Source organism: Nocardia sp. NPDC058633 (genome assembly GCF_042717045.1).
In the GTDB taxonomy this organism is placed as follows: domain Bacteria; phylum Actinomycetota; class Actinomycetes; order Mycobacteriales; family Mycobacteriaceae; genus Nocardia.
Genome location: NZ_JBHXRA010000012.1, coordinates 1 through 115,343, shown reverse-complemented (window position 1 = coordinate 115,343; position 115,343 = coordinate 1). Strand labels below are relative to the sequence as shown.

Here is a 115,343-nt window from a genome sequence, read left to right as displayed (position 1 = left end):
GAACATATTCTCGACACCGCGGCGAAGTTGTTCGGTGAACGAGGAATCGACAACACCTCCACCAATGTCATCGCGGCCCAGGCGAACATCAGCATCGGAACCCTGTACCGGTACTTTCCGGAGCGGTCCTACCTCGTCGACGAACTCCTCGATCGGCTCATCGCCGACGTCGAGCAGGAGTTCACCCAGCACGTGTTCAGCATGCCCGCGGCGACGCCACCGAAAAACAGCGACGACTACGTCACGGTCGCGACCGAGATCCTCGATGTCTTCGCCGAAGCGCTGATCGCCGAGGCGGATCTGGTTCGCGCACTCGTGGGCAACGTGCGGTTCTACAGCAGCGGGCTTCCCGAACTCGAACCCCGACTGCGAATGCTGGTGAAGCTCATAGTGATCCAGTTCGTCGGTCCCGGCAGCGACCGCGATCACGAGATGATGTCCTGGGTTCTGGTCAACACCGGTTTCGCCGCGGTGTTGCGCGCCTCGGCCGAGGATGTGTCCGACGCTGAGCGCGCCACCGCTATCGCCATGACCGCCCGGATGATCGGTACCTGGCTGTACGACGAGATGCAGCGCCACGAATAGTCCGCTCGCGCAGGACTACACGGGCACCTCGTCGCGGGCTTGCAGATCGGCGAGTACCCAGCGCAGCAGTTGTTCGGCGCGGATGCGCTGCCAACCCAGCGTCGCGTGCGGACTGAATCGGGCCTCCTCGAACAACGCGACCAGTTCGTGTGCACCGTCGTCGTGCAGCACACCGCTGTCGAACGCTCGCTCCAAGACTTCTCGGGGTGTGTCCGAGATCAGCGGCGCCGCAGCGCGATCCGCGGCCAACCCGGCCTCCATCGCCAGATAGCAGGCGATCACGGCGGTGCGCGGATCCTGGCCGGGTGCGTTCATCGCGGCCAGGCCCATCTCCGCTGCCCTGGTCAGCGAGTCGACCGTGTTCGACGCCTCCTGCTCGGCCGTCTCCACCTCGTCGACCAGGGGCAGCCGCCGCCGTCCGGCGACGGTGACGCCGATCAGACCGACCAGCGCGATCCCGATCAGCACGACGGCCAGCCCCGCGGTCCCCAGCAGCGCCATCCCGCTGAGGCGCGACGAGTCGACCGCCGAGTCGACCACGTGCACGTCGACCTCGGCCGCAACCGCTGGTTCCCCGGCTTTCACCGCCGACATCGGTGTCACCGAAGACGTCTGGCGCCGGGCGCCGGGCAAGACGAACAGCATGGCGATACCGACCGCGAACGTCAGCGCGACAGCACTGAGCGCTACCGGAGCCAGCACCGAGAATCGCCTGAACGACAACCGAACCCCGAGATCGCGCTCGACAGCCGGCATCGCCAATGGCAGCCGATGCTGACTCACAATGACCCCCGCCAGCAGGATCACCACCGAAACCAGCAGTAATACCGGCATCAATGCGACAGCCACCGGCGAACTATCGCCAGAACTACTGGGAACAACCGTCCCAGGTAAACGCCCGTGTAGCGCGATAATCGCCGCGGCAATCAACACGACTGCCGCGAACAGACGACCTATTGGCGCCAACATCTTTCCCACTGCCCTACCGCCGAACCCCTGGAAGTCACCCGAAATGCCCACATAGTGACATTTCCCCCGGCAGCCAGGAACCGACCACAGCAGATTTGGTCGAACTCCCTCAGCACCCCCGATTCCTTTGTCTCCGACAACATTCCCTACCGCCGGGCAACGAATATTCCGGGACGGACGTCTACTTTTCAGTATCAGTCGGCGAGAAAGCGGGCGGCGTTCGCGTGTGCCCAGCGGGCGAAGGTGGTGGCGGGGCCGCCGGTGATGTCTTCGACGCTGGTGATCGGCAGGGATTCCGGGGGCGGAGCGAAGTCGAGAAGGACACTGTCCACGTACCAGGAGGTGTTGTCGCCCATGGTCGGCCGCAGGGCCGTGATGGTTTCCTCGCGGGTGGCGGTCCGGAAGGTGATGTCGCGGTCCAGAGCATCGGCAAGGTGTGCGACCAGGTCGGCGCGGGTGAGGATTTCCGGGCCCGCGAGCGAGTGCGCGCGGCCGAGGTGTCCGTCGGTCAGCAGAGCGGTGGCGGCGACGGCGGCGATGTCGTTCATCGCGATGGGCGCGCTCGCATTGTCGGGGCGCGGTTCCCGGACGGCGCCGGTTTCACGGATCTGCTGGGACCACGTCAGGGTGTTCTCCATGAAGTCGGCGGGCCACAGATGAGTCCAAGCCAAGCCGCTGGCTTCGACGGCATTACACACGCTGCCCCACCAGCTTTCGGGCTCGCCGGACAGATCCACGACATGGCGCACACCGGCTGCCCTCGCGAGCGCGAGCACCTCGGTGACCGTGTTCGGCGACGGTGCCAGATACATCCGGTCGACGCCCTCGAACGCCGCCGCCAACCCCTCCGGCCTACCCAGATGCCCCCGCACCACCTCGACCCCGGCGGGCAGTGCGGCCCTGCTCGGATCGATCGTCAGCGCGCGAACATCGGTCGCCCCGCGCGCGATCAACTGGTCCACGACCATGCGCCCGATATTGGCCGTCGCCCCGGTAACCAGGATTGTCATCGGTTTCCCTCCGTCTCGGATCGTCGAACCACTCGATCCTGCCAACGAATTCCGACCGGCGCACATGACTCGTGACGCCACGAGCAGTGGCGCCGATCCGCCGCGCACCGTCGCTGCCGCGCCGAGAACCATTGCCGTCGGATTACCCTGCCGCGCAGACCTATAAGTACGGCTTATGGGGTGGTAGTCGGCTGGTGCCTACCGTCGAGGGCGGACGCGCACAAGGATCGGATGCACCCGGCTCGCGGGCGAGAAGATCGAAGGAGCACAACGTGACGTTCGTGATCGGTGCCGACTGTGTCGATGTCCTGGATCGTGCCTGCATCGAGGAATGCCCGATCGACTGCATCTTCATCGGCGATCGGATGGCCTATATCCAGCCGGACGAGTGCATCGACTGCGGGGCGTGTGAACCGGTGTGCCCGGTCGAGGCGATCCACTACCAGGACGACATCCCTCCAGGCCAGGAGCAATTCACCGTCGAGAATGCCCGCTTCTTCAGCGAAGCGCTGCCAGGCCGCACAGCGCCACTGGGTCAGCCCGGGGGTGCGACCGCGGTGGGCACACTGGGGGTCGACACGATCTATGTACAGGAGTACCGACCGTGACCGTAACGAATTCTACGTTTCGGCGAGGTAATTCGCCTTTTATGTCGAAGTGATGATGTTTTTCCGGTATCACCGCTGGTGGGTTCCACAGAATCGTTGACGATGCGAAAATGTCCTCGGACCGAGATCCGGTCCGGCAGAGGATGTTCCGCCGGATTCGGCGGGCAGACTGGAGGGGCAGGATGCATTTCTCGTCTCGAACGATTTCGGGCACACAGCGATTCGGCGCGATCGCCGTACTCGCGGCAGGCGCTGTCGGCCTCGCGGCCACCACCACCGCGCAGGCCGCACCGGCAGCGGCCGCTCCGATCGTGCAGGGCGTCGACAGCGGCGTGGCGTTCACCGCGAGTCCGTCGGCCGACGGCTCCGGGCTCACGGTGAACGCACCGGACGGCACGTTCAGCGTCGCCGGCGGCGCGGTCACTCTCACGAACAACCAGGGCCGGGTGGTCGCGGCGTTGCCGACCCGCATCATCACCGGCGCAGGCGATTTCGACCTGGTCGCGGGCATTTCCGCCGACGGACGTTCAGCGACGCTGAGCCCCACCGCCGCCCCCGCGGTCGTCACCGCGAACATGGCCGAATTCGTCGACGCGGCCAGTGACACCCAAGCCCGCAAGCAGCACAACGCGGGCATCGGCGCTCTCATCGGCGCTGGTATCGGCGCAGTGCTCGGCTTCTTCCTCGGCGGAGTCGGCGCACTGGTGACCATTCCGATCGGTGCGGGTATCGGCGCCCTCATCGGCTACTCGACGCCGTAGCGGCACCACGTGGTGGCCGATCCTCGCGGGTCGGCCACCACTGCTGTCCGCCCGCGGGTGTCACGATCGCCTCGCGGGGCCGTCCTGCAGAGCCGACCCTCTAGGGTGAGAGCGCGGACGAACCCGAGGAGGCAGCGATCATGAACACGTCGAACGAGCGCACACCCAGCGGGTGGGAGGAACTCGTCGCGGCCGACCCTGCCCACTCGAGCTGGTACGTGGAGCGGTTCCGAAACCTCGCCGCGCAGGGCGCCGACATCGTGGGCGAGGCGCGGTTGATCGATGCGATGCTCGGGCGTGGCAGTCGCGTGCTCGATGCCGGCTGCGGACCGGGACGCACCGGTGGCTATCTGCACGGTGCCGGCCACACGGTGGTGGGGGTCGATGTCGACCCGGTACTCATCGAGGCGGCGCGCGCGGACCATCCCGGGCCGACATGGCTGGTCGGCGACCTCGCCGAACTGAACCTCTCCGCCGCCGACTTCGACGCGATCGTGTGCGCGGGCAATGTGATGACCTTCCTTGCCCCGTCCACCCGGTCGGCGGTGCTGGCGAATTTCGCGGGGCATCTCGCACCGGAGGGCCGGGTCGTGATCGGGTTCGGCGCCGACCGCGGCTACGAGTTCGCCGAGTTCTTGACCGATGCCGAATCCGCCGGTCTCACCGTCGATCTACTGTTGTCGACCTGGGATCTGCGCCCTTTCACCGACGACTCCGACTTCCTGGTGGCGGTGTTCTCCCGGATGCCCGGCCCGCACACCAGGGCCCGCGCCGACTCATGACCGGCACCACCAAGAGGGTGCCCGAGATGACGGTGGACGAGGTGATGGCCGAACTGGCCGAACTCGACAACCCCGCGATGCGCGCGGTGAACGAGAAACACGGCGACGATCACGGCGTCAACCTCACGACACTGCGGGCGCTGGCCAAACGCCTGAAGACACAACCGGAACTGGCCCGACAACTCTGGGACACCGACGACAGCGCGGCGAAACTGCTCGCCCTGCTGATCTGCCGACCGAAGATCTTCGACCGGGACGCGCTGGACGCGATGATCCGCCAGGCCCGCACCCCCAAGGTCCACGACTGGCTCGTCAACTACGTCGTGAAGAAGAACCCACATGCCGAAGAGCTGCGCACGACGTGGTTCGCCGATCCGGACCCGGTGGTCGCGAGCGCGGGCTGGGCACTGACCACCGAACGAGTCGCGAAGAGGCCCGAGGGCCTCGACCTCCCCCACCTGCTCGACCTCATCGAGGCGCAGATGAGAGACGCCCCCGATCGCGTGCAGTGGGCGATGAATCACTGCCTCGCCCAGATCGGTATCGACCATCCCGAGCACCGGACTCGTGCCCTCGATATCGGCGAGCGCCTGCAGGTCCTACAGGACTACCCCACACCCCCTGGCTGTACCTCCCCGTTCGCGCCTCTCTGGATCGCCGAGATGGTGCGCCGACAGAACACCTAGTGGTTCCGGCGTCCCGGTCGCGGCGATCGGTCGAGCCGCCAACTCGCCGTCATGGCACGAGCGGTCCCTCAGAACAGGCTGGTTTGCGCGGGTTCCGGGATCGCGGTGATCGCGGGGTCCAGTTCGATGCGGCGCCCGACGAGGCGGGTGTCGTTGACCAGCACGAGTTCCTTCGCGCCCGCGGTGTCTCGGCACGCGAGGGTGTGACCGTGCGCGGTCACCGCGTCGATGACGTATTCGCCTGGCTCCCCGGCGATTTCGGTCGCCACCGGGAATCGGCCGTGCGCGAGGATCGTGGCGTAGAAATCCCGGCCACCCGACCAGGCGATGTCGGTGCGTGCGATGTCGGCGGGCAGGGTGCCGGCGGCGTGCTCGGCCGCGTCGGCGACGGCTGCTTCCAGGACCGCCCACGGGGGCAGCGGCTTCGTCAGGATGCGGGTCTTGGTGACACCGGCCACCGCCTGTCCGATCCCGGCACGCTCGGTCACCATCCGTTCGAGATCTCGAACATGAAGTCCGTCAGGGGAATCGGTGATGAACCGAGCGACGAGCGCACCCTGTTCGAAGAGCCTGCGATTGCGCCGCGACGCCGACGCCGTACCGACCTTGGTCATCCCGTCCCCGAAATACGCGATGTAGAGGTGGTGCGGCTGCGACATATAGTCGCGGACCTGTTCGGGCAATGCCGTGAGCGGACCGCGATGGCTGTGCACCACCGACCACCCCTCGTTGATCCGGCACTGCTCACATTGGCGCCCGGCGTCGATCCTGGCCCGTCGAGGACAAGCCAGCCGCCCCCGACGCCCGCCGCCGAACCCGTTGTAGCCCAGGCAGAATCGCCCGGAATCGGCGATCCGGAAGGCCAGACGCGTGCCGACGCCGGGCAGCAACTCGGTGGTTCCGTCGTCGCCGAGCAGTTGGTAGAACCATCGACCCTGCTCGTCCCAGCGAGTGCCGCAGTACAGGGCCGTGGAGGTCATCGGTCGAACTTACCTCGCGCGGTCGGTGCCGATCACAAGTCGGCAGCCGAAAGTTATCCGAACGCCCAGTAACCCTCGCACGATTTCCCGCGTCACCGATCGGTCACCTACGTTGGGCGCACTGCAGGGGTGCGAACTGGTAAGGGGACAACAATGGCCGATCTCAGGGTGCTACTCGATGCCGGATTCACGATGACATCGACTGTACAGATGGATTGCCTGACCCATCAGCTGATGGTCGCCGTCGAATCCTGCTCGCGCAACGGAATTTCCTTTCTTCGAATTTGGGATGAGGTCGAGGACGCGCTCGACCTGGTCCCGGCGGATATCCCGGCCCAGTACCGCACGCAATTACGGCAGTACCTCAGCGAACACGTCATTTCGGCATTCATGAGCGTCTCGGCGGACGGGAAACCGCTACCCGGTATGTGAGCGTCGGGCTCGTGCTCGGTGCGGTGCACGTCGGCTCACGACCGTGTGGGATCGTGTCGCCACCGCGGCGCATTCGTCGGCATCGCCCGCTTGTGAGCCCACACAACCCTGGATGACAGGGCATCGTGATCCCACCAGGCCCTTCGATGGGACCGGCGACTGCGAGCTCCTCTGTGGCTATGTTGCGATTCACACAAGACCACGATCAGCCCCATTCGCTGTCTGCCACGACGGAGTGCACCCGATGAATTCTTCAGCCATGGATCGGATCTACGATCCGCTCATCATCGCGAACGGTCGGACCGCATCGAGTTTTCTGGGAAACGCCGACGAGTTGGTGTCACAGCTCGTCTCCTATTTCGCCGAGAATGTCATGCCGTGCCAGGCGATGCCGAGCGAGGCGATGCGCGGTGACGTCACCGAGTTCACCCGCCGCTGCCTGATGCTGGCGATGGAAATGCTGGACAAGCGCGCGACCCCGTCCGAGCCGCAACTGGTGGCGCTGCGCGCGGCATCGGCCCAGCATGCCCGCGAGGGTGTACCCGTCGAGACGCTGCTGCGCGCCTACGCCGAGGGGTTTCGGATCGGCTTCGAACTCGTCATCGGGCAGGTGACCGCGGCCGATCTCGCCGAAGTCGTCGCGGGTATTCGCCTGCTGCTGCGCACGCTCGAGGTGATCAACGCGACGGTGACCAGTGCCTATCTCGATGAGCAGCGCCAGGTCGCCAAGGAACATCAGACCGGGGCCCAGACGATGATGTCGGCACTACTGAGCGGTCACGGCATCGGCGCCCTCACCCGCCAGACCGGCATCAGGGTCGCCGATTCGTATCAGGTAGTGGCACTGATGATTCCGGAGCTGGCCGAGGAGCACGACCCGCGCGTCGACGCCCAGATGGTCGCGCGGCGCAAGCTCCGACGTGTGCAGGCGGCGCTGGCCGATGCCTTCGCATCACGGTCGCTCGCACTGCTGAGCACCACCGGCGGCACCCTGCTGATCCCGAGCGATGAACCCGACCTGCCGCGGATGACCGGCGACACCCTCGCCACGATCAGCGCGACCTCGGGTGTCCAGCTCACGGCGACCCTGGTGCCCGCACCGACCGACCAGATCCCGAAGGCCACCGAGGAAGCACACGAGCTGCTCGATCTGGTGCGCGGCATCGCCAAACCCGCTGGCCTGTACGAGCTCTCGGATGTGGCGATCGAATATCAGCTCACCCGTCCCGGTCCGGCGCGCGAGCATCTGGCCGATGTCATCGCCCCGCTCGCCACCCATCCGGAGCTGCTGGAAACGCTGCGGACCTACATGGCGACCGGTCTCAATCGCAAAGCCACCGGCCGGCGACTTCATGTGCATCCCAACACCATCGACTACCGACTGCGGCGGGTGAGCGGCCTGACCGACCTGGACCTGACGACCGCGGAGGGCATTCTGCGGGCTCGCATCGCGCTGCTCGCCGACGACATGGTGCATACCCGGGGCGCCGCGTAACTCCCCTGCGACGACCCCGGGCCCAGCTCACGCGGTCAACGCGCCGGCTGCCGCGACACCGGAGCGGTAGCAGGCCTCCAACTGCGCCCCGAGCAGGTAGTCGCCCGCGAGCTGTAGTCCCGCAAGGGATTCGGCCTGCTCGCGCAGCACCGCGCGGAAACCGGCGTGATCGGGGAGGTAGGCGCAGTGCGCCGCGGCCCAACTGCGCGTCTCGGTGCGCACCCTCGCGATGGACGGGCCACCGAGATGCCCGCGCACCTTCGCCTCGGCCTCGTCGATCCACGTCGCCAACTGCCGCGTATCCGGTGTCGGCCGGGCATCGCGCCCGCTGAAGGTGTAGCGGACGATATCGAGATCGTTGACACCGTAGACCCCCGCGGCGCTGCACGGACCCTCGTCGAATGCGATCGATCGAACGGTGCTGCCGAAGAAGGGCTGCTCGTACTGCACCACCGCTACCGTGGACGGGTAGTAGGCCACCTGGCCCAGCACCTTGCTCAACGCGGGAACCAGGGGTTCGAGCAGATTCGCGGCCGCGTACGCCGGCACGGCCAGAACAACCCCGTCGTAGGCGGAAACCGTAGTGGCGCTGCCATTTTCGGAGACATCCAGCCCGACCACCCGGCCTTCTCGCGCCACGATCCGATCGACGCGGGTGTTGAGCCGGACCGGCACCCGCCCGGCGAACCAGTCCAGGACCGGTTGCAAACCGTCGACGAGTTGGTCGTATCGATCCTGCACCATGCCCAGGCTCACTCCGAACGCGCCGAGGTACACCTCGTCCGGTTCGGCGGCGTTGAGCCGAACCGTCATCGGGCGCAGCACAGCACGACCGAACTCGGCTCCGAAGTGCGCGCCCAGCGCGACGTCGTCGCTGTCGGTGCCCGCGCGGCCGAAGTACTCCGACCCCAGGTAGCGGTTGCGCTCGTCGAACCGCACCCGCGCACCGTAGTAGAGCATGCGCGCCGCGTCGACCGGCGAACCCATGCGCAACAAATGGCGCACGAAGCCGGCGATGCCGGGGTTGTCGAGTGTCACCAGTTCGCCGTCGATGATCTGCGAGCTGTTGATTCCGAACGGCTCGTAGGCGCGCTCCCCGGACGCGGCGATGAACTCGCGCAGCTGCCGGTAGTGGCGACCGATGTTCTTGCCGCCCATCATGATCGGCCGACCACCGAGGCTGTCGAAACCGCAGCGCCCGCCGAGCACCGCGTCTTGTTCGATGAGTTCTACGTGGTGGCCCGCCTGACGCAGTGCGAAGGCCGCGCCGATGCCGGACACGCCGCCACCGATGACCGCGTACCGTTTCGCCGATGCTGTGGTCATGATCGGAGGTTCTCCTGTCGTTGCCCGGACACGGGATAGTGCGCCAGCTCGACGTGTGCGAGGGCGATGCGGTTGCCGTACTGGTGCAGGGCCACCTCGACGGTGATCTCGTCGAGGTCGAGATCACCGACGGCCGCGGTGGTGCAGGTGACGGGGGCGTCCAGCTCGGCGAAATCGGTGAACTGGGCTTCGAGGTCGAGTACCGCGGCGACCGGCGAGACGAGTAGCCCCGACGCGGTCGCTGCCAGCACCGCCGCCTGCCGGAACGCCTCGAGCAGCAACGGCCCTGGCACATGGTCGTATTGGTGGTCGAAGAAGCTCGGATGCCCGCGATCCACCACCACGACCAGGTCCTGCGCCGCGGTGCGAGCGAGCACGACATTGCGGGGGTCGCGTCGTCCCACCAGTTCCGGCGGTAGTCGCCGCACCGCGTCGGGACCGACCGCGACCAGTGCCGGGCGCTTGCCCTGCTGGAGCTCACGGAACTCGTCGTAAGCGTCACGGGGGAAGGTGATTCCGCTGCCGCGCACCGTCATCGCCAGTGCCCCGTGGATGGTCAGCGTGGCATCGAAGGACACGTCGTGGTAATACCCGCGCCCGGTACCCGCCGCGCCCGGCCGCAGACGCACCACACCTTCGAGCGGCTCCCGTTCGCTGTCGCGGAACAAGCTCAGGTCCTCCACCGCGAAGGCCATCCGCTGCAGGCTGGCCGGCGCGTCGGCGGGGACACCGAGGTGTCGTTGCCCGACTACGAGCAGCGCCTGCCGGACAGCCTCGACGGCGGAGAACGGATCGTGGTACGGAGCCAGTCGATCGAACCACAGCGAGTGCGCCCGCGGCACCTGCACGGCGGCAAGGTATTCCGAGCTTCCGACGATCGCCGTATCGGCGACGTAGACCTCGGCGAGCCCGCGCCGGTGGGCCAGCGCGGCGGGCACCAATTGTTCGAAACACAGGGTGCTGCGCACCGGCGACACTCCCCCGCTCATGCGAGCACCGCCTCGTGGGTCGACGCGTCGCTCCAGATCCGGGTGGCGAGCACGGCACCGAGCGCGCGCGGGGTCGGGTGGGTGAACAGGTCCTCCAACGACAGGTCGGCACCCGCGGCGGCATTGATTCTGCCGCGCAGTTCGAGGACGGACAGTGAGGTGAGTCCGATCGCGAGAACAGTCGCTTCGAGATCGATCTCGTCTTCGGTGAGGTCGATGAGGATCTCGCGGATCTGGTCCACGACGACTCGCACCGCGACATCGCAGCGCTCGTCCTCGGGGACGGCCTGCCAGTCCGGGCGCGCGGGCGACACCTCCCCCGCCGCAACGTCGCGTCGGCCGACGCTCCGATCTCCGGCGAGTTCGGCTCCCGCGACGCCGATCATGCTCTCGAGCACGGCGCTGTCGGTGTGGACCCAGTAGCGGCGGTGCTGGAACGGATAGGTCGGCAGATCGACCACCCTGGCGGTGTCGTCGCGACACAGCGCCGACCAGCCGACCTCGGCCCCGGCGACCCATGCTGCCGCCACGGCTTTCACCGCTGAGCCGGGTTCGTCGGCACCGGGACGCAGCACCGGGACTGCCGTGCTGCCGGTATCGGCGAGGGCTTCGTAGACCAGTCCGGAGAGGGTGTCTCCCGCACCGAGTTCGAGGTAGGTGACGACGCCGGATTCGTGCAATCGCAGCACGCTGTCGTGAAATCGCACGGGCTCACGGGCCTGACGAACCCAGTAATCGATCGAAGTCAGCTGTCCCGGTGTGGTTTCCGTTCCGGTCACGGTGGAAATGATGGGGATGCGCGGTTCTCGGAATCGGACGCCCGCGACGACGGCACCGAACTCGTCGGTGATCAGATCCACGTGCGGCGAGTGGAAACCACGGTCGACGCCGAGCCTGGTGACCCGTCGACCCCGTTCACGCCAGTACCGTGCGCACTCACCTACCGCCGCGACATCGCCCGCGATCACGGTGGCGTTCGGGCCGTTGGCCGCGGCGACCGACAGTTCGGACTCGCGACCGGCGATCGAATCCGTGACCTCGACGCAGGAGGCCCGCACCGAAACCATCGCTCCCACGTCCATTCGTTGCATCAATCTTCCGCGCGCCGCCACCACCGCGACCGCGTCTTCCAGCGACAGCACACCCGCGACATGCGCGGCGCAGAGTTCGCCGACCGAGTGCCCCACCACGAAATCCGGCGTAATCCCCCAGGATTCGAGCAGCCGGAACAGTGCGACCTGCAGCGCGAAAACGGCGGGCTGGGTGTAGTCGGTCCGGGTGAGCCGCTCACCCGTCCCGAACATCTCCGCGCGCAGTGGGTGCTCGAGATGGGCGTCGAAACCGGCGCAGACACTGTCGAGCGCCTGCGCGAACACCGGGTACGCGCCGTAGAGCCCGCTGCCGATGCCCACGAGTCGACCATTCTGACCGGGGAACATCATCGCCAGCTTGCCGCCGGTGCCCCGACGTGAGAGGACTGTCGAGGCAGCGGTGTGTTCGTCGGCGATGGCGGCGAGCCCGTCCAGGAACTCACCGCGGGTGTTCGCCACGACCACGGCGCGATGGTCGAATCTCGTTCGCGTGGTGGCCAAGGAGTGAGCGATGTCGGCGAGGTCGTGCGGGGAGTTCACGACTGCCTCACGGACCCGGGCCGCCTGGTCGCGCAGTGCGGCGGGGGTGCGCGCCGACAGCAGCCACGGCGTCGGCGGGTGTGACGGCCTCGACCGATGAGCGGGCTCAGGTCGGTCGTCGGCCGCCGCGGGTCGCGGCGCCTGCTCGACGATCACATGGGCGTTGGTGCCGCTGATCCCGAAGGAGGACACCCCGGCCCGTCGCGCATGCTCGGTGCGCGGCCACGGTTGTGGCCGCAGCGCCAGCCGGATGCGATCCCCGGTCCAGTCGGCGTGTGCGGTCGGCGCGTCGACATGCAGTGTGGGCGGGACCATCTCATGCTGGATCGCCTGGACCACCTTGATCAGTCCGGCTATTCCCGCGGCCGACTGCGTATGTCCCATATTCGATTTCACCGACCCCAGCCACAGCGGCGGCGCACCGTCGCGTTGCCCGTAGGTCGCCAGCAGGGCCTGCGCCTCCACCGGATCACCCAGCACCGTGCCGGTGCCGTGGCCCTCCACCATGTCGATATCGGCCGGGCGCAGGCCGGCATTGGCCAGCGCGGCTCCGATCACCCGCTGCTGAGCCGGTCCGCGCGGCGCGGTGAGCCCGTTGGACGCACCGTCACTGTTCACCGCCGAGCCGCGCAGCACCGCGAGCACCCGGTGCCCGAGCCGCTGCGCGTCCGAAAGACGTTCCAGCAGAACGAACCCGACACCCTCACCCCACGCGGTCCCGTCCGCGCCCGCCGCATAGGACTTGCACCGCCCGTTCGGCGCCAGCGCACGCTGACGCGAGAACAGCGCGAACGGCATCGGGGTGGACATCACCGTGACACCACCGGCGAGGGCCATCCCGCACTCCCGCAGGCGCAGCGCTTGCATCGCCTGATGGATCGCGACCAGTGACGACGAGCAGGCGGTGTCGACGGTGACCGCCGGACCTTCCAGACCCAACAGGTAGGCCACCCGCCCCGCCGCCATCGAGGCGTGATTGCCGGTGAAGTAGTAGGTCTCCGCACCGTCCCACGCCTGCGCGGCACCGAATCCGTACCCCTGATCACTGAAACCCACGAAGACACCGGTGTCACTGCCGCGCAACGTCGTCGGGTCGACGCGGGCCTGCTCGATCGATTCCCAGGCGAGCTCGAGCAACAGCCGCTGCTGCGGATCCATGGCCTCGGCTTCGCGCGGGCTGATCCCGAAGAACCCGGCGTCGAACTCGCCCGCGCCCTCGAGGAACCCACCTTCGCGCACATAGGATTTGGCGAATTTGTCCGGGTCGGGATCGTAGAACCCGTCGACGTCCCAGCCCCGATCCGCCGGGAACTCGGTGATCAGGTCGCGCCCCTCGACCAGCGCCTGCCACAGCTGGTCGGGCGATTCGATCCCGCCGGGGAACCGACACGACATTCCCACGATCGCGATCGGTTCCCGCGCGCGTGCCTGCTCGTCACCGAGCTGCTGTCTGGTCTCCTGCAACTGCCGGGTGGCGCGCTTGAGATACGCGCGCAGTTCCGCTTCGTCGGCCATTCGACTCTCGCTTTCTGATTCGGCTCAGACCGAACGGACCTGGTCGATGAGATCGAACAGGGCGTCGTCGTCGGCACCGTCGATGTTGTCGACGACCTCGCCCGCCGCGTCACCGCGCAGGGTGCGCACGAGGTCGTTGATCCGCACCAGCAACTCCTCGACCCGCTGCGGTGCCAGCTCCACGTCGGCGCACTCCGCGGCCAGCGCGTCGAGCTGTCCGGCGATCCGCGCTGCCGGGTCGTCCACGGGGGCGATCTCGGTGCACAGGTAGTTGGCCAGCGCGGCGGCGTTGGGGTAGTCGAAGACGATCGTCGTGCGCAGCTTCGCGCCGGTGGCCGCTTCGAGTCGGTTGCGGAACTCCACCGCACCCAGCGAGTCGAAACCCAGGTCGGTGAACGCGGTGTCGGCGGGCACCGCCTCCGCGGACGCATGGCCGAGGACGGCCGCCGCGTGCGATCGGATGACACCGAGGACGATCGTCTCCTGGTCGGCGGGTTCGCGGCCGGTCAGACTCGCCAGCAGCTTCGCCGACTCGTCGAAGCCACCACCGGCCGCCCGGCGCGGGCCACGAAGCAGCGAGCGCAGCATCGCGGGCATCTCGTCGACATCGCCGAGCGAACCGAGTGCCGTGAGGTCGAGCCGTGCGGGCACCGCCAGTGGGCTGCCGGTCGTCAGGGCACTGTCGAACAGGGCCGTGCCCTCGTCGTCGGTGAGCGGGATCAGCCCTTCACGGCGCATCCGCCGCAGATCTCGCTCGGTCAGGTGACCGGTGATGCCCGTGCCGCGTTCCCACAGGCCCCAGGCCATGGCGGTGGCGGGCAGGCCCCGATGGCTACGGTGCTGGGCCAGCGCGTCGAGGAATCCGTTGGCCGCGGCGTAGTTCGCCTGGCCGGGGTTACCGAGCAGACCCGCGATCGAGGAGTACACGACGAACATCGACAGGGTGTGTGCCCGGGTTACCTCGTGCAGGTACCAGGCGGCATCGACCTTGGGGCGCAACACTTTCGCGATGTGTTCCGGCGTGTGCTCGGTGAACAGCGCGTCTTCGACGACGCCCGCGGTGTGCACCACCCCTGTCAGCGGATGCGCGGCGGGTATCGCCGCGACCATGGCCGTGAGCGCGTCGCGGTCGGCGACATCGCAGGCGACGATGTCGACCTCGGCGCCGAGTGCGGACAGCTGCGCGGCGAGTTCCCCGGCGCCGTCCGCGTCGGGTCCGCGACGGCTGGTCAGCAGCAGGCGCCGAACTCCGTGCGCGGTGACCAGGTGGCGGGCGGCCAGCGCGCCGAGGCCGCCGGTGCCGCCGGTCACCAGGACGGTGCCGTCACGATTGGGCGAGGCGGGCACGGTCAGCACGTACTTGCCGACATGGCGCGCCTGGCTCAGCTGCCGAAACGCCTCGGGTGCCCGTCGCACATCCCAGCGGGTGACCGGGAGTGGACGCAGGACACCGGATTCGAAGAGTGCGCGCAGCTCGGTCAGGATCTCGCGCAGCCGGTCGGGGCCTGCCTCCATCAGGATGAAGTTCTGGTATCGGACGCCCGGGTGGGTGCCCGCGATCTCGTCGGCGTCACGCAGATCGGTCAGGCCCATCTCGATGAATCGACCGCCGCGCGGGAGCAGATCCAGCGACGCGTCCACTTTGTCGCCGGCGAGCGAGTCGAGCACGACATCGACACCGCGTCCACCGGTGGCTTCGAGGAACTTCGTCGAGAACTCGGTGGTTCGCGTATTGCCGATGCGCTCGTCGGCGAAACCGTTCGCACGCAGCACATCCCACTTGGCCGGGCTGGCAGTGACATAGAGGTCCAACCCGAGATGGCGGCCCAACTGCACCGCTGCCATACCGACACCACCGGTGGCGGCGTGGATCAGCAGCGACTCCCCCGCCCGCACCTGTGCCAGGTCGACCAGCGAGTAGTAGGCGGTGGCGAACACGATCGGCGCGGCCGCCGCATCCTCGAACGACCAGCCCGCGGGAATCTCGATGACCGTCCGCTGGTCGGCCACCACCGTGGCACTCACACCGGTGAAGATGCCCATCACCCGATCGCCGACCACGAGATCGACGACGTCGGGGGCGACCTCGACGACCACGCCCGCACCCTCGCCACCGATGGCGGTGTTCGGGATCGGGTACATCCCGAGCACGATCAGCACATCACGGAAGTTGACACCCGCCGCCCGCACCGCGATCCGCACCTGTCCCGGACCGAGCGGCTCGGTCGCCGGTCGCGAAGCCAGCATCATGTTGTCGCCGTGCAGCGTTCCGCGACCGTGGTCGACCAGCTGCCAGTCACCGTCGCCGATCAGCTCGGCCGACCCGACCGTGTTCGCGCCCGCGCGCACCAGGCGCGGCGCGTGCGTTTCCCCGTGCCGGATCGCCAGCTGCGGCTCGGCGGTGAGCGCGGCGCAGCCGAGCACCGCCTCGCGGTAGTCGCTTCGATCCGCGAGGTCGAGCAGCGCGATACGGCCGGGGTTCTCGTTCTGCGCGGTCCGCAGCAGACCCCACACCGCCGCGCCTACCAGATCACCGATGTCTTCCCCGCCGTGGATCGCGACGGCGCCGCTGGTCACGAAAACCACCAGGGTGTCGGCGAACTGGTCGTCGGCGAGCAATTGCTGCACCACAGTCTGTACCGCGGTCACCTGCTCGCGGACAGTGCTCGGATCCACCGCACCGACACCGATGTCGGTGACGGAGGTGTTCGCGTCGCGGGGAACGCGTACGACGACGAGGTCGCGATCAGCGCGTTCGCAGCGTTCGACCGTCACTGCGCTCACCGCGAAATCGAGCTCGGACCATTCACTGTGTCCCGCGACGGATTCGGGCGCCGGCACGGTCACCCAGTTCACCTCGTACAGTCCGCCGTCCGACGACGATGCCCGTTGACCCAGCGCTGACAGCGGAATCTCGCGCAGTGCCAGTGATTGCGCGCCGGCGACCGGCCTACCCGCCGAATCGGAGAGTTCGAGGCCGACGCGGTCGGTGCCGGTCGGGGTGAGACGCACACGCAGCGACGACGCGCCGACCGCATGCAGACAAACACCTTCCCACGCGAACGGGAGCCGGATCCGGCCGGATTCGGTCGGGCCGACCGTGCCGGTCACGATCATCGCGTGCAGTGCGGCATCGAGCAGTGCGGGGTGTAGACCGAACCGCGCGGCGTCCGCGGTAGCCGATTCGGGCAGCGTCACCTCGGCCAGAACGTCGTCGCCGTGGCGCCAGATCTGACCGAGACCTCGGAAGGCCGGGCCGTAGTCGTAACCGGCCGCCGCCATGGCCTCGTACGGATCGCCGACGGCCACCGCGACCGCCCCGGTAGGGGGCCACGCGCCGCCATCCGCCGCGGCCACCGCGGTCTCGTCCGACGGTCGAACGGTGCCGGTGGCGTGTGCGACCCAGGGCAGCTCTTGCGCGGACGCTGTCTGCGGACGCGAGTACACACCGATGGCGCGATGCCCCGATTCCTGCGCCGGCCCGACCAGGACCTGCAGTTCCACCGCACCGGTCTCGGGAATCACGAACGGGGCTTCGAGCACGAGTTCACCGACAACCGGGCACTGCACCAATTGACCCGCATGCCAGGCCAGTTCGATGAACGCGGTGCCGGGAAGCAGCACCGCGCCACCGATCCGATGCCCCGCCAGCCAGGGGTGCGTGTGCAGCGACAGCAGCCCGGTCAGCAACAATCCACCGTCCTGAGCCAGACCGATCCGCGCGCCGAGCAGCGGATGATCGTCGGTGTCGAGCCCGGCACCACGCACATTGCTGCCCTCGCTCACCGCGAGCCAGAACCGATCACGCTGGAAGGCATAGGTTGGCAGGTCCACCGGGCGGGTGTCGGCACCGTCGAACAGCGAGGCCGGATCCAGCGTTGCCCCTTGGCAGTACAGCGCCGACAGACCGGTGACGAACGCGAGATCGCCCACCAGGCCGGGCCGCTGCAACGCGGTGGCGGTCATCGCCGCACCGTCGTCGACGATCTCGTGGACCATCGCCGTCAGTGCGGCCCCGGGCCCCATCTCGGCGAAGCAGTTCACCGCGCCCTGTTCACGGGCCCACCGCACCGCGTCCAGATAGCGGACCGGTTCGCGCAGGTGACTCACCCAGTAGTCCGGCGAGCACAGCTGCGCCGCCTCGGCCACCTTGCCGGTGAGTGCCGAGATCACCGGCACGGTCGGCGGGCGATAAGTGAGTCCACGACAGACTTCACCGAACTCCGCCAGCACCGCGTCCATCTGGGAGGAGTGGAAGGCATGGCTCACCCGCAGCCGGGTGGTCCGCACGCCGTCGGCCGCCAGTTGTTCGGCGATGGCGTTCACGGAATCCGCCGCACCCGAGACAACCACCGACGCGGGCCCGTTCACCGCTGCGATGCTCACGTCATCGTGTCGACGCACAAGGTCGGCGACGCTCTCCGCATCGGCGGCGACCGCGATCATCACCCCGCCCTCGGGCGCGGACTGCATGAGACGACCACGAGCGGCGACCAGGGTGCAGGCATCCGTGAGCGACCAGACCCCGGCCACATAGGCCGCGACGATCTCGCCGATCGAGTGGCCGAGCACGAATCCCGCGCGCAGTCCCCATGATTCGGCCAGGCGATACATCGCCACTTCGGTTGCGAAGAGGGCCACCTGGGCGATCTCGGTCCGGTCGAGGGCCCCCGCGGTGTCCTGGTCGTCGAAGATGATGTCGCGCAGCGGTGTTTCGAGATGCTGGTCGAACTCCGCGCAGATCTCGTCGAAGGCGGCGCGGTACACCGGATAGCCTTCGTACAGCTCACGCCCCATCCCGGCCCGCTGAGCGCCCTGACCGGGGAACATCACCGCGGTGACCGCCGCGGTGGCAGTGCCACGCACCACGTTCCGCGCCGGTTGTCCGTCCGCGAGTGCTCGCAGCCCGGCGCCCAGTTCCTCGCCATCACGGCCGACGATCACGGCGCGATGCTCGAACCGAGCACGGGTGCCGAGCAGTGCGGCGCCGACATCGACCGGGTCGTCGTCGTGTCCGGTCTCGAGCCGGTCGAGCAGCGCGCGTGCCTGGGCCGTTACCGCGGTGGCCGAGCGCGCGGTGACGACCCATGGAATCACCGGCGGTGTGGCGGTGTCGGCAACTCGCGGCACCTCCGGCGAGAATTCCCCTCGCTCGACCACTACGTGCGCGTTGGTGCCGCTGATGCCGAAGGACGACACCGCGGCGCGCGACGGTCGCCCGGTCGCGGGCCACGCCTGCGCCTGGGTCACCAATCGGATCGAGCCCGACGACCAATCCACGTGCGGCGTCGGCTCATCGACATTCAGTGTCGGCGGCACCACCCCGTGCCGCATCGCCATCACCATCTTGATCAGCCCGCCGACCCCGGCGGCGGCCTGCGTATGACCCATGTTCGACTTCAGCGACCCGAGCAGCAGCGGCTCCCCGGCCTCGCGCTCGGCGCCGTACGTCGCGAGCAGGGCCTGGGCCTCGATGGGATCTCCCAGCCGGGTCCCGGTCCCGTGCGCCTCCACGACGTCCACATCCGTGGTGGCCAAGCCCGCGTCCGCCAGCGCCGACCGGATCACTCGCTGCTGAGACCGTCCGTTCGGCGCGGTCAGACCGTTGGACGCGCCGTCGGAGTTCACCGCGGTGCCGCGCACCAGGCCCAGGATCTTGTGCCCGAGCCGCCTGGCTTCGGACACGCGCTCGAGCAGGAGCATGCCGACACCCTCGCCCCACGCGGTGCCGTCGGCGCCCGCGGCGAAGGACTTGCACCGGCCGTCGGCCGCCAGCGCGCGCTGAGTGGAGAACGCGACGAACGCGGCCGGTGTCGCCATCACCGTGACACCGCCGGCCAGCGCCATCGTCGACTCCCCCGAGCGCAACGATCGCACCGCCTGATGAATCGCGACCAGCGACGACGAACACGCCGTGTCCACGGTGACCGACGGGCCTTCCAGGCCCAGCACGTACGACACCCGCCCCGAGGCGATACTCGACGCCTGACCGGTCATCAGGAACTGTTCGATCGACTCGCGCACCCGCTCCTCGAGATCGCGCGAAGACGGGGCTTCGGAGTCCGGCATCAAGCCGACGAAGACGCCGGTAGCACTGCCGCGAACGGTCGCCGGATCGATACCCGCGCGCTCGAAGGCTTCCCAGGCGGTCTCGAGCACCAGACGCTGCTGCGAATCCATCGCCTGCGCCTCACGAGGGCTGATCCCGAAGAAGTTCGCGTCGAATCCGGTGGCGCCGTCGAGGAAGCCGCCCGTTCGGACATACGACTTGCCCGGCACACCCGGCTCCGGATCGAACAGTCCCTCGACGTCCCAACCCCGATCGGTCGGCCACGACGACACCAGGCTGCGCCCCTCGACCACCGCCTGCCACAACTGCTCCGGCGAGGTGACCCCACCCGGGTAACGGCACGCCATGCCGACAATGGCGATCGGCTCGGTCGCCCGCGCTTGCACATCGTCGAGGCGCGCGCGGGTGGTCTGCAGTTCCCGGATCGCCTTCTTCATGTAAGTGCGTAGTTCGTCTTCGCGAGCCATAGGGCAAACATCTCCTGCATCAGAGGTATCGACAGGGAAGCGAGCAGTGCGGCGGGATCGGGAATTCGCCCTGCGATCTACTCGACAACACTGACCGGCGCCACGCTACGACAGCGGGCAACCGAATTCCCCGCGCGCCGAACCTCTTTGGGAAACGACCAACAGCCGCCGCGTCGTCCCTGACATTTTCCAAACGCATTGCCACCCGGTGACCGCGATTCGTAAGGTCATGCGCCATGGCAAGGACTCCCGATCCGATACCGGATCAGCACGGCCGACGATTCGTTATCACCGGGGCCAACGGCGGTCTCGGCGAGGTGGTGACCCGCACCCTGGCTGCCCGTGGCGCCACGGTGATCATGGCTTGCCGCGATCCGAAACGGGGACGGGATATCGCCGATCAACTGGACGGCGATATCTCCGTGGCGAGTCTGGATCTTGCCGATCTGGCCGATGTGCGACGATTCGCGCAGCAATGCGGCGAATTCGATGTGCTGATCAACAACGCCGGGTTGATGAATGTGCCGTTCGCCCGTACCGTCGACGGATTCGAAACCCAATTCGGCGTCAACCATCTCGGGCACTTCGCGTTGACTGGCCTGCTGCTGGATCGAATCCAGGACCGGGTCATCTCGCTGTCGAGTATTTCCCACGGATGGACGAAGGCACTGCCGCTCGACGATCTGCGCTTCGAGCGCCGTCGATACAGTCGGCATTCGGCCTATCCGGAATCGAAGCTGGCCACCCTGATGTTCGGCCGCGAACTGCAGCGCCGGTTGCGCGAATCCGGGTCGCCGCTGCGGTCCTACGCCGTGCACCCCGGTGTCGCGCCGACCGGGCTCGTCGCCAGGACACAGACACCACTCGATTACGTGGCCGAGCCGTTCATCCGGCTGGTCGGCCAATCACGAACCGCCGCAGCCCAATCCATGCTGTTCGCCGCCACCGCGCCGGACGCGGACCCCGACGTCTACTGGGGCCCGACCAAGCTGTTCAACACCCGAGGCCCGGTCAGCGCCTGCCCGTCGAGCGCACTGTCGCAGGACCGGGCCCTCTGGCAGCAATTGTGGACGGCGTCCGAACGCGCCACCGGTGTCCGTTTCCCCGCGTCGGCGGTGATCCATGAGAATTAGCCTGCGCACCGTGGCCTGCGCCGTCATGGTCGGCTTGCTCGCCGCCTCGGGCGCTCCGTCGGCCGCCGCGACACCACCGGTGTATCCGATGCCTGATCCCGACCCCTTCTACGCCGCGCCCGCCGACATCGCGAGCAAGGAACCCGGCGCCGTGCTCGCGGTCCGCGTTCAAGAGCCGCTGCCCTATTTCCCGACCGCCACGGTCACTTTGGTGAAGTTCCGGTCCACTGACTCGCAGGGCCGACCGATCGCCGCGACCACCACGATCCTCACCCCGAAGGACCATCGTCGCGGCGCGCCGCTGTTGTCGTATCAGCACATCATCAACGGCCTCGGCACCCAGTGCGCGGTCTCGCGCGCCCTCTATGCCTACGATCCCAATCTGCTCTATCGGGCTGTGCCGCTGCTGAATACGATGCTGCTGCGCGGCTGGAGCATCGCCCTACCGGATCATCTCGGCCCGAACGCCGCCTACGGCGCGGCCAGACTCGGTGGCCAGATCACCCTCGACAGCATTCGCGCCGCGACCAGGGTCCCCGAACTCGGACTCGCCGAGAGCCCGTCGGCCATGCTCGGCTACTCCGGCGGTGGCATGGCCACCGGCTGGGCTGCCGCGCTCGCGCCGGACTACGCCCCCGAGCTGCGCCTGGTCGGCGCCGCGCAGGGCGGTGTGCCGATGAACATCACCACGATGGCGCGCACTCTCGGTTTCGCCCCGCATCCCATGTTCGGTCTCGCGATGGCCGCCGCGCTCGGGCTCGAACGCGAGTACCCCGAGCGCCTTCCGATCACTGAGCAGCTCAACGAGACCGGCTTGGCGGTGCGCGATGCCATGGCCAACGGTTGCACCGTCGAACTCATCGCCGCCGGTGCGATGCACAGCGCCTCCGATCTCGCCTCGACCGTCTCGCTGATCGACGACCCGCGGGCGTGGGAAGTGGGCGACGCCAACAGCCTGGAGCTGTTCGAACCCGTGCCGACGATGCCGATCTTCGAGTGGCACACCCCCATCGACCCGCTCATCCCCGTCGACGCTGTCGATCGCACGAACCAGCGTTACTGCCTGGCCGGAACACCGGTGCTGTCCGAGCTCTATCCGAGTCCCGATCATCTGGCCACCGCGGTCATGGGTTTCCCGGCTGCCGTCGCGTGGCTCGATGCCCGCTTCCGCGGCGAGCCCGCCCCGAGCAACTGCTGACTTCTCCGACAGACAAGGATCCGCCATGCGCCGGATACTGACCGCCGCGCTGACGGTGCTGTTCTACAGCATCACCGTCGCCCTCTTCGCTCCCGCGGCGACGCCTGAACCGCTCTATCCCACACCGAATCCCGACCCCTTCTTCACCGCGCCCGCCGATATCGGGCACTTCGCCCCCGGCGACGTGGTGCGCCAACGCAAGTTCAACCTCGGCCCCTACCAGGGCACCGACATCTGGCACGTCGCCTTCCGCTCGACCAACTCCGCGGGCGACCCGATCATGGGTGTGACCACGGTCTTGATCCCCGCCGGTGTCGCGAACCCGCCGCTGGTGTCGTATCAGGCGCTGATCAACTCCCTCGGCACCAAATGCAACCCCTCCACCTCGCTGATCAACGACGAGACCCCCGACGCGTTCGGTGCGGTACTGCCGCTGGGCCGTGGTTGGGCGGTGGCCCTGCCCGACTACCTCGGCCCGAATGTCGCCTACGGCGCCGCCAAGCTCAGCGGCATGGTGACCCTGGACAGTGTGCGTGCGCTCCAGCGAGCGCCCGAGCTCGGCCTCGGACAGTCCCCGATCGCACTGGCCGGGTACTCCGGTGGCGGATTGGCGACCGCGTGGGCCGCCGCCATGCAACCGACCTACGCGCCGGAGTTGACGCTCGCCGGCGTCGCCGCGGGCGGCATCCCGGCCGACCTCGAACAGATGGCGCTCGGGATCGGCTTCGGGCACCATCCCGGTTTCGGTCTCGCCTGGGCGGCGGCAATGGGCCTGGAACGCGAATACCCCCAGCGTTTGCCCATTTCCGACCAGCTCAACGGCGAGGGCCTGTGGTTCCGCGACTTCACCGCCGACGAATGCCGACGCTTTCTGCTGTTCCACGGTGTGGCCCGCAGCGCCGAACAGTTGGCGGCGACCAAATCCCTGATGGACAGCCCCGAAGCGCGGGCGGTGCTGCGCGAGAACAGTTTGCGCCACAACCCCGCGATCCCGCAGACCCCGATGTTGATCTGGCAGGGCGTCTTCGACGGGCTGACCCCCTTCGACGCCGTCGAAGACGTCGCCACCCGCTACTGCGCGGCAGGCGCGCCGGTCACCTTCTCCCGCTACCAGATCGCCGAGCACATGACGACCGCCGTGGCAGGTCTGCCCGAGGCCTGGAACTTCATCGAAGCCCGGTTCCGCGGTGAACCCGCGCCGACCCGCTGTTGATCACAGCGCGCCGAGCAGGTCTTCCAGGCGGACCGGGACATGTCGGAGGCGGACGCCGGTGGCGTGGTAGATCGCGTTACCTACCGCGGCCGCCGAGCCGACGATGCCGATCTCGCCGATTCCCTTGCTGCCCATCGGGTTCAGATGCGGGTCGTGTTCGTCGATCCAGCTGACATCGATGTCGCCGATATCGGCGTTGACCGGGATGTGGTACCCGGCCAGGTCGTGGTTGACCACCGTGCCGAGGCGTGGATCGAATTCGCTGCGTTCGAGTAGTGCCATCGACAGGCCCATGGTGACGGCACCGACGAACTGCGAACGGGCCATGCGCGGATTGATGATGCGGCCCGCGCCGAAGACACTGACCACGCGCGGAACCCGGATCTCGGCGGTGTCGCTGTTCACGCGGACCTCGACGAAATGAGCCCCGTAGGCGTGGGTCGAAAACTTCTCTCGCTCAGGGTATTCGGGTGCTTGTACGGTGATCTCGGCGCCGTCGGCGGGTTCCTGCCCGAATCGGTCGCGGAAGGCTCGCGCGGCCGCCACCACGGCCGAACCCCAGGACGCCATGCCGGTCGAACCGCCCGCGACCGTCCCTTCGGGGAGATCGGAATCGCCGATGCGCAGCGCGATCCGGTCCAGCTCGACACCGAGCGCGTCGGCGGCGATCTGGCCGAGCGAGGTCCAGGTGCCCGTGCCGATATCGACGGCGTCGATGGCCACTTCGTAGCGGTCACCGCGACGGCGCACGCGGGCGCTGTTGCCCCCGGCGGTGTCGGCCGGGTAGGTGGCTGCCGCGACCCCGGACCCGATCAGCCATCGGCCCTCGCGTCGCGACTTCGGCGCCGGGTCGCGCTGCGCCCAGCCGAAGCGCCGCGCCCCCGTACGCAGGCACTCGGCCAGCCCGTGCGTGGAGAACGGGTGCCCCGATTCCGGGTCGACTTCGGGTTCGTTGTGGATGCGCAAGGCGATCGGGTCCATGCCGAGCGCGACCGCGAGTTCGTCCATCGCCGTCTCCGCCGCGAACATCCCCGGGCAGTGCCCGGGCGCGCGCATCCACGACGAGACGGGGACGTCCAGCCTCGCGAAACGGTGCGAGGTCGCTCGGGTGGCCGCCGCGTACATGACGCGACTGACCACCGCGGTCGGTTCGGCGAATTCCTTCACCGTGGACGCCTGCGCGATCGCCGCATGGGCGATCGCGGTCAGGGTGCCGTCGGGATGCGCGCCGAGCCGGATCCGCTGCACGGTCGGCGTCCGGTAGCCGGCGAGGGAGAACAGTTGTCGCCTGGTCAGCGGCAGTTTCACCGGTCGTCCACCGGACAGTGTCGCTGCCATCGCCGCCAGCACGATATTGGCGTGCGGCTCACCCTTGGACCCGAAGCCTCCGCCGACGAAGGGCGCGATCACCCGCACCTGTTCGGGCGCCAACCCGAACAGCGGCGCGATCTTCGACCGCACCACGTGGGGGCCCTGGGTGGAGTCGAACAGCACCAGGGTGTCGTCGCTCCAGTGCGCGACGGTGGCGTGCGGTTCCATCGGATTGTTGTGCACCATCGCGGTCGTATAGGTGTGGTCGATCGTGACCGGGGCGATGTCCATGGCCGCGTCCACGTCACCGATCGAGGTGTCGGCGGGAAATCCGCCGCTCACCTCGTCGGGGTGGGAGAGGTCGTCGCGGTCGGCGCCGAACGTGACGTCGGCGGGCTGTTCGTCATAGGTCACGCGCACCTGGGCGGCGGCTTCGCACGCCACCTCCAGGCTGTTCGCGATGACCGCGCCGATCACTTGCCCGCGGAACGCGATCTCGTCGTTCTGCAGAATGAACAGTTCGTTGTCGTCGTCGACGGCCAGCCGGGGCGCGTTGTGGTGGGTGAGTACCGCGACGACGCCGTCGATCCGCTCGGCCACGGACGTGTCGATCTCGCGGATCCGCCCGCAGATGATCGTCGACTGGATCGCGAAGCCGTACAGGGGATCCGGTTGCGGATGCTCCATCGCGTAGGGCGCGACACCGCGGAGTTTGGCCGGTCCGTCGATGCGGGTGGGTGAGCTGCCGATCGCCCGTGAGTTCATCGCAGCCCGCTCAGCTCACGCAGCGTCGCGACGAGGGTGTTGCGCGCCAACGGGACCTTGAAGCCGTTCTGGCGCTGTGGGCGTGCGTCGGCGAGTTCGGCATCCGCGGCGGCGGCGAAGTGCGCCTCGGTGGCCGCCCGCCCGCGCAGTTCGGCCTCGGCGCGACGGGCTCGCCACGGTGTGGCCGCGACACCGCCGAACGCGATCCGCACATCCCGAACGACCCCGTCGGCGATGTCGACCGCGACCGCCACCGAGACCAGCGCGAACGCGAACGACGCGCGATCGCGAACCTTGCGATAGGTGGAGGTCGCGGCCCAGTCGAGTGCGGGCAGGTCGACGGCGGTGATCAGGTCGCCGTGTTCGAGGACGGTGTCGCGTTCGGGGTCGTCGCCGGGCAACCGGTACAGCTCGGTCACCGGGATCTCGCGCTCGCCACGCGCGCCGAGCACCTGGACCACCGCTCCCGATGCCGCCATCGCCACCGCCATATCGGAGGGATGGGTGGCGATGCACTGGTCGGACGCGCCGAGAATGGCCTGGTCGCGGTCGAATCCGCCGATCGCCGAGCATCCGCTGCCTGGGTCGCGCTTGTTGCAGGGCACGGTCGAATCCTGGAAGTAGGGGCATCTGGTGCGCTGCAACAGGTTTCCCGCGGTGGTGGCGAGGTTGCGCAGTTGGGCGGACGCGCCCGCCGAGAGGGCGGCCGACAGCATCGGGTAGCGAGCCCGGATCACCGGATGCGCGGCGAGGTCGGCATTGCGCACGGCCGCACCGATGCGTACACCACCGTCGGGCAGTGGGCTCACCTGATCGAACGGCAGTCTGCTGACGTCCACGAGCTTCGCCGGCGCGATGATCCCGAGCTTGAGGTGATCGACGAGATTGGTTCCCGCGCCCAGGAATACGGCGTCTGGATCGGCGAGCACCGCGGCGACCGCCTGCTCCGCATCGGTGGCGCGTTCGTAGGCGAACTCCCTCATCGGGCGACCTCCTGAATCGCCGCGACAATGTTGGGATACGCCCCGCAGCGACACAGATTGCCGCTCATCCGTTCCCGGATCTCGTCGGCGCTCAACGCGATCTCGGCCGTCGGATCCGCGCTCGCCTGGCTCGGCGCGCCCGCCTTCACCTCGTCGAGCATGCCGACCGCCGAACAGATCTGCCCCGGCGTGCAGTATCCGCACTGGAAGCCGTCGTGTTCGAGGAAGGCCCGCTGGACCGGATGCAGGTCGTCGCCGTCGGCGAGTCCGTCGGCGGTGACGATCGTGGCTCCGTCGTGGGCGACGGCCAGCGCCAGGCACAACGTCGCCCGTCGTCCGTCCAGCAGCACCGTGCACGAGCCGCACTGCCCGCGATCGCACCCCTTCTTCGGGCTGGTGACCCCCCACTGTTCACGCAGTACATCCAGGAGGGTGGTGCGGGTGTCGACGTCCGCCACCCGGCTACGCCCATCGACTGTCACATTGATCCGCGCACGCATCGAACGGCCTCTCGTCGTGGGACACCGACTCCACACAGACACACGCAGCCAACCCGTCCGGGCTCGCTACCAGCACAGACGGTACCGCTGTGCGCACCAGCTCCACGCTACCCAATACGGGTCGCTCGGGTCGGGCTCCTGGCCGCACCGATGAGTTTCGTGCGGCGGCGCCGTCCTATCGGTAGACGACATCGGATCGATCGGTGATCCACGCGCCCGGTATCGGAAGGAACGACTCATGAGGATGGCCACGTCGAAGGACGGCACGGAGCTCGCCTATGACGTCTCCGGGCAGGGGCCTGCGCTGGTGTACATCACCGGCGCGACGTGTTTCCGCAGGTTTCGTCCCGTTCTCGCCGACGTGGGGGTGTTCGCCACGAAATTCACGGTCTACAACTACGACCGGCGCGGCCGTGGGGACAGCGCAGACGTGCTGCCGTACGCGATCGAGCGAGAAGTCGACGATATCGAGGCCGTAGTCGACGCCGCGGGTGGACGAGCGATTCTCTACGGCCACTCCTCGGGTGCCGCGCTGGCACTCGAGGCGGCAGTGCGGATGCCGGACAAGATCGACAGGGTCGTGATCTACGACGCTCCCTATGTGCACGACGAGGCCGAGCGGGCTGCCTACGCCGAACTGGCCCAGAAGGTATACGCGCTTCTCGACGAGGGAAGGAATGCGCGAGCGCTGAAAGCATTCCTGAGTGGGATCGGAATGCCACGGGCGTTCGTCGCGCTGCTACCGCTGTTTCCCGGCTGGAAGACGATGAAGGCTCTCGCTCCCACGCTGCGCTACGACATCGGGATCACCGAGACACTTCCCCCGGTGGAACGTTTCGCGAGCATCCAGGTACCGGTGAATGTCGTTGTCGGGGGCAAGAATCCGGCCGGCATGCAGCAGGTGGCGCGAGAACTGGCCTCGGCGATCCCCCGTGCCGCGCATCGAGTGCTCGCCGGGCAGGACCACATGGTCAGCGCCGCGGCGTTGCTCCCGATACTGACAGATTCCGCCGTCGATAATTGAACCCGCTTGCGCCGCCAGGGTTCTCGGCCTTGGCCTAGATCGTCCGCCTAGATCGTCGTCCACGACGGCGGCGGGATCGTTCGGACGGACTCCAGCAGTGGGAGCTTGCGCGCGACGGCCAGGGCTTCGGTGCGGCTGGCGTAGACGGGGAGCCACTCGGTGAGACCGGCGGCGGTGATGATGCGGTCGGTGACCGACGGGACGGGATTGATCACACTCATCCGCAGCTTGCCCCGTTGGGCGCGGGTCGCCATATCGAGGATCGCCCGGCAGGACATGAAGGTCACGTCCCGGATGTCGATCAGCAGATGACCCGAATCCCCCTCCGCGGCGATGGCGTCGTCGAGAACCGCGCGCCACTCGGGCAGATTGCAGGCGTCGATCTCCCCGTGCACGTGCAGCACGGTCGCCGTGTGATGGAGGGTGATCTCCACGCGCAGCGCCGAGGCGCAATCTTCGGTCCGGGCCGTCTTGTCACCATGGTTGGAATGGGTGGTCACGAGTGCTCGATCCCTCGACACCGGCAGGTGTACACACTGCCCCGGCCGGTCCTGGTGGCTCAAGATCGGCTGGTGAATCAATTTCAGCACGCCGAGTCGACGGTGTCACCGGTTGTGATGGATCTGATGCGAGCCACCGTTGCGGTCAACGGCATCCTTCGAGGGTGGCGTCGGCGATTTCGCTGATCACGTCGGCGATCTCGTGTCGTCGGTGCATCGCCGCCAGCTGACGGCGCGCGCCGTTTCCGCGCTCGGCGAGCGCGCTGACCGCCTCGGTGACGAAGCCGCGGTCGCCGCACCGATCCAGTGCCGAGGAGATGTCGTCGACGAGCGCGGCGAGCAACTCCTGATGGGGAACGACTCGTCCCGCGACCAGGTCGAGGCCCGCGCCGTCCAAGCCCGAACGCGCGGCGTTCCAATAGGCGGCCCGTAGGACGTCGCCGGACACCGCGGGCGCGGGGATGTCGTGCGCGATCGCCTCGAGCGCGGTGACGACGATTCCTCGGATGAGCGCGGCCAGCAGGGCGGATTCTTCGACTGTCGCCGCAACGTCACTCACCCGGATTTCGACGGTCGGGAAGGTCTCCGACGGGCGGACATCCCAATAGACCATCTTGTTGTCGAGGATGCTGCCGCTGGCCCGCATCATCGCGACGATCGATTCGTAGTCGCCGAGTGAGGCGAAATACGGTGGCGGACCCGCACTGGGCCACCGGCGCCACAGAATGCTGCGCCAACTCGCGTAACCGGTTTCGCTACCGCGGTAGATCGCCGAGTTCGCGGTCAATGCCAGCAGGATCGGCAGTCGCGGTCGCACATGATTGCTGACCAGAACCGCGGTCTCGCGGTCGGGCACCGCCACGTGCACGTGGCACCCGCACAGTCCCTGCTCGTGGGCGATCATGCCGAACGAGTGCGCGATGCGCTGGTAGCGCGGTGTATCGGTGACCGGATATCCCGCGGGCACTGTCGGCGGCACCGCCACCGCCAGCAAGCGGGTCCCGTGCTCGGCCGCGCATTCGGCCACCCGGCGTCGCGAGGTCCGCAATTCCGTCAGCAACGCGCCGATGTCGGTGTGCACCCTGCTGCTCGTCTCGACCTGACAGCTCGTCAACTCCAACTGCAGATCGATCCCCGCCCTCTTCGCCGTATCGGCGACCAGGGTGTTCTTCGGCGCGGGGGCGCCGGAGTCGGGCTCGGTCAGCAGGAACTCCTCCTCGACGCCGACCGTCGGAACATGCGCGGACACTTTCCTCACCTCCAGCACCTGCGGAGCGAGCGCGGGTCATCGGTCCGATGTGGACCGATGACCCGGGCGCTGTATCAGCGGTCAGTCGCGGAAAGCGTCCTTGACCTTTTCGCCGGCGTCCTTCAGGTTCGACTTCGCCTGGTCGCCGCGGCCTTCGTTCTCGAGATCACGGTCGTCGGTGGCGCGGCCGGTAGCTTCCTTGGCCTTACCGGCCAGCTCCTCGGCCTTGTTCTTCGCCTTGTCAGCGATACCCATGACATTCCTTTCAGGCTGTTTCTCGGCCAACTGGTGGCCGTGGGCCGTCCTGGGGACCCATGAACGGCCTACCCGGGTCTCCCAGGTGCAAACAGGCACAGCCGGCAGGGTGAATAATCAGGCGCATGACCGAACGGGACGACACCTCCATGGCAGAGCGCGCGCTTGTCGAGCGCGTGATCGGAGTGGGCGACCCGTCGACCGTCGGGCGCTTCCGGTTTCGATTCGCCACCAGGCAATGGGAGTGGTCCGACGAGGTCGCGCGGATGCACGGCTACCCGCCCGGTACCGTGCCGACGACGGAGATGTTGCTCTCACACAAGCATCCCGACGATCGGGATCGGGTCGCGGCGATGCTCACCACGGTGGAGGTGAGCGGTGCCTTCTCGAGCCATCACCGCATCATCGATACACACGGGCGGGTGCGCGACGTGCTGGTCGTCTCGGTGCCACTCACCGATCCGGACGGGACGGTGGTCGGTACCGAGGGCTATTACATCGACCTGTCCGATACCGCGGCCGAATACCGGCGTGAGGCACTCGACAGCACCCTGCCCGCGTTGCTGGAGGCGCGCGTGGTGATCGAGCAGGCCAAGGGCGCGCTGATGCTCGCCTACGGGGTCAGTGCCGACCAGGCGTTCCGGGTGCTGCGGTGGCGGTCGCAGGAGACCAATGTGAAGCTGCGCGCGATCGCCGAACGCTTGGTGGCCGCGTTGCCGACCGTGGCCGGTGACGAGGTGCGGCTGCGAACCCGGCTCGACCATGTGCTGCTCACCGCGCACGAAGGCACCCGAGTAGACCCCGTCGGCTAGCGGAGGAGGTCTACTCGGGGGCGGGCGCCGCCTATCGAAGCATCGGCGGTGGGGGGACCGTATCGGGACCGGGTGGACCCGGTGGAGCCGGTACCGGATCGCCGGGCCCCGGCGGAGTCGGCGGGGCGGGTACCGGATCAGGACCGGGTGGGCTCGGCGGCGGGGGCACCGGATCCGGGCCGGGCGGGCGGGGTGGGGTCGGCACCGGGTCGCCGGGGCCCGGCACGAACGGGTCCGGTGCGGGGCCCGGTGGCGCGGGCTCCGGGGGTACGGGCACCGGGCTCGGCTCGGTGAGCTCGATCGCGAACATCATGGTCTCCTGTCATCGGTGCGCGAGCGGGTACGCGACGTTGAGCACCCGCACAGGCCACGAAGCAGGTCGAGCGCGCACACCGCGACGACGTCGTCGGCATCACGATGGTGCGTTCGACCTGCCCGAGGTACTCCGGTGTCGACACCGTGTAGCGAAAAGCGTGGCTGGGCCGGTTCTTCGGCGCCCGATTCAGCGTCGACCCGTCACCACACTGGTGGAATGCCCGCCCACACGCACTCGAAACGGTGGCGGCACTACACCGTCGGTGTAGATCAGGAGTCGTCTTCGATGCGCGCCCACGCGCGATGCTCGGCCAGATCGGTGAGCAGCGCGCTCGTCGCCGACACCGCGTCGGCGACGGTGACTCCCGGTGCGTCGGGGTCGATGTCGTTGCGCTGCAACGCCGATACCGCGGTACCGACCGCGCCGATCGCCTTGCCGTGCCGCCACATCTCCTCGACCAACAGGTTCACCCGCTGGTCCGCGGGGGCGGCCAGCAACAGCACCGCGTCGAATTCGACCGATCGCATCGTGGCGAAGGTCCGTGCCACCGGAATACCGCCGACGACTCCACCACGCGCCGCGACGAGCATCGGCCTGACCTTGGCCTCTTCCAGTGCGGTCATGACGTCCTGCACGGCGTCGGCCGACGCCTCGTCGACCAGTACGGCCACCGTCCGGCCGTCCACCGGGAAATCGCCGTGCCGCTGCGACAACGCGGGACTCGGCGCGAGATCCACGACTTCGCTGGTCGGGGCAGGCTTGTCGAGCCCGAGCTGTCCGGCCACGTAGTCTGCCAGCCCGTCGTCGACATTGACCAGCATCTGCAGGCCCCGCTTGCGCACCGTCTCCGACAGGCACTTCCCGAGTTCGAAGGAGAACGCGTCAGCCAGATGCTGCTGTTCGCCGGGGGTCAGACTGCGATAGAACATGCGCGGTTGCGAGTAATGGTCGGCGAACGAAACCGAGCCCGCGCTGTCGGCCGATGTCCGCAGTTTCGCGGTCGGCGGCGGAATGGGTGTCGGCGATTCGACATAGGCGTCGCCGGCGAAAGTCGCCGCGTAGGGGCAACCACCGCCCAGCGAATTGGGTTTGTAGGCAGCGACTCCGGGGTGCACGGCGGTCTGGTGCATGCCGTCACGGAAGAGGTCGTTGACCTCGGCGTGCGGGGTGTTGATGGGCAGCTGCGTGAAGTTCGGGCCGCCGAGCCGACTGATCTGAGTGTCGAGGTAGGAGAACAACCGGCCCTGCAGCAGCGGGTCGTCGGTGACCTCGATGCCGGGGACCAGATGCGTCGGGCAGAAGGCCACCTGCTCGGTTTCGGCGAAGAAATTCTCCGGATTCGCGGTGAGCCGCAGCGTGCCGATCGTGCGCACCGGCGCGAGTTCCTCGGGGACGATCTTGGTCGGGTCAAGCAGATCGATGCCCTCGAAGAGATGGTCGGGGGTGTCGGGGAACACCTGCACACCGAAATCCCATTCGGGCGGCATACCCGCCGCGATCGTGTCGGCCAGATCCCGGCGATGGAAATCGGGGTCGAATCCGGCCGTCATCTGGCATTCTTCCCACAGCATCGAGTGCACGCCGAGCCGCGGCTTCCAGTGGAATTTCACCAGACTCGTCGTGCCGTCCTCGGCGACCAGACGAAACGTGTGGATACCGAACCCCTCCATCATCCGCAACGAACGCGGCAACGCCCGGTCCGACATATTCCAGAAGGTGTGCGCGGTCGCCTCGGTGTGCAGCGTGACGAAATCCCAGAAGGTGTCGTGCGCGGACTGCGCTTGCGGGATCTCGCGGTCGGGTTCCGGCTTTCCGGCGTGGATCACATCGGGAAACTTGATCGCTTCCTGGATGAAGAACACCGGAATGTTGTTACCGACCAGGTCGTAGACCCCTTCTTCGGTGTAGAACTTCACCGCGAAACCGCGGGTGTCGCGCACCGTGTCGGCCGACCCGCGTGAGCCGAGCACCGTGGAGAACCGGACGAAGACCGGCGTGCGCGCGTCGGCGGCCAGAAACTTCGCCCGCGTGAGCGACGCGGCGGCGCCGTTGGCGACGAACACCCCGTGGGCGGCGGTGCCGCGGGCGTGCACGACCCGCTCCGGGATACGTTCGTGGTCGAAGTGGGTGATCTTCTCACGCAGGTGGAAGTCCTGCAGCAGCGTCGGCCCACGCGGACCCGCCTTGAGCGCGTGATCGGTGTCGGCCACACCCGCGCCCTGCGGGGTGGTCAGTCGAGGGCCCTGCTGGGCGCGCACGGTCGCGTCCCCGGGAACCGGCGCGCCGGTGGGGCTGCGCAGCGCGGGACCTTGTTGATCGGCTGCCGGACCCGCCTGCTCGCACGGGGTCCCCGCGTCCTCGTCGGGGGGTGTCGGGGGGCGGGTGAATTCGGCCGGAATATTGTTGTCGGTCATAGTATTTCGTCGTCCCTTCGTCGCACTGAGGAAATCAGAGAATGGGTCTGCCGCCGGTCACTGCGAGTCTGGCTCCGGAAATGTAGCTGCCGTCGTCGGCCGCCAGCAGAACATAAGCCGCGGCGAGTTCCGCGGGCTGACCCGCCCGTCCCAGCGGAGTGTTGTCGCCGAACTTCGCCACCTTTTCCGGTGGCATGGTGGAGGGAATCAGCGGGGTCCAGATCGGGCCCGGCGCCACGCTGTTCACCCGAATCCCCTTCTCGCCGAGCAACTGCGCCAAACTGGCCGAGAGATTCGAGATCGCCGCCTTCGTCGCGGCATACGGCGCCAAGGTCGGATTGGGCATGTCGGAATTGACCGAGGAACTGCCGATGATGGAGGACCCCGGGCGCATGTGCGGCACCGCCGCCTGTACCAGATGGAAGTATGCGCCCACATTCACGGCGAAGGTGTAGGCGAATTCCTCGTCGCTGATCTCGGACAAGTCGGTATGGGTCATCTGATACGCGGCATTGCTCACCAGCACGTCGACGGTGCCGAATTCCTCGACCGCCCGCGCGATCACCGCGCGACAGTGCGCGGGCTCGGACAGATCCCCCGGCACCAGCACGGCACGACGTCCGGCCTGCTCCACCCACTCGGCCACTTCCCGCGCATCGGAGTCCTCGTCCAGATAGGAAATGAGCACGTCAGCGCCTTCACGGGCGAAAGCGATCGCCACAGCCCTGCCGATTCCGCTGTCCGCGCCGGTCACCACCGCCGCTTTGCCTACCAGCTTCGCCGACCCGCGATAGCTGTGCTCCCCGCAATCGGGGACCGGTGTCATCTGCGACTGGATCCCGGGAACCTTTTGCTGTTGTTCGGGAAAACCCATGTTCGAAGCCCTCCAGCTAGGAAGTACCGTCCTCCGGGGGACTACCGCGTTATTCACTCGGCAAACAGCGGTTCGGCCCCGGCTCGTGGGGTAACCGGCGCGTATGGAGATAATTGCGATCGTGGCCTTGGTCGCCCTCGTCGCAGTGGTTCTGCTGATGCGCAAGTCACGTGGCAGGCGCCCAGATGAACCGGAGTCGACAGGCAACGACCCGAAATGAGCCCGAGGCGTGACCGGATGGTTACGGGGTAACCTGCGACCAAACGGTGTGTGGATGAGGAGGTGGCGTGCGAGCTCGAGACCGCGACACCGCTCCCCGTTCGCGGACCGTCGGGTTCCAGGTGCCCGCGGAACTGGATCAGCTGAGCATGGTGCACGCGCTCGCCGAAACTGTCCTGCTCGTAGGCGGTTTCGCGCTCGACGAAGTCACCGATCTGCTCCTGGCACTCGACGAAGTGGCCACCGCGTTGATGCTGGCCGCGACGCCGAACTCGGAACTCGACTGCTCCTTCACCGGCGGTGACGGCGCGCTCGGCGCCCGGGTGAGCGCACTGGCCCGCGAGCCCGCCGCCCTCGACGAGCAGTCCTTCGGCTGGCATGTCGTCGCGACGCTGACCGACGCACTGCGCACCGACTACGCCGGCTTCGACCCGGCTCGCGGCGGCTATCCGACCACCGTCGAATTCGGCTGGATTCGGCGCTTGCACGGACCTACCGAGTCGTGACATTCGGGGACTAGCCTCAGAGGTAGGGCATAGCCCCGGGTCCCGGTGGGTACCCCATGAACACATCTGCAACCGCCTGGAAGTGAGGCAAGTAGCGATGACATGGGAATCAACGAAGCCAGCCGACCGTCCGACCGTCCGACGGTCCCATTCGCACGGTGACAGTTACGACAACATCGAACCGTGGTTCGAGAAGCTGCGGGCACTGCCGCCCGGCGACGCGCACCGCGACATGGTGCGCGGACAGGTCATCGAACTGTGTCTGCCGCTCGCCGACCATATCGCGCGCAAGTTCAACGGCCGTGGCGAGCAGTTCGACGACCTCGAGCAGACCGCCAGGGTCGGGCTCGTGCTCGCCGTCGATCGCTATGACGTCACCCGCGGCTCCTCCTTCCTGTCCTTCGCGATCCCGACGATCATGGGTGAGGTGCGCAGGCACTTCCGTGATCGCACCTGGGCGGTGCGTGTGCCGCGACGGCTCAAGGAGATCCAGCTCAGGATCGGCCCGGCCACCGAGGACCTGTCGCAACGGCTCGGGCGATTCCCCACCGCGCACGAACTCGCCGACGAACTCGACGTCGACCTGGTCGAGGTCACCCGCACGCTGGTCGCGGGCAACGGATACCAAACCAACTCCATCGACGGGGTCACCCATGACGGGCGCGACAACTCCACTCAGCCGATCACCGACACCCTCGGCTCCGACGAGCCCTGCTACCAGCTCACCGAGGACGCGATGGCGGTCCGTCCGCTGATCGCCGCCCTGCCCGCCGAGGAACGGCGGGTGCTGATCATGCGCTTCTACGAGACCAAGACCCAGGGTCAGATCGCCGAGGAACTGGGCGTGTCGCAGATGCAGGTCTCGCGGATCCTGTCTCGGACCTTGGCCTCGCTGCGTGATCAGGCACTGGCCGAGACGACGCCGGCGCAGTGACAGCAGCGCCGCCACGTGCCAGAATTGTTCCAGGTTGAGACCTCCAGCCGACCCCGGATCTCGTGCACCGCGCCTCGGCTGTCGACCGAGGGCATGTCGGTAGTGCGAACCGGATCGCCCTGTCGCACAGGAGGCTGTATGTCTGTCGTCATGGATCGCCGGCATTCGAGTCGGCTGCGCTGGTACCGCGGGCGCTCCGCGGACGCCGCAGCCGAGTTGGCCCTGCGCGACCCGGGACGACCAGGCTGCTGGGTGCTACACGGCGGTGTCGTGCTCGACGCCGCGCGAATGCCTCGATTCTGTGCGCTCCTGAATCGCTCGGTGCGGTCCGGCGCGCGCATCGTCGTCCTGGATCTGCGCGGCACCGAATTCCTGAGCATCAGGGTCGCGGCGATGCTGCGCGAGGTCAAGATCGACGCGTGGGCACACGGGGTCGATCTCTGCCTGCTCACCGGCACGCGTGAGGTGGAGCGGGCACTGGATCTGGTCGGCGTGCGGCCGCTGTTCCGGTACTACCAGTCGGTCGACGAGGCCTCGGGGTCGGAACCAGGTCACTGAGAAGCCGTTTCGCACACCCTGATCCTGGGTATGCGCTCGATGAACCCACTCCGGCGAAAGCTCGGGAGGAGGACATCGTGGATTCGAGCGACCGGATCATCACCGACTCGACACGTGCGACATCGACCCGCGTTCAGATCGACGCCGACCTCGGCCAGATCGTCATGCTCCGCGCGGTTGCCGAAACGGTTGCCCTGATCGCGGGTTTCGCCGTCGACGAGGTCGCCGACATCCGAGTCGCGCTCGACGAGGCGGCCACCTGCCTGATCCTCGACGCGGTACCGGACTCCCAGATCCACTGCGAGGTAGTCGCCGACGGGTTCCGGATCCGCGTCGCGGTCAACGCGATCTGCGGCAGCGACAACCCGGTGGACACGACCGGATTCGGCTGGCATGTGATGCAGTCGATCACCGACCATCTCGCCGCCGACCACGCGATCTACGACCGAGAACTGGGTGGCTATCCGGCGGCTGTCACCTTCACGCAGGTGCGGCGGGTGCACTGATCTCGGTGCGCAGCGAACTGCGGTCCTCGTTCCAGCATTTCAGCACGTGATCGGCGAAGCGGTCTTCGAGAAGGTTCGTGGCCTGGATGCCGAAGACGATCGAGGCGGCTTCGGCCGGTTCGTCGGCCAGCAGCCCGGCGATGACATCGCGACGCATCACCTGCTCGTGCACCGCGTCGGCCTCGACGTGTTCGGTGTAGAAGTGCGCGCACGCGGGATGCGGGAGCAGCGTGCGGGCGAGTTCGGCGAGGCGTCGCGACGCGGGCGAGGAGGTGATCTCGGCGGTGGCGAAATGCCCGACCAGTGCGCCACGCAGACCGCGATGCAGACCGAACAGCGACATCATGTCCACCAATGCCAGCATCGGCGCGGGCACCGTGTCCAGATAATGCAGATAGCCGGGCTCGAGGTCGGCACCCGACAGTAGGTCGGCGTAGAGGCGAGCGTGCACGCGCTCGCCGCGGCCGCCGCCGAACTCGTCGTACTCGACCGCCACCAACGACGCCTTCGCCTGTCCGCGCAGGCGCGGGATCACCCAGGCATAGGGGTCGGCCTCGATGTGGTGGTAGATCGAGCGATGGACGAAGTACTCGCGCAATTGATCGGCGGTCCCCCGCTCGGCGAGGAATCCGGCGACGCCGTCGGTATCGCGGGTCGGTTCGAGCAGGCGGTCGAGTTCCGCGTCGACGTCGTTGCCGCCGGGGACATCGGCACGCAGTGCCGTGAGCAGCTGGTTCTCCAGGTCACGGCGCAGGCGTAGCAGGTCCGGGTCCCATTCCCAGTTCTCGTCGACGTCGGTGAATCCCTGATAGTGCAGTTCGTAGCAGGTGTGCAGGGTCAACAGCAGGTCTTCGCCGTAGGGGTCGAGTGTCCCGACGGCCGCAACCGCGGACCCCGGTGCTCGGGTGAGCACGTCGACGATCGCGGCGGACACCTCGCCACGCGGGTGCGGAAGTGATCGCATGGCCATCAGTCGACTCTCCTCGGGTGACGTCGGCGCCGGTGGCTGGTGTCGCACAACGGGTAGGTGCCCGATCGACGGCACAGACACAGTGCCACCACGAACCGGTCGCAGTGCAGGATCGTGCCGTCGGCGGTGACCAGGTCGACGGGTCCGTCGATGAGCGCGGGCCCGTCGTCGGTGAGCACGACGCGCCGCGGTTCAGGCGGGGTCGGCGACGACGGGAGACGATGTTCGGTCGACACGGATCACCACCAGTTCCTCCTCGCGCTGGCCGGGCCGGATGAAGCCGTTCGCGGCCAACCACCCGGCGCGGGCCCGCATCACGGGCCCGAACGGGACCGTTCCCCTCGCCACCACCTGGGCTTTCGTGCCCTGCTCGCGCAATTGACACAGGCTGCGCTGGGGATCGCTGATCGCCGAATGCACGATCAACCCGACGCCGTGTTCGGTGAGCAGATTCGGCAACATCGCGCACAACCGGTCGAGCACGCTCCTGCCGTCGTGGCCCGCGTCCCAGGCCAGCGCGGACCCGCGGCCGGTCGGCCGCTCGGCGGGCACGTAGGGCGGGTTCGCCACCACCACATCGAAGCGCGGCAACCGCAACGCGGATCCGAAATCGCCGTGCAGCAATTCCACAGCGATGCCGCGCAACCGGCAGTTCATCCACGTCGACATCAGCGCCGATCGGGACAGGTCGACCGCGGTCAGGCTCCCCGCGCCCGCGGCCGCGGCGGCCACCGTGAGCGCCCCGGTACCCGCGCACACGTCGAGCACGCGGCCCCCGCGCAGCGAGGGCACCTCACGCAGCGCGTGAGCGAGCAACCAGGTGTCGGCCTGCGGCCGGTAGACGCGCGGCGCGCGTAGGACCACCACGTCAGTGACCCCGCGGTTCGCCCAGGCCGAGACCCTCCTGTGCCTTCACCCGCCGATGCTCTGCGACCACGAGCCCGGCACCCAGCACCAGGCACACCACACACGCCACACCCGCGATCACGGCCCAGCCGGCGAAACCGTATCCGGCGGCGGTGAGCGTGAGACCGAGGAGCACCAACCCCACAGCGGCCAGAATCAACCCGGGCCAGTTCCTCGCGTCCCTGATCGACTCCCCCGCATGTGTCCGAGTGGTCCGAGCGTCATCGGGGAACTGCTTCTCTGTCTGATTCATCGCGCATGCTCCTTTTCGGGGACGACATCGCCCTGCCCTGGACATGCCCGCAAACCGGCGAGGCAATCAGCAGCATTCGCACCGAACCGATGCCCGCACAGACCGAATCGGTGATCAGTTCGCCTCGATGACGTCGGCCACTGGACGGCGCGGGGTGGATTCCAAGGGAGCCGCGGCGGGCGGCATGACGCCCACTCGGATCATGACGTGCGGATAGGCGCACTCCTGCAGCACGGTGGTGCGGATCTGATCACGCAGGTCGAGCATCCCCAACGGTTCGGATTGCAGGCTGGTGGCCAAGCCGAGGTAAGTGGCCTGGAGCAGGATCGCACTCGTCGCCTGGCCCGCCCGTAGCTGGGAGAGGCGGTTGTCGCGCGGGGTACAGACGACCAGCCAGTCGGCGGCGTCGGGTTCGTCGGTGTATTCGGACAGCTCCGTTTCGGCGAACACCCGCACCGGCAGTTCATCCGATGACCGGGCAGCGGGCGCGTTGCGGGCAGGCACGCCGGTCGAGCCGCCGTGGCAACCGCTCCACTTCTCCAATTCCGCCAGATAGTTGGTATCGGTGGCATGGCGGGCGGCGGCTCGGCGCATCGGGGTGGCCAGCTGCGAGAGCATGCTGTCGGGGACGTGGCGGGCCGCGGCCCCGAACCGGGAGGCGCACCGCGACACCGCGCGCAGATCGCGCGCAGCCACCGGCAGGCCGGGATAACGGCGCCGATCCGATTGCCGCAGGTGGATTGCCGCGGCCAAGCGAATATCGTGGTCCGACGGCGGACGCGGTGTGAATTTCACCGTGGCGAGATGATCGGGTCGATCCGGATCGGGCATCCGGTCGATGTGTGCCTGCCAGCCCAGCATGGCGAAGGCCACTTCGAGATGATGCAGTGCGGCGCCGCAGCTCACCACGAGGGCGCGCGCCCTCGGGTCGGTCGCGCTGACCTGACGCCCGAAGTCGGCGAAGAGTTCGACCAGACCCGGCCGGATCCGCCACCGCCACGGCTGGGTGTTGTGCACCGAGGGAGCACGCACGGCCAATTCCAGCGCGTCTCGGCATGTTGTGATGCTCGGCATTTTCTCGCCAGTCTTCCTTCCCGTGCAGGTCGGCTTTCTGAAGATCGACCCGACCCTAGATGGCGAGTCTGTGAAAATGCCCAGCCCGACGCTGAGCCACCGCTCAGTGTCGATCGTCGGTATCGCGCCGGTGCGGCGCCGCCAGGCCGGGCTCGGTCGAACTCCGAGCCCGGCCTGGGGAGTGCTACGCGGGCAGTCGAGCCTCGATCGCGTCGATGATCCGCGGACGCAGATCCGCCACGCTCACGATGGCGTCGACCGAACCGACCTCGACCGCTCGCTGGATGTTGTGGACACGGTCGAACTCCGCGGCCACATCGCCCAGCTTCTCCGCGCGAACCGAGGACCGCGTCTCGTCGAGTTCGGCGCTCAGCTCCGCACGGTCGGTACCGACGGCGTTGGCTACCCGAGTCTCGAGCTCGCGGATCCGCGGATCGGCCACGGTCCTTGCCTTCACCTCACCGGCGAACACCACCGCGGCGGCCGGTGCGCCACCGAGTACCGAGGCGAACGACCCTTCCAGCGCCAGCACGGTCATGTTCGGGTTCAGCGCCTTCGAGAACACCACGAACGCTCCGCCGTGGTAGCGCGAGATCACGCAGAACACGATGGGGCCGTCGAAATTCACGATGGCGCGCCCGATTTCGGCGCCGTATTCGAGCTGCAGCTTGCGCATCGACTCGGGCGAGCCGTCGAAGCCGGACAGGTTGGCCAGTACCACCAGGGGCCGGTTGCCGCTGGCGGCATTGATGGCCCGTGCGGCCTTCTTCGACGACCGCGGGAACAGGGTGCCCGCGGTGTAGGTGTCGGGTCCGTCGGTGGACGGGAACCCGCGTCGCGCCACATTGCGTGACTCGATTCCCAACAGGCACACCGGGATTCCGCCGAGGTGCGCGTCGTGCACCACCGCGGTCTCGGCGTCGGCCATTCCGGCCCACCGTTCCAGGACGGGGTGGTCCTGGTCGGCCAGCGCCCGCATCACGGTGCGGATGTCGAAGGGCTTCTTGCGATCCGGGTTGGCGGACGCGGAGAAGATCTCGCCGACGGTGGCAAACGTGCTGTCCGCCAGCACATGCGGGAAACCGGAGATATCGCGGTCGACGGGATCGCCGGTAGCGGCTCGGCGCGGTGCCTGCTCGCCGGGGGCGATGTAGGTGTGGTCGTAGTGCGCCATCAGAACGTCGCGGGCGGCGGACAGGTTCGGCGCCCAGTACTGCGCCTGCCCGTTCGGGCCCATCACGCGGTCGTAGCCGCCGATGCCGAAATTGTCCTCGGCCGAGACTCCACCGGAGAAGTCGAGGGACTGCTTTCCGGTCAGGACCATGGCCGAATCGGGAGTCATGACCAGCACACCCTTGGTGTGCATGAGCATGGTGGCCTCGGCATTCCAGTACGGCTGCGCACCGACGTTGATGCCGGCGACCACGATGTTGATCTCACGACCGTCCTGGGTGAATTCGACGATCCGCTTGAGCGCGGCCGCGACCCAGTCCATGTTCTCGGTACCCGAGGCCATCGAGATCCGCGCGCCCGAGGACAGCGCATACCACTCGAGCGGCACCTGCAGTTTCTCGGCCAGATCCAGCGCGGCGATCACACGGCGACATTCCGGTTCCGAGAGCGCGCCCAGGGATTTGGTGGGGTCGCCGAGCAGCAGTACCCGGGTCACGCCCTGCGGATGCTGCGCGGTCGGCGTGGTCACCACACCGGCGACGATCGCCGCGGTGTTGTGCCCCTTGGGCCGATCGACCGGCACCAGCACATGCTCGGCGTCGAGATCGTATTCGGTGAAATCGCCGAGCAGCGAGGTCAATTCGTACGGGTACACGGTGTTGCGAGCCGCGGCGCGCAGCACCTTCTGCCGGTATTCGTCCAACGGCTCGACGGGTTCGTCGGTCCGTTCGCCCACCGTCACCTCGGATCCGCCGTCGGGACGGAACGAGATGCGCACCCCGACCTTGGTCAGCTCACCGGTCTCGGGATCGCGCTGACGGGCGATGAGCAGGATCTCCTCGAGCCCGGCGCCCGCGGCCGTCGGCAGCACGTGACCACCGATGGTCTCGAGCTCCGCGCGGGTGACATCCATGTGCGGCCAGATGTACATCACGATGCGGTTGGTGTTGAGCCGCTTCGCCGAAGGGAATCGGCTCTGGGCGCGACGGATCGAGTCGACACAGGTGGCGATGGCACTCTCGGCCGTGGGCAGTGCCACCAGCCGGCCGTCGTGGTCACGCAACGCCGCGAGGTCACGGACCTGGGCGAAGGCGAGCAGGCGCTCGTCGGAGGGATTCTCCTTGGCCACGCCGCGGAACAGGTACACCTCCTCGTCCGAGGACGGCAACCGGGTGAGGTCGAACTTGCGCAACCGCTCCAGCTGCATCCGCTGCGCGATGTAGGGGTGCAGCCCGCGGATCAACCGCTCCTCGGCCATCCCGGTCACCGACGGACGGAAGGTGAAGTGGTGGTGCATGACCGAGCCGCCGCTGCCCGCGACGGTGGCGGTGATCCGGTGTACCTGATTCGGCACCGGATGCGCGCCGAGCACCTCCTGCAGGGCAGCCGACATCGCGTCGAAGTCCTCGGGCTGCGCCTCCCAGCTGAGGTAGATGTCGGCGTCGATAGAGGCGGCGCCGCTTGCCAGTTCGGCCAGCCCGTCGAGTGCGGCGTCGAGCTGGTCGAAACTCACGGCGGTCGAGACCAGCGTCGAACCGTAGCGTTCGGCGACGACGAACGTGGTGTCGCCGACCCGCTCGGTACGGACCCCGGTGAGTCCCTTGTTGCCGTAGTAGCGCCGAGTCAGCACCTCGAGCATCGGGGTGTGATCGGGCTTGTCGCGCTCGAGCCGCTGACCGAGCAACCGCACCAGAGGTTCGGTGCTGCGCACCATCTCGGCGATCCGCGCGCCGCGATCATCGGCGTGCGGGTTGGCGTCGAGGTAGCTCAGGTGCTTGCGCACGTTGGTGTACACGCGAGCGCGGTTGCGGCGCAGCAGCGGCTGGCCGTACCAGCCGTACACCAGTCCGCGGGCGAGGTCGGCGATCACCGGGAAGCGCACCTGCGTGGCCGCGACCAGGCGCTCGAGCGCCAGGCCGACGGGTTCGCGCAGCACCTGGTCGGGCATCGGCTCGGTCAGCCATTCACGCAGCAGCGTGGTGACGACGGCGACGGTGTCGGCGGGACGTTGCTGGGCGAGGAAGATCCGGAAGACCGCCGCTTCCAGGTCGGGCGACCGATCCAGCTCGGTGATGCCGTAGTGCCCGAGCGCCGCGCCGAGCTTGGCCTGGTAGGTCTGCGGCAGCCCGGCCCGCTCGACATCGAGGCTCTGCAGATAGGTGTGGAAGTACTCGCGGGCGCTGTGCACGTGGCCGTGGCCGTGGTCGTCGTCGGCCGACCGGTTGTGACTCAGTTCGGCGAGGTCGGCGAAGACCTGTACCAGTTCGAGTTCCTCGCCGAGCGGGCGCCGGTTGTCGCTGACGGCTTCACGGCGGGCCGTGAGGTAGTCGTCGAGGACGCGACGGTCGTCGTGCGGGTCCACGTCGAAGCCGAGCAGCAGGCTGCGCAGGTCCTGCAGGCCGCGGGCCACGCGCTCGTGTGCGCGCAACGGTGTCGCCTCGCCGGGCAGGTCGAGTTCGGCGGTGCCGGTGGCCACGGCCTCGGCGGCCTCGTCGTCGTCGGCGAGTGGCTCGAGCCGCAACAGCGGCGCGCCCGCCTCGACCTGGGTACCGACGGAGACCGAGCATTCCTTCAGCCGGGCCCGGAACGGGGCGCGCAGCACCGTCTCCATCTTCATGCTCTCTAGCACGAGCACGGGCGCGCCCGCCTCGACCTCGGCGCCGACCTCGAGGGGCGTGCCGACGACCAGCGCGGGGGCGGGCGAGCGGACGACGCCGCCTTCGTCGCGGCTGATCCGGTGGGTCACCCCGTCCACATCGACCACGTGGGTGGGGCCGTGGGTGCCCGTGATCAGGCGGTAGCGGGTGCCGTTGACGACGATCTGGCCGGTGTGGTGATCGAAACGCTCGAGATCGACATCGGCGGTGCGCAGTTCTCCACCGGCCTCGATGCCGACGCGGAAGCGATGCGCACCGATCCGGGCCACGCGCACGCGGTAGCCCGCGCCGCGCAGTTTCAGGTCCAGTGGCCGTCCACTCTCGTGCTGCACCTGCGGACGGCCGCCGGACGCGGTCGAGAGCAGTCGATGCCGTTCGACCCGCTCGTCTTCCTCGTAGGCGTCGATCGCGGCCACAGCCAGCGCGACGGTGGAGTGCCGATGGGTCACCAGGCGGCCTTCGCCGCGGACGCGGTCGATCCAGCCGGTGTCGGCGCTGGCGTCGATGACCTCGGGCTGGTCGAGCAGGTCGAGGACGAAACTCTTGTTCGTCGCGCCGCCTTCGATGACGACCCGGGTCTGGGCCATGGCCCGACGCAGGCGGCCGAGCGCTTCGTCGCGGTCGCGGCCGTAGGCGATGATCTTGGCGATCATCGAGTCGAAGTCGGCGGGAATCGTGTCGCCCTGGCTGACGCCGGTGTCGACGCGGATGCCGGGGCCCGCGGGCAGATCGAGTCGCACGATGCGGCCGGGGGCGGGCGCGAAGTCGCGGTCGGGGTCTTCGGCGTTGAGGCGGGCTTCGATGGCGTGGCCGCGCTCGACCGGCGGCTCACCCTCGAGCCGGATGCCCGATGCCACCCGCAACTGGGCGTGCACGAGGTCGAAACCGGTGGTGAGCTCGGTGATCGGGTGCTCTACCTGCAGGCGGGTGTTGACCTCGAGGAAGGCGAACAGCTGGTCACCGGGGTGATAGAGGAACTCGACGGTCGCCGCACCGCAGTACCCGACCGCGATCGCGAGACGCTCGGCGGAGGCTTTGAGTTCGGCGGTCTGCTCGGCGCTCAGCACGGGAGAGGAGGATTCCTCGATCACCTTCTGATTGCGTCGCTGTACCGAGCAGTCGCGCACGCCCAGCGCCCACGCGGTGCCCTGTCCGTCGGCGATCACCTGGACCTCGACGTGGCGGGCGCCGGTGACCAGGCGCTCGAGGAAGACCACGCCGCTGCCGAAGGCACGGGCGGCTTCCTGCTTGGTGCGCTCATAGGCGTCGACGAGTTCGGCTTCGTTGGTGATCACGCGAATACCGCGACCACCACCACCGGCGGTGGCCTTGAGCATCAGCGGGTACCCGATCGCGGTGGCCGCTTCGATGGCGTCCTCGACGGTGTCGACCGCGCCCCGGCTCCACGGTGCGACCGGCACGCCGACTTCCTCGGCGATCAGCTTGGCGCCGATCTTGTCACCGAGCTTGCGCATCGCCTCGGCGCTCGGCCCGACGAAGGTGACGCCGATGTGGTCGCACAGCTCCGCGAACGCGGGATCTTCGGCGACGAAGCCCCAGCCCACCCAGGCGGCGTCTGCTTTCGTGGCGACGAGTGCCTTCTCGAGGGCCTTGAGGTCCAGATACGGCCGCGCCGATGCCGGACCGAGGTCGTAGGCGAGATCGGCTTCCCGAACGAAGGTGGCATTCCGGTCGACGTCGGTGTGCAGAGCGACGGTTTCGATCGGTAGCCCGGTCGCCGCCGCCAGATCACGGACGGCGTGGATGAGGCGCATGGCGGCCTCGCCCCGATTCACGATGGCGATACGGCTGAACACTCGCCGACTCCTTCCATTTACCCAGGACATCGTCCTGCGGGTGAGGTTTGCAACTCCCGGTCCGTGCGCAGTCTGCACTCCCGTGACCCATAAGGAAACACTGTGCGCGGGTTACCGGCACGTAGCCAAGACACGAGTGACCGCCGAGCACCGTACAACCCGGCGAACGCGAGCGGTCGAAGATGGCGAGATGGCGCCCCACGGGCGTCGCGATGCCCGTGGTCGAACCGTCACATCCCCCAAGCGAGTGGACGGCCAAGGTCTGCGGTCCCGGACCATCCACTCACTTCGAAATCCTATCAATCATGTTGACCTACAACATATTCGAGGTGATATCCCTCTCGTCCACAGCTGGTCCGAACCGGTGGCGCTCGCACCGGCTCGGCCGTCGGACCCGCCGCGGCGCCGCACCGTCGATGGTTCGATCCTCTCCCCCGCCGACGTGCGAGAACACGAACCGACCCATCCGCTGTCATCGGTGCCATAACTGCGCGCTCGAGATCGTGAGTTGTGCCAGTGGGCGCGCCGAACCGGTCGCTTCGGCACGCGGGCTTCTACCGTCGGGTCCGTGTCAGCAGACTCCCCCGGTAGCGCCGCCCCTTCCTACGACTACGACGTACTGATCGTCGGGTCGGGGTTCGGTGGCAGTGTCACGGCCCTGCGCCTGGTGGAGAAGGGATACACCGTCGGTGTCCTGGAGGCCGGTCGCCGGTTCGCGGACGCGGATTTCGCCACGACCAACTGGGATCTGCGCCGCTACCTGTGGGCGCCCCGGTTCGGCTGCTACGGAATCCAGCGCATCCACCGCCTGCGCGACTGTTTCATCCTGGCCGGTGCCGGGGTCGGCGGCGGGTCACTCAACTACGCGAACACCCTGTACAAACCCGGCGCCGCGTTCTTCGGAGATCGCCAGTGGGCCGACATCACCGACTGGGACGCCGAACTCAGCCCGCATTACGACCAGGCGCGGCGCATGCTCGGCGTCGTGCGCAATCCGCACATGACACCGGCCGACACCATCATCGAGTCGGTCGCCCACGAGATGGGCGTCGGTGACACCTTCGTGCCCACCCCGGTCGGGGTGTACTTCGGCGAACCGGGCCGGACTGTCGCCGACCCGTACTTCGGTGGCGTCGGACCCGAGCGCACCGGGTGCATCGAGTGCGGGGAGTGCATGACCGGCTGCCGCCACGGCGCCAAGAACACTCTCGTCAAGAACTATCTCGGGCTGGCGGAGCAGGCCGGGGCCGTGGTCTCGCCGATGACCACCGTGACCGCGATCCGGCCGCAGTCCGACGGCAGCTGGCTGGTCGACACCGAACGCACCGGCAGCTGGGTCCGCAAACGCCGCGCCACCGTGTCGGCGCGACAGGTGGTCCTGGCCGCGGGAACCTGGGGAACCCAGCACCTGCTGTTCCGCATGCGTGACACCGCGGTGCTTCCCGCGCTGTCGCCGCGGCTGGGTGTGCTGACGCGCACCAACTCCGAGGCCATCCTCGGCGCCGGACGCACCGAGGTCGACCCGGCGATCGACATCACCAAGGGGGTGGCGATCACGTCGTCGTTCCATCCCACGCCGAACACCCACGTCGAGCCCGTGCGCTACGGCAAGGGTTCCAATGCGATGGGCTTGCTCAACACCTATCTGGTCGACGGTGACCAGCGGTTGCCGCGATGGTCGCGGGTGCTGCTGATCGCCGGGCGCCACCCGGTGCAGACCGTGCGCCTGCTGCGCACCAATCGGTGGAGCGAGCGCACGCTGGTGCTGCTGGTCATGCAGAGCCTCGACAATTCGATCACCACCTACACCCGTCGTGGGCTGTTCGGACGCCGGTTCACCAGCAAGCAGGGTTTCGGCGAGCCCAACCCGTCCTGGATTCCGCCCGGTCACGAGGCGACACGGCATGTCGCCGCGAAATTCGGTGCCACGCCGGGCAGTACGTGGCCGGATGTGTTCAACGTCCCGATGACCGCGCACTTCATCGGCGGCTGTGTCATCGGCACCGATGCCGGCACCGGCGTGATCGACCCCTACCACCGAGTGCACGGCTACCCCGGTCTGAGCATCGTCGACGGTGCGGCGATCTCGGCGAATCTCGGCGTGAACCCGTCGCTGACCATCGCGGCCCAGGCCGAACGCGCCGCCGCGCTGTGGCCCAACAAGGGCGAATCGGACCCGCGTCCGGCGATGGGCGCTGCCTACGAGCGCCTCGCTGTCGTGGCCCCGAACGCGCCCGTCGTCCCCGCCACCGCGACCGCCGCGCTCCGGCTGCCGATATGGCCGGTCACCGCGCCCGTGTCCGAGACCCACTAGGCGCAGCTCCGGCTCGTGCGCGGCGGAGGATCGCGCCGGGCGCGTTGTGGAGAATGCGATGAGATAGCCGACCGAGACTTTGTGAGCTCTCCCGCCTCCCCCGCTTATCGCGCTGTGCGACGGCCGTTCCGCTACCGTCGCGCACAGCATCAAAGAGTTGGTTGGAAGGTGGCAGTAAGCGTGGTAACTACCAAGGCGAAGCTCGATGAATTCGCCGAGATTCTGGCGACCGCCGAGGAACCCGCGGGTGAGTCCGCACTCGCCAAGCGTGCGAAGAAGGGCATTCCCAGCGTCCGCGAGCGGATGAACATGCTGCTCGATCCAGGAACGTTCATCGAGATCGGGGCTTTGGTGCGCCAGCCCGACCAGCCCGATGCCCTCTACGGTGACGGGTTGGTGACCGGCCGAGGGTTGATCGGTGGCCGTTCGGTGGTGGTGATCGCTCACGATCAGACCGTGTACGGGGGGTCGGTCGGTGTCGCTGCGGCGCGAAAGTTCATGCGGGCGTTGAAGCTCGCGTTCGACAACGCCTGCCCGGTGGTGACGATCAACGATTCCGGTGGCGCGCGTGTGCAGGACGCGGTCGGTTCGATCGCCTCGTTCGGCGATATGACCCGGGTGCTGGAGAAGCTGTCCGGCTACGTGCCGCAGGTGTCGATCATCCTCGGCAAGTGCGCCGCGGGTTCGGTGTACGGGCCGATCAACACCGACGTGCTCATCGGCACCAAGGATTCCTACATGTTCGTCACCGGGCCCGACGTGATCAAGGCCGTCAACGGGGAGGACGTCAGCGCCGAGGCCCTCGGCGGCGCGGAGGTGCAGGCCAAGCGGGGCACCCTGCATCATGTCGCCGAGACCGAACAGGACGCCTTCGACTGGGCCCGCAACTACCTCAGCTACATGCCGTCGAGTTGCCTGGAACAGCCGCCGATCGTCAATCCTGGTCTGGAACCGGACATCACCGCCTACGACCTGGAACTCGAGACGATCATCCCGGATTCCGACCGCGCGGGCTACGACATGCACGACATCCTGCTGCGCCTGTTCGACGACGGCGAATTCCACGAGATCCGAGCCGCTTTCGCCCCGAACCTGATCACCGGGTTCGCCCGGGTCGACGGTTTCCCGGTCGGCGTCATCGCCAACCAGCCGCTGGTGCTCGGCGGTTCCATCGACGCCGCGTGCTCGGACAAATCGACCTACTTCATCCGGCTCTGCGACGCCTTCAACATCCCGTTGATCTTCGTCGCCGACACCCCCGGCGTGCTGCCCGGCCTCGACCAGGAGGACGCGGGCGTGATCATCCGCGGCGGCCGGGTTCCGCGCGCCATCATCGAGGCGACGGTGCCGATCATCAACCTCGTGGTGCGCAAGTCCTACGGTGGCGCCTACGGCATGATGGGGTGCCGTCAGGTCGGTGCCGACGTCAGCTTCGCCTGGCCGACCGCCCGGATCGCGGTGATCGGCGCCGAGAGCGCGGTCGACCTCGCCGGCAAACGCCAATTGGCCGCCATCCCCGAGGAACACCGCGCCGCGGCACGGGACTTCATGATCAACCAGTACAACGAAACCATCGCCACCCCGTGGATCGCCGCCGAACGCGGCTACATCGACGCGGTCATCGAGCCCTCACGCACCCGCCTCGAGATCCGGCACGCGCTGCGCCTGCTGCGCGACAAGCCGCCGATCACCCCGGAATTCAACCCGCGCAAGCACTCGGTGTACCCGATGTGATCACCCCGCGCGAGAGTTGGTCTCACCCGGCTCTCGGTACAGCGCTGTTGATCCGGATCCACGATGGGCCCGGATCAACAGGGCGGCGCGCAGGTGGCACAGACCGGAAACGTCGTTGAGGTCGAACCCGGTCATCTGACTGATCCGCTTCAATCGGTAATCCACGGTATTGGTGTGAATGAACATGGTGCGCGCGGTCCGCGCGCGCTGCATGTTCGTCGATAGATACACCTCGAGCGTCCGTAACAGCTCCGGATGCGCTTCGAGGGAATCGACGATGGAGCTCAGATAGTCGCGCGCGGGGCCCGGTCGGGTCAGTTGATATTCGAAGGCCAACTCGTGTGGACGATATACCTTGCTCGGCCCACCGAACCGATGCACGATTTCGACCAGTTCATGCACTTGCTCCGCGGCGTGCGGGATTTCGGGCGGTGTCGCCGACGTCACCACCGCCCGCACCGGTACCTGTGCCGCGGCGGACAGGTGCACGATCAACTCGTCCAATTCCGCCGGGGAGAACTCGTGGGCCGGCAGCAGCAGCGTGCCGCCGTCCACACTCAGCAGTGACAGCACCCTGCCCTCGCATCGGTCCGCCAGTTCGGCCTGCACGCGACGCAATTTGCGTCGAGCGACGACTTTCGCGTCGAGGGTGGGGTCGAATTCCTCGGCGTGCGGCGGCAGTTCCAGTGCCATCACGTGGTAGCGATCGGCGACCTCGATGCCGCATTCCCGTGCCATCGTCGACGTGTTCTGGCCGCCGAGCAGCGCGGAGGTCAAGGTGTGCACCGCCGTGTGGTGTTCACTGTCCACCGACCGCAGTTCACGGACATAGGCCACCGAGACCGCCGAGGTGATCATGTTCTGGGCATCCATCAGGCGCCGGGTCACCCCCACGACGGTGTCGTAGTCGTGGTTGGTGACATTGGTGATGATGAGGTCGAAACCGAGCTTGAAGCCCTCGTGTACCGCGTCGTGAATGGTGTCGATCGGGATTCCCTCGCGCGCCCAGTCGGCGGCGGCGGCCTGCACGCGCTCCACGCGTCCCGGGATATCGCGGCCGTCGAGCATGCTCCTGGTCAATTCCAGACAGATACGGGTCACCGTGGTGACGTCCCCGTTGAGCGCTTCGCCGGGCAGCGTGCCACACGGAACGACATTCTCGATGAAATGCACCACCATCTGGCGGGATATCGTCCGCACATCCTTCAGGGGGTTCGATACCGGCCGCCCCGAAACGGTCAGGAACGGTTCGATGGAAGTTGCGCCAGCCATGATGAATCCTTCCCACCCAGATCACTGGGCAAGCCCCCAAACTACCGTGAACGACAATCCCCCGTCCAACCTTCGCTTGTGACAAAGAGTAAGAGAACGTTGGATCATTGATGTTTTCCGACAAAGAAGCACGCAGGTCCGCGCGTCCTTCGCGATGCGGCGGTGGCGGGCCCGAACCGGAGCCGCGCACATCTTCACCCCGGGATCGGTGTCACCACCGCCGCATTTAGCCGTGTTTCTCGGTTACAGACAGAAGCTGACCTCGAGAACCGGGAGGGGAAGGGGGACACACACTTCCACCGAACCCGAGACGGGAGCCGGAGCCGCTGCCGTGGCGGTACCCGCGCCGATCGCGCCGATGGACAGCGCGACAGCGGCGACGGCGAGCGGGCGGGAAATTCTGGAGTTCATACGGTCATCCTTATTTGCACTCTGTGAAGCATCCCAGATTCGGGACATCTCGATCAGATCACGGCGCCTACGCCGACCGCTATCACCGTGCACAGGTTTTGACCTTCCTATTCCCTTTCCGCGGAATTGTCATAGATTTCCACAACAATCTCCGCCGCGAATTTCTCGCGTTTCGTCGCACCGTCGGGTACTGCGTCACCGCCTACTGCGAGGATGATTCGAGATCGGTTGCGGCACTTGCCGCATGAGCCATCTGCGCGGTCCGCCGCCGGGCAGATCGATCACCGCGGTCGTGTCGAATCCGAGGCGTTGATAGAAGGAGAGGTTGTCCGGGTTCGTTGTTTCCAGGTGCACGGGTACACCGTCGGCGGCCGCTCGATACATTCCCGCCGCGATCAGATCCCGTCCATAGCCGCGTCCGCGCGCCGCCGCGCGGACGCCGACCGCCAACAGGTGCCAATGCTGTTCCTGCACGCCTGCCGCGTAGGTCGCGTTCGCGTCGGCGCGGGCACGTGCCGCGTACGCACCGTAGGTGTGCACGGCCGTCAGTCGTCGACCTATCGTCTCGCGCGGCAGAACGTGAAAGGTGGCCAGCCACACCGCGGCGCCGACGATCGCGCCCGTGCTGTCGAGCGCTAGGTCTACGCCATCGCTGCAATCGCGCGAATCGTCGAGCGACACTCGAAACGAGCGAACGAGCCGGGTTCTGCGGGTGGATTCTTTCGGGTGCAGCCACAGGCTCGCCGGGTCGTCCGCCAAAGACGCTGCCAGCAGTTCGGCGGCGACGCCGAAGTCCTTCCTGTTGCCGGGGCGAATCCGCCGAGCATTTCCCTGTAACGCATCTCCCACGGGCGGAATAGTAGCGGCGAGTCGCCCCTCGGGCCGCGCGTGCGGGACGGTCAGACCGGCACCGCTCGGCCGCGCAGGTAGGCGATGGCGCTGTCGGCGCCCGACTCGTGCGGGTCCGCGACCGATGATCGCAGCTGGGTCACCGCGTCATCGAGTCGCGGCCCCGGGCCGTGCGCGGCGAGCAGAACGACGATCGCTTCCCAGGTGGCGGCCTGTGGGTTCGGTTCTGCCAGTAGCTCGTTGAGATAGGCGTCCGGTTCCAGCAGGCGCAGTGCCCGGCGCGCGTAGGCGTGGACGCGCACCGGCAACTCGGCGCGAACGGTATCGACGTCGGCCTGTAGCGCGGGGCGCGCCCGATGGGCCGGATCGACTCGTAGCGACCACAACCCGGTCAACTCCTCGCTCAGCCCGCGCTGGTCGATCAACCCGGGCCCGGTCGCGTGTTCGAGCGCGGTGGGTGGGAGTCCTCGCACCCCGTCGCGCCAGTTGCAGAATTCCCACCAGGCGCGCGGCGTCGCGCACAGTTCGAGTCCGAACCCGATCGCCTGCTGCCCATCTGTCCAGGTCCGCTGGGTGCGGGTGCGCCGGATCGTTGCGACACCGCCGGCGGTGACCTGGGTCCACGAAGCTTCTGTTCCGTGAAAGCCATATGGCCGCAACAGCTTTCCCGCCTCACGGGTCAGGCGGCGTAGCGCAGAGTCCGGTCCGTCCATGTGAGCAGACTAGAGGGGCACACCGACAGGTTCGGTTCACCGACGAACAGCGCCCGCTTCTGCGGGCATGTCGCGTCAGCCCAAGCTCCACGCCGGACCGGCAACGGCAGTACGGACCGGCTAGGACTCGGCGACGCGTGTACTCGTCGCCGCGGCGCGCACCGCGGCGGTGACCTGATCCGGCGCCTCGGCCATCACCAGATGACCCGCACCGTCGACCACGATCGCCCGCGACGGTTTCCACGTGCGGTTCAGCGTGGCACCGGCTTGTGCGCACAACACTCGATTACGACTTCCCCAGACCGTGACGATGGGGGGAAAGTCCTCGGGTGGCACGAAGTCGTCCAATTCACCGAGGAGGGGAATCTCGCGGGAGATCGCGGCGGTGACCATCAGTCGACGGGGTTCGGTCCAGCTCGTGCGCAGGTGCGCGACGAGCTCCGCCGTGTGCGGCGCACGCTCGGAGCCGAGCTGTTCGGCCACGATCTGCCCGGCCAGCGGGCCGGGGATGCGCACCCGCGCCAGCAGCGAGTCGATGTGCAGCCGCCGTCCCAGGCGCGCCGCCCATGCGGTGCGGGTGGGTCGCAGGGTGGCCGCGGTGAGCGGGCTGCTGAGCACCAGCGACCGCACCCGGTCGGGATGGCGCTGCGTATAGAGCAGTGACAGCGCGCTGCCGAAACAGTGCCCGACCAGCGTCACCTCACGCAGATCGTGCTCGTCGAGGAATGCGGTGACCAGAGCCAGATAGTTCTCGACCGTGTACCCGTCGTCGGGGGCGTCCGAGTCGCCGTATCCGAGCAGGTCGATCGCGAAAACCCGATGGGTCTGCCGCAGTGCGTCGAATTGCGCGCGCCAGATGTGACGGTCGCCGCCGAGGTTGTGCAGGAACACAATCGGCGAACCGGCTCCCGCCTCGTCGTATGCGATCGAGGTTCCGCGAAAGTCGAAGTGCCGCATCCCGGGCTTCCTTCCCCTGGCAGCCACGTGACCACGTCGTCGTGGTCGAACCACGGTAACGCCGATCCCCTCGCGCGCACGGCGGAACTCCCACTTCGCCTCGCCGTGACATCACACAACCACGGCGATGACCAGCGCAGACGCAGCCCGCGTAGCCGCGCGCCCGGAAGAAGCCGCCGGAGTCAGTCCAAGCAGAACTCGTTGCCCTCGGGATCGGTCATCACGATGAACCCGGCACTCATGGGCGGCTCGGGCTCGAAGCGCTCTACCCGCGTGCCACCCAGCGCGACCAACCGTTCACACTCGGCCTCCAACGCCGCCATCCGCTCGTCGCCCTGCAATCCGGGCGCGGCGCGAACATCGAGATGTACCCGATTCTTCGCGACCTTGTCCTCCGGCACCTGCTGAAAGAAGACCCGTGGACCCAGGCCCTGCGGATCCTCGATGGCCGACTTGGTGTTCCGCTCTTGCGGCGGGACGCCGATCCGCTCGAGAAACTGGTCCCACACGGCCAGCGGGTCGACCCCCTCGGGCACCTCGACCCCCGGGGGCCCTGGATGCACATAGCCGAGCGCATCGCGCCAGAAGGTCGACAGCGCGGCCGGGTCGTGGGCGTCGAAGGTGATCTGAATGTGGCGGCTCATCTTGGCTCCGTTCGTGGCGGTCGAACACACGGGGGGCAGACCTTTGCTGTCACCGTAGGCCAGGCGTCCGACAACCACGGCCCATCCACCACCACGAATATTCCTTGACAGGAATATTCCCGTGAGTGAATACTTGCACTCATGGACGCGATCGCATCAGCACTCGGCGACGGCGCGCGGTGGCGCATCGTCGAACTGCTCGCCGAGCGACCCCGCTCGGTCGGCGAACTGGCCGACTCGACCGGATTGCGGCAGCCGCAGACCACCAAACACCTGCAAACGCTTGCGCGCGCCGGGCTCGTCACCGCTTTTCCACTCGGACAGCGTCGCGTCTACGCGGTCGAGTCGGCACCACTACAAGAACTCGCACGCAGGCTGACAGACCTGGTCGAAACCATCTGCGCGAATGCGGACGAGCGCGATGTCGTCGAGCGGTACCGCGCAGCCATCGCACTGGAATCCGTTGCCGCGGATCGGGATCGCTGGGCAGACGGTCGCAGTTTCACTTTCGAGCGCGTGTTGAGCGCGTCCCACGATCTCGTCTGGCAACACTGGACGAATCCGAGTCTGCTCGAATCCTGGTGGGCCCCACCGTCGATGACGATCACCGACTGCGTCGTCGAGCCGAAGGAGGGCGGCCGCGCGGCGCTGGACTATCGCGATGCCGAGGGGCGGCGGTACCGCTCCGAGGGGCGCGTCACCGCCGCGCGACGACCGGGCCACCTCGAATTCGATCTGTCGGTGCTCGACTCGGCGGGCGCGGTCTCCTTCACCGGCCACTATGCCCTGACCCTCGTCGAGCAGTCCCCCGGCACCCGCCTGACGCTCGAACTGACCATCACCGAAACGACAGTCGAGGCCGTCCCCTACATCGCCGGTATCGAAACCGGCTGGGAACGAGTCCTCGACAATCTCGCCTACGCGCTCGCCGACAGCAAGGAAACGCCATGACCGAACGAACAGTGACCGCCAACATCGGCCTCACCCTGGACGGACGCTACAACGGCCCCGGCGGCCCCACCGACGCGCAGGCGATCGTCCGCTACGCCACCACCGACGTCGCACGTGATCACCTCACCCGCATCTGGGAGGGCGCGACCACGGCGGTACTCGGCCGCGTCAATGCCGAAGGCTTCCTGGCGTTCTGGCCGACGGTCGCCGCCGACGAGAGCGCCGACCCGCGCGACCGCGACTACGCGAAGTGGCTGGTCGACACCGAGAAGGTGGTCCTGTCGACCACGCTCACGCGGGCGCCGTGGGAGCGCACCCGCGTCGCGAACGCGCCGGCCGCCGATGTCGTCACCGCGCTGAAGGCCACCGGCAACGGCGACATTCTCGTCAACAGCAGCCCGACTGTGATCAAAGATCTGCTCGCGGCGAACCTGATCGACCGGCTGTACCTGTTGATCTGCCCCGAAATCGCCGGCGCCGGGCAGCGTCTGTTCGACGACGGCCTGCCGGGCTCCCAGTGGACACTCACCCGTCACGAGGTCGGCGAACTGGGCGAGATGGCCCTGACCTATGACCGCGTGCGCTGATCGACGCCGATCTCCTTCAGCGCGGCGATCAGGAACTTGTCGACCGCGTCGGTTCGCTCGAGGTGGACGAGGTGGCCCGCACCCGGAAGTTCCACCACCACACGAAGATCGGTGACATTGTCTCGCAGCGTGGCGAGCGGGTCTCGGCCGCTGAAGCCTTCCATGTCCGGGTCGTTCTCGCCGTAGAGGAAATAGGTCGGCACCTGGATCTTGGCGTCGGCGAAGGGCTCGGCGAGTTCCCAGTTGCGATCCAGGTTGCGATACCAGTTCAGGCCGCCGGTGAAGCCGGTTCGTTCGAATTCCGTGGCGATGGTGTCGAATTCGTCCTGACTGAGCCACGTCCACGGCAGCGCGGGTGCCTGGGGCAGCACATCCAGGTAGCCCAGACCCGGCGGGTTCTTCCAGGTGTCGAGGTAGTGGTAGTCACCGGAGAGGGAGAAGTAAACGCGGGACAGGAATTCCCTCGGTCGCTGCGCCAGTTCGGCGTCGGCGACGCCGGGCTCCTGGAAGTAGGACAGATGCAGGAAATGACGCTCGGCGGCCTTGGTCCAGAAGGCCGACGGTGGGCGCGGTGGGCGCGGCGCGTACGGGTTGTTCAGCACCGCGAGGGCTTCGACGCGTTCGGGAGCGCGCAACGACAGTTCCCACACCAGCTGGGCACCGAAATCGAGGCCGACGAACACAGCCTTCTCGGCCCCGATGTCGTCGAGCAGTGCCAGGAGGTCACCGATCACCGCCTCATTGGTGTAGGCGGCGACATCGGCGGGGGCCTCGGTGCGGCCGTACCCGCGAAGGTCGGGCGCGATTGCCCGGAATCCCGCATCGGCCACCGCCGCCATCTGCCGATGCCAGATGAATCCGGTGTGCGGAAAACCGTGACAGAAGACGACCGGGTAGCCCTGTCCCTGCTCGGTGACGTGCATCCTGATTCCGCCCGTGTCGAGGAATCTCTGCTCCACTACCGCCTCCAATTTCTAGAACGTGTTCTGATTTTGACGGTAGTGTCCTGAGGTCATGAGCGGAACACCCAAAATTCTGGCCGGGCGCGTCGCGGTCGTCACCGGAGCCAGTCGCGGCATCGGCAAAGGCATCGCCCTGGAACTGGGCGCGGCGGGCGCGACCGTGTACGTCACCGGACGCACCACCGAGCCCGGCCGGCTTCCCGGCACCGTACAGGAGACCGCCGCGATGGTCACCGAACTCGGCGGCAACGGCGTCGCGGCGGCCTGCGATCACCGCGACGACGACGCGGTCGAGAAACTGTTCACCCGAATCCGCGAGGAACAGGGCCGCCTCGACGTGCTGGTCAACAACGTCTACAACTCCCCCGCCGCCGCTCGCTGGCTGGGCCGCAAGTTCTGGGACGTGCCCGCCACCGCCTGGGACGAGACGTTCGACATCGGCGTGCGTTCCCATTACGTGGCAAGCGTTTTCGCGGCGCCGCTGCTGATCGAGTCGGCCGGACTCATCGTCAACGTGTCCTCACCCGGCGCTCGGCGATACATGCACAACGCCGTCTACGGCGTCGGCAAGACCGCACTGGACCGCCTCACCGCCGACCTTGCCCACGACCTGGGCGACACCGGCGCGACCGCGGTCTCGATCTGGCCCGGGATCGTGGATACCGAACTGCTGCAAATGGTTCCAGCCGATGAGCACGGCCACCGCCGGGTCACTCTGCCCGGTGAGGGCACCTTCGATCTCGACACCGCCGAAACCCCACGTTTCCCCGGGCGCGCGGTGGTGGCACTGGCCGCCGATCCGGGCCGGTCGACCCGTACCGGAAAGGCCTGGAAAGTCGCCGACCTGGCCGAGGACTACGGGTTCACCGACCTCGACGGACGGATCCCGCGCGCCGACTGATTCTCCTAGTAATACGTGAGACAGTGCGTTACAGTTACCTTGAGGATCGGCCGCTCGAAGGCGATCCAGGTGACAACGGAAGAGACACAATGACGTTCTCGAAAACCGCGGCTGCCGAGTACGCCGATACCCTGCACACGCTGTCGGAGGGGTCGGTCCATCGCCGGTTCGACCCCTACCTCGACATCGACTGGGACGCACCAGAACTCGCGATCGACCGCGACGACCCCCGCTGGGTGCTCTCACCCGAACTCGACCCGCTGGGCGCGACGAGCTGGTACCAGGACCTGCCGCTGCAACGCCGGATCGAGATCGGGCGGTGGCGCCAGGCCAACGCGGCCAAGGTCGGGCTGGCGTTCGAATCCATCCTGATCCGCGGGATGATGCAGTACGCCATGACCTTGCCCAACGGGTCCCCCGAATTCCGCTACTGCCTCCACGAGATGACCGAGGAGTGCAACCACATCCAGATGTTCCAGGAGCTGGTCAACCGCATCGGTGACGATGTGCCGGGCATGCGGCCGATGTTCCGGGTGATGTCGCCGTTCATCGGCGTCGCCGGCGGCTATTTCTGGGCCATTCTGTTCATCGGCATTCTCGGCGGCGAGGAACCGATCGACCATTACCAGAAGGCACTGATCCGCTCCGACCACGCGACCCAGCCCGCGCTGTTGCGGATCATGCAGATCCACATCGCCGAAGAAGCGCGCCACATCTCGTTCGCCAACGAATTCCTGCGCACCCACATCGCCCGGATGGGCCCGGTGCGCACCGCGGTGTGCGCGGTGGCCTTCCCGATCGCGATGCGTTGGCTGGCCGACGAACTGGTCAAGCCGTCGAAATCCTTCGCCACCAAGTTCGACATCCCCGACGAGGTCTTCGAGGACGCGTTCTGGCGCAGCCCCACCTCCCGGAAGATCCTCAGCGGATTCTTCGGCGACATCCGAACGCTGGTCGACGAACTCGGCATGATGAATCCGGTGACCCGGCAACTGTGGAAGGTACTCAAAGTCGACGGCGGCTACACCCGCTACCGCGGTGAGCCACAACGCCGAGCGAGCTGAACGCCCTCGGCGGCGCCGCACCCGAGGAAACCCGGAAGGCGGTGCCTGGGCATCATCGGCACATTCGGGTACGCGGTAGGATCAGCGACGGTAATTCTCGGCACCCGAACGAACAGGACTCCCATGGCGCGCAAAGTCGTTGTCACACTTGTCGATGATTTCGATGGCACGTCCGCTGCCGATGCGACTGTCACATTCGGAATCGACGGGGCGGCCTACGAAATCGACCTGTCCGATGCCAACGCGGCGGAGTTGCGTGAGGTATTCGAGCAGTGGGTTCCGTACGCGCGTCGCACCGGTCGCGCGAAGGCGGGCGCCGCACGTCGCCTCGGCTCGGCACCGGCAACCGAATCCACCCGCCGCAACGATCTGACCGAGATCCGGGCGTGGGCTTCGCAGAACGGGCACACCGTCTCCAGCCGCGGCAGGATCTCCGCGGACGTCATCTCGGCCTATGAGCAGGCTTCGGCGTAAAGCTTCGTTCGTCAACAGCACGGCGCGCGTTTTCTGCGCGCGCCGTGCTGTTTTCGTCTAATTGGGCAGCGGAATGTCGGCTTTGAATCGTTCGCCCGGCGGCAGGCCGCGCAGCACCGCGCTGGTCCAGGCGACCGCGGGCGGCCAGCCTGCGACGGCGTTGACGAGGTGTTCGGGCAGCGGCATCGTGTAGAACCGCAGGTCCGCGCCGCGGTTCCAATAGTCGTTCACCGTCGGCAGTACCGCCGACGTCGGGATCAGCTCGTCCCAGATTCCGTGCCACCAGAAAATGGGGCTGTCCGGAATATGATGTCCCAGACTCTGATCCGCGAGCACCTCCATGACGCCCGGTGCCGTTTCGAGCGACTTCCCCGGCTGGAAATACGCGCTGATCGGGCGGTAGGCCCCGGCGGCGGCGATCGTATAAACGCAGCGACTCCCCATATCCGCCACGATCGCCTGGCCCTCCGGGGTCAGCAATTCCTTCGCGTCGAACTGTTCGGGGAATTCCCGCGACAACGCGGCGAATCCGAGCCACATGGTGAAATTGCTGGCTCCCGTGAGACCGGGCTGCTGCGCGATCGCGTACCGAGCCTGGGCGCGCAGATCGGCGGGGAATCCGCCCACCGCGGTACCGAGCAACCGCACATCGGGGGCGTAACTCTCGCGGAGTTCGGCCGCACGGATCGAACCGGAGCCGCCGCCGGAGTAGCCGTAGAGCGCGATCCCGGAGTCCGTCAGGCCCAACGCCGAGTTCTTCATGGCGCGCAGACTGTCGAGCACCATTTTGCCTTCGTCATAGGTATTGAACGTATTGAACTTGCCGTCGAAGTCGGCGACATTGATCGCGAACCCCTGCGCCAGCCAATAGACCGCCAGCGCGGCCTCTTTCATCGTGCCCGTCTGCAAGGTGTAGGACGGATTGCACGAGGAGTCGGTGGAGTCGATGGCCTCCTGGAACGACACCACCGGTCGCGGACTGCCCGACCACGCAATGCCGGGGACGATCACCGAGGTCGCGGTCGCGATCGGGTTGTCGTGGACGTCGTTGCTTCGGAACAGCAGTTGTTCGGTGTGCACCGGGAAGGGCAAGCCGAGCAGGCGTGTCTGCACCGTTCGCGAGCGGATGATCTGACCCGGCGCATAGGAGTTCAGGTCGGCCGGGTCGTCGTACCAGGGGTCTTCGTCGGGCACGGGGATCGGCAGCATGTCGTAGAGCTGGGGCTCGGCGGGCAGCTGCGGGAGCTGGTTCTGATCCGGCGGGAAACTCGGGTACGGGTCGGCGGCGGCGATGCCGACGCTCGCTACCGCCAGGCATACCGCTGCCATTGGCACCGCCGCCCACCTCGTCCTGAACATGGCCCCCCTCGTCCGCCGATCGCGCCCTCCCGGTCGACCCGGGTGAACGGCGGCTGCCGCGCTGCTCTGCATGGCATCTCCTCTATTGGTGACGCTGATTACAGCACGTGCACTTGTTACAAACAAGAGCTCTTGTTTAGAACGAGTTCTACTTCTGCCCGTCTTCGACTCCCTTCTCGTGGCCGGCGACCATGCCACCGGCTGCCCGGGAAACGTCAATCATCTTGCGCACGTAGGCAACAGACGCGACGAAACCGGCTCGCGGTAGGGTGTGCGCGAACGTTCGCAGGGGGTAGACGCTTGATTCGGGGGGCACACCGTGGATGAGATATTGGCACTGATCGGGGTGGGTGGGCTGATCCCCACGGTGATCGCCGCGGTGTCGGCGTGGTTCTCGACCACGTTCAGCCGCCGGGTCAACAAGCGGGCGATCGAGGTCTCCATGACCGCGGACGCCACCCCCCACCTCGACTCGCCACCGACCGAACCGGCGACCCCGGGTACCGACCACACCCAGGCGCCGCGTCCTCGGACGGAGGAATATCTTCGGCAGGTGCGCAGTGCGATGGCGCAGAGCACGGCGTTCTTCTGGGCGTACATGATCAGCGGTTGCTGCGGCGTCGTGGTGGTTCTCGCCGCGGCGTCGATGGTCGCGTTCGGCAACCGCGACGCCGCCGCCGCGACCTCGATCATGGGCGCGGTGCCGGTCGGGATCACCGCGTTGTTCTACAAACGTTCCACCGACCTCGACAAGATCGTGGGCGAGAATCTCACCCGCTTGAGCAAAGCCGACGAGATCGCCGAAGCCAACCGCGCCGCGCACGAGGTGGTGTCGCGGATGGGAGCGGGCGCCGATCAGGATCGGCTGCTGGCCATGATCGGTGTGCGACAACTCTTTCCGTCCGCGACACCAGTGGAAGTCGCCGAACTCCTGCACACCGTGCCCGTCGAATCCGGACGGTGAGTGGCGGCGCATCCTCCGAAGGCTCGCGCACCTACCGTTCATCCGAGCGATCGCGCCGAACGACAACGCGCACGCGACTCATATCTCAGCGCCGGACCAGGTCGCGGATGACGGCGACAACGGTTTCGGGGTCTTCCTCGGCCATGAAGTGGCCCGCGTCGACGGTGCGGTGGTCGAGGTTCGGTGCCCAACTCGACCACAGTGCCGCCGCCTCGAATCCGAGTGCGGCGCCCCAGTCCTGCTGCAGGACCGCCACGGGCATCGCCAGGCGGTTGCCTGCCGCGCGGTCGACGCGATCGTGGTCGATATCGATGGTCGCCGACGCGCGATAGTCGGCTACGATCGAGGGGACGGATTCTCGGCAGGCATCCAGGTACGCCGCGCGCACGAGCGGGGGTACCGCGGCGGGGTCTTTCGTCCATCGGTCGAGGAAGTAGGCGAAGAACGCGTCGGCACTGGCGGCGATCATCTGTTCGGGCAGCCCCGGCGGCTGGGCCATCAGGTACAGATGGAATGCGACAGCGGCGTCGGCGCCGTGCAGCACGTCCCACATGTCGAGGGTGGGCAGCACGTCCAAGCTCGCCAGGTGGGTGACCGCGTCGGGATGGTCGAGTCCGGCGCGCAAGGCCACCAGTGCGCCGCGGTCGTGCCCGACGAGCGCGAAGCGGTCGTGGCCGAGGGCAGCGGCCGAAGTGACGATATCGGCGGCCATTCGACGCTTGGAATAGGTATCGGGTGCGATGGCGTCGGGTTTGTCGCTGTCGCCGTAGCCGCGCAGGTCCGGCACGATCACCGTGTGGTCGGTGGCCAGATCCGCGGCGACGTGACGCCACATCAGGTGGGTCTGTGGGAAGCCGTGCAACAGCACGATCGGGGTTCCCGAGCCCGCGACGGCGACGTTGAGTGCGACATCGTCGGCGGCGGGGACGCGGTGGTAGTCGAATCCGGGAATGCTGCGGGTCATCGCGTGGGCTCTGTTCGTTCGAAGGGTGGTCCGCGGGTCTGTGCGGATCGAGTTCGAGCGTGCGGTGTGGCGATGAGCAACCGATGAACGCGCACTACATTGGCCTGATGCGGTTTCAGGTGCTCGGTCCCGTCGCCGCGCACGACGACCTGGGCAGACCGGTCGCGCTGCGCGGCCCCCGCTACCGCGAGGTGCTCGCCCGGCTGATCCTGGCGCACCGCCGCGTGGTTCCGGTCGGTCGACTGGTCGACGATCTGTGGGACGAGCCGCCCGCGGACGCGGTGGGCGCGGTGCGCACCTTCGTCGCCGGCCTGCGCCGCGCGCTCGAGCCCGACCGCCCGCCCCGCACCCCGGCGCGTCTGCTGGTCACCGAGGGGCTCGGTTACGCACTGCGGGCCGACCCCGACGCTGTCGACGCGTGGCGATTCGACGACGCGGTGCGGGTGGCTGCGACTCTGCCTGCGGAACAGGCCTTCTCGCGGCTGACGGACGCACTGCAGTGGTGGCGGGGACCGGCCTACGCCGACTTCGCCGACGCGGGGTGGGCGCTGGCCGAACGGTCGCGGCTCACCGAGCAGCGCCTGTTGGCGGTCGAACGCCGCGCCGAAGCGCAACTGGCACTGGGCGCCGCCGCGGCCGCGGTTCCCGACCTCGATGCCCATGTCACCGAGCATCCGTGGCGCGAGGACGCGTGGGGGCTGCTGGCCACCGCCCTGTACCACTCGGGCAGGCAAGCCGACGCGCTCGCCGTTCTCGCCAGGGCCCGGCGGATGCTGGCCGAGGACCTGGGAATCGACCCAGGACCGGCACTTCGCCGCCTCGAACACGACCTGTTGCGCCAGGCAGCACATCTCGACCCGGCCGCGACCGATCCCACCGCCCAGGTCTGGGCACAGGCGCGGGCCGCCTATGACAGCGCGGTTCCCGCGCGCAGCAGGACGCGACTGGAATCGACGGCGGGCCTGATGCGCGACCTCGCGGTGACGGGCGGCGGCGGATTGGCCGCCGCCCGCGCACACCGGATGTCGGCTGTCGTCGCCGCCGACCGACTCGGTGACGCCGAACTGACCGCGCGGGTGATCGGCATCTACGACGTTCCCGCGATCTGGACCCGCTCCGACGACCCGGCGCAGGACCGGCGACTCGTCGACATCGCCGAGAAGACACTGCGCCGACTGCCCGACGACGCCGATGCCGCCCGGGCCGGGCTTCTGGCGACCATCGCTGTCGAGTCGCGCGGCAGCCTGCCGGTCACCGAGCCGACCGAGGCCGGACTGCGACCGCTGCGCGCCGCCCGCCGCGCCGAGGAAATCGCGCGGCGGTTACACGACCCGTCGCTGCTGGCCTTCGCGCTCAACGGTGTGTTCATGCAGAGCTTCCAGCGGGCAGGCCTGGCGCGGCGACGCGAGAGGGTCGGCACCGAGATCGTCGCGACGGCAGCCCGCAGCGAACTCGCCACCTACGAGGTGCTCGGCCATCTCGTTCTCGTTCAAACGCGCTGCGCCCTGGCCGATCACACCGGCGCCGACCGGCACGCCGAGGCCGCCGACACGCTCGCGCAGCGCTACGAACTGCCGCTGGTCGCGGTGTTCACCACCTGGTACCGGGCCCTCGCCGCCAGTGCGACAACCGATCTCGCGGCCGCTGAAGCGGCCTACGCGACCGCCGCCGAAGCCCTCGCCGGTGCGGGCATGCCGGGACTCGAGCGCGGCCTGTTGCCGCTGGCCGAGCTGGGCCTGTACCTGCGACACCGCGAGACCGCACGGATCGCGGCGCTCGCCCCCGACACCGACTGGGGACCCTACAGAGCCTGGGTCGAGCCCACCCTGCTCGTCGCCCGCGGCCAGTTCGACGAAGCGCGAAAAGCCCTGCGCGACATCACCTCCCCGCCGCGTGACCTGCTGTTCGAAGCGCTGTGGGCGGTCGTGGCGCACGCGGGGGTCGCCGTGGGCGATGTCGAGATCATGCGCCGAGCCCGGACCCACCTGGCACCGGCCGCGGCCGAAACCACCGCGCAGAGCGGTCTTGTCAGCATGGGTCCGGTCCGCGCGTACCTCGACGACATCGAATCGGCGTTGTCCTCACACCGTCAGCGGTAGTCGCGCGAGGACGCGCGCAGATCGGGTAGCGCCCGCACGTGTTCTGCGTCGGTCCCCCAGTTCGCGCGAGATCGCCGCGGCGGCGACTTCGCCGTGCGCTGATCACCGGCTAGGACAGTTTCTGCCCTAGCTGTGCGGGAGGATGAACTCATGCTCGAATCCTCCGCGCGACTGCTCCGCTTGCTCTCACTGCTGCAGACTCCCCGCGACTGGAAGGGTCGTGACCTCGCCGAACGCCTGGATGTCGACATCCGAACCGTGCGGCGCGATGTCGACAAGTTGCGCACGCTGGGCTATCCCGTACACGCCGTCGCCGGATCGGCCGGGTATCGGCTTCGAGCCGGGGCCGCGCTTCCTCCGCTCCTGCTCGACGACGAGGAGGCCATCGCGGTCGCGGTCGGATTGGGCACGGCCGTCGCCGGCAGCGTCGCGGGCATCGAGGAATCGTCGTTGCGCGCGCTCGCCAAGCTCGAGCAGGTGCTCCCGTCGCGGCTGCGCCATCGCATCGCCGCGTTGCAGGCCGCGACGGTGACCGTGCCGAGCGGCACCACACCGGTCGATCCGGAGACACTCACCGCCATCGCCGGCGCGATTCGCGATCGCCACCTACTCCGGTTCGACTACCGCACCCACGACGGCACCACCACCCGTCGCAGCGCCGAACCGCACCGGCTGGTCCACACCGGGCGGCGCTGGTATCTGGTCGGCTGGGACGTGGACCGCGCCGATTGGCGCACCTACCGGGTAGATCGACTACACCCCCGCATCCCGACCGGACCGCGCTACGACCCCCGCCCAGCGCCCGACATCGATCTCGTCGACTTCGTCTCACACAGCGTGAGCACTGCCCCCTATCGGTACCGGGCACGCATCACCGTGCTGGTGTCGGCGGCGCAAGCCGCCGATCGGATCCCGGCGACGGTCGGCGTCATCGAAGCCGTCGACGAGTATTCCTGCCTGCTGTACACAGGCTCGAACTCGCTCGACGAAATCGCGGTCTACGTGAGCCTTTTCGGATTCCCGTTCCGGGTCGAGGAGCCGCCCGAGCTCATCGATCACCTCCGTGCGCTGGCGGCTCGCGTCACCGAGGCCGTCGATCCCGAGTAGCGCCGGGGCCGTCCCCGCCGTCTAGGTGAAGACATAGTCGGTGAGCGGGAAATGCGTGCTGCGCCACGCGGCTTCGACGGTAGAGCTGGGACGCAGTGGCACGTCACCGTGTTTGTCGAAGTAGTAGCTGTTGGCGGTGACGCAGCTTTCGTCCCAGAACACCTGGCCGCCGCGGCGGGCGAGCATCTCACGAAAGAAGCGGTCGTTGGCTTCCTCGCTCACCTCGATGCGGTCCGCGTCCCGGGTACGCGCGTGTCGCAGGCAGCGCAGGATGTGGCGGGTCTGGTTCTCGATCAGGGTGAAGTAGGACGCACCGTTGTAGCCGTAGGGGCCGATGATGGAGAAGAAATTCGGGAAGCCGGGCACGCTCACGCCCTCGTAGGCTTGCAGCCGATTCTCGTCCCACCAGGTCTCGAGATCGCGCCCGCCGATGCCGTGCAGGTCGTAGGTCGGCATATTGCCCGATTCCATGACCTTGAAGCCGGTGGCGAGGATCAACACGTCGACGCGTTGTTCGGTGCCGTCGGCCGTGCGGACGCCGGTGGCGGTGATCTCGCCGATCGGGCCGGTTTCCAAGGTCACGTTCGAACGGTTGAACGTCGACAGATAGTCGTTGGAGAAGCTGGGTCGTTTGCACCCGAGGGCGTATTTCGGGGTCAGCGCGGCGCGGACGGCGGGGTCTTTCACCTGGCGTCGGAGGTGGGCCAACCCCGCGCGTTCGCCGATCGCGGCGGTGGGCAGAGAGCGGTGATAGTGGGCGGCAAGCGGAAAGGTGACCTCGACGTAGGTCTGGCTCACCAGGCGGGTCACCGCCCGGCCGCCGGGAACCTTCAGCGCCAACCGAGCGGGCAGCGGCAGCGGCAGATCGGGGCGGGGCAGGCACCAGATCGGCGTGCGCTGGAACACCGTCAGGTGCTCGACCCGCGATGCGATCTCCGGGATCACCTGGACCGCGGAGGCGCCGGTGCCGATGATCGCCACGCGTCGACCACGCAGGTCCTGGTCGTGATCCCAGCGCGAGGTGTGCATGGTCGCGCCCGCGAAGGTCTCGATGCCGGGGATGTCGGGAAGCTTGGGTCGGGTGAGTACCCCGGTCGCGCTGATCACGAACCGCGCGGTCAGGTCGTCGCCGTCGGTGGTGTGCAGCACCCACCGGTCGGCCTGCTCGTCGAAGTCCGCACCGACCACGGTGGTGCCGAAGCGGATGCGCGGTCGCAACTCGTACTTGTCCACGCACGATTCGGCATAGGCCTTGAGTTCGCGCCCGGGTGCGTAGACCCGTGACCAGTCGGTGCGCTGCTCGAAGGAGAACTGATAGCTGAACGACGGAATGTCGACGGCCACCCCGGGGTAGGTGTTCCAGTGCCAGGTGCCGCCGACGCCGTCGGCCTCGTCGATGATCAGGAAATCGTCGAACCCCGCCTTGCGCAGCTCGATCGCCACGCCGATCCCGGAGAAGCCGGCACCCACGATCACTATCTCGTGGTCGATTCCGTTGGTGCTCATGCGATCTCCTTCACGAGTGCCGCCGACGGGTGCAGGCGGCCGAGCGGGGCGACGGTGCGCACGACATGGCCCGTGTCGTCGGCGTAGACGACGCAGTCCACCCGGTGCTCGATACCGTCGACGGTACGCACACCCAGCGGCACCAGTCGCGCGATCGGCCATGTCACCAGGGTGCAGTGCGGTTGCCGCAGGGCGCGGTAGTAGCTGTTGTGCACTGCGACGCCCGCGGTGTCGTCCGGTGTCAGGCGGTGGCGCAGCCACGAATCACGCACCTGGACACGAAGATTGGCACGGGCGGCCAGCCGCACCAGTCGCTGCGGTGCGCGGCGCAGCGTCGAGGCGGTGAACAGCGGTAGCCGCGGCAGGACCCACACCGGCTCGGTCTGGAACACCGTCACCCGCGCGGCCTCCTCGGCGATGCCGGGCAGCAGCCGCGCGGCCGCCGCTCCATTGCCGATGATCGCGACCCGCTGACCGGTGAATTCGTGTCGGGGCGCGAATGTCGTGCGATGGATCTGGGCGCCGGTGAAGGTGTCGGCGAAGCGGGGCGTCGTCATTTCGCCACCGGTTCGTAGGTGAGCTCGTCGGACCAGGACGGTCGGCGGCCGAGGACACCGATCGGGAAGCGGTCGATGCAGGCATTGGAGACATCGGCGAGCAATTGGAACGGCTGGCGGCGGTGAATGGTGGCCTTCCCGTGCATCTTGACCACGTGGTAGAGCGGCACCCGCCGGATGGCCGGGCTGCGCTCGCCCACGTTCTCGTAGCGGCGCACCGCCTGCCACAGCTTCTCCTCGTCGAGGCCGAGCGCGATGATGTTGGTCGACATCCGCGACAGCAGCGGCGCGTACAGCAGCGCACCGAGCACGAACGACGGACGCACCGCGAAACCCGCTGTCTCGATGGCGATCCGGCGCAGTGGACCGGCGCCGAGTTGTTCGAGAACCTGGAAACCGACTGCGAGGTGGCGGGATTCGTCGCTGTTGATGTGGCGGAAGACCTCGTGACACACCGGGTCCTCGACCTCGTCGAGCAGGAACTTCACCAGTGCGCCGTCCAGCGCGGTCTCCAGCGACGGAATGACGGTGCCGAGCACGGGCAGGGTCAGTTGGTCGGCGTAGCGGTCGAGCCAGCTGATCACGAGGCGAATATTGTTGTTGGGCGATGGCATCGCGGCGCCGTCGGCGAGCATGCCCCACCGGCGCATCAGTGCGAGTTCGGCATTGGCGTGCTTCTGTTCCTCGGCGTGGAAGTACCGGTAGATCTCGCGGAGTGGGCCGGGTGGCGCCTGGCGGGTCAGGGCGGCGAAGCCGCGAGCGCCGACGTGTTCGATCCACACCAGATCGGCCATGAAAGTGGCCAGCCGTGGGCGCTGTTCGTCGGTGATGGTGTCGGCGCCCGGTGCGTCCCACTCGATATCGGCCAGTGCCCACTGCTTGGCGCGAATAGTGGCGAGCATATCGGGATAGGCGAACGTCATTGTTCGATCTCCTTCGATGTGGTGGATCAGCGCACGACCCGCTCCAACAGGCCTGCCGAACGGGTGTAGGTCGCGGGCAGCCACCGTTTGGCCTGCCACAGCACCTTGGCTTCGAGTTGCGGCACCACATAGAGTTCGCCGCGGTCGACCGCGTCGAGGGTGGTGCGCACGATGGCGGCCGGCGGGCGTCCGGTCCAGCGCAGCAGCAGTCCGCCGAGGCGCTCGGCGGTGTCGTCCATCGGTGAATCCGCTTGCATGATATTGGTTTTCACACCGGTCGGGCACAGCACTGTCACCCCGACGCCGGTGCCTGCCAGCTCGGCCGACATCGTCTCCGACAGCGCCAGCACACCCGCCTTGCTGACGTTGTAGGCGGCCATCCGGGGTGCCGCGCCGAACGCGGCGGCCGAGGCGACGTTCACCAGCGACCCGCGCCCGGCCGAGCGCAGAATCGGCGCGAAGACGTGGCAGCCGTGGATGACGCCCCACAGATTGACGCCGAGGGTGCGTTGCCAGTCGTCGAGGGCGAACTCACCGACCACCGGCCCGCCCGCCCCGATGCCGGCATTGTTGACGACCACGGTGGGCGGGCCGCCGAACCGATCCTGCGCGGTCGCGGCCAGCTGGGTGACCTCCTCGATCACGGTGACGTCGCATCGGGTGCCGAAGGCTTTGCCACCTGCCGCTTCGACGAGGTCCGCGGTCTCGCTCGCGCGGTCGGGATCGATGTCGGAGCACACGACGCGGCCGCCGCGGCGACCCAGTTCCACGGCGAAGGCGCGGCCGATGCCGCTGCCTGCGCCGGTCACCACGGCATCGGCGGCGGTGGTCCGGCGGTGTCCGCCGAAGGGAAACAATCGCATGGCAACGCCCCGGTCTTCCCAGCGAAGCTCTAACTGGTGGCATCTGCCACCATTGGCCGCACCTGACACCAATTAGGCGCGCGGAGGTGTACTTTGTCAACCATGGATGTGCGCGCACCGGCACGGACCTGGGGCGGGCGGACCGCCGAGGAGCGCAGGGCGCAACGACGGTCCGACCTGGTCGAGGCCGCTCTCGACATCTGGCTCGACAACGGCTGGGCCGCGGTGACAATGCGCGGCGTCTGCCAGCGGGCCTCGCTCAACGACCGCTACTTCTACGAGCACTTCGCCGATCGTGACGAACTACTGGCCGCGGTCTGGGACGAGGTGTGCACGGAGGTGTTCGCCGAACTGGCCGGCGTTGTCGCCGAGTACGCCGACCGCACGCCCCTGGAGATTACCCGCGCGGCCATCGCCCGCGCCGTCGATCTGCAGACCGACCTGCGCGGGCGGGCTCGAATTCTGCTGGCCGATCACGCGGGCAGCGCCGTGCTCGAACAGCGCCGCAAGACCATGCTCACGGACGCGACCGATCTGCTCATCGCCGCCGCGTGGCCGTATCTGCGCGCCGACGTCGACGAGACCGCCATGCGCATGAGCACATTGGCGGGCATCGGCGGCTTCATCGAACTGCTGTCGGCCTGGCGTTCCGGCGTGCTCGACGTGGACACCGAGCGCATCGTCGAACACACCAGCGCCATCGCGACGCAACTCGGCGCGATGTTCCTACCCGCGGAGATCATCGGATAGTCGCACCGACGGGCGACTCCCCCGTGGCAGTCCGACGAACCGAGCGGCGACTACTTCGCCGAGCGACTCAGCGCGCGCAGGCCCGCGGCCATGAACTCCGGGGTGGCCTCGGCCGCTCGGTCGGCGGCCGAACCGGTGTCGGAGCCCTGACGGGCGCGGTGGGTGATGCCTTCGCCGATGATGCCGAGCTTGAAGTTGGCCAGGGCGAGGTAGAAGCCCCAGCTGTTCAGGTCACGCCCCGAGGCGGTCGCGTAGCTCTGGGCCAGCGTGTCGGGACTCGGCAGTCGGTCGCTGGTCCACGCGGCGCGGGTGCCGAGGATTAGGTCGAATATCGGGGCCCGATACACACACATCAGGGCAACGTCGGTGAGTGGGTCGCCCAGGGTGGAGAGCTCCCAATCGACTACGGCACGCACGGTTTTCGGATCCGCGCCGTCGAGAATCGTGTTGTCGATGCGGAAATCCCCGTGCACGATCGAAGACGACGATTCGCGCGGGACAGCAGCCGACAGCGCGGCGTGCAGGGTTGCCACGTCGGGGAGTTCGCGGGTTTTGACCCGCTCCCACTGGGATGCCCAGAGGTTGACCTGCCGGGTGACGAAGCCGTTGGGCCGACCGAACGATTCGAGGCCGACAGCGGCCGGATCCACCGCGTGTAGGTCGGCGAGCACGCGAACCAGTTCGCGCGCACTGGAATCCACCTGCTCATCGGTGAGCGCCGCCAGGTCCTCCTGGTCGCGGAACACCGTTCCGTCGACGAATTCGACCACGGTCATCGGTGCGCCGAGCGCGGATCCGGTCGCGTCGAAGGCAATCGTCTTCGCCACGGGCACCGCGGATGCCTGCAGCGCGCTGGTGACGGTGTATTCGCGCGCCATATCGTGGGCGGACGGCGTGAGACCGGCGGGCGGCGGGCGGCGCACCACCCAGCGCGAGACGTCGTCGGCGGCGGCGAACGTGAGATTGGACCGGCCGCCGCTGATCAGTTCCACGCGCAGCTCACCGCGCACCTCGACACCCTGCTCACGCAGGAACCGCTCCAGCGCGGCGATGTCCATGCCCGGCAGTGTCATTCGGAGTCTCGCTTCGCACGCTTGGCCGCGCTCACCGCGCGTTTGGCGATGGCCCACCGATGCACCTCGGACGGACCGTCATAGATTCGGAAGGGTCGCACCTCACGGGAGAGGCGGGCCAGCGGCAGGTCAGCGGAGACACCGAGACCGCCGCACATCTGCATACTGCGGTCGACGATGCGGAAGATCGCTTCGGCCGCGAAGGTCTTCGCGATGGAAGTCGCGTTGGCGGCGGGTTCACCACGGTCGAGTTCCCAGCAGGCACGAGTCAGCAGCGCGCGGGTGGCGGCGATGTCGATCTCGTTGTCGGCGATCATCTTCTGCACCATGCCGAGGTCTCCGAGGCGTGAGCCGAATCCCTCACGCTGAGCCACGTGCGCGACCGCGACATCGTGACCGCGGCGGGCGGCGCCGAGCCAGCGCATCACATGGGTCATCCGGGCGGGACCGAGACGCACCTGGGCGTATTCGAAGCCACGGTCGACCTCGCCGAGTACCGCCGATTCCGGGACCAGCAGGTCGTCGAAGAAGACTTCGCAGTGCCCACCGATCATCGACTTGTCGAGTGTGTCGAGATGGCGGCCGACGCGGATACCGGCGCTGTCGGCCGGTGCCAGGAACATGGTGGCGCCGCCGCGTTGGCCGGGCTCACCCGAGGTACGGGCCATGATGATGAAAAAGCCCGCGCCGTCGGCACCGGTGATGAACCATTTGTGGCCGGTGATGCGCCAGCCGCCGTCGGCGCGGACCGCGCGGGTGGTCAGCGCGGACGGGTCCGAACCCGCGCCGGGGGCCGGTTCGGTCATGGCGAAGGCCGAGCGAACCTCACCGCGAGCGAGCGGGGCGAGGAACTGCTGTTTCTGCTCCGGGTCGGCGATGTGGGCGAGCATGTGCACATTGCCCTCGTCGGGGGCGGCGATATTGAGCGCCGTCGGGCCGAACAGCGAGTACCCCGCCTCCTCGAACACCGGGGCCCGGTTCGACATGTCGAGGCCGAGGCCACCGTATTCGATCGGCGCGTGCGGGGCGAAGACACCGGCGTCGCGGGCGGCCTGCTGGAGCTCGACGCGCAGTTTCTCCCCGCCGGCCGCGGTGATGTCGCCGTCGTGCTCGTCTTCGATCGGGAGCACCCGTTCACCGATGAAGGTGCGGGTGCGGTCGACCAGGCTCTGCACCTCGGACGGATAGGACAGATCGATCGGCACGGCATCCGCTCCTCGGCTCGGGTGCCGAACGATCGCTCGGCAGAAGGACTGCAACGACAGTGGCACGCGTGGATTCGTGCTGTCAACAGGCCTGGTCGCTGCGCCGATATTTGTTCAGCTATTCTGAACGACGTGACAGCGTCGGCAGCCGAACAGCGTGCGGTGGGGGCAAGGGTGCGCCAGGCGAGGACCGCCGCGGGATTGTCGCTGCGGGTGACCGCTGCGCGGATCGGAGTCAGTCCGGCCACGCTGAGCGCCATCGAGACCGGCAAGACCGGTGCGTCGGTGACCCGCCTGCGCTCCCTCGCCACCGAGTTGCACACGACCGTGCCCTGGTTGATCGGCGAACAGCGCGCCGACGACTCCGCTCCCCCCGAATACCGTGCGGCCCCGTCTGCCGGGACCCGCCTGCCTCGCCCCGCAGAGCGCCGGACGCGCGATGCCCGCCCCGACGAATTCGGCTCGCCGAAGTCCTGGCGCGAGTTCCCGCCGTTGACCATCGATCCCGTGCTCGCCGCCGCCATCGACTCCTTTGTCGAGACCGGCTACCACGGCGCCACGATGCGCTCGATCGCGGCGCGCGCGGGCATGAGCGTGCCCGGTGTCTACCACCATTACCGCGACAAACAGGACCTGCTGGTCCGCGCCCTCGACCTGACCATGGACGAATTGCACCAGCGGGTGCGCGCGGCTCGCCTCGACGGCGCGAACGGCCGCGAGCGGGTGGCCCGCGTCGTCGAGGCACTCGCCCTGTTCCACACCCACCGCCGCGAACTCGCCTTCATCGGCGCCAGCGAGATGCGCAGCCTGAACCCGGCCGACCGCGATCGAATCACCGCCTCCCGCAACGAGGTCCAGTACCTGCTCGACGCCGAGATCGATACCGCCCTCGCCGACGCGAACAGATCAGCCGATCACGCGCGCGACGCAGGACGCGCCATCGCGACGATGTGCACCGCACTGCCCCAATGGTTCCGGCTCGACGGCCCTTCCTCTCCCGAACAGATCGCCACCGCCTACGCGGATTTCGCCCTCGCCCTGCTCGGCTTGACCGTCGCGGACTGACGCCGGCAAGAACGACCGACGAGCCGCGGACCGCCGAAGGTCAGGCCACCGCGTACGGGTACACGTCGCCACGACCCTGGAACGACAGGATCCGCGGGTTCTGCACCCGGCCGCCGCGAATCTCGATGGCCCGCCGAATCGTTTCGCTGGCATCCCACGCTTCGGGGCCGCTGAGCACGACGGGCAGATACTCGAGCAGGGCTTCGGAGTTCTCCCACGTGGCCGAATTCCAGAGGAACGAGGGACTGTGGTCGACGCCGTAACAGTGCAGGCCGTCACCGACGGTGAACATCGGATCGGCGAACGAGGTGGGGCGCGAGAATTCGAAGCCCATCCCCTCGTCGCAGGACACGTCGACGAAAATCGTTCCGCGCGTGAACTGTTCGAGGTCCTCGTTCATGACGAACGTCAGCGGGTCCTCGGTGTCCTGGAACATGCAGTTCACGACCACGTCGTAGTTGGCGAGCACCTGCGCCAGCGGCCCGGGCTCCGGCGCCTTCAACGCGAGCGTCCGGCCCGGCCGCTCCGGATCACGTTGGAAATGCTGCATCCGCACCGACGCGAACGGCGAAGCCACCGCCGACACGCTGCGCTGGGTCAGCACCGTCACATCGCTGATCCCCAGGGCCGACAGCCCCCGCACCGCACCGCGCGCGGTAGCGCCGAAGCTGATCACCGCCGCGCGCATCCGTCGGCCGTAATCACCACTGACGCCCCGCAATTGGAGCGCGTGCATGACCGAGCAATAACCGGCCAGTTCGTTGTTCTTGTGGAACACGTGGACGCTGAAAGCCCCCGACTTGGTCCAGTGGTTCATCGCTTCCCACGCGATCAGGGTCAAATCGCGGTCGATGGCCACCTGGGTCAGGCGCGCGTCCTGCACACAGTGTGGCCAGCCCCATACGATCGTGCCCGGCCGCATCTGCTCGAGGTCCTCGACCAACGGCTTGGCCAGCAGGAGCACATCACACTCGGCGAACAGTTCCGCGCGCGTGCGATGGCCCGCCACCAGCGGGGCGAGTGCTTCGTCGGAGTAGCCGAATCGGTTGCCGTAACCGTGTTCGAGGTAGATCTGACCACGCAGCTCGGGATCGATGCGGTCCAGGTGAGCCGGGTGGATGGCCAGCCGGTGTTCGTTTTCCTTGCGAGAGGTCGCGACGACGCCGACGGTCAGGTGTTTCACAGTTGCTTCACCTGGTCAGCCTACTGGTAGGCCCTTCAGCTCTCCGCTCTGGTGGTGATGTCGTCGAGGGACTCGCCCATGGTCTCGGGCACCCGGCGGTAGCAGAAGGCCAACGACAGCGCGGAGATGAACGCGAAGATGAAGAACATCGTCGACGCGCCCCAGAGTTCGCCCAGCGGCGGAAACACCAGGGAGACGGTGAAATTGCCCATCCAGATGAGGAAAGTGCAGATGCTCATCGCGGTGGCGCGGATCGGCGCGGGGAAGATCTCCGAGATCAGCAACCAGGTGGGCACACCGACGCCGAGCTGGAAGGCGCAGACGTAGACGATCATCAACGCCAGCAACACATAACCCGTGGCGGTGCTCTGGGTGAGCCGTTCGATCAGGCCCATACCGACCAGCGCGACGATCATGATCGCCAGGCCGATGAACATCGGCGGGCGTCGACCGATATTGTCCACCAGGCTCATGCCCAGCATCACGCCCAGCACCGCACCGACGCCGATGCCGATCGACGAGGTGATCGCCGCACTGTCGCCCAAACCCGCCCGGGTGAGCGTGGACGGCGCGTAATAGATGACGGTATTGACGCCGACGAATTGCTGAATCAACGCCAATCCGACCCCGGTGTAGAACAGCGCGCGCACCTTCGGCTTGTGCAACTGGTCGCTCAAACTGGCCTTGATCGCCGCCTCGGCGGCTTCGGACTGCTCGATCTCGACAATCGTCGGTTCGACATTCTCCGGGTAATACGACCGTTGGAGCACTTTCTTCGCCTCGGCCTCATGTCCATGTTTCAGATACCACCGCGGGGAATCCGGCATGAAATACATACCGATCACCAGCGCCGCGGCGGGAATGGCCGCCATCGCGAGCATGAGGCGCCAGTTCCCGGTCGGCGAGAGCATCGCGTTGACGATGTAGGCAAGCAACTGTCCGCTGGCGATCATCAGCGAGTTCATCGAGACCAGGCGCCCGCGATAGGCCGGCGGCGAGATCTCGGAGACGTACATGGGAACAACCAGCGAGGCCGTACCGACGGCGACGCCGAGCAACAGCCGGGTGATGATCATGACCGTGGCGTCGGGTGCCAGCGCCTGGGCGATCGCGCCGACGAAGAACAGCACGCCCGCGCACAGCAACGTCGTGCGCCTGCCGAACCGGTCGGCCATCCAACCGCCGGTGATCGAGCCGATCGCAGCGCCGATGAGCAGCGAGCTCGTGATGACGCCGACCTGGGCCTGGCTCAGGTCGAAGTCGGGAGTGAGGTAGACCAGCACACCGGAGATCACGCCGGTGTCGTAGCCGAACAGGGCGCCGCCGAGGGCGGCGATGATCACGACGGTGAGCACGAATTTCTTGATCTCGGCCCGCGCCGCGACCCGCTCGGGCGTGTCGGGTGAGATCACGGGGTCGATGACCCCACCGTGCGACTCCGGTTCCTTTTCGGTGGATCGACGATGGGAATCGGGCATGTCCACACCTCCGCCGGATGGAGTAGAGCGATTCCTGCACCTTAATGGAGCCGGGCAGTCCTGCGACAGGACACGAGCGGCAGTGGGGGAATGTATCTCACCCCCTGCGTGAGATACATTCCCCGATCCACCCGCCATTATCGAAAATGGCCGCAGCCCGAAATTCTCGCCGTGTGCTGATTCGGAGTGCGCGACTCGCAGCCATCGGCGTCTTCCACACGTTCAGCTATCGCCGATGAAGCGACCGGACGGTGACCGCACCCCACAGCACCAGGCGCACAGCGGTGGCCATATAGAGAAGATAGGCCAGCATCACCAGGACGGACCCGTAATTGCCGATCCAGTCACCGAGTCGCAGCACGCCTGCCACGCCGAGCCCGAGCAGGATCAGGCCGAGGATCAGCCCCGGCGTCGCCAGCGGCGCGACGGACGAGTCCGCCTCCGAGCGCGCGGTGACGCGACGACCCCGGCCGGTAACTGGAAGATTGCTGTTCGAGTCGAAGTAGATGCTGCTCATAACGATGAGACCCCTTCCGGACAGCCGCCCCGACACGGCCGATCAGTGATCCGAAACGGATCTCTCCAGTACTGTCGCGCCGGGCCGGACGTGCGGTCCGCTCGTGATCGCGCCTTCGCGTCGATCCGATGATGATCACGAACGGTTAACGTTCAGCAATTACGAGCTTGCCAGCTACGACCGAGAGACAACAGGCGATGTGATCTGCATCCCATAGAACTAGTGTGCGATACAAATACATAACGGACGTTACATTCTCCGAGAACATGGGACGGAACTGGCGAAATGCCCGCACTACTGGACGTTTGCTCAGCAAGCTGACACCCGTGTCATTTATCGAACCGTTACGGCCCTGACATGGGAAAACGCGCCTTGACGCGCATCGCGATCCAGTTGGTACCTCCGGGAGCCGTCGTCACGACACCGTGACGGAGCCGCCGGCCGGTCGTGCCCCCGCCACCGAAATCCATACGCCCCGAACCGCTTCGACGGCCCACGGCCGCGGAGAAACCGCAGGCACGGCATCGAGCACGCAGGAAACTTTCCGGCCGCGACATCCTGCGCATTCGATGCGGGGATCGCGCCGGCTTCGGCTACTGTCCTTCTAGTTTTCGATGCTGCTGGATCGTTCGTGTCGCTTCGCCGCAATCACGCCGCGTGAGCAGTGTCCACGCCTCGTGCTTTCGGCGACCCTCTCAGACGAAGGGACGCCGGTCACATGCCCGCACCCGTTATCCTCCACGGCCGCATCGCACGGCTGGAACCTCTTGCACCCCACCACGTTCCCGGGCTGGTCGCCGCGGCCGCCGCACTCGACGGAACGGCCGGGTTCACCGTCGTCCCGCACGGTGAACAGGAGGCGCGCACCTACGTCTTCCAGGCCGAGGCGGCGCAGCTGGCCGGCACGGCGCTGGCTTTCGCGATTGTCACCGCCGCCGACGAGTGTGTCGTCGGGGCGACCCGATTCACCCGGCTCGACTACTGGCAGGGGCCGCTGACCTGGCCGTTGTCGGCAGAACCCGTCACCGCGTCGCCGGGCGGAGCAATCCCCGACGCGGTGGAGATCGGCAACACCTGGCTCACCCCCGCGGTGCGGGGCGGTCAGGTGAACCTCGACTCCAAGCTGATGCTGCTGACCCATGCCTTCGACAGCTGGGGTGTCCGGCGGGTGACCTTGCGCGCCGACGCCCGCAACCTGCGCTCCCGGTCGGCGATCGAACGCCTCGGCGCGGTGAGTGACGGTGTGCGGCGGGCACATTCGCGCGGGCTCGACGGCGCGGTGCGTGACACCGCGTTCTATTCGATCCTGCACGACGAATGGCCGGGGGTGCGCGGGCGGATCATCGAACAACTCGCCGCCCGTGCGGCGTTGCGGCCTGCCCCGTTGATCCCGGCGACCGTGGAGGCGTTGCGGCCGTTGGCGTCTTCGCCGATCGGCTGAGACCTCAGCCCCGCGGCGACTCGATGCGGTCGGTGATCAGTGCGGCCAGTTCGTCCGGACGCTCTTCGGGTAGCCAGTGCGAGCCGTCGACAACAGCGAGGCGGTAGTCACCGGTGACGAAATCGGCGGTCAGCTCGGCGCCGCGACGATTCAAGGCCGTGTCGCCAGTGCTCCACACATGCGTCACCGGCACCGTGACGCGCCCTGTCACCGCACGCGGCGTGGTCATCGCCAACGCGCGGTACCAGTTCAGCGCGGTGGTGAGCGCGCCCGTGTCGATGACCTCGGTGTGCACGCGGGCGATCGCTTCCGCGGTCATGCCGGATTTGGCGAGCATCTGGTCGAAGAGGTCGGGCCGCGCGCGAATCAAGCGCTCGGGCAGCACCGGCAGCTGGAACAGGGCCATGTAGGACGAACGAAGAAGCTGATCGCTGCTGATCATCGAACGGGCGAAGGCGCCCGGATGCGGCACCGACACGGTCACCAGCGTACGGACGAGTTCGGGGCGAGCCGCGGCTACCGACCAGGCGACCATCGCGCCCCAGTCGTGCCCGACCAGGTGCACCGGGCCACGGTCGATGTCGTCGATCAGCGCGACCACGTCGTCGACGAGTTCGGGCACGCGGTAGGCGAGGCGGCCCGATGGCCGGGCGCCCGGCGAGTAGCCGCGCTGATTCGGGGCGATGGTGCGGTAGCCGCGGGCGTTGAGCAATGTGGTGAGCGGCTCCAGTGAGGTGGCTGTTTGCGGAAAGCCGTGCAGCGCGAGGACGACAGGACCGTCGGCCGGGCCGGAGTCGACGACCTCGAACTCGAGTCCGGCCCTGCTGAAGGTGGTCAACTGGGTGCTCAACGAACCCTCCGATTCAGTAACTTACTTTTTGGTAAATTACTCCCGACTCACATGCGGCGTCAACAACGCTCACCGGCCGGTTCCACCGTGCACTACGGCGACCTCTGCCCCACCGAGGTCGAAGGCCCGATGCAGGATGCGGACAGCGTCGTCGAGGTCGGTGTCGCGAACGAGCACGGAGATGCGGATCTCGGAGGTGGCGATCAGGTCGAGGTTGATGCCCGCCTCGGCCAGCGCCTCACAGAAGGTGGCGGTGACGCCCGGATTGTTGCGCATGCCCGCGCCGATCAGCGAAACCTTGCCGACGCGGTCGTCGTAGCGGACGTCGGCGAAGCCGATATCGGCGCGGCGCGCGCGCAGCAGGGCGACAGCGCGCGCGCCGTCGGCGGCGGGCAGGGTGAAGGTGATGTCGGTGCGGCCGGTGCCGGTGTTCTGCACGACCATGTCGATACCGATCTCGGCGTCGGCGACCGCACGGAACACCATGGCGGCGTAGCCGGGTTCGTCGGGCAGCCCGACGACGGTCACCTTGGCCTCGTCGCGGTCGTGTGCGACGCCGGTGAGCACGGCCTGGTCCTGGGGGATATCGACCATCGAACCGAACACCGTGGTCCCGACAGCGTCGCTGTAGGACGAACGCACGTGCACAGGGACCTGGTAGCGGCGCGCGTATTCGACGCAGCGCAGCATGAGAACCTTCGAACCGCAGGCCGCCATTTCCAGCATTTCCTCGTAGGAGATCTGGTCGAGCTTCTGGGCGTCGGCCACGATGCGCGGGTCGGCGGTGAACACACCGTCGACGTCGGTGTAGATCTCGCAGACGTCGGCCCGCAGTGCCGCGGCCAGCGCGACGGCGGTGGTGTCGGAACCGCCGCGCCCGAGGGTGGTGACGTCGCGGCTGTCCTGGCTGATGCCCTGGAATCCGGCGACCAGCACCACTTCTCCGTCGTCGAGCGCGCGGCGCACCCGGCCCGGATCGACTTCGATGATCTTGGCGCGACCGTGGGTGCCGGTGGTGATCACTCCCGCCTGAGAGCCCGTCAACGATCGAGCGTCGGCGCCGAGAGAATGAATGGCCATGGCCACCAGGGCATTCGAGATTCTCTCCCCGGCGGTGAGCAGCATGTCCAACTCGCGTGGTTCCGGCGCCCCGGCGATCCGACCCGCCAGTTCGAGGAGTTCATCGGTGGTGTCGCCCATCGCCGAGCAGACGACCACGACGTCGTGGCCCTGCTTCTTCGTCTCCACGATCCGTTCGGCGACCCGTCGGATCCGCTCCGCGGTGGCTACCGACGAACCGCCGAATTTCTGCACAACCAGGGCCATCTGCGAGTCCTCTCCCCTGCTCGCCCGCGTGCGATCCGCGGGTGACCCCTTCGAGTATCCAGGCAATCCGGGCACGGCCGTACCAATTCGGAAACGAAAACGGCTGCCGCCGAATCATTTCGGACGTGATACTGGCGAGCAGGGGGTGGCGCGCGACGCGTCGGCTCCCGGTTCGGCAGCTCTCGGCGTTAGGCGATTTCGATGATCCATCAGCACGTCCGGTCCCCTCGTTCCACGCTGGAGGTCGCCGTCCTCGGTGCCTGCGCACTCGCCGAAGAAGTGGTGCGGATCATTCGCGAAACGACCGACGATCTGAGCGAACGCGCCGGGACACGGCTGGTGCTGGGGACGGCGTCGCGGGCCGATCTGCTCGTCGACGCGACCGAGGGCACCACATCGTCGACGACGGTGCTCGACGCCCTGCGTGCGGGCACCTCGGTGATCACCGCGAACACGGCGCTGATCGCCGAGCGCGGGCACCGATTGGCCTCGGCCGCCGAGGTATACGGGGCCGATCTGTTCTTCGAAGCGGCGGTCGTGGGCGGGGTGCCGGTGGTGCGGCCGCTGACCCAATCCCTGTCGGGCGATCGGGTGCGACAGGTGCTCGGCGTGTTCCCTCCCGACGGCGCGAATCTGGTTGCGCAAGCGGCGATCCTGGCGACGCTTGCCTTCCACACCAGAGTCGACATCGCCGACGTGCACTTCGAGGAGTTCGCCGTGGCCGACCCACACGACCTCGCCGCCGCGGACGCCCTGTCCCTGCGACTGCGGCCACTCACCGTCTGCACCAGGGTCAGCGAGCAGCCCGGCCCCGCGGAGGGCGGGAAGGAGCAGATCTCGGTGCGCGTGCACCCCGCCCTGCTTCCCGCCACCCACCCACTCGCCCAGGTGAACGCCCCCGCGGTGACCGTCGAGGCCGACAGCGCCGGGCGGCTGATGTTCTCCGGCCGCGACACCGTCGGCGCCACCGCATCGGCGCTGCTCGGCGACCTGGTCACCGCCGCACGCAACCGCGTGCACGGCGGCCGCGCGCCCCGTGCCTCCTACTACGCCGAACTCCCGGCCGCTCCCCTCGGCGACACCCCGACCCGCTACTACCTGAACCTGCGCGTCACCGATCACGCGGGCGCGTTGGCCCAGGTGGCCTCGATTTTCGCCGACCACGGGGTGAGCATCGAGCGGGTCCGTCAGGAGCACCACAACGACGACGCCCATCTGATCGTGCTCACCCACAGCGCCAGGGAGTCCGCCCTCACCGACACCGTCGACGCGCTCACCGACGCAACCTGCGTACGCGCGGTGCTGACGCGGTGGCGTGTGGAGGGCGCTCCCGATCAACCGTGGACCCGCACCGACGGAGTCCGGGTCACCCCTGCTCGGTGGGCACGACGATGAGTTCGGCCACGTTCACCCGGCGTAGGGCCGAGACGGCGAAAGCGACAGCGTCGGCGATGTCCTCGGGCAGAGAGACTTCCATGCCTTCGCGCCACGCGTCGAGCTCAGCACGCCGGTTGTCGTCGCGCATTCCGGCGCCGAGTTCGGTGCCGACGAATCCGGGATCGACGCTTTTGACCCGAACTCCGCGCGGCAGGCACTTTCCTGCAGCTGTCGGAGAGGCATGGGGTGCCTTCAGACAGGACGAAATTGGCAGACACCGTGGCGGGTTACGTTGCCTCGCCGGGTACTTCAGTGGCCGAATGGTTGCTGATCGCTCGACTCGATGGTGATGGCGACTGCGTATGCCAGGAGATGCGCACGCTCGACGGCAGGCCGATCGAGCGCTTGGAATACGAATACGACGAAGCCAAGGAACTCCAATCGACCAGCGCCTACGACGGTAGAGGTTGATTGCTTCAAACCGATCGTCACGAGGGCCACTGAGGCAATCGTCGACTGCGTCGCAGCAACTCCGCGATCGCCAAAGGTCTGCGCCTGCTTGCGGGATTCAGACTCGACGAACTCAGCCCGATGGTGCTGCACGCCCAGCCAACTGGGAATGCACGCTCATGCCGCGACCCGTGCGGCTGGCGTTCCGTATAGGTCCAGGAAGTAGCTCAGCTTGCATCACTGAACGTGCCCGATACCGTTCCGACGGTGAAGGATGCAGCCGAGTTGGATCGGCGTCGACGTTGGTATGACGAGTGGTTGCACGAGTGGGATGTGTCGCTGCTGATCGAGCTCGGGCATCTCGAGGAGGTCACGCGGCGGGCCGGGCAAGGCGACTGGTTCTGCGCACACGGTCTGGCGGCCGTGCAACACCTGAACGGTCAGCGCGACGCGGCGATCGAGGTGTTGCGGCCGTTCGCCCAGACCGGCTGGTGGACAGCGATAAAGGCTGTCGCCACGATATTGGCCGACTGCAGTCGCACGGGCGAGGCTCTTGCGTTGTGTCGTTCCAAGGTTGTGAGCGGTGATCGCGACGCCATCGAGTATTCGGCGAGGCTGCTGGCCGGCGTCGGGCGCGCCGGTGAGGCATTCGATCTGCTGCGGCATGGTGTCGATGACTGGTTGCATGTGCGGGCGCTGGTTGAGATCAGTGTGGGGTTGGGTCGCGACGAAGAAGTCTCCCGGTCGCTACTCGAGGCCATCGACCGGCTTCGGCGGCCCGGTGCGGGGTTCGACGGAATTGTCTTGCACGTCGAACTGTTGGCGGTGGTGCTCGAGCGGCAAGGACTGGTTGATGAGGCTGTCGCGGTGCTGAGCGAGGACCTGTTTTCCAGCAACATCATTGAACAGTTGATCGCGGTGCTGATCCGTCACGAGCGTTACGAGGAGTTGGGTGAACTGCTGGCCGGACGCGCCGATGCTCGAGAAATCTGCCATGTGGTCGAGCACCTGCCCGAAGGTGTCGACGTGGATCGAGTGGCTTCGGCTATCCGTGCGATGCCCGACCCCGAGAATTGTCATGCGGCATACCATCCACACGCCGCACTGGGACAGTTGCTGCTTCGTGCGGGCCGGATCGGCGAGGGGCTGGTAGAGCTACGTAAGGCTATGGATCCTTTCGATGTTGTTTCCCTGCAGTCATTTTGGACGCTGCTTCTCGACCTTGGGAATCCGGACGAAGCCTTGGCGCTAATCGATGATTGCGCCGTCATGGCGGGCGATATGACGTGGGAGCTACTGGTCGAGCGCGCCGGGCTGCTCGACAGCTGCGGCTGCACCGTGCAGGCGATCGAGGAGTTACGGGTTCGTCCGGAAGTCGGGGAACCGGAGGGTGCAGCGTATCTGTCCGACTTGCTGGTCTCGGTCGGGCGGCTCGACGAGGCGATTGCGGTGGTGGAACCCGGTTTTCGTCTCGGTAACAACATCGATGTGATGGCGAGATTGATGATTCGTCAGGGGCGAGTCGCGGAAGGCGCGCAGCTGTTGTGCCAAGCTGCTGCACCTGTGCCGGGTTGGTCCTGACTCGCAGTTGTCTGCGGTGCTGGGCTGCAGGCATCCGGGCGACTTCTATCCGCTCGCACTTTGGCCGCCGCCCCAATGCACCCTCGTCAGCGTAAGACGTTTTAGAGCACACTGATCAGCGCTGACTTTCGGTTCATCGGGAGTCGATGTTTCACCGAGCAGACTGCCAGGAGATCATGGCTACACTGGCCATGCCCAGCCGAGGTGTGCGCTCATATCGCGAACGGCGCGTTCGGACATCCGCATCTGCCGCTGGGCGGGTTGCCGCGGACCTCCCGCATCTGCCGATGAGCGTGTCAACGACGGCGTCGGACCAGACCGGTGAACATTACTGTGGGCAGGTCCTGACAGAACGAGCAGTACCATCGAGATGAGAGCGGTGAAAAGCGTGGCCGACAGCGACGAGTTCCCACAATCGGTGCAGGACATCGAGGGTGACGTTTGGCCGGCAGCCGCCCCGGAGGACACCTATCTGGTTCGGACAGTCCACCGGATGCGGCAGGTTCCGATCAGGGAACTGGATATCGAGGGCTTGCGAATCATGTTGTCGCAGAATGTTGGAACCACGGTATTACTGCCTCGAGCGCTTGATCAGCTGGAGGCGAATCCGCTTGCCGCCGGTCACTTTTATCCGGGTGATCTGTTGTGTGCGGCGCTCCGGCTGCCTGAGGAGCGATGGTCGGACTCGGCCGAGGTCTTGGCTAAAGTACGAGGCATTGCCCAGCGAGCGGATGCGATGATCGCGGAGATGGACGGCGCGCAGGTTCCAGAGCTGCGCGCCTTGGTCTTGAAATTCCTGTCAGACCAGTCTGCGGTCGATCCAGGTCTAACGCACTGAAATGCCGCGGATCGCGCTGAGCCGAGCGGCCACGCGGAGATAGTTGGCCCTCAGGAGTGTTGTGGCGCAGCAGGTTCGGTCGCGCCGACTGCGATGTGGCTAGTGGATCAACTCGATGTCTCGGGACCGCAAGACCATCCTGAGGTGGGGTGCGAGCAATTCAGCACCCAGAACGCGCTTCAGATTCGGGAGCAGATGGAGGTCGTCGAGACTGACCACGTCGAACTGCTCGCCCTCGCCGTCCCAGTGCGGGCAGCATTCGAAGTAAACCTGGCTCTCACCGCAGAAGGCGAGCTGTTCAATCCCTGTGAGCAGTTCGGCAGAAAGCTCGAGGCTTTCGAAGTAGGCCTGAGCTTGCGGCATGAACTGGTCGTAGAAGTTGTCGGCGGAGTACTCCCAGAGATCACCATCGAAGCCCTGGGCTTCCAGCGTTTTCTCGAGGGACCATGGCTCGAGCTTGGGGGACTCGATGTACATGAGTTCTTCGATAACTGCCAGTTTGAGATTGAAGTCCACGAACTTGGTCACACACCCAAACTGGCGTCCGCCTATGACAACCGTGTCATGACGATCCTCGAACCCTTCGACCTCGGGCCATCAGTGTCGTCAGGTGCCTGCCTCGATCGCGGGCGAGCGAACGCCCGATATTGCCGCATACCGCGCTGACAGTGCTGGCCAGCGACCGCAGTGCCGGGGTAGATCCGCTGCGGCTCGAGGACATCATGAACGTGGTCTACGTTGCGTTCGGGCAACGTCGGATTCGGGCCGGTGGTCGCAGCGACTGTCAGACTGGCTGGATGAACCCTGATGCACGGGCACGAGCACTGTCCTCGTTGCGCGGTTTGGCAGTAGGAGACGCGTTCGGAGCATGTTTCGACGACGCGATCAATCATGGCGTGTTGCGGTCGCGAACCTTGTTGCCCGGGCCGTGGTTGTGGACCGACGATACGCAGATGGCGTGCTCGCTTTTCGCTGTGCTCAGTGCCCACGGTCGAATCGATCAGGAGGTGCTGGCCGGCTCCTTCGCTGAGCATTACGACATCTATCGCCGATACGGGCCAGGGACGACCCGGATCCTGCGGCTCATGCGCCAAAAGGGCTATCACTGGAGTGAACTCGCTCAACAGGCACGTGAGGGGCGGGGCTCCTGGGGCAATGGTGCCTCCATGCGGGTGGCGCCACTGGGTGCGTGGTTCGCTGATGACTTGGACCGGGTTGTCGAAGAGGCGGCGGCTTCGGCGGTGGTCACTCATGCCCACCCCGATGCTGTAACCGGTGCGGTCGCGGTGGCTGTCGCTGCTGCCGTGTTCTCGACGCAACCGCACCTACGCCGTAGTCAGTTTCTCGGCGCAGTAGCCGCTCGGACCCCGGCCGGCCCGGTCCGAGACAAGATCAGAGATGCCCAGGAAATCCGTGATTCTGTCACTGCAGCTGTGGAATTGGGAGTCGGACACGACACCTCCGCGCTCGATACCGTCCCGTTCTGCCTCTGGGTCGCGGCTCACCTGGGCCATGACTTCGCCGACTCGTGCTGGACAGCCGCCTCGGCAGGTGGTGATAGTGACACCACGTGCGCAATCATCGGCGGAATTATCGGTGCCAGCCACGTCCTCGATGGCGTGCCGCCCGAATGGTTCGCGCGCTGCGAGCTGCTCCCTGAATGGGCAACCGCGGCTATACCGCTCGCCTGAAAGCGCGCTGTACTGCCGTTGGGCGCTGTCACGAATGTCCGCTTCTGCCGATGAGCGTGCTTGTGCACGGCTTCAGGGCTGAATAGGCAGGCTCTGGTGTGCGCCCTGGCGTGATTCCCGGCATGATCGACCCAATCATGATCACGACAGCGTTCCTCCAGTATTCCGGCAGCGGGCCGATGAGGCATGAGGAGAGTCTGCTGGAGGCGGGCCTGCGTCAGCGCGGGATACCTGTGCGCTTCTATACGATCAAGCGCATCCATCGTCGCCAGTTGCCGTTGGATGCTGATACGTTCATCGCCGGCGACATGGACGCGATGCATACAGCAATGCGTCAGCTGGACATCACGGTGCCCGAACCCGACGACTATCCCGCCAGCCTCCGAGCGTTCCTGCACCGACGTGTTTGGACCTCGACTCTCGGAGAGATCGAACAGGCACTCGATACCGGTTCTGCACCACCGACGTTCATCAAACCCGGGACTGTAAGAACAAGGGTGTAACTCCAAACAAGGAGTAACACTTCATGACTGATGTGATGTTGGCCGACCTGGCCGATACTGCCGTGGTGGCGAAACGCAAGGAACGAGACTCGGCCGTGGATGCCGATCTGGTCGGGCAGTTGGTGGCCCAGGCCCGCGATAGCGGGCTGCAGCTCACCGGCGAAGGCGGGCTGCTGGCGCAGTTGACCAAGCTGGTCGTCGAGTCCGCGCTCGAAGGCGAGATCACCGACCACCTCGGCTACGAACACAGCGACCCAGCAGGGCGGGGAACCGGCAACTCCCGCAACGGAACCCGATCCAAGACCGTGATCACCGATGTCGGCCCGGTCGAGATCGACGTGCCCCGCGACCGTGAGGGCAGCTTCGAGCCGCAGCTGGTGCGTAAACGCCAACGCCGCCTCGAAGGGGTCGAGAACATGGTGTTGTCGCTGTCGGCGAAGGGTCTGACCCACGGAGAGATCTGCGCTCACCTGCAACAGGTGTATGGCGTGGAGGTGTCCAAGCAGACGATCACCACGATCACCGACAAAGTCATCGATGGAATGACCGAATGGCAAAACCGGCCCCTGGACGCGGTGTATCCGGTCGTGTTCCTCGACGCGATCCACGTCAAAATCCGTGACGGCAAGGTCGCTAACCGGCCGATCTATGTGGCGTTGGCGGTCACCGTCGAAGGCCGCCGCGACATCTTGGGTTTGTGGGCAGGTGACGGGGGCGAGGGCGCGAAATTCTGGTTGCAGGTGCTGACCGAGTTGCGTAACCGCGGCGTCGAAGACGTGCTGATGTGCGTGTGCGACGGGCTCAAGGGCTTCCCCGACGCGATCAACCAGGTCTGGCCGGCAACGGTGGTGCAAACCTGCGTGGTGCATCTGCTGCGCGCGTCGTTTCGCTACGCGGGTCGCCAGGACTGGGACGCGATCGCCAAAGCGCTCAAACCGGTGTATACCGCGCCGACGGAATCGGCAGCGCTGGAACGGTTTTACGAGTTCGTCGAGGCGTGGGGCATCAAGTATCCGGCGATCGTGCGGATGTGGGAGAACGCGTGGGCCGAGTTCACCCCGTTCCTCGCCTTCGATGTCGAGATCCGCAAAGTCGTCTGCACGACCAACGCGATCGAGTCGGTCAACGCGCGTATCCGCAAGGCTGTGCGTGCTCGTGGGCACTTCCCGAACGAGCAAGCCGCGCTCAAGTGCATCTACATGGCGATCATGAGTCTCGACCCGACCGGCACGGGTCAGCGGAAGTGGGTGATGCGGTGGAAAGCGGCCCTCAACGCGTTCGACATCGCCTTCGACGGACGCTTGTCCGCTAACCGAGATTAGAAGTCCGACAACCAGTTACACCGTTATCTTGACAGACCCTCAAACCCGCGGATCGTCGCAAGAGCTTCACCGGCCTGGTCTGTTACTCCGAACGAGATGTCGCGGCCCTGGGCAATGTCAGCAGGCGGCAGCGAGTCTGGTGCTCCGAGGTTGTCCGTTGGGCCGCGGAGTACCGCGTGTATGTCGTCGATCAGCGTGTCGTGTCCGTCGATCACTATGACGGTGATGCGACGGTTCTGCTCGATATGACCGCTGTGGAAGCGGCGGTGGCCGCGTACCACGGTTCCGGCACGGCACCGAGCGCGTACGGCATCGATTTCGGGGTACTGACAACTGGTGAGCCGGCACTTGTAGAGGTCAACGACGGATACGCGTTGGGCGCTTACAGTATCGACGCCGATGCGTACACAGAGTTGATCATGCGCCGGTGGAACGAGCTTCTCGATTCGGCGCGGGCCTAGCGGACACGCCCCACTCGGTCGACCATCCTCAATTGCCGCGACCCGCGCGTTACTCGATTCGATGAATAGGACATCGACTCCGGTTGCCGGGTGGCCGTTGCCGCCGGCGTGCAGGAGAGGCGCGACCAATCGGGAGTCATCGACAGCCTGCAGTGCAGCACCTGCCGATCCTCGCGACTTTCCGACCAGATCGTCTATGTGGCAGGAATGTCTCCAAGCTGATCGATCGACACGGTGTACACGCCATTGCCCGATGGGTCTGACACTCCCCGATGTAGCTCGATGGTGGCGATCTGCCGTCCATCTTGATCGTGTTCGATGTGTACAAGGTCGCAGCCGAGGCGCCAGAGAACCGGATACGCCGCCTCGGCGGTCAGGCGATCTTCATCGTCGAGTACAGCGGACTTCTCGATCAGTCCGACGGTTGTCTCATCAGCCTGTCGGAACTGAATCTCGACGAACCCGGGGAAGTCGTGATCGACCCATTGGGTCACTGCGGCATTCAAGTACGTCATATCGCGAACAATCTTCTCACCTCGGGGCACCAAACGCGTGCCGCCAGCGCGCTCGAACGCACCCTTCTGTCGCAGCCCGCGCGATCCCGAGGGCCGCGGCACCACCGACGAAACTCACTCAACTACCGACGAGCGTGCAGTCGAACGAAGACCCGCTGCTGCCGAGGATGGCTCACGTGTCGGGAGCGCGAGGGCGACGTGTGGGATGCGCTTCGCCGCCGCTTCACGGGTCACCTTGCCGCGAAATGCTTGTCCGCCAACAATTCTCTGATGCCCGATGGTATGGCATGCACTCACGTGGGGTGGTCGAGTGGGTTCATGTGTAGTAGCGACCTTGTCGGTCAGTGGAGCGTCGAGGTCGGGTACTACTCGTCCATGGAAGACGAGGTAGTCACCTTCTGGCCCGATGGAACCGGGACAGTGGAGTACATGCGGCCCGACTTCTCCGACTGGGTGTTGTTCCGTTGGTCGAGAACTCGATCGAGTCGGGTGTTGCTCCAGCCGTACCGGGCCTTTCTGGAAGACGACGGCAAGATCGTCGAGGGCGGTGAGATCCCGCAAAACGTCGAAGTTGAGTACGGCATTGAGCTTGAATCGCGTCCGTTGTTGGATGCACCGGTGCCTGTCCTTTATCTGGAGGACGCGGGACTGTTCGCGACTCATTCCGGTTTCGGGCTTCTGACCACAGAACTGCGCGACGACATGCGGTGCCCCGAATCGCCGCCAGAACAGGAGGCACATTAGGCCAAGACGGGAGTGTCTTCCGGGGTCTGTCTGCACCGCAAAGGGGGTCGCGCATGTCTGCCTCCGTATGCCCGAACTGCCCCTGTTGTGTCACCGTCGTGTCTATGACCCCACGCGCCGAACCAGGCAAACCTGGTCCTGTTCTGGTCCGAGTTGCATGCCTTCAAACGCCCCGCATGCCGAATACAGCGTGGGCAGGAGAGCTGATCTACTGAGTTGCCTGCCGGGGCGATAATCGGCTGAGCTTGCGAACATCGAGGACGAAAATGCCAAGAGTCTCTGCGCCCTACCGGTTCGATGATGGCTGCGATGACGAGGAGGGTTTCGAGTCCGCACCGGACACACTGCCAGAGGGTGACGCCAGGCTGCTCCTCGGTTACCTGCGGTCGGCTGAATGCATTGTCGCAGCACCAGGGGTCATCGAAGATCCGTTCGCGCCTGGTAACCCAAACGCTCGGGTGCGCATCGGGTGGATGACCGACGGTGAATGGGTCTGGGAATTGGCATGGGAAGACTATGTCGAGCATCGTCGAGCCGCTCCGCCGATGGACTTCATCAACCATGTAAAGAGGCACAACTGGGTGGCACCGGACGTACCGGAGCAACGTCTACTAGCGATCGCTCGCCAGTTCGGGATGCCTGACGACTAGAGAGCCACTGCGCACCTGCGGGTCCACTGTGCTGCACGGGACGGTGCTCCTTGAACGCAACTTTCTGCCGCTGGGCGCGCTACCACGAACGTCTGCATCTGCCGATGCGCGTGTATTCGCCTTGGCGCCCTCATCGGTCATGATTGGCACATGTCCATGCTCACGATGTACTGGCCACGCACTTCGGCCGGACGGTCACACCCAGCAGCATTTCCGTACGACAGAGATTGGATCACTGTCGGCTGGTACGGAACTCGGCTGAAGTTGCCAGCGCGTCGATTCCTGGCAGGTTGACTGCGTCGGCGCGGCATCGACTGGATGCCTCTGCGTGAAGACGAGTTCCGCTGATGGAATCCACCAGCGGATTGTCCCGGCCCGCTGCCGCCCATTGGGACTGTGGTCGAGATCCAGAGTGGCGCGTTGCGACGGCTTGGATTGCATCCTCGCCAGCAGCGCGGGTTCGAGGTGGCTCAGCTAGGCGTACCTGGGCCTTGGCCGAGTGAACGATTTCCCTGGGGCAAGATCGAAGTCACCGCCGCCCACTGGTGCTGGCACGGAGTAGCAGACAAGCACGGCGGCGCATGGTCCTACGGAACAGGTTATGACTGGTGGGGCCTCTACTCCGAGCCTTGCTCGGATTGGCCGACAGCGGCTGACAATGAATCCACGGAGTGGCCGTTCTCGACCTACCAGTGATGCTGCGGCCAACGCACTGTAGTTCCGCCTACCGCGCGACAGGGCAGCCTCTCCGACAAGAGCGACGACTTCCGCCGCCCGTGGGCCGGGCACGAAGTGCGCGCGAAGACCGCCGGAGCGGGCACTGGCCCTGCTCGCCGGACTGTCCGTCGACAAGGCCGGCTCACCGGTGGCGCACTGAGCTGTCGCAGGTGAGCCACCTCGACTACAGACTGAACGCCACCGCGCGCAGGATCAGGACGGCGATGAACACCGCGGTGAAGGCCAAGTCCAGCGAGAAGTCGCCGATGCGTACCGGCTTCAACACTTTTCGCACCGGGGCGATCACCGGCTCGGTGGCGGCGTGGGTCACCTCCCGCGCCTTGCCTGCCCACTGTGGACCGTTGCCGAGCGCATCGATCCAGTCCACCACCATCCGGGCGATCAGCAGCAACAAGAACACGGTCAACGCGTAGCCGACCAGGGTTCCGACAAGACTCATGACGCACTCCTCCGCGGAGGCCGCACTCCGACCTCTTACCGTTTCAACGTGCCCGACAGTGCCAAGGTGTCCACCACCCGGTTGTTCTCAGTCGATTATCAGGCCCGCGGTCGCGTTGTTCGCGGTGATCGCGGGCGCGGCGTGGTAATACCTGGACGGCAAGGGCAAGCGGCGTCGACTTACTCGCCGTGGCGGGCGTCTGTCGGCTCGTAGCGGCTGGTGAAGCCGAGAATGCGGGCAGTCACCGGCTTCGGGATCTCGTGGAAGAGTCCGTGCCCGGCCCCGCGGAAGATCTCGACTTCACAGGTGGGCACGTTGTCGCGCAGGCGTTGTTCGGCCAGTTGCGAGTCGACCACCAACGACTCCGACCCGAGTAGTACCAGCGTCGGCGTGATGATGGTGGCCAGGCGCTCGTCGGTGAACATCTTCGGGTAGCCGATCGAGGGGGCATACCCCAGCGCTGCCTTCACCCCGTCGAACTCCGCGTCGGTCAAGGTGACGCCGGGGTTGAGCCGTGCGTTCATCGCACGCAGGTTCTTGTCGGTGGGCCGGGCACCGACCCGGATCATCGTCCACAGCAGGCTCCACTTGATCTTCGTCAGCGTGCCGCCCGGCTCGAGCACGGTCAGGCTCGCCAGCCGGCGCTGCTGAGTCGTGGCGATCACCATCGCCTGCCACCCGCCCTGCGAGTAGCCGACCAGGTGGACCCGCTCGACGCCGAGCCCGTCGAGAACCTCGCCGAACCAGGTACCGAAACCCTTCTCGTCGATCGGTGCGGTCTGCACGCTCAGACCGGGCACGCCGATCATCTCGGGCATCAACACGACGCGGTCGCGCGCGAAATCCTCGATGACGTGATTCCAGGCCAGGCTGTTGGCGCCGAGTGAGTGCATGAGCACAATCGGGATGCCTTCTCCCACACCGGATTTGCGGACACGAGTCGACCCGAAGGAGGTGGATACCTCGAGCAGTGTCGACGGCACCGTCCACTGTTTCTCCAGTTCCCGGTAGGTCCGCAGATACTCCTCGCGCGCCTTGTCGTTCTTGAATCGCCCGATCTTGGCCATGTCCACCCCTGTAGCTCGTTGGTGATATCAACATACCACAACGGTGGTATGGGCGTACCATGAAAACTCGCCCGAACAGAAGGAGACGCGATGCCGCGGTTGGCCGATCACGAAGAACGACGCAGGTCGATCACCGATGCGGTGCGCCGGGTCATCGTCCGGGGCGGACTCGAAGGCGCGACGTTCCAATCCGTCGCCGCCGAAGCCGGGGTGTCGGTGCGGTCGGTGCAGTACTACTTCGGCACCAAAAGGGAGTTTCTGCTCGCTACGCACCGCGCGGTCGTCGTGGATTCCGGCGCCCGGGTCGCCGCCGGGTTCGCGAGTCTGGGACCTGAGCCCGGCCCGCGCGACATCGTCCGCACGATCCTGCTCTCGATACTGCCCCTCGATGAAGCGAGTCGGCAGAATGCGGTCGTTCTCGGCATCTTTCACGCGGCGACGCTCACCGGGCCCGATGTCGAGTCCGCCGACACCTCGGGAGCGCCTGACTACATCGTCGATGCGGTCGCGACGCAGCTGCGGCGACTGCGCGGTCCCGATGCCGATGACAAGTCGATCGTCGCCGATGCGGAAGTGATCCTGCTCGCGATCGGCGGACTGGCACAGGGCATGCTCACCAACGACGACTACGCTTCGCGCGCAACACAATTGGTCGATCATCTGCTCGACCGCGTGCTCGACGCCTGAAATACGAAAAGCCCCGGCAGTATTCGCCGAGGCCTTCCGTGAATCGCTCGAATTACTTCTTGCGTTCCTTCTTCTCACGCACACGCACCGAGATGCGCACCGGCGAACCGTCGAAACCGAACTCCTCGCGCAGGCGGCGCTCCAGGAAGCGGCGGTAGCCTGCCTCGAGGAACCCGGTGGTGAACAGCACGAACGTCGGCGGGCGGGTGCTCGCCTGGGTGGCGAACATGACGCGAGGCTGACGACCGCCGCGCATCGGCGGCGGAATGGCCGCGATGACTTCCTTGAGCCAGGTGTTCAGGCGACCGGTGGAGATCCGCTTGTCCCAGGACTCGAGCGCGGTTTCCATCTGCGGCACCAGCTTGGCCACGGCGCGGCCGGTGTGGGCGGAGATGTTGACGCGCTGCGCCCACGGCACCCGAACGAGATCGCGATCGATCTCGCGTTCGAGCATGTAGCGGCGGTCCTCGTCGACGAGGTCCCACTTGTTGAACGCCAGCACCAGCGCACGACCGGAGTCGGCGACCAGGCTGATCACGCGCAGATCCTGCTCGGTGATCGGCACCGAGGCGTCGATCAGCATGATCGCCACCTCGGAAGCCTCCAGCGCCGACTTCGTCCGCAGCGACGCGTAGAACTCGGTGCCGGTGGCATTGGAGACCTTGCGGCGCAGTCCGGCGGTGTCGACGAACTTCCACACCTTGCCGCCCAGCTCGACCAGCGAGTCGACCGGGTCGACGGTGGTGCCCGCGACATCGTGGACCACCGACCGCTCGTCGCCGGCCAGCTTGTTGAGCAGGCTGGACTTACCGACGTTGGGCTTGCCGACCAGTGCCACGCGACGCGGCCCTGCCACGGCGGTCCCTTCGCGGGGAGTCTCGGGCAGCGCGCTGAGCACGTCGTCGAGCAGGTCGCCGGTGCCACGGCCGTGCGCGGCCGAGACCATGCGCGGCTCGCCGAGACCGAGTGACCACAGGGTGGCTGCCTCGAGTTCGACCTTCTGGTCGTCGACCTTGTTGGCCACCAGGATCACCGGGATCTTGGAGCGGCGCAGCTTGCGCACCGCGGCCTCGTCGGTGGTGGTCGCCCCGACGGTGGCGTCGACAACGAGCAGGATCGCGTCGGCGGTCTCCATCGCCACCTCGGCCTGCCGAGCGACATGCGCCTGCAGACCCTTGGCATCGGGTTCCCAACCGCCGGTGTCCTGCACCATGAAGCGGCGTCCGGCCCAGTTGGCCTCGTACGAAATGCGGTCACGGGTTACACCGGGCACGTCTTCGACCACCGCTTCGCGGCGGCCAAGAATGCGGTTGACCAGGGTGGACTTGCCCACATTGGGGCGTCCGACCACGGCCAGCGTCGGCATGGCGACGTGCTGCTCGCCTTCGCCGTCACCATCGATGTCGAGGACATCCCATTCGGACTCGTCGGTCCAGGTTCCGTCGCCTACGAGAATCTCTTCGATCATCGCGGACCTCCTGTCGTGGCCGAAAGCTGCTGAGCCACCACGCGATACAGCTCCTCGATGGTCTGCGCCATCGTCAGGTCGCTGGTGTCGACGAGCACCGCGTCGGCGGCGGGGCGCAAGGGCGACACTGTGCGGGTGGAGTCGAGGGTGTCGCGGCGCTGCACGTCGGCCAGCACGGCCGCGTAATCGTCGCCGCGGCCCTCGCGGATGTTCTGTGCGTTACGCCGCTCGGCGCGAGCCTCGGCGGAGGCGGTGAGGTAGATCTTGGCGTCGGCGCCGGTGAGCACGACAGTGCCGATATCGCGGCCTTCGACCACGATGCGCCCGGCCATCGCCGCGATCTCCTGCTGCAAGGCAACGAGCTGCTCGCGCACCGGTCCCACTGCCGAGACCGCCGAGACGGCCTTGGTGACGGCGTCGCCGCGGATCTCGCTCGACACGTCTTCGCCGTCGAGCTCGATCACCTCGTGGCTGGGGTCGGTGCCGATCGAAAGCGGCAGCGCTGCCACAGTTTCGGCAATCGCGGCCGAATCCGTCAGGTCGACACCAGCACGCAGCACGCACAGGGTCGCGACCCGGTACATGGCACCGGTGTCGAGGTAACGGGCGCCGAGACGCGTCGCCAGACGACGCGACACGCTGGACTTACCGGTGCCGGAGGGGCCGTCCATCGCGACGACGAGCGTCGCGTCACCGGTCATCCGGTCACCCGCGAATTCCAGGGGAAAGTCCACACTGTTCACAGCTGCACCGCCTCGTAGAGTTTGCCGACCTCGTCACGGCCGAGCACCCGCAGCGTGCCGGGACGCTGATCACCGAGCGCCACCGGGCCGAGGTGGGTGCGCACCAGCCGGATCACCGGGTGGCCGACCTCGTCGAGCAGCCTACGCACGATGTGCTTGCGGCCCTCGTGCAACACGAGCTTGACCAGCGACCGGCCCTGGAAGGACTCGAGCACCGTGAACTTGTCGACCTTGGCGGGCCCGTCCTCGAGCTCGACACCTTCGCGCAGGCGCTTACCGACCAGGCGGTAGTTCACCTCGCCGTCGACGGTGGCCAGGTAGGTCTTGGGGACTTCGAACGAGGGGTGCATCAGTCGATGAGCCATCTCGCCGTCATTGGTGACCAGCAGCAGACCCTCGGTGTCGGCATCCAGCCGGCCGACGTGGAACAGGCGCTGACCAGCGGCGATCCGTTCGGCGATGATATCGCCGACGCAGGGGCGCCCCAGATCGTCGGACATGGTGCACTGCCAGCCCTTGGGCTTGTTCATCATCAGGTGCACCAGTTCGTCGCGCACCACGACACGGGTGCCGTCGACGCGCACGACCGCGTTCTCGGCGTCGATGCGCAGACCCTGCTCACGCACGATCTTGCCGTCGACCTCGACGCGACCGGCGGCGATCATCTCCTCGGCGGCGCGGCGCGAAGCCACACCGGCCTTGGCGAGGACCTTCTGCAGGCGTTCGCCTTCGCCCCACGGGAGCTTCTTGGGGCCCTCGGTGACGTCGGAGTGCTGGTGACGTGCGGGCTTGGCGTTGTTCAGGATCGTCGGAGCGACGACCTTCTTCTGCGGCTTCGCGGTCTTCTTGCGAGCGGCGAAGGCTTGGGTGCCTGCCGAAGCGCCGCTGCGCTGACCAGCCGTGCCTCCACGCTGTACGTCACCACGCGGGTAGCCGCCACCGCTGGAAGCACCGGTGCCGCGACGGTCATCACGCTGACCTGCACCGGCCGGGGCGGCGCGACGATCGTCACGCGCATACCCACCGGCGGACGGGCCACGGCGGTCGCCACCGGACGGGGCGCCGCGACGGTCATCACGCTGGTATCCACCGGCGGACGCGCCGCGACCGGCCGGAGCACCACGCCGATCATCACGCTGGTATCCACCGGGCGAACTGCCACGACGGTCACCACTGGTGGAAGCACCGCGACGGTCATCACGCTGGTACCCACCACCGGTGGACCCACGACGACCGCCGGATTCGGCGTCACGCTGGAAGCTGCCCGCGGACCGGGCTGCTGTCTGATTGCCACGCTGGAAGCCACCCGCGCCGGTGCCGCGGCGGGCCGGAGCCGCTCCGCGGGAGCCACCCTGCCCGGTGCGCGCACTGTCGCCACGGTTGTCCGTGGTTCGATTCGCGCCACTTCGGGGCTGGTCGCTGCGACTTCTTCGATCCGGTGTGCCATCTCGGCGAGCGGAATTATTCATCTGTCCTGTCAATCGTCAGTGCCGGGATCCCTGTCGGACTCGGCGGGATTGTTCAGCCTGGTGACTGTCAATCGTCGGTGCCGAGATCCATATCGGACTCGGCGGGTTTCTTCAGCCTGGTGAACCGGGGATCGGTTTCCAGGCTCTCGCTGATCTCGTCGATCAGATCGACGCCGGGAAGCAGCGGCGCCAGCAGTGGCAGGTCGCCGAGAGAGGCGAGCCCGATCCGTTCGAGGAACAACTCGGTGGTGCGGTACAGCGTGCCGTTGGTTTCGGGGTCCTGACCCGCTTCCGCGATCAAGCCTCTGGCCAGCAGCGTGCGCATCACTCCGTCGACGTTCACCCCTCGGACCGCGCTGACCCGCATGCGGGTCACCGGCTGGCGGTAGGCGACTACCGCCAAGGTTTCCAAGGCGGCCCGGGTCAGTTTTGTCCGGGCCCCGTCGAGCAGTACCCGCTCGACATAGGGCGCGTACTCCTGTCGAGTATAGAAGCGCCATCCGTCACCGACGAAACGCAGGTCGATTCCGCTGCCCCGGGCGGTCAGTTCGGCCGACATCGCGCGCAGCACGGTGTCGACACGTTCACTGGTGTCGTCCAGGGCCGCTGCCAGCTGTTCTGTGGGTGCCGGGGCGTCGACGACCAGCAGCATCGCCTCGAGGGCGGACCGCAATTCGAGGTCGTCGAGTGGCTCGGAGGTGAATTCCGCCACTGTCTCGGTCATCCGTAGTCCTCCTCGAAAGTCAACGCGGCCGCTTCGGCATCGGGATCCAGCTCGCCGAGCCAGCTGACCGCCAACGGCCCGAGCGGATCAGGTTGGTCGAAGGCGATGGTCTTACCGCGATACAGCTCGAGCAACGCCAGGAACCGGGCCACGATTTCCACCGGCACTGTGCAGTCGACCACCAATTCGGCGAAGGTCGTCCAGCCGCCCGGCCCGCGTTGCTTCAACAGGGCGAGCACCAGCTCGGCCTGCTCGGCGACGGAGATGGTGTGCATGTGCAGATGCCCGAGCCCGACCTCGGCGATCGGACGTGGCCGGAAAGCCGCGGCGGCGATCTCGGCGAACGCGGCGATGTCCACCCCGAGAGTGACCTCGGGCAGCAACCCTTCGAACTGTTCCTCGAGCGCCACCGAGCGCGGATACCGGCGCAGTGCCGCGGCTTCCAACTCGGCGAGCAGCTCGGCCACCTGCTTGAACGCGCGGTACTGCAGCAGTCGCGCGAACAGCAGGTCGCGAGCGTCGAGGAGTTCGAGATCGTCGGCGTCGGTCATCTCGCCCGAGGGCAGCAGCCGAGCCGCCTTCAGGTCGAGCAGGGTGGCGGCGACGACGAGGAATTCGGTGGTCTGATCGAGAATCTTGTCCGCGCGCAGCTTGGTGTTCTCGGCCAGCTCGGCGGTCAATGCCTTGGTGTAGGCGATGAATTCGTCGGTGACCTGATGGAGCGCGATTTCGGTGACATCGAGTTTGCGCGAGCTGATCAACGTCAGCAACAGATCGAACGGCCCCTCGAAATTGGTGAGCCGCAGATGAAAACCGGGTTTCTCCGCGGCCGGCACCGCGTCTTCGGGTACTGCTTGCACCGCAGGTGTAGCTCCGATCACCGGCCAGACCGGTGGATGACTTCACGTGCCATCGCTCGATACGACTCGGCGCCGCCCGATTTCGGCGACCAAGTGGTGATCGGCTCCCCGGCCACGCTGGCGTCGGGAAAGCGCACCGTGCGCGAGATGGCGGTGTCGTAGACCAGATCGCCGAACACCTCGACCACGCGCGACATCACCTGACGCGAATGCAGCAGGCGCGCATCGAACATCGTGACCACGATGCCGTAGAGACTCAGCCGCGGGTTGAGACGGTCGCGCACCTTCTCGACGGTGTCGTTGAGCAGGGCGAGGCCGCGCAGCGAGAAGTACTCGCATTCCATCGGAATGATCACGCCGTCCGAGCAGGCCAGCGCGTTGACCGTGAGCAGGCCGAGCGACGGCTGGCAGTCGATGAGGATGTAGTCGTAGCGATCGCGCACACCGTGCAGGGCTCGCCCCAGCGACTGTTCACGGCCGACCTCGTTGACCAGCTGGATCTCGGCAGCGGAGAGGTCGATGTTGCTGGGCAACAGGTCCATGCCGTCGACCTTGGTGGTCTGCAGCACGTCGTCGACCTTGGCCTTGCCGCCGATCAGCAGGTCGTGCACGGTGAGGTCGAGATCGTGGTGGGCGACACCGAGCCCGGCCGAGAGCGCACCCTGTGGATCGAGATCGACAAGCAGCACCCGGCGACCGTATTCGGCCAGTGCCGCACCGAGGTTGATGGTCGAGGTGGTCTTTCCGACCCCGCCCTTCTGATTGCACATCGCGACGACGAGCGCGTCGCCATGGCGCTGGAGCTGCGGTGGATCGGGCACCAGTCGCAGCGGGCGCCCTGTCGGGCCCATCTCGACGGCCTCGGCGACCTGTTCCGGTCCACCGTCCCACGGTGTTTCCGCTGTCGTCACGATCCGCTGCTCCTTATACGTTTTCCTTGCCGGTAACCCCTGTCGAGGGTAGCGAGGCCGATCCGGGACCGGCTCGCTTTCGTACGGTCCAACTCTGGGTAGACGCTACCGCTCGGACCGGTGAGGTACAGCATGGCAACGCCGGGCGTGTTCGTACGATACCTGCTCAGCGGGTATGGGTGGTGCCCGATCACGTGGCACGCGGATGGGCTGTGGCCCACACTTCGCGCAGGGTGCTCACCGTGACGAGGGTGTAGATCTGGGTGGTGGTCACCGAGGCATGGCCGAGCAGTTCCTGGACCACCCGCACGTCGGCGCCACCGTCGAGCAGATGGGTGGCGAAGGAGTGCCGCAGGGTGTGCGGTGAGACCGTCGCCCCGATTCCGGCGCGTTCGGCGGCGGTCTGCAGTACCTGCCAGGCGCTCTGCCGTGACAGTCTGCCGCCGCGAGCGTTGAGGAACAGCGCTCCGCCGCAACCTTTCCCGCTCGCGGCGAGGGCTGGACGACCGCGCACCAGATAGGCGTCGACAGCGGCGAGCGCCGGGCGGCCGATCGGGACGAGTCGCTGTTTACCACCTTTGCCGCGCAGCACCACACAGCGTTGTTCGGCGTCGATGTCGTCGACGTCGAGCCCGACCATTTCCGAGATTCGCGCGCCCGTGGAGTAGAGCAGTTCCAGCAGTGCCCGGTCACGCAGGCCGCGCGGTCCCCCTTCGGAACCCTCCGGATCGCCGCCGGCTGACTCGAGAAGGCGCAGAACCTGGTCGTAGGGCAGCGCTTTGGGCAACCGGCGACCCGGCGCGGGCGGTTTCACCGCATGTGCCACATCGGTGTCGGTGATGCCTTCGGCGGCGGCGAACCGATGCAGCCCGCGCACCGCGATCAACGCCCTCGCCACCGAACCGGCCGCCAGCGCTGGGTGATCGATGCCGCCGGACCGCAATGCCATGGTGAATTCGGCGACGTCACCCTGCGCCACCGCGCGCAAGCTCTCGACGCCGCGACCGGTGAGGAAACTCCGGTAGCGGCCCAGATCGCGTCGGTAGGCACCGAGAGTGTTGCGCGCGGCACCGCGCTCGACCGCGAGATGGTCGAGATAGGCGTCGATCTCCCGCTCTAGCACGCCCCCGCCCGGTCTAGTCCCCGCCGACCGGTGCGGCGAGGTCGACTGTCGAAGCACGGGCCACTGCGACGGTCACGCGTGGTCACCGCGAGTCGGCGCCTCGGCGGCTTTGCGCCGCAGGAACTTCGTCGGTTGACCGGGCCACGGTGCGTCGGCGGCGCGCATCGGCGCCCCGCTCGCCCGCGCCGCGGCGTAGGCGAGCACGCCGGCGACCGCGGTCGCGTTCACGATCTCCCCGGCCAGGGCGGCTCGCACCGCCTCGTCGAGAGGCATCCGCACCAGCTCCAGATCCGCTTCCTCGTGCTCGGGATCAGGCCGGTCGGTGACGCTGAGACCGGTCGCGAAGAACACACGCAGCGCCTCGTCGGTGAAACCCGGCGACAACGCCACGTCCACCAGCACCGACCACCGCGCGGCGGCGAGGCCCGTCTCCTCGGCCAGCTCACGCTCGGCCGCGGCGAGCGGGTCCTCACCTTCGATATCGAGCAGCCCGGCGGGCAGTTCCAGCAGCCGGGTGCCGATCGGATGCCGATACTGACGGATCAGCACGACATTGTCGTCGTCGTCGATGGCGAGCACCGCGACGGCCCCGTGATGCTCGATCACCTCGCGCTCGGCGACCCGCCCGTCCGGCATCCTGACCTGATCCTGGCGCAGGGCCAGGATCGCGCCGCTGTAGAGCACCCGGCTCGACACCGTCTCGAAGTCGTGACTACCGGGCTCGCTCATGCGTTCCTATCGCCGTTGTTCCTAGACTTCCGCGGCCTGCTCCGCGAGCTCTTCCTCCGGAAAGTCTACGGGAAGGCGTTCGGCCAGTTTGTATTTCAACGCGGCGTTGATCAGCGCCGCGAAGAGCGGATGCGGTCGGGTCGGACGGCTCTTGAGCTCCGGATGCGCCTGGGTGGCGACCAGGAACGGATGCACCGAAGCCGGGTACTCGACGAACTCCACCAGGTGCCCGTCGGGTGAGGTGCCGGAGAAGACCAGCCCGCTCTCGGCGATGGCGTCGCGGTAGGAGTTGTTCACCTCGAACCGGTGCCGGTGCCGCTCGGACACGTTCTCGGTGCCGTACGCCTGCGCGACGACCGAACCCTTCTTCAAAGTCGCGGGGTAGGCGCCCAGACGCATGGTGCCGCCCAGATCGGCTGCACCGGCGACGACGTCTTCCTGATCGGCCATGGTCGAGATCACCGGGTTCTTGGTGTCGGGCTCGAACTCCGCGGAGTTCGCGTCCTCGATACCGACCGAACGCGCCGCCTCGATGACCACACACTGCAGGCCCAGGCACAGGCCCAGCAGCGGGATACCGCGGTGGCGGGCGTAACCGATCGCACCGAGCTTGCCCTCGATGCCGCGAATGCCGAACCCGCCGGGGATCAGCACGGCGTCGACATCACGCAGCGCCGCCTGCGCACCGGCTTCGGTCTCGCACTCGTCCGACGGCACCCAGCGGATGTTCACCTTGGCGCGATGCGCGAAACCACCCGCACGCAGCGCCTCGGTCACCGACAGGTAGGCATCGGGCAGATCGACGTACTTGCCGACCAGCGCCACCTCGACGGTCTCGCGCGGGGAATGCACGCGATCGAGCAGATCGCCCCACACCTTCCAGTCCACGTCGCGGAACGGCAGTCCGAGCTTGCGCACCACGTAGGCATCGAGGCCCTCGCTGTGCAGCACCTTCGGGATGTCGTAGATCGACGGCGCGTCCGGCGTGGAGATGCACGCTTCCACGTCGACGTCGCACATCAGCGCGATCTTGTTCTTGAGACCCTGGGGCACCTCACGGTCGCACCGCAGGATCAACGCGTCGGGCTGGATACCGATATTGCGCAGCGCGGCCACCGAATGCTGCGTCGGCTTGGTCTTGAGCTCGCCCGAGGGCGCCAGGTACGGCACCAGTGACACATGCAGGAAGAACACATTGTCGCGACCCACATCGTGCCGGATCTGGCGAGCCGCCTCGAGGAACGGCTGCGACTCGATGTCCCCGACGGTGCCACCGATCTCGGTGATCACCACATCCGGCACATGCCCCTCGAGATCGGGACCCTGCATCGCCAGGATGCGATTCTTGATCTCGTCGGTGATATGCGGGATGACCTGCACCGTATCGCCCAGATACTCGCCACGGCGTTCCTTGGCGATCACGGTCGAATAGATCTGACCGGTGGTCACGTTCGCGTCCATCGTGAGATCGCGATCGAGGAAACGCTCGTAATGACCCACGTCCAGATCGGTCTCGGCACCGTCTTCGGTGACGAACACCTCGCCGTGCTGGAACGGGTTCATAGTGCCCGGATCGACATTGAGATACGGGTCGAGCTTCTGCATCGTCACCCGCATGCCGCGCGCGGTCAGCAACTGACCGAGGCTGGAGGCGGTGAGACCCTTACCCAATGAGGAGGCGACGCCACCGCTCACGAAGATGTGCTTGGTGGCACTTTTAGCCTGATTCCGTTGATGACCCACGGACCACCACCTTACCGCCTCCCCGAATATTCAAGCGTCACTGAGGTGCGTGAACAGTCGCGTCGGCCGCCGGCGGTAGGTCGGTGGCGGGGTTTTCCGGTGCCGGGCGAGTTACCCGTGTTCTTGCGTGATCAGTTGTTACGTCGGTACGCGCGTCGCGGGAGCTCGCCTTGGCGAGAGTGGTGAGGTTCTCAATCAACGGGGCATCGCTACGAGGGTCAGCGACGTTGCCGCCGGGCCCGTACCGTAGCGGCCTGCGCCGCCGGTCAGTTGTTCTGTGAGGGCGAGTGTTGTTGTTACTCGGCCTATTTCGCGGTCGATGTTGTCGACCGTGGTCACCGTGGTCGCGAGGGGGGCCTGGGCTCGGACGTTGGCTATTGCGGCGCTGTTCTCGGCGGCGCCGGGGCGGCCCGCGAGGACTGTGCCTGCGGCTCTTGCTCGCAAGGCGGCGGTGAAGCGGGCGATAGTCGCGCCCTGGCCGGTGTCGGGTTCGACACCGTTGCCGGTAATGACCACGGCAAGTTGCGCGGGTCTCGTCGGCGGGTCGGTGAAGGTGAGGAAGTCGCCGCCGCGGAGGGTCTCGAGGATGAGGGACAGTTCCTGGGGGGTGCTGCGGGGATTGTTGGTTGCCGGGTCTTGGAGTAGTGCCAGGCCGAGCAGGTCGCCTGCGAGGCTGCCCTGGTCTACGGCGCCGGTGTTCAACTGGGCGCCCGCGGGCACGATGTTGGTCAAGGTGGAGCGCATGCGATCGCCCTCCCCCGCGTCGACGAAGGACTCGGTGAGGGCGACGCGGCCCGTCACCGTGGCGCCCGCTGTCTGCAGGGACTTGCTCACGCCGTCGATATCAGTGGGATCGGCGTCGGGAGTGGTGAGCACGACAACGGTGCGGTCGGCCAGGGTGCCGTTCAGGATGCGGGCCGCCGAGCCCGCGATGAACTGGTCGGCGGCGTCGAGGCGGGCGCTGAGTTGGGCGTTCTGGGCGGCCAGCTCGTCCACCTGGGTGTTCAGGTCCGTCTTGTCCAACCGCAGTCCCGAGATCATGTCGCCCGCGAGAGTGTGCGAACCGAGCACCACCCCAACCGCCAGCGCGAGGAAGATCGCCGCGATCGAGATGGCGTGTTGACGCAGCGAGATCACAGCAGACCACGCACCCACAGGACGAAGCTGTTCCAGTACTCGATCGCCCAGTCCAGGACCTCGGAACCGTTGTGCGAGGCCAGGATCACCACCACGATCGCCACCAACGCGGCCAGCACCACCAGCGCCACCGCGGCACCCGTGGACCGATGCCGGTACAGCGTCGACACCGCATTCGCGTCGACCAGCTTCGCACCGACCTTCAATCGGGTCAGGAAGGTGGCCGGATTGCTGTCGCGGCGGCCACGGTCGAAGAAGTCCTCGAGCGACGCGGGGGCGCCCGCCAACACGATCAAGGACGCGCCGTGATGGTCGGCCAGCATCAACGCGAGATCGGTCGGCGAACCCGAGGACGGGAACGTGGTGGCACCGATCCCCAGATCCTGAATGCGCTCGAGCCCCTTGGCGTGCCCGTCGGTGTCGGCGGGCAGGATCATCTCGGCACCGGATTTCAGTGTCTCGGTGCTGATCTCGTCAGGATCTCCGACGATCAGGTCGGGGGTGTACTTGAGCTTGCGCAAGGTGTCGGCGCCGCTGCCGACACCGATCAGAATCGGCGCGTACTCCTTGATGAACGGCTTGAGCCGCTGCAATTCCGCGAGATGGCCCGAGCCGTCGGCGATCACGACCACGTGCCGGTCCCGCATCTCCAGCTCGATATCGGGCACGCCGACACCGTCGATCAGCAACGCGCTCTCGGTGCGCACGAATTCGGTGGTGTTGCCCGCGAACGCGTCGAGGTGATCGGCGAGTCCGTTGCGCGCCTCGATCATCCGGTCGGCGATGGTCGACTCGTCGAACTCGATGCCCTCGACCAGGACCTCGGGTTCTTTCTTGGTCAATCTGTCGGCGTAGACGATGCCACCGTCGATGCGGATCTTGGCGCCGTCCTTGATCTTGCCGAACGCGTCGGAGGACACCGTGTCCATCAGCACGATCCCGTTGGCCACCAGCACTTCTGGCCCCAGGTTGGGATACCGGCCCGAAATCGACGGGGAGGTGTTGATCACCGCGAGCACCCCCGCCTCGACCAATCGGTCGGCGGTGTGGCGGTCCAGGTCGGTCTGATCGAGGACCACCACGTCCCCGGGACCGACCCGCCGCAGTAATCGTGCGGTGTCGCGATCCACCCGGGCGATCCCGGCGACACCGGGCAGCGTTTCCGTGTTCCGCGATAACAACGCCGGCATCCTCATGTGGCCGATGATGAAGCCAAACCCTCAACCTTTGGTGGAGGCGCGCCGAATCATCCGTCACATTCGTCACTGTGATCTATCTCCGCCACCTCGACCGAGACCATGCCGCCCCCAATCGCCGATTCCGGTGTTACCGGCTCGATCGTGCGCTCCGCATTCAGCTACGGCAGCCAGGTAGGAACAAAGCCGCCAACTACCCGTATGCTGCGGGTCACAGACATCTCGGACAGGAGACACATTCATGCCACGCAGCACCGTCGAGACGGTTTTCGACGCACCTCGCGACATCGTCTACCGCCTCTTCACCGAGCGTGAGAGCGTCAGCCCGCACCTGCCGATCCAGGTCAAGCTCATCAAGGCGGGCGACCCGGCCACCGGCGTCGGCGCCCAGCACCTGCTCGGCTTCGGCAAGGTCGGCATCACCGAGGAGATCACCGAGCTGGTTCCCGGCGAGCGGATGGAATACAAGATCGTCAAGGGCGCGCCGGTCAAGCGCCACGTCGGCGCCATCACCTTCGCCGACACCGCCGACGGCGGCACCCGCGTGGTGTACACGATGGACTCCGAGCCGTCGCTGCCCCTGCCCGCGCCCGTGCTCGAGTTCGGCCTGCGTCAGCTGACCAACCAGCTCCTCGGTGGCGTGCGCAAAGCCCTGCGCTGATCGAAGCCGACGTCGCCTGCCGCCAAGGCAGGCGACGTCGTTTTTCAGGCAGGCAGCCGCTCGGCCCTGGCGGTCTCGAGAAGTTCCTCCGCGTGCGCGCGGCCGGTCTCGGTGTCGTCGAGGCCCGCCAGCATGCGGGCCAGCTCCACCACCCGCTCGTCGTCGGTCAGCGTGCGAACCCCGCTGTCCACCTTGCCTTTTCCGTCGTCGGACTTGTTCACCACCAGGTGGGTGTCGGCGAAGGCCGCCACCTGGGGCAGGTGGGTCACGACGATGACCTGATGGGTGCGCGCCAAGCGCGCCAGGCGCTTGCCGATCTCCACCGCGGCCCGACCACCCACCCCGGCGTCGACCTCGTCGAACACCATGGTCGCGCCGTGATCGGAACCGGCGAGGACCACTTCCAGCGCCAGCATCACCCGCGAGAGCTCACCGCCGGAGGCGCTCTTGCTCAAAGGCAGCGATTGCGCTCCGGAGTGCGCCGAGAGCCGGAATTCGACTTCGTCACACCCGTTCGAGCCGGCGTGCAGCTGCACCCCGTCGATCTCCAACGGCGCCGAGTCCTGCGCGCCGGCAAGCAGCGGTCGGACCTGAACTTCCAAGCGCGCCTTGCCCATCGCCAGACCGCCGAGCTCGGTACTCACCGCGCTCGCCAGCTTGCCCGCCGACTTGGCGCGCGCGGCACCGAGTTTGCGAGCCGCCTCCCGCACCTTGCCCGCGGCGGTCTCCACCTCGTCGGCGAGTTTTGCCAGCGCGTCCTCGGACACGTCGAGTGAGTCCAGGCGTGAGCGCGACTCGTCGGCCCACGCGATCACCCCGTCGATATCGGGCGCGTACTTGCGGGTCAGCGATTTGAGTTCGGCCTGGCGGTTGAGCATCGTGTCCAGCGCGCTGGGATCGGACGGCAGTTCCGACAGATAGCTGCTGAGTTCGGTGGCCGCGTCGACGACCACCGCGATCGCCTCGCCCAGCCGCGGAGCCAGCCCGGCCAACGCCGGGTCGTCGGCGGATTCCAGGCGGGCACGGGCAACCCCGAGTAGATCGAGGACACCACCACCGTCGGCCGGCGCGTCGCTCGGACCCGAGAGCGACTCGTGCGCGGCGACCGCCGCCTCACGCAGCGAATCGAGGTCGCTGAGCCTGCGGATCTCGGCGACCAGGCGGGTGTCCTCACCGGGTTCGGGGGCGATGCCGTCGATTTCGGTGAGCGAATACTTGAGCCGGTCGGCCTCGAGCGCGAGCTCCCTGCTGCGCGCGGTGCGTTCGAGCAGTTCGGTGCGCGCGTCCAGCCAGGACCGGCGATGCACCTGGTACTTGCGCAGGAGTCCGGCCACGCTGTCGCCGGCGAACTGGTCGAGTGCCGAGAGCTGCTGTTCGGGCCGCTGCAGCCGCAACTGGTCGTTCTGGCCGTGCACCGTCAGCAGCCGAGAGGTGAACTCGCCGAGCACCGCGGCGGGCACCCCACGTCCGCCCAGGTGCGCGCGCGAACGTCCGTCGCTGTTGACGGTGCGGACCGCGATCACGCTGCCGTCCTCGTCGGCCTCGGCACCCGCCGATTCCAGCACCTCCCCGACTGCCGCGCGCGCCGCCTCGTTCACGTCGTCGACTACGAAACGGCCCTCCACCACCGCTTTCGCCGCGCCGAGGCGAACCCGTCCCGCGTCGGCACGCGCACCGCTGAGCAGGTGCAAGCTGGTGACAACCATGGTCTTACCCGCACCGGTCTCACCGGTGAGCACGGTCAGACCCGCGTGGAACTGTGCGGTGGCCGTGGAGATGACACCGAGTCCGTCAATCCTGATCTCTGTCAGCATCAGTGCTCTTCCGTTCGCTGTCTGCCCCGCCAGCCGGTGACCGGCAGCTGGAACTTGCGCACCATCCGGTCGGCGAAGGGGGCCGAATCGAGCCGCACCCAGCGCACCGGCTGTTCGCCGCGCACCACTTCGGCGCGGCCGCCGTGCGGCAACGCGAGGGTGCGCCTGCCGTCGAGGAACACGATCGCGTCGTGCCCGGTCGCCACGGTTTCCACCGCGATCCGCGATTCCGGACTGGTCACCAGTGGTCGCGCGAACAACGCGTGCGCGTTGCTCGGGATCACCAGCATCGCCTCGACTTCCGGCCAAACCACCGGTCCGCCCGCCGAGAACGCGTAAGCGGTCGACCCCGTGGGAGTCGAGATGAGAATGCCGTCGCAGCCGAAGGACGAGACCGGCCGCCCGTCCACTTCGAGCACCACTTCCAGCACGCCCATCCGCTGCGCGTTCTCGAGGCTGGCCTCGTTGAGCGCCCAACCACGTTCGACGATCGTGTCGTCGACGCGCACGGTGACATCGATGGTCATCCGGTTTTCCACCTGGTAGTCGCGATCGACCACCTGCGACAATGCCTCGTCGAGATTCTCGGCCTCGGCTTCGGTGAGAAAACCGATGCGGCCCAGGTTGATTCCGAGTACCGGGACGCCGGTGGGCCGACCGAGTTCGGCCGCGCGCAGGAAAGTGCCGTCGCCGCCGAGGGCGAGCACCATCTCACAGCCCTGCGCCGCGGACGGACTGTGCGGCACCACCCGCACCGGATATCCGGCTTCGTCTTCGAACCGGGTGCTGTCGGCCTCGTCGGCCAGCACCCGCAAGCAGATGCCCGCTTCGGCGAAGATCTTCGCCACCCGGTGCGCGGTCTCGATGATCTCCGCACGGCCGGGATGGGCCACGAGCAGGATTTCCCTGCCGTCGGCATGCGTACTCACTGCGGGCCCTCCTCGACAGCGTGCGCGACCAGCGCCCGCACCTGTTCGGCGTCGTAGTCGAACGGACCGACCTTGCGCAGCCACAGGAAGTACTCGACATTGCCCGACGGACCGGGCAGCGGGCTCGCGACAACGCCCTGGGTGCGCAGTCCCAGCGCAGCGGCGGCGTTCGCCACCTCGCAGACGACTTCGGTCCGCAGTTCCGGGTCTCGCACCACCCCACCCGAGCCGACCCGGTCCTTGCCGACCTCGAACTGTGGTTTCACCATCGGCAACAGATCCGCACCGTCGGCAGCGCACGCCACCAGGGCGGGCAGGACGAGCGCCAGCGAGATGAAGGACAAGTCGCCCACAACGACTTCGACTGTGCCACTGATGGATTCGGGCGTGATGTTGCGCACGTTGGTGCGATCGAACACCGTGACCCGATCGTCGTTCTGCAGTCGCCAGATCAACTGACCGTAACCGACATCGACGGCGACCACCTCGCTCGCGCCCTTGTTCAGCAGCACATCGGTGAACCCGCCGGTCGACGCCCCCGCGTCCAGACATCGCTTACCCGAGATATCGAGACCCTCCGGTTCGAACGCCTCGAGCGCGCCGAGCAGTTTGTGCGCGCCACGCGAGGCCCACGACACCTCGTCGGGTTCTTCCCGCACGATCAGCGGGGTTCCCGTCTCCACCGCCGTCGCGGGTTTCACGGCGACGGTTCCGGCAATCAGGACGCGGCCCGCGCCGATCAGCTCGACCGCGTGTTCTCGCGATCGCGCCAATCCGCGACGAACCAGTTCGGCGTCCACACGCGCTCGCCTGGCCACCTCAGATCTTGTCCACTGTCGCCAGCGCGTCCACCAGCACGTCGTGCGCTTGCTCGAGAATGCGCGCACGCCGGGTGATGTCGGCACCGGTCTCGGTGTTCTCCGCCGGACTCACGGCGGGACGCGGACCGAGTTCGGCCAGCAGCGCGTCGACCTCGGTCTTGATCCGGTGGGGATCGGCCGGTTCCTGATGCGCCGCGGCGCCGGGCAGGTGAGCCCCCGGCACGGGAATCCCGGGCCGGAGTGGCTGTGACGCGCCGTTCGGCGGTGAACTCGCAGTACTCATCGTGGCGTCAACGCTATCGGATTTCCGAATCGGCTGCGCGCACCCGTACCGCCCGGCCGGGATGCTGTCGCAACAGTTCGGCGATGTCCGCCGGTGCGGCGGGCTCGGCGACGACAGCGTCGTTGAGCGCGTCGAGGGTGGCGGCGATGTAGGTAGGGATCCGGGCCGCGGGCGCACCGAGCACTTCCTCGAGGGTGCTGACTCCGGTGAGCACCAGCAGCGAGTCGAGGCCAAGGCCGTTGGCGCCCTCGATATCGGTGTCGAGGCGGTCGCCGACGACCAGGGATCGGCGGGTGCCCGCGCGCTCGATCGCGTCTTCCATCAGCGGCGCGAAGGGCTTGCCCGCCACGAGGGGCTCACGGTCGGAGGCGGTGGCCAGGGCGGCGACCATCGAGCCGTTGCCGGGGGCGAGACCACGCTCGTTGGGCAGGGTGCGGTCGGCGTTGGCGGCGACCCACAGCGCGCCGGCGCGCAGGGCGTAGGCGGCTTCGGCCAGATCGGGCCACGCGGTCGTCGGCGAGTGGCCTTGCACAACCGCGGCGGGCGGGGTGTCGCCGAATCGGCGGATCGGGTCGAGACCGACGGCTTTCACCTCGGCGGCCAGATCGTCGGTGCCGACGACGAGCACCCTGTCGCCGGGACTCAGCCGTTCGGACAGCATGCGGGCGGCGGCCTGCGCACTGGTCACCACGTCGTGGGCCGTGGCCGGGTAGCCGAGCTCGACCAGATGGTGCGCCACGGCGCCGGGTCCGCGTGCCGCGTTGTTCGTGACGTACACCAGTCGTTGTGCCGAATCACCGTCCGATGCAAGCGCTTCGGGCGCGCCCTCGATGACCTCGGGACCGCGGTACAGCGTTCCGTCCAGGTCGAGCAGCAAAGCGTCGTATTGATCGCGCAGCCGGTTCATTCACCCTCACTCCGTCGTCACTGCCGGGTCGAGCACACCTGCGACCCTAGGCGAGGCCACCGACAGCTCCGTCCTCCTCGGCTGTCGAACAGCACTCGCACCCTTCATGATCGAGCATGTGGCAAGCATTCGTACACGGTGTGCCGGTTCCGGATCCGGCCTCCAGTGTTCGACACGCGAAAGGCCGCAGGCCAGAAACCCGTCAGAGTTCCCGGCCTACGGCCTTTGTGCTGTTCTTACTGCGCGTCGCCGGTGAGTTCGGTTGCCCGGTCCTCGGCGTCGGTTTCGTCGTCGAGATCAGCGGCGGCGGCGTTGAGGAACCACTGCAGACCGTCATCGGTCCGGCCTGCCGCCACCAGCGCGTCGGCGTAGGCGTAGAACAGGCGTGCGGCGGCGGAACCGGTGCGAGACGGATCCAGATCGGAAGCCTGTAGCGTCACCACGGCCTGGTCGAACTGACCCAGATCCATCCTGGCGCCGGCGACCACCATGCGCAGTTCGGCCGCTTCGTCGCCGGTGAGCGTCTGTGCTTCCTCGCTGCGTCCGAGCTCGATGGCCCGTTCCGGCCTGCCGAGACCGCGTTCGCAGTCCGCCATCACCGCGAGCAACCCGGCACCACCCGACATGCGTCGGGCGGTTCGCAGCTCCGACAGCGCCTCGGCCCACTCCTCGGCGTGGTAGGCCACCACACCGGCGGTCTCACGCACCACTGCGATCCGGCCCGCACGCTGTCGCGCGGCCCGAGCGTGTGCCAGTGCCAGACGCGGGTCGTCTTCGAGCAGCTCGACGGCCATCACCATGTGCCGGGCCACCGAATCGGCGTTGTTCTTGTCCAGGCTCAGCAGATCGCGGCGCACGGCCGGATCCAGGTCGGAGGCCTGCACGTCCTCGGGCAGATCAGGTTCTTCGGGACGAGCCGCCCGACGGTCGTCCGGTCGCCCACCCGTCGTCCGAGCACCTTCACCGCCACGACGACGATCATCGCCGCCGAAGTCACCCGACCGTGCCGCGCCGGACTCCGACCCGCTCCGCGAGCGGTCGTCACGGACCGAACGAGCACCGCGATCCGCGAATCCACGTCGCTCGCCACGATCGGCGTCGCCACGAGGGCGCTCCGAGTCGCTGACGCGGTCGTCACGATCGGCCCCACGCGAGCGGTCATCGCGATCGGACCCACTACGGGCACGATCGACACCACGCGGGCTTTCGTCGCGGTCCGATTCACTGCGGTCACGGTCCATGCCACGCGGGCTTTCGTCGCGGCTCGATTCGCTGCGGTCACGATCCACGCTACGCGGGCTTTCGTCGTTATCGCCGCTGGTCGCGATTCGCGGCTGCTCATCGAGGTTCGAGTCGTCCCGGACGAGATCGTCGCGATCTGCGCCACGGGAGCGGTCGTCCTCGATGTGATCCGCGCCGCCATCGGTGGTCGCGTCTTCTGGGGTCGTGTCGACGACGTCGGCTACCCGAGCCTCACTCGGCTCCGGGCGCTCGGGCGCCGAGTCCTCGGACTGCTCAGCGGACGCTGCCGACGTGTCGCTCGCTCCCGCGGAGGCGGTGATATCCGATGCACCGGCCGAGGTCGTGCTGTCGTCGGGTTCGACGATCGACTCGTCGATCTCGGAAGCAGCCGCTGCCGAAACAACACCGAGCACATCGCTTTCGCGCTCGGCACGCTTCTCGCGGTAAGTCCCGTTGAGCGGCTTTCCGTCTTCACCGACGAAACGCCCCTGGCCGCCACCGGCGCCGGCGCCACGCTTGAAACCACCGCGACCACGGTCGTCGTCCCGGCGGGGACCGCGATCGTTGTCGTCGCGCCGCTGATAGCCAGCCTTGCCGCTGTCGTCTCGACGCGGGTAACCGCCCTTGTCATCGCGCTTCTGGTAGCCGCCACGATCCGAGCTGCCACCACGGTCGCTTCCACGATCAGAACCACCGCGCGAGCGATCGTCGCCCTCACCGCGACGGAACCCGCCGCCCGAACCACCGCGAGGACGGTCGTCGTTTCCACGGTATCCACCACGGTCGCCGCCGCGGTCGAAACCGCCGGACGGACGATCACTGCCGCCTTCACGCTTGAATCCACCGCGATCGCCGGAGCCGCTACGACCGACGTCGTCGCGGCGCTGATAACCGCCGCGGTCGCCACTGTCGCTGCGCTTGAAACCGCCACGGTCGTTGTCGTCGCGCTTCTGGTAACCGCCACGGTCGTTGTCGTCACGCTTCTGGTAGCCCCCGCGACCGGCGTCATCGCGCTTCGGGTAGCCACCCTTGGAGCTGTCATCGCGGCGCTGGTAACCACCACGATCCGAAGAACCGCCACGATCAGAACCGCCGCGCGGGCGGTCGTCATTGTTGCCGCGGTAGCCACCGCGATCGCCGGAACCGCCACGACCGGCGTCGTCGCGGCGCTGATAACCGCCGCGGTCGCCACTGTCGCTGCGCTGGAAACCACCACGGTCGGCACCGCGATCGTCACGGTTGTATCCGCCACGCTGGCCCTCGGGACGACCGCCGCCACGGTTGTCGTCGTTACGACGGAAGCCACCCCGATCGGAACTGCCACGATCAGAACCACCACGGTCTGCGTTGCCGCCGCGACCGGCGTCGTCTCGACGGAATCCGCCGCCTTCGCCACGGCCCGAGCCGCGATTGTCACCGTGTCCGCCGCGGGGGCGATCGGTCGGTTCGCCTCGCCGGCCGAAACCGGGGGCGTCTCCGTCCCGGCGGAAAGGCTTCCGTCCGTCGTTGTGTTCCGACACGGCGATCCCTCTCTAGGTTCCCCGGCCTCCGGGGAGTGTTGTCAATGGCCCCGCCACTAAGAATTCAACCACGGACGAAGGACGGGGCATCGTCCGCCTGGCGTACCGGCCTCGTATCGAGTCCACAAACGCCGATAGGGGACCCAAATAAGGGTCCCCTATCGCGAAGGATGTTCCGGCAGTGTCCTACTCTCCCACACCCTGTCGAGTGCAGTACCATCGGCGCAGGTGGCCTTAGCTTCCGGGTTCGGAATGGGACCGGGCGTTTCCCCACCGCTATAACTACCGTAACTCTATGAAACTAGACAGCGCGACATCTCCAGAACCCCCACCCCAAAAAAGGGAAAGAGTTCTTTCATGTCTGCTGCAGTGTCTGTTGTTTCAGAAACCGCACAGTGGACGCGTAACACCTTCATTAGTAAGCCCTCGGCCTATTAGTACCAGTCACCTACACCAGTTACCTGGCTTCCAATTCTGGCCTATCAACCCCATGGTCTGTAGGGGGCCTTAA

General features: G+C 67.2%; 103 protein-coding genes, 2 rRNA genes and 1 pseudogene (1 of these 106 running past the window's edge). 41 read left to right on the top strand and 65 right to left on the bottom strand.

What is annotated here, in order from left to right:
- A protein-coding gene (locus ACFWUR_RS17760) for a TetR/AcrR family transcriptional regulator (protein ID WP_378908176.1) crosses the window boundary here: on the top strand, positions 1-585 show its 3' portion. 63 nt of this gene lie to the left of the window's left edge; the window shows 585 of its 648 coding nt (coding positions 64-648); its start codon lies off the left edge, out of view; its stop codon occupies positions 583-585.
- A gap of 15 nt (positions 586-600) precedes the next feature.
- Here ACFWUR_RS17760 and ACFWUR_RS17755 read toward each other — a convergent pair whose 3' ends face one another.
- Positions 601-1,434, bottom strand: coding sequence for a DUF4129 domain-containing protein (locus ACFWUR_RS17755; protein WP_378908175.1), 834 nt, complete (start codon positions 1,432-1,434; stop codon positions 601-603).
- Positions 1,435-1,748: 314 nt separating this feature from the next.
- Positions 1,749-2,564: an SDR family oxidoreductase gene (locus ACFWUR_RS17750; RefSeq protein ID WP_378908174.1), complete on the bottom strand. Its 816-nt coding sequence runs from the start codon at positions 2,562-2,564 to the stop codon at positions 1,749-1,751.
- A 272-nt stretch (positions 2,565-2,836) separates the two neighbouring features.
- On the opposite strand from ACFWUR_RS17750, the gene fdxA reads away from it, so the two are divergent.
- From fdxA to ACFWUR_RS17730, 4 genes are all read left to right on the top strand, one after another.
- Positions 2,837-3,172, top strand: a complete 336-nt coding sequence (fdxA, locus tag ACFWUR_RS17745; RefSeq protein WP_378908173.1) for a ferredoxin — start codon at positions 2,837-2,839, stop codon at positions 3,170-3,172.
- A gap of 182 nt (positions 3,173-3,354) precedes the next feature.
- Positions 3,355-3,933 carry a hypothetical protein gene (locus tag ACFWUR_RS17740; protein WP_378908172.1) on the top strand — a complete coding sequence of 193 codons (579 nt, stop codon included), beginning with the start codon at positions 3,355-3,357 and terminating at the stop codon, positions 3,931-3,933.
- Between the two features lie 140 nt (positions 3,934-4,073).
- Positions 4,074-4,715, top strand: a complete 642-nt coding sequence (locus ACFWUR_RS17735; protein ID WP_378908171.1) for a class I SAM-dependent methyltransferase — start codon at positions 4,074-4,076, stop codon at positions 4,713-4,715.
- A 26-nt stretch (positions 4,716-4,741) separates the two neighbouring features.
- Entirely contained in the window at positions 4,742-5,401 is a 660-nt protein-coding gene (locus ACFWUR_RS17730; RefSeq protein WP_378908170.1) for a DNA alkylation repair protein, read from the top strand.
- Between the two features lie 68 nt (positions 5,402-5,469).
- On the opposite strand, the gene ACFWUR_RS17725 is transcribed toward ACFWUR_RS17730, so the two are convergent.
- Positions 5,470-6,381: a hypothetical protein gene (locus ACFWUR_RS17725; RefSeq protein WP_378908169.1), complete on the bottom strand. Its 912-nt coding sequence runs from the start codon at positions 6,379-6,381 to the stop codon at positions 5,470-5,472.
- Between the two features lie 192 nt (positions 6,382-6,573).
- On the opposite strand from ACFWUR_RS17725, the gene ACFWUR_RS17720 reads away from it, so the two are divergent.
- Positions 6,574-6,813: a hypothetical protein gene (locus ACFWUR_RS17720; RefSeq protein ID WP_378908168.1), complete on the top strand. Its 240-nt coding sequence runs from the start codon at positions 6,574-6,576 to the stop codon at positions 6,811-6,813.
- Between the two features lie 244 nt (positions 6,814-7,057).
- Positions 7,058-8,308 carry a PucR family transcriptional regulator gene (locus ACFWUR_RS17715; RefSeq protein ID WP_378908167.1) on the top strand — a complete coding sequence of 417 codons (1,251 nt, stop codon included), beginning with the start codon at positions 7,058-7,060 and terminating at the stop codon, positions 8,306-8,308.
- Positions 8,309-8,335: 27 nt separating this feature from the next.
- Here the strand turns inward: ACFWUR_RS17715 and ACFWUR_RS17710 are convergent, their stop codons facing one another.
- The 4 genes from ACFWUR_RS17710 to ACFWUR_RS17695 are packed head-to-tail and all read right to left on the bottom strand — an operon-like array spanning position 8,336 to position 20,306.
- Positions 8,336-9,634 carry an FAD-dependent oxidoreductase gene (locus ACFWUR_RS17710; RefSeq protein WP_378908166.1) on the bottom strand — a complete coding sequence of 433 codons (1,299 nt, stop codon included), beginning with the start codon at positions 9,632-9,634 and terminating at the stop codon, positions 8,336-8,338.
- On the bottom strand, positions 9,631-10,623 hold the full coding sequence (locus tag ACFWUR_RS17705; protein WP_378908165.1) for an AfsA-related hotdog domain-containing protein: 993 nt from the start codon (positions 10,621-10,623) through the stop codon (positions 9,631-9,633). Before ACFWUR_RS17705 ends, ACFWUR_RS17710 begins: the two co-directional genes overlap by 4 nt.
- On the bottom strand, positions 10,620-13,769 hold the full coding sequence (locus tag ACFWUR_RS17700) for a type I polyketide synthase (RefSeq protein ID WP_378908164.1): 3,150 nt from the start codon (positions 13,767-13,769) through the stop codon (positions 10,620-10,622). Before ACFWUR_RS17700 ends, ACFWUR_RS17705 begins: the two co-directional genes overlap by 4 nt.
- Before the next feature lie 24 nt (positions 13,770-13,793).
- Positions 13,794-20,306 (bottom strand): type I polyketide synthase, encoded by a 6,513-nt coding sequence (locus tag ACFWUR_RS17695; protein WP_378908163.1) that lies wholly within the window; start codon positions 20,304-20,306, stop codon positions 13,794-13,796.
- 236 nt (positions 20,307-20,542) lie between these two features.
- On the opposite strand from ACFWUR_RS17695, the gene ACFWUR_RS17690 reads away from it, so the two are divergent.
- The 3 genes from ACFWUR_RS17690 to ACFWUR_RS17680 are packed head-to-tail and all read left to right on the top strand — an operon-like array spanning position 20,543 to position 23,850.
- A complete protein-coding gene (locus ACFWUR_RS17690; RefSeq protein WP_378908162.1) occupies positions 20,543-21,439 on the top strand; it encodes an SDR family NAD(P)-dependent oxidoreductase in 897 nt (298 codons plus the stop codon).
- Positions 21,429-22,637 (top strand): lipase family protein, encoded by a 1,209-nt coding sequence (locus ACFWUR_RS17685; RefSeq protein WP_378908161.1) that lies wholly within the window; start codon positions 21,429-21,431, stop codon positions 22,635-22,637. The genes ACFWUR_RS17690 and ACFWUR_RS17685 overlap by 11 nt, the downstream gene beginning before the upstream one ends.
- Positions 22,638-22,662: 25 nt before the next feature.
- The gene (locus ACFWUR_RS17680) at positions 22,663-23,850 is read left to right on the top strand and encodes a lipase family protein (RefSeq protein WP_378908160.1); all 1,188 of its coding nucleotides are present in this window, start codon (positions 22,663-22,665) and stop codon (positions 23,848-23,850) included.
- Here the strand turns inward: ACFWUR_RS17680 and ACFWUR_RS17675 are convergent, their stop codons facing one another.
- From ACFWUR_RS17675 to ACFWUR_RS17665, 3 genes are read right to left on the bottom strand one after another with little or no spacing between them, the layout of a single operon-like run.
- Positions 23,851-25,926, bottom strand: a complete 2,076-nt coding sequence (locus tag ACFWUR_RS17675) for a xanthine dehydrogenase family protein molybdopterin-binding subunit (RefSeq protein ID WP_378908159.1) — start codon at positions 25,924-25,926, stop codon at positions 23,851-23,853.
- Positions 25,923-26,909: an FAD binding domain-containing protein gene (locus ACFWUR_RS17670; protein WP_378908158.1), complete on the bottom strand. Its 987-nt coding sequence runs from the start codon at positions 26,907-26,909 to the stop codon at positions 25,923-25,925. The genes ACFWUR_RS17675 and ACFWUR_RS17670 overlap by 4 nt, the downstream gene beginning before the upstream one ends.
- The gene (locus tag ACFWUR_RS17665; RefSeq protein WP_378908157.1) at positions 26,906-27,409 is read right to left on the bottom strand and encodes a 2Fe-2S iron-sulfur cluster-binding protein; all 504 of its coding nucleotides are present in this window, start codon (positions 27,407-27,409) and stop codon (positions 26,906-26,908) included. Before ACFWUR_RS17665 ends, ACFWUR_RS17670 begins: the two co-directional genes overlap by 4 nt.
- 238 nt (positions 27,410-27,647) lie before the next feature.
- Between ACFWUR_RS17665 and ACFWUR_RS17660 the strand changes: the two genes are divergently transcribed.
- Positions 27,648-28,433, top strand: a complete 786-nt coding sequence (locus ACFWUR_RS17660) for an alpha/beta fold hydrolase (RefSeq protein WP_378908156.1) — start codon at positions 27,648-27,650, stop codon at positions 28,431-28,433.
- Positions 28,434-28,480: 47 nt separating this feature from the next.
- Here the strand turns inward: ACFWUR_RS17660 and ACFWUR_RS17655 are convergent, their stop codons facing one another.
- From ACFWUR_RS17655 to ACFWUR_RS17645, 3 genes are all read right to left on the bottom strand, one after another.
- On the bottom strand, positions 28,481-28,933 hold the full coding sequence (locus ACFWUR_RS17655) for an anti-sigma factor antagonist (protein WP_378908155.1): 453 nt from the start codon (positions 28,931-28,933) through the stop codon (positions 28,481-28,483).
- A gap of 145 nt (positions 28,934-29,078) precedes the next feature.
- Complete coding sequence (locus ACFWUR_RS17650) at positions 29,079-30,182, bottom strand: glutamate--cysteine ligase (protein ID WP_378908269.1); 1,104 nt, start codon at positions 30,180-30,182, stop codon at positions 29,079-29,081.
- A gap of 81 nt (positions 30,183-30,263) precedes the next feature.
- Positions 30,264-30,437 (bottom strand): CsbD family protein, encoded by a 174-nt coding sequence (locus ACFWUR_RS17645; protein WP_378908154.1) that lies wholly within the window; start codon positions 30,435-30,437, stop codon positions 30,264-30,266.
- A 125-nt stretch (positions 30,438-30,562) separates the two neighbouring features.
- Between ACFWUR_RS17645 and ACFWUR_RS17640 the strand changes: the two genes are divergently transcribed.
- Positions 30,563-31,249 carry a PAS and ANTAR domain-containing protein gene (locus tag ACFWUR_RS17640; RefSeq protein WP_378908152.1) on the top strand — a complete coding sequence of 229 codons (687 nt, stop codon included), beginning with the start codon at positions 30,563-30,565 and terminating at the stop codon, positions 31,247-31,249.
- Positions 31,250-31,834: 585 nt separating this feature from the next.
- Here the strand turns inward: ACFWUR_RS17640 and ACFWUR_RS17635 are convergent.
- Together ACFWUR_RS17635 and ACFWUR_RS17630 are read right to left on the bottom strand one after the other, a co-directional pair.
- Positions 31,835-33,979 carry a catalase gene (locus tag ACFWUR_RS17635; RefSeq protein WP_378908151.1) on the bottom strand — a complete coding sequence of 715 codons (2,145 nt, stop codon included), beginning with the start codon at positions 33,977-33,979 and terminating at the stop codon, positions 31,835-31,837.
- A gap of 34 nt (positions 33,980-34,013) precedes the next feature.
- Positions 34,014-34,853 carry a glucose 1-dehydrogenase gene (locus ACFWUR_RS17630; RefSeq protein ID WP_378908150.1) on the bottom strand — a complete coding sequence of 280 codons (840 nt, stop codon included), beginning with the start codon at positions 34,851-34,853 and terminating at the stop codon, positions 34,014-34,016.
- Positions 34,854-35,140: 287 nt separating this feature from the next.
- On the opposite strand from ACFWUR_RS17630, the gene ACFWUR_RS17625 reads away from it, so the two are divergent.
- The 4 genes from ACFWUR_RS17625 to ACFWUR_RS17610 all read left to right on the top strand — a co-directional run bounded on the left by ACFWUR_RS17625 (position 35,141) and on the right by ACFWUR_RS17610 (position 37,576).
- Positions 35,141-35,578 carry an anti-sigma factor gene (locus ACFWUR_RS17625; protein WP_378908148.1) on the top strand — a complete coding sequence of 146 codons (438 nt, stop codon included), beginning with the start codon at positions 35,141-35,143 and terminating at the stop codon, positions 35,576-35,578.
- Positions 35,579-35,675: 97 nt separating this feature from the next.
- On the top strand, positions 35,676-36,512 hold the full coding sequence (locus ACFWUR_RS17620) for an RNA polymerase sigma factor SigF (RefSeq protein WP_378908146.1): 837 nt from the start codon (positions 35,676-35,678) through the stop codon (positions 36,510-36,512).
- Between the two features lie 138 nt (positions 36,513-36,650).
- Entirely contained in the window at positions 36,651-37,070 is a 420-nt protein-coding gene (locus ACFWUR_RS17615) for an STAS domain-containing protein (protein ID WP_378908145.1), read from the top strand.
- A gap of 77 nt (positions 37,071-37,147) precedes the next feature.
- On the top strand, positions 37,148-37,576 hold the full coding sequence (locus tag ACFWUR_RS17610; protein WP_378908143.1) for an ATP-binding protein: 429 nt from the start codon (positions 37,148-37,150) through the stop codon (positions 37,574-37,576).
- On the opposite strand, the gene ACFWUR_RS17605 is transcribed toward ACFWUR_RS17610, so the two are convergent.
- The 6 genes from ACFWUR_RS17605 to ACFWUR_RS17580 form a co-directional block, all read right to left on the bottom strand.
- On the bottom strand, positions 37,551-38,546 hold the full coding sequence (locus tag ACFWUR_RS17605) for an iron-containing redox enzyme family protein (RefSeq protein WP_378908141.1): 996 nt from the start codon (positions 38,544-38,546) through the stop codon (positions 37,551-37,553). The two genes, ACFWUR_RS17610 and ACFWUR_RS17605, sit on opposite strands and share 26 nt — an antisense overlap.
- Positions 38,546-38,725 carry a CDGSH iron-sulfur domain-containing protein gene (locus ACFWUR_RS17600; RefSeq protein WP_378908139.1) on the bottom strand — a complete coding sequence of 60 codons (180 nt, stop codon included), beginning with the start codon at positions 38,723-38,725 and terminating at the stop codon, positions 38,546-38,548. Before ACFWUR_RS17600 ends, ACFWUR_RS17605 begins: the two co-directional genes overlap by 1 nt.
- Positions 38,726-38,738: 13 nt before the next feature.
- Complete coding sequence (locus ACFWUR_RS17595) at positions 38,739-39,413, bottom strand: HemK2/MTQ2 family protein methyltransferase (protein ID WP_378908137.1); 675 nt, start codon at positions 39,411-39,413, stop codon at positions 38,739-38,741.
- A gap of 1 nt (position 39,414) precedes the next feature.
- Positions 39,415-39,705, bottom strand: coding sequence for a hypothetical protein (locus ACFWUR_RS17590; protein WP_378908136.1), 291 nt, complete (start codon positions 39,703-39,705; stop codon positions 39,415-39,417).
- A gap of 114 nt (positions 39,706-39,819) precedes the next feature.
- Positions 39,820-40,779: an Acg family FMN-binding oxidoreductase gene (locus tag ACFWUR_RS17585; protein ID WP_378908134.1), complete on the bottom strand. Its 960-nt coding sequence runs from the start codon at positions 40,777-40,779 to the stop codon at positions 39,820-39,822.
- Positions 40,780-40,963: 184 nt separating this feature from the next.
- A complete protein-coding gene (locus ACFWUR_RS17580; protein WP_378908132.1) occupies positions 40,964-46,426 on the bottom strand; it encodes a carboxyl transferase domain-containing protein in 5,463 nt (1,820 codons plus the stop codon).
- Between the two features lie 568 nt (positions 46,427-46,994).
- Between ACFWUR_RS17580 and ACFWUR_RS17575 the strand changes: the two genes are divergently transcribed.
- Both ACFWUR_RS17575 and ACFWUR_RS17570 read left to right on the top strand, forming a co-directional pair.
- Complete coding sequence (locus ACFWUR_RS17575; protein ID WP_378908130.1) at positions 46,995-48,740, top strand: FAD-dependent oxidoreductase; 1,746 nt, start codon at positions 46,995-46,997, stop codon at positions 48,738-48,740.
- Positions 48,741-48,920: 180 nt separating this feature from the next.
- Entirely contained in the window at positions 48,921-50,474 is a 1,554-nt protein-coding gene (locus ACFWUR_RS17570) for an acyl-CoA carboxylase subunit beta (protein WP_378908128.1), read from the top strand.
- On the opposite strand, the gene ACFWUR_RS17565 is transcribed toward ACFWUR_RS17570, so the two are convergent.
- From ACFWUR_RS17565 to ACFWUR_RS17540, 6 genes are all read right to left on the bottom strand, one after another.
- Entirely contained in the window at positions 50,475-51,746 is a 1,272-nt protein-coding gene (locus ACFWUR_RS17565; RefSeq protein WP_378908126.1) for a PucR family transcriptional regulator, read from the bottom strand.
- Positions 51,747-51,989: 243 nt separating this feature from the next.
- The gene (locus ACFWUR_RS17560; RefSeq protein ID WP_378908124.1) at positions 51,990-52,157 is read right to left on the bottom strand and encodes a hypothetical protein; all 168 of its coding nucleotides are present in this window, start codon (positions 52,155-52,157) and stop codon (positions 51,990-51,992) included.
- 195 nt (positions 52,158-52,352) lie between these two features.
- Positions 52,353-53,006 carry a GNAT family N-acetyltransferase gene (locus ACFWUR_RS17555; RefSeq protein ID WP_378908123.1) on the bottom strand — a complete coding sequence of 218 codons (654 nt, stop codon included), beginning with the start codon at positions 53,004-53,006 and terminating at the stop codon, positions 52,353-52,355.
- 50 nt (positions 53,007-53,056) lie between these two features.
- A complete protein-coding gene (locus ACFWUR_RS17550; RefSeq protein ID WP_378908121.1) occupies positions 53,057-53,719 on the bottom strand; it encodes a hypothetical protein in 663 nt (220 codons plus the stop codon).
- A gap of 120 nt (positions 53,720-53,839) precedes the next feature.
- Positions 53,840-54,676 (bottom strand): alpha/beta fold hydrolase, encoded by an 837-nt coding sequence (locus tag ACFWUR_RS17545; protein ID WP_378908119.1) that lies wholly within the window; start codon positions 54,674-54,676, stop codon positions 53,840-53,842.
- Positions 54,677-54,858: 182 nt separating this feature from the next.
- Positions 54,859-55,320: a VOC family protein gene (locus ACFWUR_RS17540; protein ID WP_378908117.1), complete on the bottom strand. Its 462-nt coding sequence runs from the start codon at positions 55,318-55,320 to the stop codon at positions 54,859-54,861.
- 141 nt (positions 55,321-55,461) lie between these two features.
- On the opposite strand from ACFWUR_RS17540, the gene ACFWUR_RS17535 reads away from it, so the two are divergent.
- Together ACFWUR_RS17535 and ACFWUR_RS17530 are read left to right on the top strand one after the other, a co-directional pair.
- Positions 55,462-56,271: a metalloregulator ArsR/SmtB family transcription factor gene (locus tag ACFWUR_RS17535; RefSeq protein ID WP_378908116.1), complete on the top strand. Its 810-nt coding sequence runs from the start codon at positions 55,462-55,464 to the stop codon at positions 56,269-56,271.
- Positions 56,268-56,858: a dihydrofolate reductase family protein gene (locus ACFWUR_RS17530; protein WP_378908114.1), complete on the top strand. Its 591-nt coding sequence runs from the start codon at positions 56,268-56,270 to the stop codon at positions 56,856-56,858. The genes ACFWUR_RS17535 and ACFWUR_RS17530 overlap by 4 nt, the downstream gene beginning before the upstream one ends.
- Here the strand turns inward: ACFWUR_RS17530 and ACFWUR_RS17525 are convergent.
- Positions 56,840-57,781, bottom strand: a complete 942-nt coding sequence (locus tag ACFWUR_RS17525; RefSeq protein ID WP_378908267.1) for an alpha/beta fold hydrolase — start codon at positions 57,779-57,781, stop codon at positions 56,840-56,842. The genes ACFWUR_RS17530 and ACFWUR_RS17525 overlap by 19 nt on opposite strands.
- 91 nt (positions 57,782-57,872) lie before the next feature.
- Between ACFWUR_RS17525 and ACFWUR_RS17520 the strand changes: the two genes are divergently transcribed.
- From ACFWUR_RS17520 to ACFWUR_RS17510, 3 genes are all read left to right on the top strand, one after another.
- On the top strand, positions 57,873-58,721 hold the full coding sequence (locus ACFWUR_RS17520) for an SDR family NAD(P)-dependent oxidoreductase (RefSeq protein WP_378908112.1): 849 nt from the start codon (positions 57,873-57,875) through the stop codon (positions 58,719-58,721).
- An 89-nt stretch (positions 58,722-58,810) separates the two neighbouring features.
- A complete protein-coding gene (locus ACFWUR_RS17515; RefSeq protein WP_378908111.1) occupies positions 58,811-59,785 on the top strand; it encodes a diiron oxygenase in 975 nt (324 codons plus the stop codon).
- Positions 59,786-59,908: 123 nt separating this feature from the next.
- Positions 59,909-60,259 carry an Lsr2 family protein gene (locus ACFWUR_RS17510; protein WP_378908109.1) on the top strand — a complete coding sequence of 117 codons (351 nt, stop codon included), beginning with the start codon at positions 59,909-59,911 and terminating at the stop codon, positions 60,257-60,259.
- Positions 60,260-60,316: 57 nt separating this feature from the next.
- On the opposite strand, the gene ACFWUR_RS17505 is transcribed toward ACFWUR_RS17510, so the two are convergent.
- The gene (locus tag ACFWUR_RS17505; RefSeq protein ID WP_378908266.1) at positions 60,317-61,588 is read right to left on the bottom strand and encodes a lipase family protein; all 1,272 of its coding nucleotides are present in this window, start codon (positions 61,586-61,588) and stop codon (positions 60,317-60,319) included.
- A gap of 349 nt (positions 61,589-61,937) precedes the next feature.
- Between ACFWUR_RS17505 and ACFWUR_RS17500 the strand changes: the two genes are divergently transcribed.
- A complete protein-coding gene (locus ACFWUR_RS17500; RefSeq protein WP_378908107.1) occupies positions 61,938-62,582 on the top strand; it encodes a hypothetical protein in 645 nt (214 codons plus the stop codon).
- 85 nt (positions 62,583-62,667) lie between these two features.
- Here ACFWUR_RS17500 and ACFWUR_RS17495 read toward each other — a convergent pair whose 3' ends face one another.
- Positions 62,668-63,546 carry an alpha/beta fold hydrolase gene (locus ACFWUR_RS17495; RefSeq protein ID WP_378908105.1) on the bottom strand — a complete coding sequence of 293 codons (879 nt, stop codon included), beginning with the start codon at positions 63,544-63,546 and terminating at the stop codon, positions 62,668-62,670.
- Positions 63,547-63,653: 107 nt separating this feature from the next.
- On the opposite strand from ACFWUR_RS17495, the gene ACFWUR_RS17490 reads away from it, so the two are divergent.
- Both ACFWUR_RS17490 and ACFWUR_RS17485 read left to right on the top strand, forming a co-directional pair.
- Positions 63,654-65,645 carry a BTAD domain-containing putative transcriptional regulator gene (locus tag ACFWUR_RS17490; protein ID WP_378908103.1) on the top strand — a complete coding sequence of 664 codons (1,992 nt, stop codon included), beginning with the start codon at positions 63,654-63,656 and terminating at the stop codon, positions 65,643-65,645.
- Positions 65,646-65,795: 150 nt separating this feature from the next.
- Positions 65,796-66,752: a helix-turn-helix transcriptional regulator gene (locus ACFWUR_RS17485; protein WP_378908102.1), complete on the top strand. Its 957-nt coding sequence runs from the start codon at positions 65,796-65,798 to the stop codon at positions 66,750-66,752.
- Positions 66,753-66,773: 21 nt separating this feature from the next.
- Here ACFWUR_RS17485 and ACFWUR_RS17480 read toward each other — a convergent pair whose 3' ends face one another.
- From ACFWUR_RS17480 to ACFWUR_RS17465, 4 genes are read right to left on the bottom strand one after another with little or no spacing between them, the layout of a single operon-like run.
- Positions 66,774-68,258, bottom strand: a complete 1,485-nt coding sequence (locus ACFWUR_RS17480) for a flavin-containing monooxygenase (protein WP_378908100.1) — start codon at positions 68,256-68,258, stop codon at positions 66,774-66,776.
- Positions 68,255-68,815, bottom strand: coding sequence for an NAD(P)/FAD-dependent oxidoreductase (locus ACFWUR_RS17475; protein WP_378908099.1), 561 nt, complete (start codon positions 68,813-68,815; stop codon positions 68,255-68,257). The genes ACFWUR_RS17480 and ACFWUR_RS17475 overlap by 4 nt, the downstream gene beginning before the upstream one ends.
- The gene (locus ACFWUR_RS17470) at positions 68,812-69,738 is read right to left on the bottom strand and encodes a ferritin-like domain-containing protein (protein WP_378908098.1); all 927 of its coding nucleotides are present in this window, start codon (positions 69,736-69,738) and stop codon (positions 68,812-68,814) included. The genes ACFWUR_RS17475 and ACFWUR_RS17470 overlap by 4 nt, the downstream gene beginning before the upstream one ends.
- Positions 69,739-69,764: 26 nt before the next feature.
- The gene (locus tag ACFWUR_RS17465; RefSeq protein WP_378908097.1) at positions 69,765-70,601 is read right to left on the bottom strand and encodes an SDR family NAD(P)-dependent oxidoreductase; all 837 of its coding nucleotides are present in this window, start codon (positions 70,599-70,601) and stop codon (positions 69,765-69,767) included.
- Between the two features lie 108 nt (positions 70,602-70,709).
- On the opposite strand from ACFWUR_RS17465, the gene ACFWUR_RS17460 reads away from it, so the two are divergent.
- Complete coding sequence (locus tag ACFWUR_RS17460; protein ID WP_378908265.1) at positions 70,710-71,351, top strand: TetR/AcrR family transcriptional regulator; 642 nt, start codon at positions 70,710-70,712, stop codon at positions 71,349-71,351.
- 50 nt (positions 71,352-71,401) lie between these two features.
- Here ACFWUR_RS17460 and ACFWUR_RS17455 read toward each other — a convergent pair whose 3' ends face one another.
- Positions 71,402-72,424, bottom strand: coding sequence for a phosphotransferase family protein (locus tag ACFWUR_RS17455; RefSeq protein ID WP_378908095.1), 1,023 nt, complete (start codon positions 72,422-72,424; stop codon positions 71,402-71,404).
- The gene (locus ACFWUR_RS17450) at positions 72,421-73,629 is read right to left on the bottom strand and encodes an acyl-CoA dehydrogenase family protein (protein WP_378908093.1); all 1,209 of its coding nucleotides are present in this window, start codon (positions 73,627-73,629) and stop codon (positions 72,421-72,423) included. The genes ACFWUR_RS17455 and ACFWUR_RS17450 overlap by 4 nt, the downstream gene beginning before the upstream one ends.
- Positions 73,630-73,761: 132 nt before the next feature.
- Between ACFWUR_RS17450 and ACFWUR_RS17445 the strand changes: the two genes are divergently transcribed.
- Positions 73,762-74,694: a TetR family transcriptional regulator gene (locus tag ACFWUR_RS17445; RefSeq protein WP_378908092.1), complete on the top strand. Its 933-nt coding sequence runs from the start codon at positions 73,762-73,764 to the stop codon at positions 74,692-74,694.
- A gap of 40 nt (positions 74,695-74,734) precedes the next feature.
- On the opposite strand, the gene ACFWUR_RS17440 is transcribed toward ACFWUR_RS17445, so the two are convergent.
- The 3 genes from ACFWUR_RS17440 to ACFWUR_RS17430 all read right to left on the bottom strand — a co-directional run bounded on the left by ACFWUR_RS17440 (position 74,735) and on the right by ACFWUR_RS17430 (position 77,872).
- Positions 74,735-75,877, bottom strand: coding sequence for a N(5)-(carboxyethyl)ornithine synthase (locus tag ACFWUR_RS17440; RefSeq protein WP_378908091.1), 1,143 nt, complete (start codon positions 75,875-75,877; stop codon positions 74,735-74,737).
- 35 nt (positions 75,878-75,912) lie between these two features.
- Positions 75,913-77,355 carry a sugar porter family MFS transporter gene (locus ACFWUR_RS17435; protein ID WP_378908090.1) on the bottom strand — a complete coding sequence of 481 codons (1,443 nt, stop codon included), beginning with the start codon at positions 77,353-77,355 and terminating at the stop codon, positions 75,913-75,915.
- 226 nt (positions 77,356-77,581) lie between these two features.
- Entirely contained in the window at positions 77,582-77,872 is a 291-nt protein-coding gene (locus ACFWUR_RS17430; RefSeq protein WP_378908089.1) for a hypothetical protein, read from the bottom strand.
- A 718-nt stretch (positions 77,873-78,590) separates the two neighbouring features.
- Between ACFWUR_RS17430 and ACFWUR_RS17425 the strand changes: the two genes are divergently transcribed.
- A complete protein-coding gene (locus tag ACFWUR_RS17425; protein WP_378908087.1) occupies positions 78,591-79,313 on the top strand; it encodes a GNAT family N-acetyltransferase in 723 nt (240 codons plus the stop codon).
- A 4-nt stretch (positions 79,314-79,317) separates the two neighbouring features.
- Here the strand turns inward: ACFWUR_RS17425 and ACFWUR_RS17420 are convergent, their stop codons facing one another.
- Together ACFWUR_RS17420 and ACFWUR_RS17415 are read right to left on the bottom strand one after the other, a co-directional pair.
- A complete protein-coding gene (locus tag ACFWUR_RS17420) occupies positions 79,318-80,163 on the bottom strand; it encodes an alpha/beta fold hydrolase (RefSeq protein ID WP_378908086.1) in 846 nt (281 codons plus the stop codon).
- A 69-nt stretch (positions 80,164-80,232) separates the two neighbouring features.
- Complete coding sequence (locus tag ACFWUR_RS17415) at positions 80,233-81,489, bottom strand: aspartate kinase (protein WP_378908084.1); 1,257 nt, start codon at positions 81,487-81,489, stop codon at positions 80,233-80,235.
- 201 nt (positions 81,490-81,690) lie between these two features.
- On the opposite strand from ACFWUR_RS17415, the gene ACFWUR_RS17410 reads away from it, so the two are divergent.
- A complete protein-coding gene (locus ACFWUR_RS17410) occupies positions 81,691-82,884 on the top strand; it encodes an ACT domain-containing protein (RefSeq protein ID WP_378908082.1) in 1,194 nt (397 codons plus the stop codon).
- Here the strand turns inward: ACFWUR_RS17410 and ACFWUR_RS17405 are convergent.
- Positions 82,856-83,014 (bottom strand): hypothetical protein, encoded by a 159-nt coding sequence (locus tag ACFWUR_RS17405; RefSeq protein ID WP_378908080.1) that lies wholly within the window; start codon positions 83,012-83,014, stop codon positions 82,856-82,858. The two genes, ACFWUR_RS17410 and ACFWUR_RS17405, sit on opposite strands and share 29 nt — an antisense overlap.
- Before the next feature lie 164 nt (positions 83,015-83,178).
- Here ACFWUR_RS17405 and ACFWUR_RS17400 point away from each other — a divergent pair, with 164 nt between their 5' ends.
- From ACFWUR_RS17400 to ACFWUR_RS17390, 3 genes are all read left to right on the top strand, one after another.
- Positions 83,179-83,337 carry a hypothetical protein gene (locus ACFWUR_RS17400; RefSeq protein WP_378908078.1) on the top strand — a complete coding sequence of 53 codons (159 nt, stop codon included), beginning with the start codon at positions 83,179-83,181 and terminating at the stop codon, positions 83,335-83,337.
- Between the two features lie 246 nt (positions 83,338-83,583).
- A complete protein-coding gene (locus tag ACFWUR_RS17395; protein WP_378908076.1) occupies positions 83,584-84,897 on the top strand; it encodes a tetratricopeptide repeat protein in 1,314 nt (437 codons plus the stop codon).
- A 388-nt stretch (positions 84,898-85,285) separates the two neighbouring features.
- Positions 85,286-85,735, top strand: coding sequence for a contact-dependent growth inhibition system immunity protein (locus ACFWUR_RS17390; RefSeq protein WP_378908074.1), 450 nt, complete (start codon positions 85,286-85,288; stop codon positions 85,733-85,735).
- A gap of 99 nt (positions 85,736-85,834) precedes the next feature.
- Here ACFWUR_RS17390 and ACFWUR_RS17385 read toward each other — a convergent pair whose 3' ends face one another.
- Entirely contained in the window at positions 85,835-86,263 is a 429-nt protein-coding gene (locus tag ACFWUR_RS17385; protein ID WP_378908073.1) for a DUF6892 domain-containing protein, read from the bottom strand.
- Positions 86,264-86,403: 140 nt separating this feature from the next.
- Between ACFWUR_RS17385 and ACFWUR_RS17380 the strand changes: the two genes are divergently transcribed.
- The 4 genes and pseudogenes from ACFWUR_RS17380 to ACFWUR_RS17365 all read left to right on the top strand — a co-directional run.
- Positions 86,404-87,426: an ADP-ribosylglycohydrolase family protein gene (locus tag ACFWUR_RS17380; protein ID WP_378908071.1), complete on the top strand. Its 1,023-nt coding sequence runs from the start codon at positions 86,404-86,406 to the stop codon at positions 87,424-87,426.
- Positions 87,427-87,548: 122 nt separating this feature from the next.
- Positions 87,549-87,929 (top strand): hypothetical protein, encoded by a 381-nt coding sequence (locus ACFWUR_RS17375; RefSeq protein WP_378908069.1) that lies wholly within the window; start codon positions 87,549-87,551, stop codon positions 87,927-87,929.
- Between the two features lie 35 nt (positions 87,930-87,964).
- Positions 87,965-89,251, top strand: a complete 1,287-nt coding sequence (locus ACFWUR_RS17370) for an IS256 family transposase (protein ID WP_378908263.1) — start codon at positions 87,965-87,967, stop codon at positions 89,249-89,251.
- Positions 89,252-89,304: 53 nt separating this feature from the next.
- A pseudogene (locus ACFWUR_RS17365) lies at positions 89,305-89,712 on the top strand (ATP-grasp domain-containing protein); the annotation flags it as partial.
- A gap of 194 nt (positions 89,713-89,906) precedes the next feature.
- Here ACFWUR_RS17365 and ACFWUR_RS17360 read toward each other — a convergent pair.
- Entirely contained in the window at positions 89,907-90,227 is a 321-nt protein-coding gene (locus tag ACFWUR_RS17360; RefSeq protein ID WP_378908067.1) for a hypothetical protein, read from the bottom strand.
- Positions 90,228-90,602: 375 nt separating this feature from the next.
- Here ACFWUR_RS17360 and ACFWUR_RS17355 point away from each other — a divergent pair, with 375 nt between their 5' ends.
- Positions 90,603-90,971: a hypothetical protein gene (locus tag ACFWUR_RS17355; RefSeq protein WP_378908066.1), complete on the top strand. Its 369-nt coding sequence runs from the start codon at positions 90,603-90,605 to the stop codon at positions 90,969-90,971.
- 1,551 nt (positions 90,972-92,522) lie between these two features.
- Here the strand turns inward: ACFWUR_RS17355 and ACFWUR_RS17350 are convergent.
- Positions 92,523-92,798 carry a YggT family protein gene (locus ACFWUR_RS17350; RefSeq protein WP_378908064.1) on the bottom strand — a complete coding sequence of 92 codons (276 nt, stop codon included), beginning with the start codon at positions 92,796-92,798 and terminating at the stop codon, positions 92,523-92,525.
- 179 nt (positions 92,799-92,977) lie between these two features.
- On the bottom strand, positions 92,978-93,865 hold the full coding sequence (locus ACFWUR_RS17345) for an alpha/beta fold hydrolase (protein ID WP_378908062.1): 888 nt from the start codon (positions 93,863-93,865) through the stop codon (positions 92,978-92,980).
- Between the two features lie 90 nt (positions 93,866-93,955).
- Here ACFWUR_RS17345 and ACFWUR_RS17340 point away from each other — a divergent pair, with 90 nt between their 5' ends.
- On the top strand, positions 93,956-94,552 hold the full coding sequence (locus tag ACFWUR_RS17340; RefSeq protein WP_378908060.1) for a TetR/AcrR family transcriptional regulator: 597 nt from the start codon (positions 93,956-93,958) through the stop codon (positions 94,550-94,552).
- 52 nt (positions 94,553-94,604) lie between these two features.
- On the opposite strand, the gene der is transcribed toward ACFWUR_RS17340, so the two are convergent.
- The 11 genes from der to steA all read right to left on the bottom strand — a co-directional run bounded on the left by der (position 94,605) and on the right by steA (position 106,655).
- A complete protein-coding gene (gene der, locus ACFWUR_RS17335; protein ID WP_378908059.1) occupies positions 94,605-96,020 on the bottom strand; it encodes a ribosome biogenesis GTPase Der in 1,416 nt (471 codons plus the stop codon).
- Complete coding sequence (gene cmk, locus ACFWUR_RS17330; RefSeq protein ID WP_378908262.1) at positions 96,017-96,721, bottom strand: (d)CMP kinase; 705 nt, start codon at positions 96,719-96,721, stop codon at positions 96,017-96,019. The genes der and cmk overlap by 4 nt, the downstream gene beginning before the upstream one ends.
- Before the next feature lie 38 nt (positions 96,722-96,759).
- Positions 96,760-98,232: a pseudouridine synthase gene (locus ACFWUR_RS17325; protein WP_378908057.1), complete on the bottom strand. Its 1,473-nt coding sequence runs from the start codon at positions 98,230-98,232 to the stop codon at positions 96,760-96,762.
- Between the two features lie 67 nt (positions 98,233-98,299).
- Entirely contained in the window at positions 98,300-98,956 is a 657-nt protein-coding gene (gene scpB, locus ACFWUR_RS17320) for an SMC-Scp complex subunit ScpB (protein ID WP_378908055.1), read from the bottom strand.
- Entirely contained in the window at positions 98,953-99,816 is an 864-nt protein-coding gene (locus tag ACFWUR_RS17315; protein ID WP_378908053.1) for a segregation and condensation protein A, read from the bottom strand. Before ACFWUR_RS17315 ends, scpB begins: the two co-directional genes overlap by 4 nt.
- Positions 99,817-99,833: 17 nt before the next feature.
- Entirely contained in the window at positions 99,834-100,667 is an 834-nt protein-coding gene (locus ACFWUR_RS17310) for a ParA family protein (protein ID WP_378908261.1), read from the bottom strand.
- Positions 100,668-100,917: 250 nt separating this feature from the next.
- Positions 100,918-101,850, bottom strand: coding sequence for a site-specific tyrosine recombinase XerD (xerD, locus tag ACFWUR_RS17305; protein WP_378908052.1), 933 nt, complete (start codon positions 101,848-101,850; stop codon positions 100,918-100,920).
- Between the two features lie 72 nt (positions 101,851-101,922).
- Positions 101,923-102,579: an NUDIX domain-containing protein gene (locus ACFWUR_RS17300; RefSeq protein WP_378908050.1), complete on the bottom strand. Its 657-nt coding sequence runs from the start codon at positions 102,577-102,579 to the stop codon at positions 101,923-101,925.
- A 21-nt stretch (positions 102,580-102,600) separates the two neighbouring features.
- A complete protein-coding gene (locus ACFWUR_RS17295; protein ID WP_378908048.1) occupies positions 102,601-104,322 on the bottom strand; it encodes a CTP synthase in 1,722 nt (573 codons plus the stop codon).
- A 195-nt stretch (positions 104,323-104,517) separates the two neighbouring features.
- Entirely contained in the window at positions 104,518-105,459 is a 942-nt protein-coding gene (locus ACFWUR_RS17290) for a copper transporter (protein WP_378908260.1), read from the bottom strand.
- Positions 105,456-106,655, bottom strand: a complete 1,200-nt coding sequence (gene steA / locus ACFWUR_RS17285) for a putative cytokinetic ring protein SteA (RefSeq protein ID WP_378908046.1) — start codon at positions 106,653-106,655, stop codon at positions 105,456-105,458. The genes ACFWUR_RS17290 and steA overlap by 4 nt, the downstream gene beginning before the upstream one ends.
- 241 nt (positions 106,656-106,896) lie before the next feature.
- On the opposite strand from steA, the gene ACFWUR_RS17280 reads away from it, so the two are divergent.
- The gene (locus tag ACFWUR_RS17280) at positions 106,897-107,316 is read left to right on the top strand and encodes an SRPBCC family protein (protein ID WP_378908045.1); all 420 of its coding nucleotides are present in this window, start codon (positions 106,897-106,899) and stop codon (positions 107,314-107,316) included.
- 44 nt (positions 107,317-107,360) lie between these two features.
- On the opposite strand, the gene recN is transcribed toward ACFWUR_RS17280, so the two are convergent.
- The 6 genes from recN to ACFWUR_RS17250 all read right to left on the bottom strand — a co-directional run bounded on the left by recN (position 107,361) and on the right by ACFWUR_RS17250 (position 113,311).
- Positions 107,361-109,130: a DNA repair protein RecN gene (gene recN, locus ACFWUR_RS17275; RefSeq protein WP_378908043.1), complete on the bottom strand. Its 1,770-nt coding sequence runs from the start codon at positions 109,128-109,130 to the stop codon at positions 107,361-107,363.
- A complete protein-coding gene (locus ACFWUR_RS17270; RefSeq protein ID WP_378908041.1) occupies positions 109,130-110,059 on the bottom strand; it encodes an NAD kinase in 930 nt (309 codons plus the stop codon). The genes recN and ACFWUR_RS17270 overlap by 1 nt, the downstream gene beginning before the upstream one ends.
- The gene (locus ACFWUR_RS17265) at positions 110,056-110,877 is read right to left on the bottom strand and encodes a TlyA family RNA methyltransferase (protein ID WP_378908039.1); all 822 of its coding nucleotides are present in this window, start codon (positions 110,875-110,877) and stop codon (positions 110,056-110,058) included. The genes ACFWUR_RS17270 and ACFWUR_RS17265 overlap by 4 nt, the downstream gene beginning before the upstream one ends.
- Position 110,878: 1 nt before the next feature.
- Entirely contained in the window at positions 110,879-111,163 is a 285-nt protein-coding gene (locus ACFWUR_RS17260) for a hypothetical protein (protein ID WP_378908037.1), read from the bottom strand.
- 13 nt (positions 111,164-111,176) lie between these two features.
- Positions 111,177-112,070, bottom strand: coding sequence for an HAD-IIA family hydrolase (locus ACFWUR_RS17255; protein ID WP_378908035.1), 894 nt, complete (start codon positions 112,068-112,070; stop codon positions 111,177-111,179).
- Between the two features lie 236 nt (positions 112,071-112,306).
- The gene (locus ACFWUR_RS17250) at positions 112,307-113,311 is read right to left on the bottom strand and encodes a hypothetical protein (protein ID WP_378908259.1); all 1,005 of its coding nucleotides are present in this window, start codon (positions 113,309-113,311) and stop codon (positions 112,307-112,309) included.
- 165 nt (positions 113,312-113,476) lie between these two features.
- On the opposite strand from ACFWUR_RS17250, the gene ACFWUR_RS17245 reads away from it, so the two are divergent.
- On the top strand, positions 113,477-114,892 hold the full coding sequence (locus ACFWUR_RS17245; protein ID WP_378908033.1) for a hypothetical protein: 1,416 nt from the start codon (positions 113,477-113,479) through the stop codon (positions 114,890-114,892).
- 113 nt (positions 114,893-115,005) lie between these two features.
- Here the strand turns inward: ACFWUR_RS17245 and rrf are convergent.
- Together rrf and ACFWUR_RS17235 are read right to left on the bottom strand one after the other, a co-directional pair.
- Positions 115,006-115,122 (bottom strand): 5S ribosomal RNA (rrf, locus tag ACFWUR_RS17240).
- Positions 115,123-115,246: 124 nt separating this feature from the next.
- Positions 115,247-115,343, bottom strand: a 23S ribosomal RNA gene (locus ACFWUR_RS17235); the annotation flags it as partial.

Coding starts and splice junctions, on each gene's coding strand:
- ACFWUR_RS17750 (WP_378908174.1), bottom strand. CDS start 2,564: ATGACAATCCTGGTTACCGGGGCGACGGCCAATATCGGGCGCATGGTC.
- ACFWUR_RS17740 (WP_378908172.1), top strand. CDS start 3,355: ATGCATTTCTCGTCTCGAACGATTTCGGGCACACAGCGATTCGGCGCG.
- ACFWUR_RS17735 (WP_378908171.1), top strand. CDS start 4,074: ATGAACACGTCGAACGAGCGCACACCCAGCGGGTGGGAGGAACTCGTC.
- ACFWUR_RS17730 (WP_378908170.1), top strand. CDS start 4,742: ATGACGGTGGACGAGGTGATGGCCGAACTGGCCGAACTCGACAACCCC.
- ACFWUR_RS17725 (WP_378908169.1), bottom strand. CDS start 6,381: ATGACCTCCACGGCCCTGTACTGCGGCACTCGCTGGGACGAGCAGGGT.
- ACFWUR_RS17720 (WP_378908168.1), top strand. CDS start 6,574: ATGACATCGACTGTACAGATGGATTGCCTGACCCATCAGCTGATGGTC.
- ACFWUR_RS17715 (WP_378908167.1), top strand. CDS start 7,058: ATGAATTCTTCAGCCATGGATCGGATCTACGATCCGCTCATCATCGCG.
- ACFWUR_RS17710 (WP_378908166.1), bottom strand. CDS start 9,634: ATGACCACAGCATCGGCGAAACGGTACGCGGTCATCGGTGGCGGCGTG.
- ACFWUR_RS17705 (WP_378908165.1), bottom strand. CDS start 10,623: ATGAGCGGGGGAGTGTCGCCGGTGCGCAGCACCCTGTGTTTCGAACAA.
- ACFWUR_RS17700 (WP_378908164.1), bottom strand. CDS start 13,769: ATGGCCGACGAAGCGGAACTGCGCGCGTATCTCAAGCGCGCCACCCGG.
- ACFWUR_RS17695 (WP_378908163.1), bottom strand. CDS start 20,306: ATGGCTCGCGAAGACGAACTACGCACTTACATGAAGAAGGCGATCCGG.
- ACFWUR_RS17690 (WP_378908162.1), top strand. CDS start 20,543: ATGGCAAGGACTCCCGATCCGATACCGGATCAGCACGGCCGACGATTC.
- ACFWUR_RS17685 (WP_378908161.1), top strand. CDS start 21,429: ATGAGAATTAGCCTGCGCACCGTGGCCTGCGCCGTCATGGTCGGCTTG.
- ACFWUR_RS17680 (WP_378908160.1), top strand. CDS start 22,663: ATGCGCCGGATACTGACCGCCGCGCTGACGGTGCTGTTCTACAGCATC.
- ACFWUR_RS17675 (WP_378908159.1), bottom strand. CDS start 25,926: ATGAACTCACGGGCGATCGGCAGCTCACCCACCCGCATCGACGGACCG.
- ACFWUR_RS17670 (WP_378908158.1), bottom strand. CDS start 26,909: ATGAGGGAGTTCGCCTACGAACGCGCCACCGATGCGGAGCAGGCGGTC.
- ACFWUR_RS17665 (WP_378908157.1), bottom strand. CDS start 27,409: ATGCGTGCGCGGATCAATGTGACAGTCGATGGGCGTAGCCGGGTGGCG.
- ACFWUR_RS17660 (WP_378908156.1), top strand. CDS start 27,648: ATGAGGATGGCCACGTCGAAGGACGGCACGGAGCTCGCCTATGACGTC.
- ACFWUR_RS17645 (WP_378908154.1), bottom strand. CDS start 30,437: ATGGGTATCGCTGACAAGGCGAAGAACAAGGCCGAGGAGCTGGCCGGT.
- ACFWUR_RS17640 (WP_378908152.1), top strand. CDS start 30,563: ATGACCGAACGGGACGACACCTCCATGGCAGAGCGCGCGCTTGTCGAG.
- ACFWUR_RS17635 (WP_378908151.1), bottom strand. CDS start 33,979: ATGACCGACAACAATATTCCGGCCGAATTCACCCGCCCCCCGACACCC.
- ACFWUR_RS17630 (WP_378908150.1), bottom strand. CDS start 34,853: ATGGGTTTTCCCGAACAACAGCAAAAGGTTCCCGGGATCCAGTCGCAG.
- ACFWUR_RS17620 (WP_378908146.1), top strand. CDS start 35,676: ATGACATGGGAATCAACGAAGCCAGCCGACCGTCCGACCGTCCGACGG.
- ACFWUR_RS17615 (WP_378908145.1), top strand. CDS start 36,651: ATGTCTGTCGTCATGGATCGCCGGCATTCGAGTCGGCTGCGCTGGTAC.
- ACFWUR_RS17605 (WP_378908141.1), bottom strand. CDS start 38,546: ATGGCCATGCGATCACTTCCGCACCCGCGTGGCGAGGTGTCCGCCGCG.
- ACFWUR_RS17590 (WP_378908136.1), bottom strand. CDS start 39,705: ATGAATCAGACAGAGAAGCAGTTCCCCGATGACGCTCGGACCACTCGG.
- ACFWUR_RS17585 (WP_378908134.1), bottom strand. CDS start 40,779: ATGCCGAGCATCACAACATGCCGAGACGCGCTGGAATTGGCCGTGCGT.
- ACFWUR_RS17565 (WP_378908126.1), bottom strand. CDS start 51,746: ATGGCTGGCGCAACTTCCATCGAACCGTTCCTGACCGTTTCGGGGCGG.
- ACFWUR_RS17560 (WP_378908124.1), bottom strand. CDS start 52,157: ATGAACTCCAGAATTTCCCGCCCGCTCGCCGTCGCCGCTGTCGCGCTG.
- ACFWUR_RS17550 (WP_378908121.1), bottom strand. CDS start 53,719: ATGGACGGACCGGACTCTGCGCTACGCCGCCTGACCCGTGAGGCGGGA.
- ACFWUR_RS17545 (WP_378908119.1), bottom strand. CDS start 54,676: ATGCGGCACTTCGACTTTCGCGGAACCTCGATCGCATACGACGAGGCG.
- ACFWUR_RS17540 (WP_378908117.1), bottom strand. CDS start 55,320: ATGAGCCGCCACATTCAGATCACCTTCGACGCCCACGACCCGGCCGCG.
- ACFWUR_RS17535 (WP_378908116.1), top strand. CDS start 55,462: ATGGACGCGATCGCATCAGCACTCGGCGACGGCGCGCGGTGGCGCATC.
- ACFWUR_RS17530 (WP_378908114.1), top strand. CDS start 56,268: ATGACCGAACGAACAGTGACCGCCAACATCGGCCTCACCCTGGACGGA.
- ACFWUR_RS17525 (WP_378908267.1), bottom strand. CDS start 57,781: ATGCACGTCACCGAGCAGGGACAGGGCTACCCGGTCGTCTTCTGTCAC.
- ACFWUR_RS17520 (WP_378908112.1), top strand. CDS start 57,873: ATGAGCGGAACACCCAAAATTCTGGCCGGGCGCGTCGCGGTCGTCACC.
- ACFWUR_RS17515 (WP_378908111.1), top strand. CDS start 58,811: ATGACGTTCTCGAAAACCGCGGCTGCCGAGTACGCCGATACCCTGCAC.
- ACFWUR_RS17510 (WP_378908109.1), top strand. CDS start 59,909: ATGGCGCGCAAAGTCGTTGTCACACTTGTCGATGATTTCGATGGCACG.
- ACFWUR_RS17505 (WP_378908266.1), bottom strand. CDS start 61,588: ATGGCAGCGGTATGCCTGGCGGTAGCGAGCGTCGGCATCGCCGCCGCC.
- ACFWUR_RS17495 (WP_378908105.1), bottom strand. CDS start 63,546: ATGACCCGCAGCATTCCCGGATTCGACTACCACCGCGTCCCCGCCGCC.
- ACFWUR_RS17490 (WP_378908103.1), top strand. CDS start 63,654: ATGCGGTTTCAGGTGCTCGGTCCCGTCGCCGCGCACGACGACCTGGGC.
- ACFWUR_RS17485 (WP_378908102.1), top strand. CDS start 65,796: ATGCTCGAATCCTCCGCGCGACTGCTCCGCTTGCTCTCACTGCTGCAG.
- ACFWUR_RS17480 (WP_378908100.1), bottom strand. CDS start 68,258: ATGAGCACCAACGGAATCGACCACGAGATAGTGATCGTGGGTGCCGGC.
- ACFWUR_RS17475 (WP_378908099.1), bottom strand. CDS start 68,815: ATGACGACGCCCCGCTTCGCCGACACCTTCACCGGCGCCCAGATCCAT.
- ACFWUR_RS17470 (WP_378908098.1), bottom strand. CDS start 69,738: ATGACGTTCGCCTATCCCGATATGCTCGCCACTATTCGCGCCAAGCAG.
- ACFWUR_RS17465 (WP_378908097.1), bottom strand. CDS start 70,601: ATGCGATTGTTTCCCTTCGGCGGACACCGCCGGACCACCGCCGCCGAT.
- ACFWUR_RS17455 (WP_378908095.1), bottom strand. CDS start 72,424: ATGACACTGCCGGGCATGGACATCGCCGCGCTGGAGCGGTTCCTGCGT.
- ACFWUR_RS17435 (WP_378908090.1), bottom strand. CDS start 77,355: ATGCCCGATTCCCATCGTCGATCCACCGAAAAGGAACCGGAGTCGCAC.
- ACFWUR_RS17430 (WP_378908089.1), bottom strand. CDS start 77,872: ATGAGCAGCATCTACTTCGACTCGAACAGCAATCTTCCAGTTACCGGC.
- ACFWUR_RS17425 (WP_378908087.1), top strand. CDS start 78,591: ATGCCCGCACCCGTTATCCTCCACGGCCGCATCGCACGGCTGGAACCT.
- ACFWUR_RS17415 (WP_378908084.1), bottom strand. CDS start 81,489: ATGGCCCTGGTTGTGCAGAAATTCGGCGGTTCGTCGGTAGCCACCGCG.
- ACFWUR_RS17410 (WP_378908082.1), top strand. CDS start 81,691: ATGATCCATCAGCACGTCCGGTCCCCTCGTTCCACGCTGGAGGTCGCC.
- ACFWUR_RS17405 (WP_378908080.1), bottom strand. CDS start 83,014: ATGCGCGACGACAACCGGCGTGCTGAGCTCGACGCGTGGCGCGAAGGC.
- ACFWUR_RS17375 (WP_378908069.1), top strand. CDS start 87,549: ATGATCGACCCAATCATGATCACGACAGCGTTCCTCCAGTATTCCGGC.
- ACFWUR_RS17370 (WP_378908263.1), top strand. CDS start 87,965: ATGTTGGCCGACCTGGCCGATACTGCCGTGGTGGCGAAACGCAAGGAA.
- ACFWUR_RS17360 (WP_378908067.1), bottom strand. CDS start 90,227: ATGACGTACTTGAATGCCGCAGTGACCCAATGGGTCGATCACGACTTC.
- ACFWUR_RS17355 (WP_378908066.1), top strand. CDS start 90,603: ATGGAAGACGAGGTAGTCACCTTCTGGCCCGATGGAACCGGGACAGTG.
- ACFWUR_RS17350 (WP_378908064.1), bottom strand. CDS start 92,798: ATGAGTCTTGTCGGAACCCTGGTCGGCTACGCGTTGACCGTGTTCTTG.
- ACFWUR_RS17345 (WP_378908062.1), bottom strand. CDS start 93,865: ATGGCCAAGATCGGGCGATTCAAGAACGACAAGGCGCGCGAGGAGTAT.
- ACFWUR_RS17340 (WP_378908060.1), top strand. CDS start 93,956: ATGCCGCGGTTGGCCGATCACGAAGAACGACGCAGGTCGATCACCGAT.
- der (WP_378908059.1), bottom strand. CDS start 96,020: ATGATCGAAGAGATTCTCGTAGGCGACGGAACCTGGACCGACGAGTCC.
- cmk (WP_378908262.1), bottom strand. CDS start 96,721: ATGACCGGTGACGCGACGCTCGTCGTCGCGATGGACGGCCCCTCCGGC.
- ACFWUR_RS17325 (WP_378908057.1), bottom strand. CDS start 98,232: ATGAATAATTCCGCTCGCCGAGATGGCACACCGGATCGAAGAAGTCGC.
- scpB (WP_378908055.1), bottom strand. CDS start 98,956: ATGACCGAGACAGTGGCGGAATTCACCTCCGAGCCACTCGACGACCTC.
- ACFWUR_RS17310 (WP_378908261.1), bottom strand. CDS start 100,667: ATGGGCCCGACAGGGCGCCCGCTGCGACTGGTGCCCGATCCACCGCAG.
- ACFWUR_RS17300 (WP_378908050.1), bottom strand. CDS start 102,579: ATGAGCGAGCCCGGTAGTCACGACTTCGAGACGGTGTCGAGCCGGGTG.
- steA (WP_378908046.1), bottom strand. CDS start 106,655: ATGAGGATGCCGGCGTTGTTATCGCGGAACACGGAAACGCTGCCCGGT.
- ACFWUR_RS17280 (WP_378908045.1), top strand. CDS start 106,897: ATGCCACGCAGCACCGTCGAGACGGTTTTCGACGCACCTCGCGACATC.
- recN (WP_378908043.1), bottom strand. CDS start 109,130: ATGCTGACAGAGATCAGGATTGACGGACTCGGTGTCATCTCCACGGCC.
- ACFWUR_RS17260 (WP_378908037.1), bottom strand. CDS start 111,163: ATGAGTACTGCGAGTTCACCGCCGAACGGCGCGTCACAGCCACTCCGG.
- ACFWUR_RS17255 (WP_378908035.1), bottom strand. CDS start 112,070: ATGAACCGGCTGCGCGATCAATACGACGCTTTGCTGCTCGACCTGGAC.
- ACFWUR_RS17250 (WP_378908259.1), bottom strand. CDS start 113,311: ATGGACCGTGACCGCAGTGAATCGGACCGCGACGAAAGCCCGCGTGGT.